Annotated in this window: 99 protein-coding genes, 1 tRNA gene and 1 pseudogene (1 of these 101 running past the window's edge); 48 read left to right on the top strand and 53 right to left on the bottom strand. The window is 43.5% G+C overall.

The window, feature by feature from the left end:
- Together cuyB and aspA are read left to right on the top strand one after the other, a co-directional pair.
- On the top strand, positions 1-168 hold the end of the coding sequence (gene cuyB, locus DC094_RS17590) for a cysteate racemase (protein WP_206605692.1). 546 nt of this gene lie to the left of the window's left edge; the window shows 168 of its 714 coding nt (coding positions 547-714); the start codon falls outside the window, past its left edge; the stop codon is at positions 166-168.
- 121 nt (positions 169-289) lie between these two features.
- Entirely contained in the window at positions 290-1,735 is a 1,446-nt protein-coding gene (gene aspA / locus DC094_RS17585; protein WP_116688437.1) for an aspartate ammonia-lyase, read from the top strand.
- Positions 1,736-2,160: 425 nt separating this feature from the next.
- On the opposite strand, the gene rluD is transcribed toward aspA, so the two are convergent.
- On the bottom strand, positions 2,161-3,123 hold the full coding sequence (rluD, locus tag DC094_RS17580; protein WP_116688436.1) for a 23S rRNA pseudouridine(1911/1915/1917) synthase RluD: 963 nt from the start codon (positions 3,121-3,123) through the stop codon (positions 2,161-2,163).
- A 105-nt stretch (positions 3,124-3,228) separates the two neighbouring features.
- Between rluD and DC094_RS17575 the strand changes: the two genes are divergently transcribed.
- On the top strand, positions 3,229-3,960 hold the full coding sequence (locus tag DC094_RS17575) for an outer membrane protein assembly factor BamD (RefSeq protein ID WP_158527378.1): 732 nt from the start codon (positions 3,229-3,231) through the stop codon (positions 3,958-3,960).
- Between the two features lie 99 nt (positions 3,961-4,059).
- Here DC094_RS17575 and DC094_RS17570 read toward each other — a convergent pair whose 3' ends face one another.
- From DC094_RS17570 to DC094_RS17540, 7 genes are all read right to left on the bottom strand, one after another.
- Positions 4,060-4,455: a hypothetical protein gene (locus DC094_RS17570; RefSeq protein WP_206605691.1), complete on the bottom strand. Its 396-nt coding sequence runs from the start codon at positions 4,453-4,455 to the stop codon at positions 4,060-4,062.
- A gap of 58 nt (positions 4,456-4,513) precedes the next feature.
- Entirely contained in the window at positions 4,514-5,098 is a 585-nt protein-coding gene (locus DC094_RS17565; RefSeq protein ID WP_116688434.1) for a TetR/AcrR family transcriptional regulator, read from the bottom strand.
- A 70-nt stretch (positions 5,099-5,168) separates the two neighbouring features.
- On the bottom strand, positions 5,169-6,608 hold the full coding sequence (locus DC094_RS17560; protein ID WP_206605690.1) for a coniferyl aldehyde dehydrogenase: 1,440 nt from the start codon (positions 6,606-6,608) through the stop codon (positions 5,169-5,171).
- Positions 6,609-6,939: 331 nt separating this feature from the next.
- The gene (locus DC094_RS17555; RefSeq protein ID WP_116688433.1) at positions 6,940-7,392 is read right to left on the bottom strand and encodes a hypothetical protein; all 453 of its coding nucleotides are present in this window, start codon (positions 7,390-7,392) and stop codon (positions 6,940-6,942) included.
- 41 nt (positions 7,393-7,433) lie between these two features.
- Positions 7,434-8,486 carry a CNNM domain-containing protein gene (locus DC094_RS17550; RefSeq protein ID WP_116688432.1) on the bottom strand — a complete coding sequence of 351 codons (1,053 nt, stop codon included), beginning with the start codon at positions 8,484-8,486 and terminating at the stop codon, positions 7,434-7,436.
- 97 nt (positions 8,487-8,583) lie between these two features.
- Positions 8,584-11,718: an efflux RND transporter permease subunit gene (locus DC094_RS17545; protein ID WP_116688431.1), complete on the bottom strand. Its 3,135-nt coding sequence runs from the start codon at positions 11,716-11,718 to the stop codon at positions 8,584-8,586.
- 111 nt (positions 11,719-11,829) lie between these two features.
- The gene (locus DC094_RS17540; protein WP_116688430.1) at positions 11,830-12,954 is read right to left on the bottom strand and encodes an efflux RND transporter periplasmic adaptor subunit; all 1,125 of its coding nucleotides are present in this window, start codon (positions 12,952-12,954) and stop codon (positions 11,830-11,832) included.
- Positions 12,955-13,776: 822 nt separating this feature from the next.
- On the opposite strand from DC094_RS17540, the gene DC094_RS17535 reads away from it, so the two are divergent.
- The 6 genes from DC094_RS17535 (at position 13,777) to DC094_RS17510 (ending at position 22,947) form a co-directional block, all read left to right on the top strand.
- A complete protein-coding gene (locus DC094_RS17535; RefSeq protein ID WP_116688429.1) occupies positions 13,777-15,330 on the top strand; it encodes a YjjI family glycine radical enzyme in 1,554 nt (517 codons plus the stop codon).
- The gene (locus tag DC094_RS17530; protein WP_116688428.1) at positions 15,331-16,239 is read left to right on the top strand and encodes a YjjW family glycine radical enzyme activase; all 909 of its coding nucleotides are present in this window, start codon (positions 15,331-15,333) and stop codon (positions 16,237-16,239) included. It abuts the gene before it with no gap.
- 542 nt (positions 16,240-16,781) lie between these two features.
- Positions 16,782-19,676, top strand: coding sequence for an RNA polymerase-associated protein RapA (rapA, locus tag DC094_RS17525; RefSeq protein ID WP_241504088.1), 2,895 nt, complete (start codon positions 16,782-16,784; stop codon positions 19,674-19,676).
- A gap of 322 nt (positions 19,677-19,998) precedes the next feature.
- Positions 19,999-20,451, top strand: coding sequence for an excalibur calcium-binding domain-containing protein (locus tag DC094_RS17520; protein ID WP_116688427.1), 453 nt, complete (start codon positions 19,999-20,001; stop codon positions 20,449-20,451).
- A 188-nt stretch (positions 20,452-20,639) separates the two neighbouring features.
- A complete protein-coding gene (locus DC094_RS17515) occupies positions 20,640-20,999 on the top strand; it encodes a DUF1636 family protein (RefSeq protein ID WP_116688426.1) in 360 nt (119 codons plus the stop codon).
- Positions 21,000-22,077: 1,078 nt separating this feature from the next.
- Positions 22,078-22,947, top strand: a complete 870-nt coding sequence (locus tag DC094_RS17510; protein ID WP_116688425.1) for an AraC family transcriptional regulator — start codon at positions 22,078-22,080, stop codon at positions 22,945-22,947.
- 518 nt (positions 22,948-23,465) lie between these two features.
- Here the strand turns inward: DC094_RS17510 and tnpC are convergent.
- Entirely contained in the window at positions 23,466-24,908 is a 1,443-nt protein-coding gene (gene tnpC, locus DC094_RS17505; protein WP_116685486.1) for an IS66 family transposase, read from the bottom strand.
- 655 nt (positions 24,909-25,563) lie between these two features.
- Here tnpC and DC094_RS17500 point away from each other — a divergent pair.
- Positions 25,564-27,519 carry a leukocidin family pore-forming toxin gene (locus DC094_RS17500; RefSeq protein ID WP_158527377.1) on the top strand — a complete coding sequence of 652 codons (1,956 nt, stop codon included), beginning with the start codon at positions 25,564-25,566 and terminating at the stop codon, positions 27,517-27,519.
- Positions 27,520-27,727: 208 nt separating this feature from the next.
- On the top strand, positions 27,728-28,123 hold the full coding sequence (locus tag DC094_RS17495) for a SirB2 family protein (RefSeq protein ID WP_241504087.1): 396 nt from the start codon (positions 27,728-27,730) through the stop codon (positions 28,121-28,123).
- A 68-nt stretch (positions 28,124-28,191) separates the two neighbouring features.
- Here DC094_RS17495 and tpx read toward each other — a convergent pair whose 3' ends face one another.
- Positions 28,192-28,698: a thiol peroxidase gene (tpx, locus tag DC094_RS17490; protein ID WP_116688422.1), complete on the bottom strand. Its 507-nt coding sequence runs from the start codon at positions 28,696-28,698 to the stop codon at positions 28,192-28,194.
- A gap of 124 nt (positions 28,699-28,822) precedes the next feature.
- Positions 28,823-30,094 carry a cell division protein ZapE gene (gene zapE, locus DC094_RS17485; RefSeq protein WP_158527376.1) on the bottom strand — a complete coding sequence of 424 codons (1,272 nt, stop codon included), beginning with the start codon at positions 30,092-30,094 and terminating at the stop codon, positions 28,823-28,825.
- A 95-nt stretch (positions 30,095-30,189) separates the two neighbouring features.
- On the opposite strand from zapE, the gene DC094_RS17480 reads away from it, so the two are divergent.
- Positions 30,190-30,831, top strand: a complete 642-nt coding sequence (locus DC094_RS17480) for a hypothetical protein (RefSeq protein ID WP_116688420.1) — start codon at positions 30,190-30,192, stop codon at positions 30,829-30,831.
- 461 nt (positions 30,832-31,292) lie between these two features.
- Here the strand turns inward: DC094_RS17480 and DC094_RS17475 are convergent, their stop codons facing one another.
- The 4 genes from DC094_RS17475 to epmB all read right to left on the bottom strand — a co-directional run bounded on the left by DC094_RS17475 (position 31,293) and on the right by epmB (position 37,412).
- Positions 31,293-32,252, bottom strand: coding sequence for an adenylate/guanylate cyclase domain-containing protein (locus tag DC094_RS17475; protein ID WP_116688419.1), 960 nt, complete (start codon positions 32,250-32,252; stop codon positions 31,293-31,295).
- A 76-nt stretch (positions 32,253-32,328) separates the two neighbouring features.
- A complete protein-coding gene (locus DC094_RS17470; protein WP_116688418.1) occupies positions 32,329-34,374 on the bottom strand; it encodes an EAL domain-containing protein in 2,046 nt (681 codons plus the stop codon).
- 30 nt (positions 34,375-34,404) lie between these two features.
- A complete protein-coding gene (locus DC094_RS17465; RefSeq protein WP_133245607.1) occupies positions 34,405-36,291 on the bottom strand; it encodes a cyclic-di-GMP receptor FimW-related protein in 1,887 nt (628 codons plus the stop codon).
- 107 nt (positions 36,292-36,398) lie between these two features.
- Positions 36,399-37,412 carry an EF-P beta-lysylation protein EpmB gene (gene epmB / locus DC094_RS17460; protein WP_116688416.1) on the bottom strand — a complete coding sequence of 338 codons (1,014 nt, stop codon included), beginning with the start codon at positions 37,410-37,412 and terminating at the stop codon, positions 36,399-36,401.
- An 80-nt stretch (positions 37,413-37,492) separates the two neighbouring features.
- Here epmB and efp point away from each other — a divergent pair, with 80 nt between their 5' ends.
- Together efp and DC094_RS17450 are read left to right on the top strand one after the other, a co-directional pair.
- Positions 37,493-38,062 (top strand): elongation factor P, encoded by a 570-nt coding sequence (efp, locus tag DC094_RS17455; protein ID WP_116688415.1) that lies wholly within the window; start codon positions 37,493-37,495, stop codon positions 38,060-38,062.
- A 488-nt stretch (positions 38,063-38,550) separates the two neighbouring features.
- Positions 38,551-38,943 (top strand): SemiSWEET transporter, encoded by a 393-nt coding sequence (locus DC094_RS17450; RefSeq protein ID WP_116688414.1) that lies wholly within the window; start codon positions 38,551-38,553, stop codon positions 38,941-38,943.
- A gap of 29 nt (positions 38,944-38,972) precedes the next feature.
- On the opposite strand, the gene DC094_RS17445 is transcribed toward DC094_RS17450, so the two are convergent.
- Complete coding sequence (locus DC094_RS17445; protein ID WP_241504086.1) at positions 38,973-39,905, bottom strand: DMT family transporter; 933 nt, start codon at positions 39,903-39,905, stop codon at positions 38,973-38,975.
- Between the two features lie 127 nt (positions 39,906-40,032).
- Here DC094_RS17445 and epmA point away from each other — a divergent pair, with 127 nt between their 5' ends.
- From epmA to DC094_RS17430, 3 genes are all read left to right on the top strand, one after another.
- Positions 40,033-40,980: an elongation factor P--(R)-beta-lysine ligase gene (gene epmA, locus DC094_RS17440; protein ID WP_116688413.1), complete on the top strand. Its 948-nt coding sequence runs from the start codon at positions 40,033-40,035 to the stop codon at positions 40,978-40,980.
- Between the two features lie 121 nt (positions 40,981-41,101).
- Complete coding sequence (locus tag DC094_RS17435) at positions 41,102-41,665, top strand: hypothetical protein (RefSeq protein ID WP_116688412.1); 564 nt, start codon at positions 41,102-41,104, stop codon at positions 41,663-41,665.
- Between the two features lie 85 nt (positions 41,666-41,750).
- A complete protein-coding gene (locus DC094_RS17430; RefSeq protein WP_116688411.1) occupies positions 41,751-42,383 on the top strand; it encodes a hypothetical protein in 633 nt (210 codons plus the stop codon).
- A 132-nt stretch (positions 42,384-42,515) separates the two neighbouring features.
- On the opposite strand, the gene xapA is transcribed toward DC094_RS17430, so the two are convergent.
- A complete protein-coding gene (xapA, locus tag DC094_RS17425; RefSeq protein WP_116688410.1) occupies positions 42,516-43,343 on the bottom strand; it encodes a xanthosine phosphorylase in 828 nt (275 codons plus the stop codon).
- A 130-nt stretch (positions 43,344-43,473) separates the two neighbouring features.
- On the opposite strand from xapA, the gene DC094_RS17420 reads away from it, so the two are divergent.
- Both DC094_RS17420 and DC094_RS17415 read left to right on the top strand, forming a co-directional pair.
- Positions 43,474-44,400, top strand: coding sequence for a LysR substrate-binding domain-containing protein (locus tag DC094_RS17420; protein WP_116688409.1), 927 nt, complete (start codon positions 43,474-43,476; stop codon positions 44,398-44,400).
- Positions 44,401-44,799: 399 nt separating this feature from the next.
- Positions 44,800-45,945, top strand: a complete 1,146-nt coding sequence (locus DC094_RS17415; RefSeq protein WP_116688408.1) for a cysteine desulfurase family protein — start codon at positions 44,800-44,802, stop codon at positions 45,943-45,945.
- A 132-nt stretch (positions 45,946-46,077) separates the two neighbouring features.
- On the opposite strand, the gene DC094_RS17410 is transcribed toward DC094_RS17415, so the two are convergent.
- The 5 genes from DC094_RS17410 to rpsU form a co-directional block, all read right to left on the bottom strand.
- Positions 46,078-46,154, bottom strand: a tRNA-Ile gene (locus tag DC094_RS17410).
- Positions 46,155-46,270: 116 nt separating this feature from the next.
- Positions 46,271-48,163: an RNA polymerase sigma factor RpoD gene (gene rpoD, locus DC094_RS17405; protein WP_255420946.1), complete on the bottom strand. Its 1,893-nt coding sequence runs from the start codon at positions 48,161-48,163 to the stop codon at positions 46,271-46,273.
- 168 nt (positions 48,164-48,331) lie between these two features.
- On the bottom strand, positions 48,332-50,227 hold the full coding sequence (gene dnaG / locus DC094_RS17400) for a DNA primase (protein ID WP_158527375.1): 1,896 nt from the start codon (positions 50,225-50,227) through the stop codon (positions 48,332-48,334).
- Between the two features lie 256 nt (positions 50,228-50,483).
- Complete coding sequence (locus DC094_RS17395) at positions 50,484-50,933, bottom strand: GatB/YqeY domain-containing protein (protein ID WP_116688405.1); 450 nt, start codon at positions 50,931-50,933, stop codon at positions 50,484-50,486.
- A gap of 13 nt (positions 50,934-50,946) precedes the next feature.
- Positions 50,947-51,162, bottom strand: coding sequence for a 30S ribosomal protein S21 (gene rpsU, locus DC094_RS17390; protein WP_116688404.1), 216 nt, complete (start codon positions 51,160-51,162; stop codon positions 50,947-50,949).
- 339 nt (positions 51,163-51,501) lie between these two features.
- Between rpsU and tsaD the strand changes: the two genes are divergently transcribed.
- Entirely contained in the window at positions 51,502-52,542 is a 1,041-nt protein-coding gene (gene tsaD / locus DC094_RS17380) for a tRNA (adenosine(37)-N6)-threonylcarbamoyltransferase complex transferase subunit TsaD (protein WP_116688402.1), read from the top strand.
- 78 nt (positions 52,543-52,620) lie between these two features.
- Here tsaD and DC094_RS17375 read toward each other — a convergent pair whose 3' ends face one another.
- The 12 genes and pseudogenes from DC094_RS17375 to DC094_RS17320 form a co-directional block, all read right to left on the bottom strand.
- Positions 52,621-54,618, bottom strand: a complete 1,998-nt coding sequence (locus DC094_RS17375) for a Y4lR family protein (RefSeq protein WP_116688401.1) — start codon at positions 54,616-54,618, stop codon at positions 52,621-52,623.
- 106 nt (positions 54,619-54,724) lie between these two features.
- A complete protein-coding gene (locus DC094_RS17370) occupies positions 54,725-57,973 on the bottom strand; it encodes a type I restriction endonuclease subunit R (RefSeq protein ID WP_116688510.1) in 3,249 nt (1,082 codons plus the stop codon).
- 317 nt (positions 57,974-58,290) lie between these two features.
- The gene (locus tag DC094_RS17365) at positions 58,291-58,863 is read right to left on the bottom strand and encodes a DUF4276 family protein (RefSeq protein ID WP_116688400.1); all 573 of its coding nucleotides are present in this window, start codon (positions 58,861-58,863) and stop codon (positions 58,291-58,293) included.
- Positions 58,863-60,047: an AAA family ATPase gene (locus tag DC094_RS17360; RefSeq protein WP_116688399.1), complete on the bottom strand. Its 1,185-nt coding sequence runs from the start codon at positions 60,045-60,047 to the stop codon at positions 58,863-58,865. Before DC094_RS17360 ends, DC094_RS17365 begins: the two co-directional genes overlap by 1 nt.
- Before the next feature lie 128 nt (positions 60,048-60,175).
- Positions 60,176-60,307: pseudogene (rhuM, locus tag DC094_RS22900) on the bottom strand (RhuM family protein); the annotation flags it as partial.
- A gap of 438 nt (positions 60,308-60,745) precedes the next feature.
- Positions 60,746-60,997 (bottom strand): hypothetical protein, encoded by a 252-nt coding sequence (locus tag DC094_RS17350; protein WP_133245606.1) that lies wholly within the window; start codon positions 60,995-60,997, stop codon positions 60,746-60,748.
- A 264-nt stretch (positions 60,998-61,261) separates the two neighbouring features.
- A complete protein-coding gene (locus DC094_RS17345; protein ID WP_116688396.1) occupies positions 61,262-61,849 on the bottom strand; it encodes a hypothetical protein in 588 nt (195 codons plus the stop codon).
- Positions 61,842-63,068 carry an ankyrin repeat domain-containing protein gene (locus DC094_RS17340; RefSeq protein WP_116688395.1) on the bottom strand — a complete coding sequence of 409 codons (1,227 nt, stop codon included), beginning with the start codon at positions 63,066-63,068 and terminating at the stop codon, positions 61,842-61,844. Before DC094_RS17340 ends, DC094_RS17345 begins: the two co-directional genes overlap by 8 nt.
- 66 nt (positions 63,069-63,134) lie before the next feature.
- Positions 63,135-64,544: a tetratricopeptide repeat protein gene (locus DC094_RS17335; protein ID WP_116688394.1), complete on the bottom strand. Its 1,410-nt coding sequence runs from the start codon at positions 64,542-64,544 to the stop codon at positions 63,135-63,137.
- Positions 64,544-67,432: an ATP-dependent DNA helicase gene (locus DC094_RS17330; protein ID WP_116688393.1), complete on the bottom strand. Its 2,889-nt coding sequence runs from the start codon at positions 67,430-67,432 to the stop codon at positions 64,544-64,546. The genes DC094_RS17335 and DC094_RS17330 overlap by 1 nt, the downstream gene beginning before the upstream one ends.
- Entirely contained in the window at positions 67,429-68,784 is a 1,356-nt protein-coding gene (locus tag DC094_RS17325) for a restriction endonuclease subunit S (protein ID WP_116688392.1), read from the bottom strand. Before DC094_RS17325 ends, DC094_RS17330 begins: the two co-directional genes overlap by 4 nt.
- On the bottom strand, positions 68,774-70,747 hold the full coding sequence (locus DC094_RS17320; RefSeq protein ID WP_241504085.1) for an N-6 DNA methylase: 1,974 nt from the start codon (positions 70,745-70,747) through the stop codon (positions 68,774-68,776). The genes DC094_RS17325 and DC094_RS17320 overlap by 11 nt, the downstream gene beginning before the upstream one ends.
- Before the next feature lie 528 nt (positions 70,748-71,275).
- Here DC094_RS17320 and DC094_RS17315 point away from each other — a divergent pair.
- From DC094_RS17315 to DC094_RS17300, 4 genes are all read left to right on the top strand, one after another.
- Positions 71,276-71,533, top strand: a complete 258-nt coding sequence (locus DC094_RS17315; protein ID WP_133245604.1) for a hypothetical protein — start codon at positions 71,276-71,278, stop codon at positions 71,531-71,533.
- 52 nt (positions 71,534-71,585) lie between these two features.
- Positions 71,586-73,097, top strand: a complete 1,512-nt coding sequence (locus DC094_RS17310) for a lipase family protein (protein ID WP_116688390.1) — start codon at positions 71,586-71,588, stop codon at positions 73,095-73,097.
- Positions 73,098-73,171: 74 nt separating this feature from the next.
- Complete coding sequence (locus tag DC094_RS17305; protein ID WP_116688389.1) at positions 73,172-74,134, top strand: hypothetical protein; 963 nt, start codon at positions 73,172-73,174, stop codon at positions 74,132-74,134.
- A gap of 94 nt (positions 74,135-74,228) precedes the next feature.
- On the top strand, positions 74,229-74,603 hold the full coding sequence (locus DC094_RS17300; protein ID WP_116688388.1) for a hypothetical protein: 375 nt from the start codon (positions 74,229-74,231) through the stop codon (positions 74,601-74,603).
- 7 nt (positions 74,604-74,610) lie between these two features.
- On the opposite strand, the gene DC094_RS17295 is transcribed toward DC094_RS17300, so the two are convergent.
- Positions 74,611-74,850, bottom strand: a complete 240-nt coding sequence (locus DC094_RS17295) for a hypothetical protein (protein ID WP_116688387.1) — start codon at positions 74,848-74,850, stop codon at positions 74,611-74,613.
- 102 nt (positions 74,851-74,952) lie between these two features.
- The gene (plsY, locus tag DC094_RS17290) at positions 74,953-75,630 is read right to left on the bottom strand and encodes a glycerol-3-phosphate 1-O-acyltransferase PlsY (protein WP_241504084.1); all 678 of its coding nucleotides are present in this window, start codon (positions 75,628-75,630) and stop codon (positions 74,953-74,955) included.
- Between plsY and DC094_RS17285 the strand changes: the two genes are divergently transcribed.
- Entirely contained in the window at positions 75,622-75,924 is a 303-nt protein-coding gene (locus DC094_RS17285) for a dihydroneopterin aldolase (protein WP_241504083.1), read from the top strand. The two genes, plsY and DC094_RS17285, sit on opposite strands and share 9 nt — an antisense overlap.
- A 5-nt stretch (positions 75,925-75,929) precedes the next feature.
- Entirely contained in the window at positions 75,930-76,412 is a 483-nt protein-coding gene (gene folK, locus DC094_RS17280) for a 2-amino-4-hydroxy-6-hydroxymethyldihydropteridine diphosphokinase (RefSeq protein ID WP_116688384.1), read from the top strand.
- A gap of 43 nt (positions 76,413-76,455) precedes the next feature.
- On the opposite strand, the gene DC094_RS17275 is transcribed toward folK, so the two are convergent.
- The 3 genes from DC094_RS17275 to DC094_RS17265 form a co-directional block, all read right to left on the bottom strand.
- Positions 76,456-78,456 (bottom strand): flavohemoglobin expression-modulating QEGLA motif protein, encoded by a 2,001-nt coding sequence (locus tag DC094_RS17275; protein ID WP_116688383.1) that lies wholly within the window; start codon positions 78,454-78,456, stop codon positions 76,456-76,458.
- The gene (locus tag DC094_RS17270; protein ID WP_116688382.1) at positions 78,440-79,498 is read right to left on the bottom strand and encodes a glutathione synthetase; all 1,059 of its coding nucleotides are present in this window, start codon (positions 79,496-79,498) and stop codon (positions 78,440-78,442) included. The genes DC094_RS17275 and DC094_RS17270 overlap by 17 nt, the downstream gene beginning before the upstream one ends.
- 195 nt (positions 79,499-79,693) lie before the next feature.
- Positions 79,694-80,173 carry a MaoP family protein gene (locus DC094_RS17265; RefSeq protein ID WP_116688381.1) on the bottom strand — a complete coding sequence of 160 codons (480 nt, stop codon included), beginning with the start codon at positions 80,171-80,173 and terminating at the stop codon, positions 79,694-79,696.
- A 113-nt stretch (positions 80,174-80,286) separates the two neighbouring features.
- Here DC094_RS17265 and DC094_RS22440 point away from each other — a divergent pair, with 113 nt between their 5' ends.
- From DC094_RS22440 to DC094_RS17220, 9 genes are all read left to right on the top strand, one after another.
- The gene (locus DC094_RS22440; RefSeq protein WP_116688380.1) at positions 80,287-81,129 is read left to right on the top strand and encodes a LysR family transcriptional regulator; all 843 of its coding nucleotides are present in this window, start codon (positions 80,287-80,289) and stop codon (positions 81,127-81,129) included.
- Positions 81,130-81,222: 93 nt separating this feature from the next.
- Positions 81,223-81,498 carry a hypothetical protein gene (locus DC094_RS17255; RefSeq protein ID WP_116688379.1) on the top strand — a complete coding sequence of 92 codons (276 nt, stop codon included), beginning with the start codon at positions 81,223-81,225 and terminating at the stop codon, positions 81,496-81,498.
- Between the two features lie 78 nt (positions 81,499-81,576).
- On the top strand, positions 81,577-82,083 hold the full coding sequence (locus DC094_RS17250) for a DUF1003 domain-containing protein (protein WP_116688378.1): 507 nt from the start codon (positions 81,577-81,579) through the stop codon (positions 82,081-82,083).
- Positions 82,067-82,618 carry a mechanosensitive ion channel domain-containing protein gene (locus tag DC094_RS17245; protein ID WP_116688377.1) on the top strand — a complete coding sequence of 184 codons (552 nt, stop codon included), beginning with the start codon at positions 82,067-82,069 and terminating at the stop codon, positions 82,616-82,618. Before DC094_RS17250 ends, DC094_RS17245 begins: the two co-directional genes overlap by 17 nt.
- Before the next feature lie 224 nt (positions 82,619-82,842).
- The gene (locus tag DC094_RS17240; RefSeq protein WP_116688376.1) at positions 82,843-83,430 is read left to right on the top strand and encodes an energy transducer TonB; all 588 of its coding nucleotides are present in this window, start codon (positions 82,843-82,845) and stop codon (positions 83,428-83,430) included.
- A gap of 9 nt (positions 83,431-83,439) precedes the next feature.
- Positions 83,440-83,994, top strand: a complete 555-nt coding sequence (locus tag DC094_RS17235) for a hypothetical protein (protein ID WP_116688375.1) — start codon at positions 83,440-83,442, stop codon at positions 83,992-83,994.
- Between the two features lie 222 nt (positions 83,995-84,216).
- A complete protein-coding gene (locus DC094_RS17230) occupies positions 84,217-85,383 on the top strand; it encodes a DUF819 family protein (RefSeq protein WP_116688374.1) in 1,167 nt (388 codons plus the stop codon).
- Positions 85,383-86,645 (top strand): alanine racemase, encoded by a 1,263-nt coding sequence (locus DC094_RS17225; protein ID WP_116688373.1) that lies wholly within the window; start codon positions 85,383-85,385, stop codon positions 86,643-86,645. The genes DC094_RS17230 and DC094_RS17225 overlap by 1 nt, the downstream gene beginning before the upstream one ends.
- A 316-nt stretch (positions 86,646-86,961) precedes the next feature.
- Positions 86,962-87,312: a hypothetical protein gene (locus DC094_RS17220; RefSeq protein ID WP_116688372.1), complete on the top strand. Its 351-nt coding sequence runs from the start codon at positions 86,962-86,964 to the stop codon at positions 87,310-87,312.
- A 23-nt stretch (positions 87,313-87,335) separates the two neighbouring features.
- Here the strand turns inward: DC094_RS17220 and DC094_RS17215 are convergent, their stop codons facing one another.
- The gene (locus DC094_RS17215; RefSeq protein ID WP_116688371.1) at positions 87,336-88,088 is read right to left on the bottom strand and encodes a pteridine reductase; all 753 of its coding nucleotides are present in this window, start codon (positions 88,086-88,088) and stop codon (positions 87,336-87,338) included.
- A gap of 65 nt (positions 88,089-88,153) precedes the next feature.
- Between DC094_RS17215 and DC094_RS17210 the strand changes: the two genes are divergently transcribed.
- Both DC094_RS17210 and DC094_RS17205 read left to right on the top strand, forming a co-directional pair.
- Positions 88,154-88,972 (top strand): undecaprenyl-diphosphate phosphatase, encoded by an 819-nt coding sequence (locus DC094_RS17210; RefSeq protein WP_116688370.1) that lies wholly within the window; start codon positions 88,154-88,156, stop codon positions 88,970-88,972.
- A 197-nt stretch (positions 88,973-89,169) separates the two neighbouring features.
- A complete protein-coding gene (locus DC094_RS17205) occupies positions 89,170-90,444 on the top strand; it encodes an NAD(P)/FAD-dependent oxidoreductase (protein WP_116688369.1) in 1,275 nt (424 codons plus the stop codon).
- A 353-nt stretch (positions 90,445-90,797) separates the two neighbouring features.
- On the opposite strand, the gene cyaY is transcribed toward DC094_RS17205, so the two are convergent.
- Positions 90,798-91,112 carry an iron donor protein CyaY gene (gene cyaY, locus DC094_RS21905; RefSeq protein WP_133245603.1) on the bottom strand — a complete coding sequence of 105 codons (315 nt, stop codon included), beginning with the start codon at positions 91,110-91,112 and terminating at the stop codon, positions 90,798-90,800.
- A gap of 367 nt (positions 91,113-91,479) precedes the next feature.
- On the opposite strand from cyaY, the gene lysA reads away from it, so the two are divergent.
- Positions 91,480-92,730 carry a diaminopimelate decarboxylase gene (gene lysA / locus DC094_RS17195; protein ID WP_116688367.1) on the top strand — a complete coding sequence of 417 codons (1,251 nt, stop codon included), beginning with the start codon at positions 91,480-91,482 and terminating at the stop codon, positions 92,728-92,730.
- A 107-nt stretch (positions 92,731-92,837) separates the two neighbouring features.
- On the opposite strand, the gene DC094_RS22175 is transcribed toward lysA, so the two are convergent.
- On the bottom strand, positions 92,838-93,011 hold the full coding sequence (locus DC094_RS22175) for a hypothetical protein (RefSeq protein ID WP_158527374.1): 174 nt from the start codon (positions 93,009-93,011) through the stop codon (positions 92,838-92,840).
- A 192-nt stretch (positions 93,012-93,203) separates the two neighbouring features.
- A complete protein-coding gene (locus tag DC094_RS17190; protein WP_116688366.1) occupies positions 93,204-93,950 on the bottom strand; it encodes a hypothetical protein in 747 nt (248 codons plus the stop codon).
- A 104-nt stretch (positions 93,951-94,054) separates the two neighbouring features.
- Between DC094_RS17190 and DC094_RS22170 the strand changes: the two genes are divergently transcribed.
- Positions 94,055-94,207 (top strand): hypothetical protein, encoded by a 153-nt coding sequence (locus tag DC094_RS22170; protein ID WP_158527373.1) that lies wholly within the window; start codon positions 94,055-94,057, stop codon positions 94,205-94,207.
- Positions 94,208-94,412: 205 nt separating this feature from the next.
- Here DC094_RS22170 and DC094_RS17175 read toward each other — a convergent pair whose 3' ends face one another.
- Positions 94,413-95,087 carry a hypothetical protein gene (locus DC094_RS17175; RefSeq protein ID WP_133245602.1) on the bottom strand — a complete coding sequence of 225 codons (675 nt, stop codon included), beginning with the start codon at positions 95,085-95,087 and terminating at the stop codon, positions 94,413-94,415.
- Between the two features lie 187 nt (positions 95,088-95,274).
- Between DC094_RS17175 and dapF the strand changes: the two genes are divergently transcribed.
- From dapF to xerC, 3 genes are all read left to right on the top strand, one after another.
- Positions 95,275-96,105 (top strand): diaminopimelate epimerase, encoded by an 831-nt coding sequence (dapF, locus tag DC094_RS17170; protein WP_116688362.1) that lies wholly within the window; start codon positions 95,275-95,277, stop codon positions 96,103-96,105.
- A 68-nt stretch (positions 96,106-96,173) separates the two neighbouring features.
- The gene (locus DC094_RS17165; protein ID WP_116688361.1) at positions 96,174-96,866 is read left to right on the top strand and encodes a DUF484 family protein; all 693 of its coding nucleotides are present in this window, start codon (positions 96,174-96,176) and stop codon (positions 96,864-96,866) included.
- Positions 96,859-97,785 (top strand): tyrosine recombinase XerC, encoded by a 927-nt coding sequence (gene xerC / locus DC094_RS17160; protein WP_116688360.1) that lies wholly within the window; start codon positions 96,859-96,861, stop codon positions 97,783-97,785. The genes DC094_RS17165 and xerC overlap by 8 nt, the downstream gene beginning before the upstream one ends.
- Before the next feature lie 51 nt (positions 97,786-97,836).
- On the opposite strand, the gene DC094_RS17155 is transcribed toward xerC, so the two are convergent.
- Both DC094_RS17155 and DC094_RS17150 read right to left on the bottom strand, forming a co-directional pair.
- Positions 97,837-99,027, bottom strand: coding sequence for an outer membrane protein assembly factor BamB family protein (locus DC094_RS17155; RefSeq protein WP_116688359.1), 1,191 nt, complete (start codon positions 99,025-99,027; stop codon positions 97,837-97,839).
- A gap of 103 nt (positions 99,028-99,130) precedes the next feature.
- Positions 99,131-100,987, bottom strand: coding sequence for a methyl-accepting chemotaxis protein (locus tag DC094_RS17150; RefSeq protein ID WP_116688358.1), 1,857 nt, complete (start codon positions 100,985-100,987; stop codon positions 99,131-99,133).
- A gap of 175 nt (positions 100,988-101,162) precedes the next feature.
- Between DC094_RS17150 and DC094_RS17145 the strand changes: the two genes are divergently transcribed.
- The gene (locus DC094_RS17145) at positions 101,163-101,921 is read left to right on the top strand and encodes an HAD family hydrolase (RefSeq protein ID WP_116688357.1); all 759 of its coding nucleotides are present in this window, start codon (positions 101,163-101,165) and stop codon (positions 101,919-101,921) included.
- Positions 101,922-101,979: 58 nt separating this feature from the next.
- Here the strand turns inward: DC094_RS17145 and DC094_RS17140 are convergent, their stop codons facing one another.
- Positions 101,980-102,261, bottom strand: a complete 282-nt coding sequence (locus tag DC094_RS17140) for a hypothetical protein (protein WP_116688356.1) — start codon at positions 102,259-102,261, stop codon at positions 101,980-101,982.
- A 28-nt stretch (positions 102,262-102,289) separates the two neighbouring features.
- On the bottom strand, positions 102,290-102,733 hold the full coding sequence (locus DC094_RS17135; protein ID WP_116688355.1) for a hypothetical protein: 444 nt from the start codon (positions 102,731-102,733) through the stop codon (positions 102,290-102,292).
- Between the two features lie 229 nt (positions 102,734-102,962).
- On the opposite strand from DC094_RS17135, the gene DC094_RS17125 reads away from it, so the two are divergent.
- The 4 genes from DC094_RS17125 to DC094_RS17110 are packed head-to-tail and all read left to right on the top strand — an operon-like array spanning position 102,963 to position 107,238.
- Positions 102,963-104,093 carry a DUF3592 domain-containing protein gene (locus tag DC094_RS17125; RefSeq protein WP_116688353.1) on the top strand — a complete coding sequence of 377 codons (1,131 nt, stop codon included), beginning with the start codon at positions 102,963-102,965 and terminating at the stop codon, positions 104,091-104,093.
- Between the two features lie 22 nt (positions 104,094-104,115).
- On the top strand, positions 104,116-105,966 hold the full coding sequence (locus tag DC094_RS17120) for a DUF3592 domain-containing protein (protein ID WP_116688352.1): 1,851 nt from the start codon (positions 104,116-104,118) through the stop codon (positions 105,964-105,966).
- Positions 105,956-106,285 carry a hypothetical protein gene (locus DC094_RS17115; RefSeq protein ID WP_116688351.1) on the top strand — a complete coding sequence of 110 codons (330 nt, stop codon included), beginning with the start codon at positions 105,956-105,958 and terminating at the stop codon, positions 106,283-106,285. The genes DC094_RS17120 and DC094_RS17115 overlap by 11 nt, the downstream gene beginning before the upstream one ends.
- A 2-nt stretch (positions 106,286-106,287) precedes the next feature.
- Positions 106,288-107,238 (top strand): hypothetical protein, encoded by a 951-nt coding sequence (locus DC094_RS17110; protein ID WP_116688350.1) that lies wholly within the window; start codon positions 106,288-106,290, stop codon positions 107,236-107,238.
- Positions 107,239-107,357: 119 nt separating this feature from the next.
- Here DC094_RS17110 and DC094_RS17105 read toward each other — a convergent pair whose 3' ends face one another.
- From DC094_RS17105 to DC094_RS17090, 4 genes are all read right to left on the bottom strand, one after another.
- Entirely contained in the window at positions 107,358-108,926 is a 1,569-nt protein-coding gene (locus DC094_RS17105; RefSeq protein WP_116688349.1) for an FGGY-family carbohydrate kinase, read from the bottom strand.
- Between the two features lie 80 nt (positions 108,927-109,006).
- Positions 109,007-110,692 (bottom strand): glycerol-3-phosphate dehydrogenase/oxidase, encoded by a 1,686-nt coding sequence (locus DC094_RS17100; protein ID WP_116688348.1) that lies wholly within the window; start codon positions 110,690-110,692, stop codon positions 109,007-109,009.
- A 40-nt stretch (positions 110,693-110,732) separates the two neighbouring features.
- Positions 110,733-112,412 (bottom strand): FAD-binding oxidoreductase, encoded by a 1,680-nt coding sequence (locus DC094_RS17095; RefSeq protein ID WP_116688347.1) that lies wholly within the window; start codon positions 112,410-112,412, stop codon positions 110,733-110,735.
- Between the two features lie 133 nt (positions 112,413-112,545).
- Positions 112,546-112,836: an RNA-binding protein gene (locus DC094_RS17090; RefSeq protein ID WP_116688346.1), complete on the bottom strand. Its 291-nt coding sequence runs from the start codon at positions 112,834-112,836 to the stop codon at positions 112,546-112,548.
- A gap of 431 nt (positions 112,837-113,267) precedes the next feature.
- Between DC094_RS17090 and DC094_RS17085 the strand changes: the two genes are divergently transcribed.
- Positions 113,268-113,855 (top strand): OmpA family protein, encoded by a 588-nt coding sequence (locus DC094_RS17085; RefSeq protein ID WP_116688345.1) that lies wholly within the window; start codon positions 113,268-113,270, stop codon positions 113,853-113,855.
- Between the two features lie 429 nt (positions 113,856-114,284).
- Here DC094_RS17085 and DC094_RS17080 read toward each other — a convergent pair whose 3' ends face one another.
- Positions 114,285-114,863, bottom strand: coding sequence for a hypothetical protein (locus DC094_RS17080; protein WP_133245601.1), 579 nt, complete (start codon positions 114,861-114,863; stop codon positions 114,285-114,287).
- Positions 114,864-115,343: the final 480 nt, after the last annotated feature.

Here is a 115,343-nt window from a genome sequence, read left to right as displayed (position 1 = left end):
CGATTACTTGAGCAGGGCGCTGAGGCGATTATTTTGGGATGCACTGAAATTCCGCTGGCTTTGCAAGGCCTAACTGCCACACAACCCGAGCGTTGTCTCGATGCAACTTTGTTGCTGGCTCAGGCTTGTGTCAAACGTTATCAACAACCGCAAATGCAAGCCGCTTGATAAAATGATATCTAGGTCGATTCAAAATGTGAGTCTCTGCAGTTTGAAGTGGCTTAGGAATAAATAACCATTAATTTAATTTTCTCACTCTTTGACTGCCAAGAGTTTGAGGTAGAAGTAAATGAACCAGATGATTACCCGCACTGAAGAAGACCTGTTGGGACAAAGACAAATTCCTGCTGATGCCTATTACGGTATTCACACCCAGCGAGCGATCGAAAACTTTAAAATTTCTGGCGTGACCATCTCTGATGTGCCGGAATTTGTACGCGGAATGGTACTAACCAAAAAAGCCTGTGCGCTGGCTAATGGTGAGCTGCACACCATTCCATCTAAAGTATCTAAAGCGATTGTTGCCGCTTGTGATTTGATGTTACAAACCGGCAAAGCAATGGATCAGTTTCCTTCCGATGTTTTCCAGGGCGGTGCCGGTACTTCGGTGAATATGAACACCAATGAAGTGATCGCCAATGTCGCATTAGAAATGCTCGGTGAACAGAAAGGCAATTATGATGTGATCAACCCGAATGATCATGTGAATAAAAGTCAATCCACCAACGATGCTTATCCAACGGGTTTCCGGGTTGCTGTTTATAACAGTGTGGTGAAACTAGCGGAACGCATAGAGTTAATGCAGCTGTCGTTTGATAAGCGTGCCCGTGACTTTGTCGATATCATGAAAATGGGCCGTACCCAACTACAAGATGCTGTGCCGATGAGTCTCGGTCAAGAATTTCATGCCTTCAGTGTTTTATTAAAAGAAGAAGTGAAAAACTTAATGCGCACCAGTGAGTTTTTACTGGAAATGAATTTAGGCGCAACAGCAATTGGCACAGGTGTTAATGCACCGCGCGGTTATTCTGAATTAGCAGTCAAGCGACTGGCTGAAGTGACCGGCTTACCATGTGTACTTTCAGAAGATTTGGTAGAAGCGACTTCAGACTGTGGTGCCTATGTAATGGTGCACAGTGCGTTAAAGCGCCTGGCAGTGAAGATGTCTAAAGTGTGTAATGATCTGCGTTTATTATCTTCTGGCCCGCGTGCGGGTTTAAACGAAATTAATTTACCAGAAATGCAGGCCGGTTCTTCTATTATGCCAGCAAAAGTTAATCCGGTGATTCCAGAAGTGGTCAACCAGGTTTGCTTTAAAGTGATTGGTAACGACATTACTGTAACTATGGCGGCAGAAGCTGGCCAGTTGCAATTAAATGTAATGGAGCCGGTGATTGGTCAAAGCATGTTTGAATCGATCGAGCTGCTAGGCAATGCTTGCGATACCTTGCGTGAGAAATGCATCGATGGCATTACCGCCAATAAAGAAGTTTGCGAACAATTCGTTTATAAATCCATTGGCATTGTCACTTATTTAAATCCGTTTATTGGCCACCACGAAGGCGATATTGTCGGTAAAATTTGTGCACAAACCGGCAAGAGCGTTAAAGAAGTAGTGCTGGCGCGTGGCTTGATGGACGAACAGCAACTGGATGATATTTTGTCTGCAGCGAACTTGTTGCACCCTGAATATAAAGCGCGTTTGTTCTTTGATGAAGATAATGCGGCAAGTTGATTTAAAGTAGGTTGTACGGAGCGCTAGGCGCGACCTACAACTTTCGGGGATTTCCATAAATACCCGGCAAACAATATGCCGGGTATTGTCACAAATACCGATCGGATAAGTCTAAAAATTAGTAGTTGGAATTAATTGAACCACGGTCAAGTTGCAGTTCGCGCCTACGGCTGCTCAGTGCAACCTACGGCAGTCTACATAAATTGGATTGGGCTAGAAGCAATTCTTTTATTTCAAGATGTTTACATCATTCGCGGTGATTGTTGATATCCATGTTTTGCATTATCCGTCAGAAAGTATTTGAGATTTTCTAATCTACTACGATCAGAATAATATTAAGTTTCTGCGACTTTAAGCTTAAGGTTTGAATTCAAAAAATATAAAAAAACCGGCATTTATAAATGCCGGTTTTTTTGTTTTGAAAATTAATGATTCGCTAAATCTTCAATCAACATCGCTTTCAAATTTTTGTAATCTTCTGGTGGCTCTACTTGCCATTCCATCCACTCGCCGGTGATTGGGTGCTCTAGGCCGAGTAGTTGTGCATGCAGTGCCTGACGTTTGAAGCCTTTTAAGATTTCCAGATGCTCAGGTGTCATGGCGCGAGGAATCTGGAATCGACCGGAATACAGCGGGTCACCCATCAGCGGGTGGCCAATGTGTGCCATGTGAACGCGAATTTGGTGAGTACGTCCAGTTTCTAATTTTAAGATTACTTCGGTAGCCAGCCGGAATTTTTCAGCTAAACGAAAATTGGTAATGGCTTCTTTAGCTGAACCATTGGTCACTACCGCCATCTTGATTCGGTTGGTTGGGTGACGACCAATCGGGGCTTCTATTTTTGCACCGCTAATCACATTACCTTGGGCAATCGCTAAGTACTGACGCAAGAATGCGCGTTGTTGTAGCTGTTCAACCAATGCGGTGTGCGCCTCAATGGTCTTGGCAACCACCAGAAGGCCGCTGGTTTCTTTATCTAACCGATGGACGATACCTGCGCGAGGTAACACGCGAACTTCAGGCACGTGATGTAACAGGCCGTTGAGCATGGTGCCGCTGTAGTTGCCGACTGCTGGGTGAACTACCATGTCGGCTGCTTTGTTAATTACCAGCAGATAATCGTCCTGATATACGATATCTAGCGGGATATCTTCCGCTTCCATGGTGAAATCTTCTTGCAGTTCTGCGCTGACTTTTACTTCTTCGCCACCGATAACCTTATCTTTTGGTTTGTGTTTTTTTCCATTTAGGGTGGCTTCGCCGGATTTTATCCAGCCTTGTAAACGGCCGCGGGAATGATCGGGGAAGAGTTCCGCCATTGCCTGATCCAGCCGTTTGCCGTAAAAATCATCAGGAATTGTAGCTTCGAGCCGGATTTGTTGTGGCATATGTCAATGTGCACTGCTGCAGTCTTTATGAGAGAGGCTTTTTACTATAGGCTTGATCGTCTGGAAAGCCCTATCATCAAGAAACTGTCGAAGGTTAAGTCTTTTATGTTCAAAACACGTCTGGCAGCACTTGTGCTGATCAGCCTGCTGGCAGGCTGTGCATCGAATCCTGAGGATGAAGTTACCCCCATTCGTCCAGCAGCAGAAATTTATCAATCTGCGAGTGATTACCTATCGAGCAACAGCTACGAATTGGCAATCAAGGATCTTGAAGAGCTGGAAACCTATTATCCGTTTGGTGAATATGCGCGCCAGGCACAGTTGGACCTGATCAGTGCTTATTATGGTTTTGACCAGTTTGATGAAGTGGTGAGTACTGCCAATCGCTATGCGCGTTTGCATCCGGGTAGCGAGCAGGTAGCTTATGTAACTTATATGAAAGGCATGGCCAATTTTGGTCGTGGCCGTGGCTTTATTACCAATACCGTTAATCTAGATCGCAGCAGTCGCGATGCATCAGCAATCTATCAAGCGTTTTCTGATTTCCGCACTTTGCTCGAAGAATATCCGGACAGTAAATATGCCGATGATGCTCGCCAGCGGATGATTTATTTGCGTAACGAATTGGCCCAGAGTGAACTGCACGCTGCTGAATTTTATATCCGAAAAGGTGCTTGGTTGTCTGCGGCAAAACGTGCCCGTTATGTTGTCGAGCAATATGGCCGAAGTGATCAGTTAGAAAAAGCGCTGAATATTCTTGAGCGAAGCTATAAAGAACTAAAGCTTGATAACCTAGTAAAGGAAGTTAAGACGATCCGAAAGGATAATGGTTTGTAGCGGCCATAATATTTAAAAAAGCCCAGCAGTTAAATGTTGGGCTTTTTTATGCGTGCTATTTGTTCAGCTAGTTTTCAGTTCAGTTCAGTTCAGTTCAGTTCAGTTTAATTCAATAGTCATTTGCTTGCCGCCATAGCCATGAACTAAATCGTGCCCTCTGACTAGAATTTGTTTTACGCCGGCTGGAATTTTTACTCGATGAAGTGAGCGGGTAAACGGCTGTTCATTTTCATGTGGGTGGTGCAAGGTTCGAGTCGCTAAAATGTTCTGCTGGTTATCTAATAATTCCCAGCGATTGGCATAATGGTCCCAGCCACTATCTGCATGCAATAAACTAACAGAAAAATCGTAGCTGCCATCGTTGTTTTTAGTGACTTTGGCATCAACAACATCCACTTCACCTGCGATTGTCGCAGCAGAAAACAAAAAGCTGGAAAGGAAAACTATTTTTATATTTTTCATATGATTGCTTTTGTTCCAAATAGGTTGCAGCATAGACAAATGCTTTGGAAAACGGTTCGATTTTTTACTTAGTTCGATTAAATATCAATAATTAAATACGAATGGCATTCCAAAAAACACTAAATGCAGCATGTCGGTATTCATCAGCGAAAGCCTTGTCTGGGTTTTCAATTAAAAATGCTGCAGTGGATAAAAACTGACCTTGGCATAAATCTAAAATCAGGTCTTCAGGGTATTCTGCCATAATGCCTCTTTCGACACCTTGTTTTAATAATAACCCGATAAAACCAAGGATTTCATTCATCGCTTTGGCGCGGATTTCACTATCTAGATGTGGTGAATGATAAAACTGCAGGAAAAATCGCAACTTGAGAGGGTTGGCAATACTCCAGTCAATTGCAGCGTTCCACATGGTTTTTGTGGTGTTTTTTAAATCAGATAAATCTTCAATTTCTAACAGTGGTTTAGTCATCGCTTCAGCTAGCTGAGACTTAATATCCAGATACAGCTGATTAATTAATTCTTGTTTGCTGTGAAAATGATGAAACAGGGTTCCCGTTGCGACACCGGCTGTTTTGGCTATTTTTGAGGTAGCCGCACCTTGGATACCTTGTTCTACCAAAAGCTCAAGTGCTGCATCAAGAAGTTGCTGTCGTTTATTGGAAACTACAGTCATGGTATTGCCTGCTTAAAATTAAATTTACTTTAAAGTTAGCGGCAGCATAATATTAGCTGCCGCCGAAAAACTAACGCATAAACGTTTTTAATATAATCTTTTGCACTAACTTTCCATAAGGAGGGTGTACTAACTTACCGGTGCCAAACTTACCTGCTTTGAGTACCGTCTTTGCCTTAGAGAAAGTTAAGAAACCTTCCTTGCCGTGGTAATGCCCCATTCCTGATGGGCCAACACCACCAAATGGTGCGTCGTCTGCACCAACATGTAGTAACGATTCGTTAATACACATTCCGCCAGCATGGCACTGTTCGGTGACCTGCTTTTGAATTTGCGGATCCATGCTCATTAAATAAAGTGCTAATGGACGAGGGCGCGCCTGAACATATTGAATGGCTTGATCAAGGCTCTGATATGGAATAATTGGCAGTAGAGGGCCGAAGATCTCTTCTTGCATCAATGTCATATCGTCTTTTGTATCAATAATAAGGTGTGTCACCATTCGATGTTGTAAATCATCAATCGCACTGGCATGGGCCGGAATAATCGAAGCACCCTTGGCTTGTGCATCGGCCATCCAATCGCGCAAGCGTTTGAACTGGCGCTGATTGACTACCGAACTGTAATCTTTGCTAGAAACACCTTTTGGATACATTTTTGTAAAAGCTTTTTTATAGGCTTCAATAAATGCTTGCTGTTTACCTTCAGGGATTAAAACATAATCTGGAGCAACACAGATTTGACCTGCGTTCATGCATTTACCAAAAATAAGTCGTTCTACAGCTAAATCCAAATCTATGTCATCTGCAATAATCACCGGTGACTTACCACCCAACTCAAGTGTTACTGGAGTCAGGTTATCAGCAGCGGCACGCATCACGTGTTTACCCACTGCGGTCGATCCGGTGAATAGTAGATGATCAAAATTTAATTTAGTAAATTCTGAAGCAATATCGGCTTCACCTTCAAATACTGCAACCTGATCTTCAGTGAATACCGATGCCAAGACTTCGCGAATGACGGTATTGGTTTTTGGAGTGAACTCACTGAGTTTTATCATTGCCCGATTGCCGGCTGACAAGGCTGCGGTGAGTGGGCCAAGGCTTAGCATTACCGGGAAATTCCAAGGCACTACAATGCCGACAACGCCCAATGGCTGGTAATGCACTTTTACTGAAGCAGGTGACAACAGCAAACCGGCATGCCGACGGCTAGGTTTCATCCACTTTTTAAGATTTTTAACGCTGTAATTAAGACCTGCAATTGCCGGTAGTAAATCAGAGATCAGTGTGTCGTATTGGCTACGTTGGCCGTAATCTTCGTCCAGTGCCTTACACAGCTTATCTTGGTTACGCAAAATGGCTTTTTTCAGCTCGATTAGTTGTTGCTTTCGACTGCTGAGAGAAGGCATCGGATTGAGTTGATACTGCTGGCGTTGACGAGTCAGCAAATTCTGCATCTGCTGTGCTGGTGAATTCGCACCCTGGAAGGTTGCTTGAGATTCAGACATTTGCTGAGCTCCTTTATTGGTTATTTTTTATCCAAACCACCGCAATATGTATTGAAGCCTGAGCTGGTTTGAGCGTATGCAGCAAGTAAGATCAGTTGTGCTTTGATCCGTGACCGACTGATCAGTCAGTGGTAAGAATAACGGATATTTTTCAAAGTGCCTAGGCTACAAATCAAAAGGATATGATCTTATTGAGTTTTAGTAGTCACTGATGGTGACAGCAGCTTAGTGAATGAAGCATTTAGACCGTAATGCTAGCCAGCTGTACGATCAACAGATGTTTGGTTGAGTGTGAGAAGGGGCATATCAAGAAGTAAAAAGTAAGAAGGTTTTATCCGCCTGAGATGGCATTGCTTGTTTCAAAACCGATCTTGAATAGGGTACATATTGCCATCAATAGAGCAGGCTGATCCTGACAATGATCGATACTTAAAACGTAGTTTTTTCTCAATAGTCTTGAACATTTCAAGGAAGACAAGGGTTTGCCTTGGCGATCATAAAAATCACCATCAAGGCCAGCTCGATAGCAAAGTTTTGAAGTAACGGATTGAAGTGTTGAATCACCGCCCGAACGTTTGAATTGATAACGATCTATGCCGGTGGTTATTTCAAACTGATAGTGCCACCAGCTGGTACGTTTAATCGTTGCCAGCGTGTTTCCTTGTGAGTTAGCGATAGAACCCGAGAGTGAGAATAGCTGGCAGCGATAAGTAAGTTGCTGATCTTCAGATATTAGCTGATAGCTAAATAAACCGGGTTTTAAAATAAAGTCTGAAATCGTCATTTTATTATTTTTCTTCAGTTACACCGGTAGATGTATTTTAATTACGCACGTTCTATTTCAATGCCCATTGTCCGTGCGCGTTTGCGCCATAAACGCCGTGCAAGCTGTTGCATGTCTTGTGCTTGGTCGTGCTCATCGACAATTTCCATGCCTAGCAAGGTTTCGATTAAATCTTCCAAAGTGATGACGCCTTTAATATCGCCGTATTCATCAATCACCAGTGCGATATGTAGTTTTTTCTTTAGGCTGTCTTCAAATGCATCGGGTAATTTGAGAGTGTCAGGTACTGTTTTCAGCGGGCGAACCAATTCAGAAAGTGTTAGTTTTGGTTGGTTGTCGGCGAAGCTTTGTAATATTTCACTGCGTAATACATAGCCGGTAATTTGCTCGGGTCGATCTTTATAAATTGGAATCCGAGAGAATTTTTTCTGCCGATATTGCCCTATATATTCAATGACCGTTAATTGCTCTGATAGACTGAATAAAACATTTCTTGGTGTCATCGCATCTGCCACTGTGGCCTTTTGTAAGCCAAACAAGTTTTTGACTAATTGTGATTCCCGTAAATCAATATGGCCTTCTTGGGCGCTTAGCTCAGCCACTGCTGCCAGCTCCTGTCGATTAAAACCCTTCTGATGTTCTTTGCTAGAAATACTGCGAGTAATTTTTTCCGACATGATGACAAAGGGGTGCAATAGCCGAGTCATAACGATTAAAGCTAAAGATGAGGCCGGAGCCAATGCTCGCCAATAAACAGCACCGAGGGTTTTAGGGATAATTTCAGAAAAAACCAGAATCAATAGCGTAAGAATCGCTGAAGCAATACCCACTGCATCTGAACCAAAAACCACCGCTGCTTGGGCGCCTGCACCGGCAGCACCCAAGGTGTGGGCTACGGTATTTAAGGTCAAAATGGCCGCGAGTGGGCGATTAATTTCTGCTTTCAGATGCTTCCAGCGTTTTCCGGCAGGGCTGTTATTTTTAACTTCAGCCGCAATATAGCCATCAGAAATACTCAGAAGTACTGCTTCGAGTACTGAGCATAAAAAAGAAAACCCTAGTGCGATCAGAATATAAATAATTAACAGCAGCATAAATTATTCCAGTTGCGTAGGTTTGATGAGCCGCAAGCTAAATCAGACACCTTGCGCTTTATGTCTAGATGTCTGATTTCGTTAACACTCATCAAACCTACTGTTGTTCCTGTAATTTCCTAGCTGCTTTTCTCATCGACATTTGATAGAGCGCTGGAATAATAAATAGCGTCAGGAATGATGAGAAAAACAGTCCCCAAACAATCGCCGTTGCCACAGGTGACCACAGCAGTGATTCACCGCCAAGGCCGAAGGCCAGTGAGAATAAGCCAGCGATAGTAGTTAGAGTGGTAATCATAATCGGTAGCATTCTGCGCCTTGAGGCATAGAAAATGGCATGGATTAAAGTCATACCTTTACGCAAATTATCATTGGCAGTGGAAATTAAAACAATAGACGAATTCACTGCAATACCTGCCAGAGCAACGATGCCGTAAAGGGTGTATAAACTGAGTGGATTGCCCGATACGATCAGTCCTAGCACCACACCAATAAATGCCAAAGGTACCGAAACCAATATCATCATCGGTTGGAAATAACTCTGGAATTGAGTCGCCAAAATCAAATACATCAAACCAATACCGAACAGGAATAAACCGCCAATGGCATCGAGGCTTTCATTAATGTCATCCAGCTCTCCGGTGTAATCCGGGTTGATGGTTGGATAATCAGCGGCAATGGTTTGCCAGAAGTCTCGTAACACGGTATTGGCTTGAACCGTGTCAGTTAACTGTTTGTCGATATCGGCTTCAATGGTAATGGTGCGTAAGAAGTTGTAATGAAAAATATTACCCTTAACCCGCGATTTTTCAGCAATCACTAGCTCTCGTAAAGGAACGATTTGTCCGTTAGGTGCGGTTAGAGATAAATCGAGAAAAGCTTGTAGATCTTGATAAGGACCTTGGCTGGTCGCTAATGATTTCAAACGCAATGAAACACTATCGCCTTGGCTTTGCAGGCTAGAAATAATCTCACCATTGGCCAGCATATTAATGGTTCGGCGCACTTCACTTGGGCTAATACCCAGCCGGTTAATCGCATCACTGTTCAGTTTTAAGGTCAGGCCTTGGCTGCCGGGCTCGTCGTCGTCATTGATATCAGTAAAGCGTGGGTCGTTATTCATAAAACTCGACAAGGTATCGGCCGCGGCGCGAATCTGATTAAAGTCATCGCCGCGTAATTTGATGCTAACCGGCTTACTGGTTGGTGGCCCACCGGCCAGTTTTAAAAATGAAATACTCTGTGCGCCAACAATTTTTTCTACGCCCGGCCGCATCGATTCAATAATCGCCTCGACGCTGCGCATATTCTCTTGCTGTGGATTTAAACTGATTAATACTTGGCCAACCTGGTTGCCAAACCTAGGTGCGGTATCGGTGAATTGTTGCCCGGCATAACTAACTACCGAACGCGCTTCACCATCTTCTAACCGTGCATTGGCGGTTTTCTCGACGCGCTTTACTAGTTCCAGTGTGCTGTTGAGAGAGCTAGAAGCGGGCATATCGATATTAATGTAGAAAATCCGCAAGGTATCAGAGGCAAAGAAATCCATCCGAATCATGCCGCTAGCCAATGCCGACATGGCCAATGCAAATAATAAAACCAGGCCGGCTAAAGTTTTGCGTGGGTGGCGCAGAATTTTTAATAGCGCAAAACCATAACGAACCTGAATCTTATGGATCATTCTCTGGCGGGTTTTATCAACTCGTGATGGGTTTTTAAATGAGACCTTGGCGGCTAAAACGTGCCCCGGAAGCATCCAGTAGGCTTCAATCAAACTAATCGCCAAGGCAGTGGTCACTACCAGAGGAATCACCATCATAAACTTGCCTAGAATACCCGGCAGCAACATGAGTGGCAGGAATGCTGCCATGGTAGTTAATACTGAAGCGGTGACCGGTTTGATTACTTCTAGCAAGCCAGTCCATGCTGCGACTTTACTTTCAATGCCACGGCGTAATTTATAATGAATGGATTCAACCACTACGACGGCATCATCGACCAGCATTCCCAGTGAGATAACAATCGCCAGTAGAACCGAAGTATTTAGAGTTTGCCCCAGCTGTTGCAGCACAATAAATGTACCTGCAAGGGTGAATGGAATGCCAATAGTCACTAGAAAACTAATTCGTGAGCCAAGGAATAACCAGCTCACTAGCAGCACCAGAAATAAACCGTAGATAGCATTGGTTTGCATGGTGTCTAATGCGCTACGGGTGATTGAGGTTTGATCATCAATTAGAATATATTCGACGCCTAATTCGTTTTTTAAGCGGTTTCTATTGTCGATAAATTGCACGATCCGATCGACCAATTCCAAGGTATTGCTTTCTGCCTGTTTCATAACGGCAAACATAACGGCTGGCTGACCTTGGTAGCTGACGAGTCTTGCGGCCTTTTCTCGTGCCCGAACAATTTGTGCGATATCGCCTAGGCGAATTTCCCGGTTGTTATTCGCTGAATCGTTAGATGAATTATTTCCCGGCATCATGCGGCTAATCGGTAATTGTGCTAATTGCTCGGGGTTGTCGGTAGTGCCATTAACCCGAATCAGCCATTGGCGAGAGTTAACGTCGATGGTGCCTGCCGAGCTATCAACAAAATAACCCTGCACGCTATTGGCGATATCGGTCGGTGATAAACCTAGAGATTGAATGCGTACTGGGTCGAATAGAATATGAATTTCTGGTGAACGCAAACCGGTCGGCTGAACCCGATCTACTCCGGGAATTCTTGCTAGATCTTTTTCTACAGCACGAGCCTGGCGGCGCAAGTTTTCGCCATCAGAAGGTGCGGTCAATACCACTGTTGCAGTGGGAAATGCATTTGCGGTAGTAATTTCAAATATATTAGGTTGCTTAGCCGCGTCGGGAAGATCTGCTTCAGCAGAAGAAATTTCACGGCGTAAATCGGCAATTCTTTTTTCAAATCGGTCGTCATCGATATCTTGAAAACGCACTAAAATACTAGAAAGGTTCTCCCTGCTGGTGCTGGAGACGAACTTAATATCTTGCAAGCCTTCCAGTGATTCTTCCAGTACATCGGTTACTTTCTTTTCGACATCCTCTGCCGTTGCACCGGGCAATACCGTGGTAATTTGTACCCAGTTAAAGTTAACTGTTGGATCCTGTTCTCGTGGTAGCTGGCTATAAACAAAGGTGCCGCTAAGCAAAATAAGCAAGAAAACCAAATTAGTGGTGACATGGTTTTCAATCAGTTTCTTAAGCCACACAGGCGTTATCTCCAGGCTACAGTTTTTAATTCAAATATTTCAATAATCAAACACTAACACTAACAATAACGACGACGACTGCTATTAATAAGGGTTTTTAGTCGTCATTCATTAGTTACTGAGAGTTATTGCTTGGTTGAGCTTCAAACCAAAGCGACCGGCTTGAATAATCAAAGCTTGTTGGTCGATGCTGGCTTGAAATGGACGACCTTCTTCGGCATTTGGCACGGTAACAAAGCGGGCAATAGTATTACCGCTCTGGTCAGTGTCGCTAATGAAAAACCCGTACTGATTATTACGCTTTTGCAAAATATCCGAAGGTAAAAATGGCTGGGAAGCTTTCCATAATAAACGGCCACTCAAGCCATTAATGGCTTGCAGGTTAGTAAAAACCAGTCTGGCTTGTTGGCTGCGAGACGTTGAATTAACTAAGGGCAAAAGCGTTCGAAGTTTTAATGGATAATTCTGGCCAGCTGTTTGTAATTGATAACTGCCTGCATCAAGAAAACTTTTTTGGTCAGAAATAGCAATGGAGGCAACCACTTCTTGTTGGCTTAGCTGGGTGAGTTCGATGATCGGTTGGCCAACATTTATCCATTCACCTTGATTGGCAATTCGCTGGCTAACCACTCCAGAAAAAGGCGCTTTTATTTGGCAGCGAGACTGTTGGTTTTGTGCATTTTTTAATCCCAACTCACCACTAGCAACCGAAATTTCGGCTTGTTTAAAGGCATGCTCTTTAGCATCCAGAGAAGCTTCACTTATGCTGCTGGTACGCTGCATAGTTTGTGCGCGTTGCCATTCTCTTTGGCTAAAGCTGCTTTGTTGCTGTGCGTTAGATAGTTGCTGCTGTTGCTGGGCAACGGCGGTGGTGTAATCCAGACAATTTAGTTGTGCCAGAATTTGTCCCTTAGTCACCTGGTCGCCCACTTTTACTGGCAGACTCAGCAATAAAGCGCCCAGCTGAGAAGCCAGTTTGCTTTGATTCAATGGCTGAACAAAAGCCGGTGCGCTGCGCTGGGGGTAAAACAATAGCTGACTTGCTGGGACTGTAGTCACGCGCAGTTGATTTTCATCGACCTGGATGTTCTCTTTGGCGATTGCTGTGTTGCCATAGCTTTGTAAGCCAATGGCAGCGCCAAGCATAATGCTGACCCGCAAAATAAGGTTCAAGCTGTGAATCAGGGGGCTGGTCTGAAGCCTGTCAACCAATGATGAGCGCATAAGCCGGTTCATCGATAACTCCGCATATTATAAGTAGTGTTACTGTGCTGATGAGATTCGCTCGATGGTAGTGATGGCGGCAGTTCCAGAACAAATCTCGGAATGGGTGCTGGCACGGTATAGCTCATCGAACGATTGCTTCTATCAGTTACAGACAAAAAGTCAGCTTATAAAAGCATGATTTATCAGACTTTGCACCTTCCAATATTGCTGCTTTTTTGATTCAAATTTCCAAAGTAGCTCAATGTGAATAACCTCGAAGGTTAGTTAGTCTCAGCTATAACAATTAATTATCTCTGTTATTAAAATTTTTTGGCCTAAGATTGGCTTGTTACCGCTGGCTTTTGTTTGCCAACCGTTAAGGTTTGTCAAGTAGGCGTTTTCTGGGCAATAGTTGCAGCGATTCTCCGGTTAGATCGTTTCATTAGTGTGAGACTTATCACAAGCTTCTGTGGATAACTCTGTGGTCAAATGACCTTAAGGGTGGGGAGTAGTCAACAAACACCAGATTACAGGCGGGGTTATAAATCTGGTTGTTTTTTGATCAGTTTCGGTTGGCTTCTGTAGCTGATTTGAATTGAGTACTTGGTATTGGCTGGAATGCTAAGAGGTTACATTTCTCTGGATGCTTTAAATCAGCTGTGAGTGACAGAATGTTTGGTGATTAATGGCTTTATCTATCTCGATGAAACTTAATGGGTATAGCTGATACCAACAAACCCCTATTGCGCTTAATCATCTCAATAATTATTCAAAAGGCGCACACTATCTCCAAGCCACCTCAAGATCATGAGCAGACAGCTTGCTGTAGTGGTTCGTTAATGGAGATATCTAGTGAGCCAGCAAACCCGATTACGTCAGATCGCCAATGATCCAAAACTCAGTTATGCGCAGAAATCCCGCTATTTATCGCTGGAAGCCGACGGCATGCTGGATTATCCGCAATTGCCACAGGCGGCTCGTCAGGCAATGGACCAGGGGATGATTTGTGATTTGTTTGAAGGCCATGCGCCTTTTAAGCCTCGCTATGTATTGCCCGATTATGAAAAAGCCTTGCAGCAAGGCAGCAAATGGTTGGAATTAGAACCGCCACAAGATCTTGATGAAGCAATTAACTTCCTGTTAGTGCTTTATCACCATGTGCCTTCAGTCACTAACTTGCCGGTGTCAGTTGGCCGATTGGATGTGTTGTTAGAGCCGTACCTTGATCAATCAATTAGTCAGGCACAGCTGGAAAAGAAAATCCGCCTGATGTGGCAAATGATTGATCGCACCCTGCCGGATGCATTTATTCACGCCAATATTGGCCCGCATGATAGCCGTGTTGGGCGAGCAGTATTAAAAGTGGATGGTGAGTTGGCGCAAGTGGCTCCCAATCTGACCATGCGCTATCAGGCTGGGATTACTCCAGATGATATGTTGCAGCAGGCAGTGGAAAATATTTGTAAGTGTAATAAGCCGCATATTGCCAACGAAGCGATGATCGCCAAAGATTTTGATGAAAAAGGGTTTGGAATTGTCAGCTGTTATAATTCTTTGCCCTATGCTGGCGGTGCTCACACGCTGGTGCGTTTAAATTTAAAACAAGTAGCCGAAATGTCTGATGGCACTGAAACTGACTTTTTACAGCGGGCGATTCCGTTGGCATGTCAGTGGATGTACCAAGTGATTGATGCGCGAATTGATTATTTAGTGAATCAGTCAAATTTTTACCAAAGTAGTTTTTTGGTCGCAGAAGGTTTGATTGATCCAGAAAGATTTACCGCAATGTTTGGTACTTTTGGCTTGGCTGAAGCGACTAATTACTTAATTCAGGCAAGTGGCCAACAAGGTCGTTACGGCCATGATCAGCAGGCCAATCAATTGGCATTAAGAATTACTCAAGCATTGGCTGAAATTGTTGAAACTACCCCGGTAAAACATTGCTGGCGAGAACGCGCTATGTTCCATGCGCAAAGTGGAATCAGTATTGATACCGATACCAGCGCCGGTTGCCGTATTCCTTACGGTGAGGAACCAGATAATTTACAGCATATTTTAACCGTATTGCCGCATCATAAATATTTTACTGCGGGTATTAGCGATATTTTCCCGATTGATGAAACCATTGAGCAAAACCTTCAAGCATTAATGACGGTCTGCAAAGGCGCACTCGACCAAGGCTTGCGAATGTTCACAGCCAATGTAGCTAATAATGAATTGATTCGTGTTACGGGTTATATGGTACGCCGCTCAGACATTAAAAATATGCAAGAGAAAGGATCGCGGATAAACAGCAGTGCATTTGGTGCGGAAGCGGTTGAGAAATGCAATATTTTACAGCGCAATGCACGAGTAATTAGTCAAGAAATGCATCCGTTTTTTAATGGCTCGGATGACGCTCGTTAAATGAAAATATCACGATTTAATCGTTCAGACGACTCAATGCTGTTAGCGCAAACTAGTGATGGTTGCACAGGTTGTAGTCACTCGCCTGACGCTGAATCGGCGCAGGCTTTAGTCAGTCGAATTATTCCTTTTTCCTGTGTCGATGGCCCAGGAAATCGGTTTGTAATATTTCTGCAAGGCTGCAATTTTCAGTGTAAAAATTGTCACAACCCGCACTCAATGAATGCTTGTGACCATTGCGGTGATTGCCTGCCTGGCTGCCCATCTGGCGCGCTATCTATGATTGATGGCGCGGTGGAGTGGGATACTACGCTGTGCCAAAGCTGTGATCAGTGTATTGATATTTGCCCGAAGAACAGCACGCCTATGGCGCAAAATATCTCTTTAGCGGAAGTGATTGAGCAGCTACTGCCAGCAGCGCCATTTTTAACCGGTGTAACTGTGTCAGGTGGTGAAGCCACTATGCAGCTTAAATTTATTCAGCAATTGTTTCGGTTAATTAAAAACCATCCGCAATTAAGCCACCTTGACCGATTGATTGATTCTAATGGCTATCTGGGAGTTAAAAGCTGGCAGAAAATCTTGCCTGATTTTGATGGGGCAATGATCGACATTAAAGCGATTGACGATACCTTGCACCAAGAGTTAACCGGCCGATCGAACCAGCGGGTGTTGGAATCAATTCATTTTCTCGATCAACACAATAAGCTCACCGAACTGCGTTTTCTGGCGATACCTGATGTTACCGACCATCAGGCTGATCAAGTGGCAGCTGTAGTTGCCTCATTGAGCAGCAAGCCTAAAGTGAGAGTGAATGCTTTTAGTAATACCGCTGTAAAAGGCGAGGCTAAAAAATGGCGCAATCTTTCTTTGGATGAAAAAAAATTGATTGAAGAAAAATTTAAATAGTCAGTTTTTAAGATGCTTGATAGTTTTCTGGCATTTGATCATATTGATTCTTTTAGATAAATACCTACGCGGGCAAACAATATGTTGATTCGGTTGTGGTAAATATCAGCGAATCTGCTGGTTCAGCCTTAAGGCGCACCTAATATTTGAAGATAGATTCCTCGCAGTTCAATTTTCTGCTAATACTCACGCAGCGATTAATACAACTTAAAATGACCCATTAGCAATTAGACCAAATTGCTATTCTCCTACCGAATTCTGATTGCAGCTAGCAGTCTGATGGCTACACTGATTCCGACGTTAGTGACTCACTGACTCATTATTTCTATCCCAGCCACTTCAAATTGTGATTTACAGTGATTTGAAGATCTTTGGGTATATATGTTTCAAGTAACAAGTCATGACAAACCATAATTGAGCAAATATACGGCGAGCGGTATTTGCCTAACGGTTGCATGGCTTTTACAATTCGCGACCGATCTGGATATCTAAACCTTGCGAACACGGCAGCTTGTTAAAAGTGAGTCGTCTGCTGGAGAGCCATGACCCTGGCAAATAATGAATACCTGCCCGGCCAACGCTGGGTAAGCACCACTGAGGCTGATTTAGGCCTAGGTATTGTGGTAGAGAACACTGGCCGTTTGGTGGAAATTGCATTTCCTGCCGCTGGTGAAAGACGCACCTATGCGATTGATCAGGCACCGTTAAGCCGCATTGTTTATCGCGAGGGTGAGCAAGTGACTTCAATTGATGATGTCACTATCACCGTGATGGGCTGCGAAGCCGATGAGTACGGCATTTTGCATTATGCAGGCACCACTGATGAGGGTGATTCAGTGCTGTTGGCAGAAACCGAACTGGACTCTTTTGTTCGTTTTTCCAAGCCGCAAGATCGACTGTTCTCTGGTCAGATCGACAAGAACAGACATTTCGAATTGCGCGCTGAAACCCTACGTTTAAAGCACCGCCTAATCCAGTCACCTGCTTATGGTTTGATTGGTGGCCGGGTTCAGCCATTAAAGCACCAGTTTTATATTGCCAATCAGGTTGCCAGTCGCCACGCGCCACGCGTGTTATTGGCCGATGAAGTTGGCTTGGGTAAAACCATTGAAGCAGGTCTGATTTTACATCAGCAGCTGATTCGTGGTTTGGCCGAACGTGCACTTATTCTGCTGCCAGATTCATTGATGCACCAATGGCTAGTGGAAATGCTGCGCCGGTTTAACCTGCAGTTCACTATTTTGGATGAAAACCGTTGCCTGGACCTGCAAGAAAGCGGCTTTGAAAATCCGTTTGAAAGCGCCCAGCTGGTGTTATGCCCACTGTCATTCTTGGAAGAATATCCCGAGCGTCGCGAGCAAGCAGAAGCGGCTGGTTGGGATTTATTAATTGTTGATGAAGCTCATCACCTGGAATGGCATGAAGATCTGCCAAGTGAATCCTATTTATGTGTTGAAGCTTTAGCAGCGGCGATTCCCGGTTTGTTATTGCTTACTGCAACGCCAGAACAGCTCGGTGTTGAAGGTCACTTTGCCCGGTTACGCTTGTTGGATCCGGCGCGTTATCACGACCTCAACAGCTATTTAGAAGAAGAGTCAGATTACCGGGAAGTCTCCGACCTGGTAGAGCTGATGATGCAAGACACTGCGGCCAGCCAGATTGTGGCTGAGCCAGAGAAGTTCTCCAATATGATGGAGTTTCTCGGTGAGCAGGCGACTGAAAAATTATTAACCGAGTTGGCGACTGGCGATGCAGATGCATCTAAAGCGGCAATTGACCATGCAGTGAGCCAATTGCTCGACCAACACGGCACTGGCCGGGTGCTGTTTAGAAATACCCGCGATGCGATTGCCGGTTTCCCAGAAAGAAAGCTAACCATTCACAGCTTGCCGCAGCCTACCGGTTGGCAAGCACTTACCGAGCAAGCTGAACTGGAGCAACAACTGCGCCCAGAAAGCCTGTTAGGTGATGGTTGGATGGAGCTCGATAGCCGAGTTTCATGGTTAACCGAATGGTTAGAAGAACATCGTAGTGAAAAAACATTGGTAATTTGTGCCAATGCCAGCACGGCTCAAGCTTTGGAAGAACGACTGCGTACTCGTGCGGCAATTCGTTCATCAGTATTCCATGAAGGGTTAAGCCTGGTTGAGCGTGACCGAGCAGCGGCATGGTTTGCCGATCGCGAAGCCGATAGCGCCCAAGCATTAATTTGTTCTGAAATTGGTAGTGAAGGTCGTAACTTCCAGTTCGCCAGTCATTTAGTGTTGTTTGATTTGCCGCTAAACCCTGATTTGCTCGAGCAGCGAATTGGCCGTTTGGACCGTATTGGTCAAAAGAACACGGTACAAATTCACTTACCTGCTTATGAGCATTCTGCAACAGAAATGCTGGCCAATTGGTATCACAAAGGCATCAACGCTTTTGAAACACCCTGTCCGGCAGGTTTGCAGTTGTTTGATCAGCTAGAACAGCCATTACGCTTTTGTTTGGCAAATGCTGGCAATGTTGAGCAAGACGAAACATTTGCCGCATTAATGGAAACCAGCCAGCAGTTGGCAGAAGAAACTCGCTTACGCCTGCAAGAAGGTCGTGACCGGTTGCTGGAGTTAAATTCTTGCCAACCCGCCAAGGCTGAAGCTTTGCTGGAAGAGTTTGATGAAGCCGAATTCACCGAACTCATGGCCAGTTACTTCAACCGGGTATTGGACCAGTTCGGTGTGACGCGAACTGACCATAGCGAAGCGTGTCAGGTCATCACGCCAAGTGCTCATATGACGGTCGACAGTCTGCCGGGCTTGAGTGAAGACGGCATTACCGTCACCTATGATCGTGAGCACGCACTTAGCCGTGAAGACGTTCATCTGTTGACTTGGGAGCACCCAATTGCCCAAGGCGCAATGGAGATTATTACCGATGGTGAGTTTGGTAATACTTCATTAGTCACCTTGCATTTGCCACCGCTTCCGGCCGGTTCATTACTGGTAGAAACGTTGTATACCTTGCATTGCCCAGCGCCAAAATCGCTGCAATTGCAGCGGTATCTCGACACGCCTTACCTGCGCTTTGTAATGAACGACGCCGGTAAAAGCCTCGGTCATGTATTAATCGAGTCCAAGCTAAACAAGCGAGTCGAGCGGATTAAAACTGGCAAGGCGCGTGAAATGTTGCGTCATATTCAACAGCCGGTGGAAGGTCTGCTACTTAAAAGTGGTGCATTAGCCAAAGTCGAACAGCAAAAGTTGCTCGATCAGGCGTTGGAAAAAATGCACCTAAGCATGGACGATGAAATTGAGCGTTTAGTTGAATTAGCCAAGGTTAATCCGAATATTCGCGCTGAAGAGATTGAAAAACTGATGGCCGATAAAGAAACACTGCAAAGTTTCTTACAGCACGCCACCGTTCAGCTGGATTCACTGCGAGTAATTGTGGTGGTGTAGCAGAGATGTAAATAGTGGTGCAGATTGCGGTGTAAGCCGTGTATCTGGCTTACATTGTTTGAAAAGAAATCCTCGGTCAGTAATGGCCGGGGATTTTTTTGTTTTCTATTTCATCTTTATCATTTTTAAGTTCCGCGTAGGTCAGCCTTTAACTTATGCGAAGCGTGACAGAGCTAGACGTAAAGATTAGCCAATGTTTTTTAGGTATGTTGTTAGCCATAGTATTTAAAAGTATTAAACAACATGTTTCTATCTCGCAGTTAAAAAGTTGCGGTATGATAGGCAGTAAACATGTAACTCAATAACAGGGCAGTTTTTGAATATGAAAAAACTTATCATCATTGCCATTCTTGTTGTAATTGGATGGTATGGAAATCAGCTTTATCAAAAAAACCAATTTCCTATCTTGCAGACCCAAGATACTAATTTTCAATCTTCAAGTATGACCAAATGTATCGCCCAAGATGGCAAAGTATATTATGGAAAAATATCAGAAGACATTGACTGTGATCGAATTGAAAAAGTGAAAGGGTCAGTACAAATAATTTCAAGTAACCAATTTAAGTATGAATCAACACCTGAGGAAAGTAGTTCTTTCCAGGAGAGTAGCCCCAAGAAATCCTCTTCTCGGTACAGTTGCACTGGTAAGCAGCATTGTTCCCAGATGAGCTCATGCGAGGAAGCTAAGTTCTATATTAAAAACTGCCCAAATACTAAAATGGATGGTGACCATGACGGCATTCCTTGTGAGCGACAAATTTGTGGTCATTGGTAGCCAACGCTCGGAATTAAAAGACTCCACTGTCGCGGTTTCAGTTGATATTTAAACAACCTAAAAGTTGCGCAGTCAAAGTAAGCTGCAGTAACTCCATGCAATAAACACCCAATACCCTTACAAATTATCGGTTGATATATGAAGGTCGGCTGAATATGCTGCGGCTTTTCAACCCTGAGTAAATCGCAATGGCAGATGCTGAATTAATAATATGTGAGACCTGTGGCTACAGCTCTGATCCTGAGGTGTTGAATGGCGGGCAGAAGCTGCATCAATCGTTGCAACAGACGGTACAGCAACAAGCCGTTGGGGCATTAGAGATAACCACTACGCGTTGCCTGATGTCGTGTAACAGAAAGTGCAATGTCTATTTACGCAGCCCCGGCAAGATAGGGTATGTGATTGGTGATTTGTCCGATGCAGGTGATCATAACCAGGCACTGTTAGATTATGTGAAGTTTTACCAGCAATCTGAATCGGGCGAAGTGGCATTTAAAGATTGGCCAAAATTAATAAAAGGAAAGTTTGTTGCAAGGTTGCCGCAATAAACATTAATCGATGTGTTTATTTTTAATTAATTAATAGATATCGCAGATATAAACCCGGGGGCGGCCCAAGTTGAATCTATGGTTCCCGGGTGCGCCCACAGGCTTACCCAGGCTACGAAAACCAATTGGTTTTTTTATTAATAAAACTCCGATATTTCGATTAACTCCGAACTAAAGTAGGTTGGGTAAGCCTGAAGGCGCACCCAACGATGTAGGCGTCTTGTAGCATCATCCTCTGAAAATACTTACGCAACGATTAATATGCTGATTTAAGTTTACTATCGACATCATCTAATGAAGGTGGCTTCGAATGAACCATCTTTGTTCTATGTCGCAGGCGTTCCGTTCAATATTCCCAACCACAGCTCCAGTCAAAACCCAAATCAGTACATCAAGCATGAACTATATCTCAATGCACTTTCTGGCCAATAAATATCCATTTATTTCAAACTGCTATTTGAGTTGATAGCAAAGGAACCGGCCAGCATGGCTGACTACTCTATCAATAGCTGTGGTCAATTTTCGACAAAACGCTACAAAATCATTGTATTTGTCACAGTGGAAAACTGTTGAATATAACCCAAGGCATTTCACTTCAAATAGCTTCAATCAGTCGAAAACTGATTGAGTTGATTGGCTAAGCAATCGTTGATTAGAAACTGGAAACTACTAGATGTGGTAGTGTTGATAGTGTTCACCTACTACAAGTGGATTTTCAAACAAAATAAAAAAATTTACCATCTAACAAAGACTTGCGAAGAGAGTTATCAAACGAATCTGTGGATAACTCTGTTGTTATCTTGTCAGCAAACCTGTTTCTCTAAGACAAGTGACTGCTACCAATGGCTTTGCGAGTACTTATAAAAACTGTACGTTTTTTGATCAAATTACAAGGAATTGCAAGGAAGCGTCAAAAAAGACTTCCGGTGAGTGGTTGCTGTAACCGAATCATGAGTGCAAAGCTAAAAAGGCAACTGCGGTCATGCATTTGTTACTTCCAGAGAGCAAACTAGCGGTCAGCAAGGCGGCATAACCTGAATATTTCAGGCGCAAGTTTCACTAGGGGAGTGTATTTGAAGTGAGTTATCTGAAGCGCTATCAAAAAGTCATTGAATATATTGAGCGTCATCTATCTCAGCCGATGACATTGGATTTGTTATGTCAGAAAGCTTGCTTGTCCAAATTTCACTTTCATCGTCAATTCCAAGCGCTGTTCGGTTGTACGCTAGCGGTTTATATCAAGCGCCAGAGAATGCGCCGTGCGCTGCACCAGCTGTATTTCCGTAAGCAGATGCGGGTGATAGATATCGCACTAGAGAATGGTTATGAAAATCCAGAGTCATTTAGCCGGGCTTTTAAAGAAATCCTCGGCGTATCGCCCAGCCAGTTTCGCAAAGAAGCGGACTGGAACCTTTGCCAATCTTTAATTGATCAACTTAATCTGGGCAGTATTTTTATGGCTGAGTCGCAAAAGTCAGATGATTGGAAGGTAGAACGGGTCGATTTTCCAAAAATTCGCTTGGCTGTGCTAGAGCATTTGGGTGACCCTAAAAATGTCATGCAATCGGTTGCTAAGTTTATTGATTGGCGAATAAGTAGCCAGCTATTACCGCGCGATGCCAGACTTTTTAACCTGATTTATGATGACCCTGAAAAAGTAGCAGCCGAAGACTTTCGCCTGGATATTGCTGCAGAAACCAAAGTGAATATCCCAGATAAATATACTGAAATGGTCGAGAAATCGATTGCAGCGGGTCGCTGCGCCAGAATTCGACATGTTGGATCGGATAAAAACATGGCAGAAAAAATATATTATTTATATTCACAATGGATGATTAACAGCGGCGAAACCCTGCGAGATGCACCATTGTTTTTTGAATGGATCGCCATGTATCCAGATGTGCCAGAGAATGAGCAGGTGGTGGATATTTATTTGCCGATTGAGTGAAGCACTTTTGTGGCAAGAGTCAGTGGCACTAACTTATTAAAATATTTTGTTCTTTGAATTCATTTCCACTGAGTTACCATCCCTGATGTCTGAGTTCCGGCATCCTGCGTTGCCCTAATCCGTGTATCCTTGCATCTCCATGCTCGGAATGACAAGTTCGGAGTATGCCGCTTGGGTTCGTCATCCCGTCAGGGATTGGCGGGATCCAGTCACATGAAGGTGGCACTAATTTATTAAATTAATCCCGCCTGAAAAATTCCCAATCTCCTCGCCAATCGATGCAAGTTGCTCGAATGTATTTTGAGTGGTTTAGCCGTTTTTTCTTAATTGTATTGATTGTTTTCTAGAGATAATTCAATCAATTGTTTTAGTAAATATCAACCGTATCTTTCATTGAAATGTTGTTTGAAGCCAATGTAGCGGTCAGTGATATCACCATTAAAATAGAAGTAAGATCAATTTCTGTCTTAACTTCTTCTGCCAAGTTTTAGTTGGTTGCGAGGTAACCATTCAGCATGTCACACCAACCGATCCAATTTCTCCTGAATAAAGTCCGGCCATTTACCCGCAAATAATAACGACAAAGCTTCCCCAACACCGACCCCATTTTTTTGGCAGGTCGATATATAGCTCCGGATTCTGCAATACGCTTTCACGCCATCCCATGAGCGGAAGCAGCCTGATATCTTCTGCTGAACCTTGCTCATACGGAAGTCCCGTTCACCCTGATTATTGGTAAACGGTGCTCGGGTATTACTCATAAACCGCAGCACGTCTGCTTCAAAATCCCGCAGCCGCTCTAATAAATTTCTCGATTTACTTCGTGCTAATTTCCCTCGTTTTAATTGACCTTTTTTATCCGCTTTTTTTGGCTCAGGTGCCGGGCATTCCCGATCACCTGCTTTTAATATTTTTCGATATCGCTTCACCCATTTTTGACACTGCTTTTCATCCAACTCACCCCCCGCCTCATTGACTGCTGTATTCATTTCATAAAGCAGATCTTCCATTGCCTTGGCCCACTGCTGGCCATCTTGCTCATGGGCTCGCGCCAATTCACGTACATGATGGGCGTTACACAATACATGCAAGCACAGCACAAATCGGTAGTAGCTTTTCCAGTGATCGTGTACCAATAAACCGGTAAATTTAGGCAAGATGTCGATCGCTTCCATTGCCTCGATACCTCTTGATTCATGCGCTTCAATCCACGTCCAGCGGTCATTGCTCGCGACATGTAGCCACTTTCGTTTACCATTGATATTGACGCCGGTTTCATCGGCATGAATCAAATCTCCAGCACGCAAAATAGCCGGTACTAACTGAGCAAATGGCTTCAGTCGATGAAAAGCTTCCTGATTAAAATTGGCAAGGCTACCGGTGCTGATTGGCGCATCCAATATCTCAGCGAAGTGCTTTTGAGTCCGTTCATAAGGAATCAGCTGGTAGCTCGACATATAAACCGCGTTGGCTTTAAACTCATTGCCATATTGTATTGGCCGAGTGACCCCTTGCGGAAACTCAGCAACAAACTGGTTACCCTGCTCGTCTTGTAGAATCTGCGCCCGATATTCGGTGACATATCGGGTAATACGAACATCAACTACTTGGCGGCTTTCACTGCCAACAACACGGTATTTTCCTTTCGGCAATTGGCTACGATCAATCGTAATATCCAGCACTTCATCTGGGTCTTTCACCGGTGATAAATTACTGCCTTTATGGCCAGGCTGCCCGCCTGGGTTTTTATTGCTTTTGGCGCGCGATTTCTTTTCTCGATTAGGATCTGCCGATGGCGGAATGCTGGAGTTTTTGCTGTTTAGCCCTTTGCTATCAAGCAATATCTTAACGACGAGCATCAGCATACGAACCATCGCCACCAGTTCGGGCGGTAAGCTTTTGCTTTTGGCTAACAATCGCTCGGTTTCAGCGATTGTTTTATTAATTTCGATTGAGTCCATGCGGTTATTATCGCACAGGTTTTCAGGGTGGTTTTTTTGTCTCTGAGGCTTACTGTGGCGACTTTTTAGAAGCGGAATGCTGATGCGCTATTCTGAGCAAAAAACATTGATAATCAGGTGTGTTAATAGCAGTTTAATGCGGCGTTTAAGTGGTATTCTGAAAGAGGTGCTTAAATTCGGGAAAATATCAAAAAACCTGTCAAGCGATTTTTATATTAAATTGTGCTGAATGGTTACGTTGCGAGCGTAGATTTTATAATGAAAGAATCATATGTTAATCCTGTGGTGGCAATAGATATGGTTAGAATGAATCTTTTTCTAAGAGTAGTTTTCTACGTTTTTCAGCAATTAACTAAAATATCAACATAAGAAAATTCAGAGCGCTTTGAAGAGCCAGTCTGGCCTAAAATTTAAGTGTAAGCGTATTGCTTTACGGCTGTTGTGAGTATTGGTTTTTAGAGTGTTCGGTGTAGGCCGGAAGAGATAATAAAAATAAAACACTATGTCACAACAATGAGTTAGACGTGACAATTCTGACTTATTTTACTTTTATTAACTTCGAAAATACATATTAATGACTTACGTCAGCAAGCTTAGTGGCTTTTCACAACATTCTAAATTTATCAAAAAAATATAATTTCGAATGGGGAACAACATGAAATGCACTAGGAAACCGTTATCAGTTGCAGCACTTTTTATATCACTATTCAGTGTTGCTCATTACGCAAATGCGCTCCCTTTTGATAATCCGAGCAACTTTGCCTTGAATTACATTACTGGCAATCTAAATAATTCTGTTTACCTGAATTTAAATGATACTGCAGTAAATAAAGCACTATCGGAAACACTAACAAGTATTAAGCAAGGAAAGGTCGTTGTTCTTGATAGTACTGAGGCAACGAGTATTACAGTTGCACACGAACAATTAATTCGTGTTTTAGGTGTTGCAACGCCTGCCCCTATCACCTTGGTCTATATGAAAGATGGAGAGATTGTTTCTCATAGCCTTGGCGTTAATAGTGATGCGTCGGATTTTCAAAATATTGATCTAAATAGGCTTTCGAGTTCATTGAACAGTGCATTGGCGAAAGTTGCACCAAGCCTGCCAAAGCAAGAACAAAGATCAGTAGAAAGTATTGGCGCTATATCATCATTGGGTGCTGAAAATTCCGGCACTGCAGAATTCGCTCTTTCGAATAATTTTGGCATATTAAATGAAGAGCCTGCACCTAAAGCAACTTCATACTTACGCGCTAAGTCACAATCTAGCGTTAATAGTTATACTCCGGTTTTAAATCGAACGCTGATTGTTTCTTATGATAATTTACGATGCGATTTGTATAATGATGTAGGGTTTAATGGCAAATCTGATCATTGTCGTGGAAAAGAGACTTCTGTCTCATTACATTTTAGAGTTTCAATGATTCGATCATTACAAGGTCGCGATTCAGAGAATGCCAAGTATTTCAGAATATCTCTCGATGAAACCCAAGGTGCAGGCGCTGGCATTCATATTTCTGATAGCGCTAACTATACGCATACTTGGTTTCAGTCATGGGCACATAGACAGGCACGCATCGGGCCGCTACTAGAAAATTACAGTTTTTTCTTGCGACCAACAGAAAACACAGGCGATGTAACGTTACACCGACATTTGCCTGGTAATGAAAATGTCCGTACCAATTATTCAGAAACCAGTAGCATTTCTATTGGTGCAAGTGCGTCCGTTGGCGCGACTGTTGGCACAGATGGACCAAAAATTGGTGCAGATATGGGCGCATCATTCGGTTTTTCACAAAAACGCTCTCTATCGTTCTCTACTAATGAATACAAGATAGAAAATCAGTCCAGATACAATACTACCGATATTAGTTATAAGCGTGAGGGGGTTTGTAAATTCCTCAAGGGAACTCCGTTTGTTGGTAATGAGTGTATCCGGCTTGACTGGGTAGGCGGACAGCAGAATCTTTTTGATACAGACCGCATTACTCCAATTGCATATGCCAATATGAAACCACAGCTTGACGTTATTTATCGTGCACCCGCTAGTAAAACAGGCATTTCAAAAATATCTGGGCACTCTAAATTAACCATTACCAATTACTTTGCAGATAGAGTTTACTCTGGGGCATGGGATACCACTGGCAGTAAAGGATCATCTTCTTTTACTTATACCTTCCCACATAACTTTTCAGTTGATTGGAGCCACCCAGTTTTTCAGCCTGAAGCTAACGTCCGCTTGCAAAGTTTATCTAGCAATAACAGCTGCCTTGATGTTAACCGAAACAACGCTGCCGCTGGAACCCAAGTTATTGCTTATACCTGTCATGGCCAAAGAAACCAGATGTGGGGACTGGATAACCAGGAACGGTATCGCTCAAGAATTCATGATAATCGTTGTTTAAATGTCAATTATAAAGGTGAGTTGACTATCGAAAGCTGCACGACTGCATTATCTCAAAAATGGTTTTGGGATGGCGACTTGCTTAAAACGCGCCGCCCAGAATTTTCTGGCTACAGCATTCAGGATAATGGATTAATAAACACTGCTACTGTAACCAAATCATCAGATAAAAGTAGCTGGTCACCTTACTTGAAAGAGTTTGAATAGCTGAAATATGTAGCCAGCGCTCATGCGCTGGCTATTAAAAAATGAGGCGAACCTTAATGAAAAAAATCAATGTTGTACTAATGGCTACACAACGATAATATCGATCTTGCTTTTGCAGGTCACTGAATCAGCCAGGGTTATTGAAAAGTATTTTTTTTCATGACGATTTTTAGGGATGTTTTTAAAGGATGTTAATAGGAAGGCTATCGTGCTGTATTTAACTCTGAAACAATTGCATATTGCTTTTGCCGTGACCAGTATTGGTTTATTTGCGCTGAGATGGTTGGTTTCTTTGAGCGTTCGGCGTTGGTTGCAGCATCCGTTTTTCAGAGTATTACCCCACCTGATTGATACTTTACTATTAGCTTTTGCGATAGCGCTATGCCTGATATTGCAGCAATACCCGATTGCACAAGACTGGTTGACGGCTAAGGTTGTCGCTTTGGTGGTTTATGTATTACTGGGTTATGTTGCGATTAAAGGCGGTAAAAATTTCACTCAACGCTTTATCGCAGGCATCGCATCACTTGTCGTAGCTGGATATATTGTTGGTGTAGCGATTTATCATAATCCATGGTCATGGGCAGTGAATTATCTAAATTAGCTTTAAAATCTTGTTCGAAAACAAAAAAAACCAGCAGCTGCTGGTTTTTTTATAAGTTTTAATTCGTCTTAACAGTTTGCCAATGCTGCCATTGCTGCATCATAATCTGGCTCGTCGACAACTTCTTTTACCAGTTCGCTGTGAACAATATTATGCTGAGCATCTAAAACCAGTACTGCTCTTGCGTACAATCCGTTTAAAGGACCACTTTCCATTAGCACGCCATAGTTTTCTTTTAAGCTATGGTGACGGAAATCTGAGGCAGTGATTGCATTCTCAACACCTTCGCTGGCACAAAAACGGCTGAAAGCAAAAGGTAGATCTAAAGATGCAAACAAAAGCACCGTATTATCTGCTGAGGCCATTTTTTGGCTAAAGGTTTTTAACTGTAAAGCACAGACAGCGGTATCAACACTTGGGAAAATATTGAAGATAACTCGCTTGCCTTTTAAATCGGCCAGAGAGAGTTCAGATAGATCACCGGCGACCAAGGTAAAATCAGGTGCAGGTTGCCCAACAGCAGGAAAATCGCCATGGGTTGTGACAGGATTGCTTTTGAAAGTTAGGTTAGCCATTTGCGATCACTCCTGAAGTGATTAGTATTCGAGTATAAATTCAAGCCCCCTATCGTGACTCGCAAAGCTAAGTGAAGTTCCACATGGCAAGTGCGATTATCGTGATTGGGTAATAATAAAATTTTCATAAAACCCCAAGCAAAACTGGGTTACTAGCTGTTTTTCGCTGATATTGCTCGGACTGCATTTCTATCAGACGGCTATGGGTTCGTTGGAATTCAAATTCTAAACCGCCTGAACAGTAGAGCCGTTCTAAAGCGACTTCAGCACTAATCACCAGTTGAATATTTTGGTCGTAAAGCTCATCGACTAGGCTAATCAACCTTCTTGCTTCGTCATCCATTCTGGCGGCTATAAAAGGACGGTCAGCTACTTTGGCAATCATGTCAATTGCATCTTCGGTGCCCCGAGCGACTTTCTTTTCACGTAATTCTCCGCCTAAAACCGGAATGCCGCTAATGTAGATAATCTTAAATTTTTCTGCGAGTGCAATATAGTCATTTTGACTTCTGGGGCCGCTACATAGTGCCATAAAATCAAACCAAATCGCATGTGGGGTGATTATTTCAGCGCTAATGCTTCTGCCTTCAATTTGAATCGTTTGTTGGTATTGTATGGTGCCTTTATCAATTTCCGATGCATGGAAATTAAAAAACTGTCGTTGCATTAATGGCTGTTGAACACTCAGAAAGTAGCTAGAATATTGAGTGCTTAATGAAAGTGCTTCCGGCAGTTTATTCACTCGGTGGTCAATTGCACCATCAAGATAAAGCACGTTCATTTCGGATTGAATTAATTCAATTGCCGGCAGGAACCGTTCTCTTTGCAATCCATTTCGATAAAGCAATTCTGGTTTGACATTGGAAGTACATATAATGGTTACGCCAAACTGAAAAAAGTAATCTAACAGCCGACCTAAAATCATCGCGTCGGCAATGTCTGAAACAAAAAATTCATCTAAGCAAAGCAGCTGGTGTTTTTTCGAGAATGATTTTGCTAAATATTTTAAAGGATCAGGTTTTCCTTGTAGCGTTTTTAGCTGTGCGTGAATCGATTTCATAAAACGATAATAATGTAATCGAACCGATCGGCGAGGCGCGGTTTTATGGTCTGTTTGCTTGTTTTCAGCTGCTGAAACAGATTGATAAAAGCAATCCATCAGCCAAGTTTTGCCACGACCCACTGGTCCCCAAATATATAAAGGCTGGCAAGCCAGTTGCGGTTTGCGCCACCGTGCTAAAAGAGAAGCGCTGTTGTTTTGTTCAAGCTGTTGATAACAGGTCTGAAGCGCTATTAGAGTCTGCTGTTGTGCTGGGTCAGATGCAAAGCCAGCCTGGGCAGTCGCCGCTTGATAGCGCTGCACAGGGGATAATATGGAGCAAGGTTGTTGGGGCATAAAAAGCATTGCTTAAGTAAAGTGGCGCAGTCAGGTTAACGGAAACAGTTGTGAGCTTCTAATATTATGAGAATTATAGGGTAAAGGAATGCCGTATGTGGTTTGTGGTTTTCGATTTAGATGAGACATTGATTTGTTGCGAGCATCGGTTGAGTCGTTTGACAGAAGTCCAGGCTGAAAATGTAGATGAACGCATTCGGATGTTGTCACCTTCCCAGCAAGATGATTCCAATCTGAGATATTGGATAGCTTTGTATCGTAAAGAGCATGGAATGTTGTTTTTAGCCTTAGCAGAATCTATTCGTAAAGGTGATGCGATCTTTTTTATAATAACTGCTGGTGAATATCTCCAGAGCCAAACTTGTATGATATTAGAATTGATGTTTGGTTTCGGCGATCCGGAAATTGAATATCTATTTTCTCGAGCTAATGTTGTGAATAGACGTATGTTGCTAGATTTATATGCAGAAGATAAAAGTAAATTGACAGCTGAAAATTTTGCTAATGCTAAGGCAAGAGCAATGAAATCATTTATGCTTTTATATAATGTTTTGTTTAAAGTTTCTGGTGAATCAAATCTCATTACTACTAGTGACGTAGTGTTTGTTGATGATAATGTATTAAATAGAGAATGTGCGAAGGGTTTTGGATTTAGGTCAATTGATCCTACAAAGAATAATTATTGCAAAAATATATATAAACTAACTTCATTAATAAAGTTGTCTTGTCGTAAGTAAGGATTAATTAGTCGTTGATTTAGAAACTCGGAAATTTAAAATTATCTCAGGCCTTGTAGATTTGATGAGGCCGAAAGTGTTCTATATATTTCGGAATTTCCTACTTTCGTGTGAGTCATGTAGCGAAATCAAACATCTAACGATACGCTCCAAAGCTGTCTGATTGCGCCGAAGGATTATAAAACCTACATGTGGTACAATGTTCGGTGCTTCGGGAAACAGGATGTTTATTATATTTTATGAACCTTGGTATATTTAAATGTATCAAGAAATAGTGAATGCTATCGTAGAAAAAACATTGATAGATAAACAAACGTAATTATTTACACATGAACCATAAGCGCGGGCTTTTCTGCTCATTGGTCGAAAAAATGCATGTTAGCCAAACAAACCGAAGAAATGATTATTTCACATTAATCCAAGTTGAAAAAAGGCTATATTTCCGATATTGATTTAAGTTGCTAAACGATTTCTTGAGTTAGCAGGTGATTACTCTGTCGGTGGATTAAATCTTGTAGTGTTTGATTCGCTGACAGCAAGCTGTAGCTTTTAACGGGAATGTAATTGTTGGGTAACGTTGGGTAATAGCCTTGAGATTGCAGGCTTAGCGCTATCTCTTTTGAAAGGTTGTCTAATAATATTTGACTAATTAGAATTTCTCCGCCGCGAGTCGCCCGACATAAACGTCCTGCATATTTTAATTCATCACCGGCCAGTGAAAAATGTGCGCTGGCTTCTGAAGTGAGTGTACCAACTAACACATGGCCACTGTGTAGAGACATTTGAATGCATTGGCTAGCTTGAGCGCTTTGGATTTGTAGTTCACGAATTAATAATGCGCAACTTAATGCGTGTTTGGCATGGTAATCATCTGCTTGAATTAATCCAAAAGAAATAACAGCCCCGCCATTATTGTGAACATTCATACTGCCATCATAGAGCTTTGCCGCATGTTTTAATTGTTGCTGTAATCGGCTTGAGCCTTGGTTGGGATAAATTTGAATATATAAAATACTGCCGAAAGATGTATGGCAGTTAAAGTCCAGCGGTGAGAAGGCGCGCATTGCTTCACTGTACAGCGGGTCAGGAAGAATTTTTTGCAGGGTTTCGGCGACATCCTTCTGGGGCAGCAGCCCTTGGCCCATTCGACTGAATGACTGGCACAACTGGTCAAGGTCGGCAGGTTGCAGCTGAAGGCTTTGTTGGTCGACATTTTGTCTTGCATCATGCAATAGCCACAGCAATAGTCCGCAAGTTGCACTGCAAACAGAAATTAATGAGATTAATAAAAGCCTAGCGTTGTAGCTTAAGTCGGCAACAGGCAGTCCCATAATCACCAAGCCAATCAGCATTAAACTGCTGCAAATTAGCGTAATAAAAATAAGGCGAGGGAATCGGTAACTTGAAATAAAAGAGGTCATAACTTAAACCAGCAACAATACTGGCTTAAGTATGGCTTAGCTTGCCGAGGCTGCCAGCATTGCTGGCGATTTGTTATTAGTTTTCGTCGAAGTCATAATCGAGTTGTTGGTGCGGTGGCTGCAGGTAGTAACCCTGTATGTAGTTGACTCCGTACTGCCATAGCTGTGCTAAGGTACTGGCATCTTCAACCTGTGGAATTACCGACGCACATTCAGATGAATGAACTTGATCAAGCAACGAACGGAATCGATCCTTGCTGCCTTTTTCATCACCAAGCTGGCGAGTAAATTCGCCGTGGAATTTAACGAAATCGACATCCATATGTTTCAGAATTGCTTTAGGATCTTCTGACAAACCAAAATGGTTTAAAGCGGTTTTGAAACCATACTGCCTGAGTTGCAAGTTAAGCGTTCTGGCTTTGGAAAGCTGCTTAGCAACTTCTTCTTCATTAAATTGGAATACCAGACTTCGCGGCGGAATTTCCAATGTATTGGTAAGCTGTTGGGCTTTTTCAGCTAGTACTGGTGAGTTGTATGACTGGCCACTGACAATCATAAACAATCGTATTTGACGGCCTTTATCTTGCTCTTTTTTCAGCTGGTGGCACAGTTTTTCTAATATCCACAAATCAAGCTGATCGCAAATACCCGCCTTGATTGCGGTGGGAAAAAAATTGCCGGGAGACACCATGTCGCCTTCTGGATTTTTTAATCGTAAATACGCTTCGTAAGTTTCGGCAGGTGTGCCATGTAAGCTTACGATGGGTTGATAATTGAGGAACATATCCTGATTAGTCATGGCATCAAAAATCATTTGAACCATTGCAGGGTCTACATCGTTATTATCAGAAGCGATAGGTTTGTGTGCGAGAATTTCTATTGGTGTTTTCTTTTCAATCGATAACTTTAATGCTTGCCCTGCATGCTTAGTTAATTCCACGACATTTTTGGCGCTACTTAAAGAAACCATGCCAAAATGTGCATTTACGGTTAGCGTTGTATCGCCGGTATCTATCAGTAGCTCATCAGCCTTTTCATATAATTTACAGAAAAGCTCTGTAACAGATTCCCTATTTTCGTTAGGAATAAGAACAATTAAATGACCATCATTTAATCGACAAAATTCATATTCATGTGGTAATTCTTGATCTAATAAATTTTGCAGCGCGTGCAATTGATGGTCTGCTGCTAATTCGCCATATTTTTCTCTGACATCTTCAATTTGATCTGGGCTGGTTAATACAATCCAACCTGTTGGGTTTCTTTCTAATAGTGTTTCAAGTTTTTCCAGAAAATTATTTTTATGTTGGCAACGGCCATCATCTAATAAATCGTGGGATATTAAACTAGAATTGCCGGTTTGTAATTGCAATTGAATGCAAGATTCACTTTCAAAAACACTACTTGAAAAAGTAATTTCACTGAGAAAATTACGACTGCCATCTGCCGAGTGCATCATAAAGGTTTCTGAAACTTGCAGCTGTTGATCCGGGTGGCGCAAATGTTCCGCTAATCTTTTCTGGTCTTCGCGAGCAACTAAATCCATTACTGGCAAACAGGTCAGTTCTTCAATATCTTCAATGCCAAATAGTTCGCAGTAAGTATTATTGGCGTGAATATGCATCCCATCGGTTAAATAGGAAATTGCTAAAGAAGAATTGCTGAGAAGTTGTTCACATCTGGCTTCAGCTTCATTGGCTCGGACATGTTCTGTTTGGCAGAGGCGTCTGACACGAAGGTTTTCAAACTCGCGGCGAACAACTTGTTTTAAATGCTCTGATTGTTGTAAAGAGATGCAGTCACTGATGCCTTGCTCTAGCTGTTGAGCGAGCAGGGGTAAGTCTGGCTGATTATCAGTTAGCCACAGTATTGCTACATCGGATTGATAGCTAAAAATAGTCTGTATTGCCTGTTCTTGAGCGAGGTGCTCTAGATTTTCAGATGCAATACAAACATCCCATTGGCTGCCTTGTAACGACTTTTCTAATCCGGAAAGGTTATCGATTCGTTCACTACGAATACCAAAACCCGCCTCTCGAAGGAGGCGGATTACTGACTGTGACCTTTGCGAGTTGTCGTCCAGCAATAATAGGTAAAGTGTTTCCAGGTTACTTCTCGGCATCCTTCGCCGGTACTCCTTAGACCAATTGCACTAGATCAACGTCCATACCGAAGCAAACTCATCGGAGTCTGTATCTGCATCATTACCAGCTGAAGATGCGCTGGTTGAATTGAGTTGATCCAGCTGATTAAACTCGAATTGATTGTAGCTGGTTGTGCAGGAGACTAACCGTGTCAAACGCGCAGTTACCACACCTTCTTCGGTATCAACTTCAATAATGTCGTTGACCTTGTAAGGAAGTGATGGAGTTAACAAGGTTGCAGGTTGTCTTACTGCTGCCAGTTCAGGTAAAAGCAAGCCTCTCAGACTTTCTCTGTGATCTTTTTTAGGCAGGCTGAGTTTGACGGTTTGCGCTGCAGGTGCAAGAAGTTGAACACCAAATTCAACAGACAATTGTCCGTTTCTTCGAACCCAGCGAATTGCACCAATATTCCATTGCTCTGACTGCTCTTCTTTTTCGTTCTGCATCACCACCAGTTCGCCCGCTTGAAGTTGGCGAGGTACGGTGCCTTCCAGTTGTAGGCAGAATCCACCAGGAGAGAGGTTCTTTAAACGACCTTTCTGCTGGTTATAAGCACTACGAATAGATTGGAAATTGGCGGTTGGCGCAGCTTGTTCTTTTACCGGCGTATCTAGCGCAGTTAAATGAAGCTCGGACACTTCTTTAGAACTACGGTGAGACACCGCATCCCAAATATCAGCGCTGGTGGCTTCTTTCTTTTCTTCTTTTATAAAACGATTTTTACTCGCCTGGGCATAAATATCGTTAGCATGTGGTTCATAACCTTCAATGGTGACATTGGATAAACTAGAGGTTTTCCAGCTTTCAATTTTTACCTTGCCGCCTTTAACCGTCTCGGGTTTTTCAGAGATTTCAGGTTGCTGATCTTCGCCGCTCATGAAAAAGTGGGAAGAGGCTAGGCCAACACAAATTTGTAACATGCCATCTGATTGGGTTCGGCTAAAGGAGCGGGTAGATGTGCTACCCCAGCAGCGAATTAAATGGCGTAATAATAATTGAGTGCTGCGATTGGTAGCATTAGATGCTACTTCCGGTTTTCTGAGGACATCCTGTAGATAAGCAACCAGCTCCGTAGTGTCCAGAGCTAGCAATTGGAAAGGCTCGCTTTCTGTAGAAATCATATGCCGATAAACCGGGCCTTGATCCTCGGCGCAATCAATCAGAAATAATGTTTCATCAGAAATATTTTCCTGAATTTTGGCAAATTTAGACCATTCTGAAAGCTCGTGGCTTAGGCGACTAATGTCGGTTTGGCGCATTTGAAACGTATTCGCGGCACCCATTAATAGTGCTTTCAGATAAATTTCATTGATGGTATCTGTGCCTTTCAAGCCCTCAATCTGACGGGTGTGTAATCCGTTTGCCCGAGCAAAGCTGTAAATGCGGTGGATTTCTAACCATACCAACTTAGGGGCTGAGGAATAAAGCTTGAAGTGATGTAGCAATAGCAAGCGGGAATAATCGAGTGCACGTTCAGTTGCGGTGGCCAGCTGCTGAACATTGAACCGTCCACCGGTTTTTAAGGTTGCCTCAATTACCGACTTATAACCTAAGGTCATTTCCTGAAGCAGCGCTGCAGCCAAGGCGGCAATTTTGCGTTTCTTTTCATTAAGGACAATTGGCTGGCCAATGTAATGCTGTTGCAAGCTCCCGCAAATACCATTCAACTTTTCGCGCAATAATTCTAATGCAGCAAAACGTTTCGCTGGATCAAAAATGGTGCGATTGGTTTGAGTTAAAAATTCATAAATTGCCTTTGCGCTCTGTCCGGTATTCGCCAGTGGTAGGGAATCTAGCCAGGCGTTCATGGCTGCCGGTTTTATATCCGGTGTTGAACTGCTACTGGGCTGCTGCGGTGGCAGTGTAACCCCGACGGTGCCTGATGCATTGCTCACTGGACGTTCCCTTTGTCTCTTAGAATTAGCTGATTCTAACCCAATGAAAGCGAAAGGGAACAGCCCCTGATCCTCTTGGCGCAGATTCAATACTTTTAAGGCTGAGGTTATAAGTTGAGATCTATGGGTAGTTTGGAAGTGACCCCTGCTACCTCGCGCACCAACTTTGGTACCAGAAACCCTGGCAGCTTTTCAAGTAGTTGATGCATAAGATTTATTGCATTGGTTTGCGATACTTCAAAGTGTCCCGCGCCGGCAACTTTATCTAGAAGGTGCAAGTAATAGGGTTGTACCGATACATTAAATAAAGTTTCACTTAATTGGCATAACTGCTCACTAGAATCATTAACCCCTTTTAATAAAACAGTCTGATTAAGTAATAAAACCCCTGCGCGCTTTAATCTTTCGCAAGCATCTGTCAGGTCCTGATTGATTTCATTGGCATGATTAATGTGTAAAACCATCACGGGTTTTAATCGGCTATGGCCAATCCATTGCAGTAATGAGTCGTTGATTCTATCTGGAATCATCACAGGAAAACGGCTGTGAATTCGTAAGCGTTTTAAGTGTGGAATTTGATCCAATCGCGATGAAATGTCGCTCAATAGACGGTCGGGAGCTGACAGTGGATCACCGCCGCTTAAAATAACTTCATTAATTTCAGGATGCTGCTCAATATATTTAAGGCATTTCTCGATGCCCTGCTTACCCATTTGCTGTTGTTGATAAGGGAAGTGGCGACGGAAGCAATAGCGGCAATGCACTGGGCAAGCACCAGTGACCACCAATAGAACTCGTGACGGATACTTGTGAAGCAACCCAGATGGCGTCGATTGGTGTTGTTCATCTAGTGGGTCATTGCTGAAACCGGGAAAATGCTCAAGTTCAGCAAGATCCGGTAACACCTGCTTTAATAGTGGATCAGAGAGATTGCCGGGCTGAATTCTCTGTAGGAAATTATCTGGAACACGCAATGGAAAGCCGCTGGAGGCTTTTTCTAGTTGGCCGATCATTTCAACGGGTAGTTGTAGCCGTTCAACCAATTCCGATGCGCTGATTGCAGATTGCTTGAGCTGTTGCTGCCAGGTGGCCTGCAAACTTGAGTGACTTCGAGGTATCATAAGTCCTTTTGATTAATTGCGGGCAGCTGGAGCTGCATTTTCAGCAGGCGCCGCCGTAAAACAACTGACGGGTAACAATAATGGCGAACTATAGCACTAGCGAATTCCGTGGTGGCTTGAAGATCATGATCGACGGAGATCCTTGCAGCATCATCGAGAATGAATTCGTTAAGCCAGGCAAAGGACAAGCATTCAGCCGGGTTAAAATTCGTAACCTGAAAACTGGCCGTGTGGTAGAGCGTACGTTTAAATCTGGTGAATCGGTAGAAGCTGCCGATGTCATTGAAACAGATATGCAATATTTGTACAGCGATGGTGAGTTCTGGCACTTTATGACGCCAGAAACATTTGAACAATATCAGGCAGACGAAGCAGCAGTAGGCGATAACATCAAGTGGCTGAAAGAAGAAGACACTTGTGAAGTGACCTTGTGGAATGGTACGCCAATCCTGATCACGCCACCTAACTTCGTCGTTCTGGAAGTTACCGATACTGACCCGGGCCTGAAAGGCGATACTTCAGGTGGTGGTGGTAAGCCAGCAACTATGAGTACTGGCGCTGTGATTCGAGTGCCTTTGTTTATTCAAATTGGTGAGCAATTAAAAGTAGACACTCGTTGCGGTGAATATGTATCTCGCGCTAAAGACTAGATCTTAATCAGACCATCAAAAACCTGATGAGTTGATCGACTTTAGTGAAAACGCCTCGTAAATTTTACGGGGCGTTTTTTATGGATTTTATAGTTTATCGATTTTTAAAAATGATCTTCGAAAAATAATTAAAGCGATCCGGTCGAACCATTAAAAATAGATTGATAATGAATTATCAGGCTCGATATCAAAACGATAATTTTGGGATGTTTTTTAACAAATGTCATGAAATAGTATGTTAGGACTGACCACTTTTAACTTTTATATGGTTGTGTGTAGTTATGCGGCTGTAGATTGAAATAAAGTTGCATTAATTATTGCCATTGCTTGACGCTATCATTATAATTTGCGCCGAACCAAGGCCGGAACTTCAGAGTCCGGTACTTATTCTGTATGACTCCTTATATTTTTAAATTAAAGACCATTGGCCTGGTGTAGAAATTAAATTTCGCGCCCGCTGGCTGTGGCATGCTATTGGAAAAACAAAAATGGATATGATCACCTTGATTGGCCTAGGTGCAGCTTTTTGCACCACTGCAGCTTTTATTCCTCAAGTTCTGCAGATTTTGAAAACCGGTAATGTTGATGGCATTTCTTTAGGCATGTACTCCATCTTTACTTTAGGTGTGGCTATGTGGTTTAGCTATGGAATTATGCTGAATAACATGCCAATGATTTTGGCTAATCTGGTGACTTTGGCTTTGGCGGGTTCGGTATTATTTTTAACCGTGCGTAGCAGAATGGCCGCCAGAAAAGTGATTGATATTGTCGAGCCTGCAGCTTGTGCTCTGGATATGAATATTTCAGAAGTAATGGTGCCAGAGTGTGTCGCCAATGATGCAACGCTGTTCGAAAAAGATATGAAAAAAATGGCTGCGTAATTTTTTATTTAGCTTTTTAATTGATTGCGTTAGTTGATAGAGCGAAGCCGGTTGAGTGATTGCAATAATCGAGCAACCCAATGCCAGCGACTAACAATCAAAGCGCTAAATATAAGTGTACAGCCGAAAAACTGTGACCATGTCATGGTTTCAGAAAACCAGAAGGCCGCCGCTAAGGCGGTCCAAACTGGCTCTAAAATCATAATTAATGCTGCATGGCTCGCTGGTGCCAGACTTTGTCCATAAGTCTGCAAGGTAAAACGCAGGCTAGTTGCTAGCAAAATACTCGCCAATAACCAACCGACAATTTCATTCTCAATCGATATTGGCCATGGCTCAATAAATGCCGACACGCTAATGGCACTTATTCCAACCACTAGCAGCTGGATGCCAGTTAAAACACTGGCAGATATTCCGCTAGCTAAATGGCTGATTAAGGTAAAGTGCAGTGCGAATAAAATAGCGGCAGCTAAATACCACAACTGGCCAGGGTCTGCAGAAATACCTGACTGTAAAGATAATAACGCTAAGCCGCTGATTGCGACGGGTATTGAAATCCAAGTGGCCCTTGGGATTTTGTTAGAAAAAATGGCCCAAGATAAAAGGGGCACTAATAAAATGCCGAGGCTGGTGATAAACGCCCCCGTCGCCATATGCTTGCCTTGATCTAATCCATGAATCCAGCACAGTAATGCACCCGCCATTACAAAAGCTGTGGCCAATGATTTTTTAAATTGCGTTTTATTTAATTTAGAAAATAACTGGCGGCCATTGCCAACCAATAACAAAAGCCCCGCCGATGAAAAGCGAATGCCAATAAACAGCAGCGGTGCTAAACCGTTGAGTGCTTCCTTGGAGAAAATCCAGCCAGCTGCCGCCAGTAAAGTGACTAGCAATAACACCAAATCTGCTTTGGCGTGGCTATCTGTTTGCGGCATGGCAGAGGCTTGGGTTTTGCTCATCTCAGGTTTAGCTCAGTAAAAAATCTGCGCTCATATATAACAGAGTTATCCCGCCGAGACAGCTACGGCCAAATAAGTAAATTGCGATATAATCACTCGCAGTGACAGTTTTAGTTTTGAGAAGAAAATGGATTGGCAGCCAGGCATATCGGTTAACTATTTGAAAGCAAGAGCAAAGCTACTGGGGCAGATCCGTGGTTTTTTTGCCCAGCGTGAAGTGATGGAAGTAGAGACGCCGCTATTAATGGGTGCGCCGGTGACTGACCCTTGGTTGCAAGCGTTGTCGGTTAAAAATCATCGGTTAGCGGCTGCGCCCGATGTAATGTGGCTGCAAACTTCACCTGAATACGCCATGAAACGCCTGTTAGCGGCAGGCAGTGGTGCTATTTATCAAATCTGTAAAGCATTTCGTGATGATGAATCTGGGCGAAAGCATAATCATGAATTCACCATGCTGGAGTGGTATCGGCCTGATTTTAGTTTGGTGCAATTGATGGATGAAACCGACCAGTTGTTGCAATTGACATTGAATTGTCAGTCAGCTGAACGAGTGAGTTATCAACAGCTGTTTATCGACCAGCTTTCAATCGATCCGTTAACGGCAACAACTCAACAACTACAGCGGGCGGCGTTAGTGACTGGCATGCAAGGGCCGGATGATTTAGATGTTGATGGTTGGCTGCAGCTATTAATGGGCTGTGTCATCGAGCCAAAACTGGGCCATGACCGGCCATTGATTGTTTATGGTTTTCCGCCAAGTCAGTCTGCTCTGGCCAAGGTAGAAAATGGCGTAGCTAGTCGCTTTGAGGTTTATTGCAAAGGGGTTGAGCTGGCTAATGCCTACCATGAGCTGACCGATGCAATTGAGCAAAGAAGTCGGGCCGAGCAAGATTTAGTAAAACGCAGTGAGCTTGGTTTGCCGATGGTGCCAATAGATGAAAAGCTATTGGCGGCTGTAGAGGCGGGTCTTCCCGATTGTTCTGGTATTGCTTTAGGTGTTGATCGCTTGTTGATGCTGGTGACGGATGAAGCAGATTTAAGAAAATTGATTAGTTTCGATGCTAGTCGAATTTAATATGCTGAAAGAAATTATCAGATAATCGGGCGTATTGAGTATCGGATCAGAAAAAAAATATCTCAGCTTGTGCTTAACTTTAACTAGTCGCAATCGATAGCAAAATGCATGAGAATTTTAAATGTTTAATGTGTCACGTTTCATTGTGACAGGGACAGTTGCTTTATTATTAGTTTTTTTTATTCTTCTTTACTTGCCTGTGCATGGTCTCGCCCAGCGTTATGCCGAATCTAATCAATTTAAAACGGATCAAACTGCCAGCAGCAGTCAGCCAAGCATTGCGGCTAGTTTAATTAGTGCTGCAGCTGAGCAGCCAATGTTAAAATCATTACTTACTGCGCCGCCAAGTCTTAGCTTATCTCCTGAAACACCTTCTAATTATCCTGGCTTACATTCCCTAGATGGTTCTTTGTTTTTAGATGAGAACTTAGCTGTGTCTTATCTCGATCTTGACCAACAGTTTTATCAATTCCCAGAAGCAGGTGAGCGCTCTGAGCTTGAACCAGAAGTCTATTTAGATATGCTGAGGGTTTTTGGTACCGATAAGCGCTATACCCGATATCAGTTTTCAGATGGTAGTGAATTAGTGGTGACTAAAGATCATGCAGTGAGTGTTCAAGTATTAACCGTAGATGCTTCTGGTCGCTACCAAATGGATGAATATACTCAGCCGCCAAAGTTTTAAAATTAAGCCTAAACACACCGACTCAACACACCAGTGTTCTGCATGGATGCTTGAACTGATTTAATTACATCAGGTATTTCAAGCCATGAAGTCTTTAATATTAGCTAGCTTTTTAACTATTTTTATTTCGCCATTGCTTCAGGCGGAAAATTCGATGAAAATTCATCAAGAAATTTCTTTAAACAGCTGGTTTTATTCAAGTGATGCTAAAGGTACCGGCTTTCGCGATTTAACTCCGGTAGCGCCAGTGGGCGGTAACTTGGAAATAACACTCGGCGCACAGCGGCTAAATGCAGTTGCAACCGCATTAGAGACCTGGAAGCGTTATTTGCATGTGCAGCAAGGGCTGGGTGTATTTGTTAAGTTTGATAAAACTGCTTGTAGCAGTAAACAGGGGATTTTAGCCCATGCAGGTCCATGGTCAGAATATCGTAACTTTGAACAAGCACCTTTGAAGGAAACGTTTTATCCAATAGCGCTAGCAAATGAACTAAGCGGGCGGCAAATTTCAGAGGCGCCTGAAATTATGGTTTCATTTAATTTAATGCTGGGTACTAAAAATTGTTTATCTGATGTTGTTTGGTATTACGGGCTAGATGAAAAAATACCCAAGGGTACTATTAGTTTTTATCAAGTTGCGTTGCATGAGATTGGCCGAGGGTTAGGGTTTTCTGCCAATATTCGAGTAAATGAAAGCTTGGCCGCCGACGGTGGTTGATGTTTTTAAAATAAAAAAAGCGCTGCCAAAAGTTAATCCTTAACTTTGACAGCGCTTGCGTTTTAGCCCAAAGGCTTGCAGCGAGAGAAAAATCACCCGTCGTGATTTTATCTTTTAAAATGGTCTATTCAATTACTGAAAATGCCGGGTAACAAAAGCATGAATCAGTTTAATGAAATCTTTTTCGGCCAGTTTGGCGCATCCCAATGTTTGCTGGTGTGACAATTTGGTTTTGCCAAGGCCTTCAGCCATATTAGTGATTGCTGAAACAGCCAAAACAGGTAGCCCGCAATGGGCTGCTGAAATTACTTCTGGAACCACCGACATGCCCACTACATTGCCGCCAATCATTTGCATCATGCGAATTTCTGCTGCGGTTTCAAAACACGGGCCTGGATAGGAAACAAAAACGCCACGATTTAAATGAATATTTTCTGCCTTAGCAATTGAGGCCAGCTCACTTCTTAAGTCAGCGTCATAGGCATTGGCCAAGCTGAAAAAGCGCTCGCCATATTCGTCGTCGTTAGGGCCAACCATCGGCGTTTCCGGCATGGTGTTAATGTGATCTTCCAGCATCACCAGAGAGCCGACATCAATTCGTTCCGGGCTTAATGAGCCAGCAGCATTGGTAACAAATAACATCTCGCAACCCAGCAATTTCATAGTACGAACCGCTGGAGTCATGACTTTCATGCCTTTGCCTTCATAGAAATGCCCGCGGCCTTTCATGCAAACCACTTCAATGCCATTTAGTTTGCCTAGCACCAGTTCACCACTATGGCCCCGGATATTACTTTGTGGAAAACCAGCCAGCTCTGAATAAGGAATTTCGGTTTTCTCGGTGAGCTGGTCTGCAATTACGCCAAGGCCTGAGCCGAGTATCATGCCGCATCTTGGGTTAAAGTCAGGGCGATAACTGCGGATGATTTGTAAAGCTCGCTTTGGCTCATCGAGGGTCATTGAAAGATCCAAATAATAATGGGGTACCCGAGCCACTATAGGTAGGATTGGTGGTGGCCGATATCGGTTTATTCAGCTCGACCGTTCGGAAAATCCGAACAAGTTTTACAGGATCTACAGGAGGTGTTGGATGAACCATTTGCTAACCAGTGGGCGGATTAGTTTCAAAATGCTGCGGTATTTTGAAGCGGCGGCCAGCTATGAGCACCTAGGGCGGGCTGCGGAGTCGTTGAATATTTCCAAATCAGCGCTCAGTGGCCAGATTAAAGATCTGGAGCAAGCGCTAGAATTCCCGTTGTTCAATCGGCACAACAACCGAATTACTCTGACTGAAGCGGGTCGGCTAATGAAAGTTGAAGCCGGGCAGATGTTGGAGCAAATGAGTCAGGCATTGGATCGAGTAATTCAGGCAGGAAAAAGTGAACAGCAAACGCTGAATATCGGTATTGTCAGCTCAGCCCTATGGCACAGATTATTTGAGCTACTGGGGCAGTTTCGAAAGCAGTATCCGACGCTGTTAATCAATTTTGTTGAATTAGCGCCTAACGAGCAAAGAAAGGCTTTGATCGACAGAAGCATCGACATTGGATTTAGTCGTTCAGGTGATGTCCATAAAATGTTGCCTTTTCAGGCAAAAATCGCCTTCAAAGATTTTTTGTGTGCCGCTGTGCCAGCGAACCATGTTTTGGCTAATGAATCAGAATTATCGCTTAGCCAGTTAAAGGATCTGGATATGGTGCAGTTTGATCATCACCGTTCAGGTACGGCGGAGCTGATTCATCAAAAATGTCTCAAGCAGGGCTTCAGGCCGCGAGTGAGGTATAAAGCGGTCGAACCACAAACTATGATGGCATTTGTCTCTGCAGGTCAGGCAATTTCGATTGTGCCACAATGTTTTAGTTCTCAGCCTTGGAAACAGGTAGTGTTTATTCCTTTAAAAGAAAAAATACCGGCAGACTTATGTGTGGTATATGACCAACAGAAACAGGGCGGGGTTTTGGCTTCACTTGTCAAACTAATTGATGATTTGCAAGCAAAACCTGAAGTTGCAAGTTGAGTTTTTTATTCTCCAGATAAAAAGTTAAAATCACCGGTTTTAGCTATGAATTTTTTAAATATTAAAGATATGGTGTCGATTTTTTTCAATAGGGTGTAGCTGGGAGCGCAGGCGGCCCGCCTGCATTTAAATGCAAGAGCATTTATGTCAATGGTGTACCTTTGCACTTTGCAGGCAAGCTGCCTGGGCTCCTAGTAACGGGTCTTAGCCCCGTGTCCGGACTTCCAGTCCGTACAACGAACCCACCGGCTTTAGTCGGTGGTTGTTGAGTAAGTTTGTTTTATTAAGTTTTCTATTTGTTAAATAGTGTTTGCTAGCGAGCTCTTTTTGAATTTTCTGAATATGATTTTTAATCATCGTTAGTAATTATCTAATATTTATCCGCATACAGGTTGAACAATGAAAAATCAGCAGTCTATTTATCTGGATTATAACGCGACTACACCCGTTGCAGATGAAGTGGTTAGCGCAATGACCGACGCGTTGAAACATCGCTACGCCAATCCATCATCGCCCTATTCTGATGGGCTAGATGCTGCGAGAGCTATTTCAGCAGCCAGAGCTTCAATTGGTACTTTAATTGGTTGCAATGCCAGTGAATTACACTTTACCGGCTGTGCTACCGAGGCGAATAATCTGGCTCTGCTAGGTATTGCCAGTACTTTTACCGAGCCCCAGCATTTGATTATTAGCGCAATTGAACACCCGGCCATTATGCAGCCTGCCAAATATCTTGAGTCACGAGGTTGGCAGCTCAGCATTATTCCGGTTGATCAATATGGTTTGGTTTCAGTTGAAAATTTATTGAAAGAAGTGCGGCCAAATACCGTACTGGTCTCCATTATGTTGGCCAATAATGAAGTCGGCACCATTCAACCGATTGCAGAAATTGCTCAAGGTCTTAAGAAAAAAGATAAAAATATTTTACTGCATACCGATGCCGCGCAGGCAGTAGGAAAGATTCCGGCTGATGTGAATAAACTGGGCGTTGACCTGCTGACATTGGCTGGGCATAAGTTTTATGCCAGTAAAGGGATCGGTGCGTTATATGTCCGCCAAGGGCTCAAAATAAACAATGTTTTGCATGGTGCCGGGCACGAAGCAGGTTTACGGCCAGGTACTGAAAATACTCCAGCAATTATCGGCATGGGTGTCGCGGCTGACCTTGCAGTTTATCGATTGGCACAAACTGAAAATACTTTGCAGCAACGTACTGATCAGTTGAACCAGCTATTACTCAAAGCCATTCCAGGCTTGCGGCTAAATGGTCACCCTGAACTGCGGTTGCCCAATACATTGAATGTGTCTTTCCCCGGTGTGATCGGCCAGCAACTACTCAATGCTACTGAAGGGCAGATACTGGCATCGGTTGGTTCCGCCTGTCATGCCAGCTCCGACAAACCCAGCGGCGTATTAGGTGCAATGAACCTGGATAACCAACGTGCTGCCGGCGCAGTGCGTATTTCTACCGGTTGGAACACTAGCGAGCAGGAAATCGAAAAGGCCGCAGAGGTGTTGATTAAAGCTTGGGGGGAGTTGGTGTAGCTTAGAAATGTTTTAATTGCTGGTTTTGTAAGCAGAAATTATTTAAAAACGAAGCTATTAAGAATCGAGAGAGAAAAAAAGAAGTCTGCTGCAGAGGCAAGAACAACAGCGGAAGATAGAACGGGTTTAAAATGGTGGCCCCTCGCAGACTCGAACTGCGGACCAATCGATTATGAGTCGAGTGCTCTAACCAACTGAGCTAAGGGGCCGTCTAAGATTCCAGCGCGAGCGCGCTAAAACTGTTTTCAATGTAGCAGAACTATTCTAGCGCGGGAGCGCTAAAACAGCGGCGGGAATCATAACACTCCCGCCGCAGGTTTTTCAATCAGTCGATATCAAGGAAGCTGCGCAGCTGGTCGGAACGACTTGGATGACGCAATTTACGTAGTGCTTTTGCTTCGATCTGACGAATACGTTCACGGGTTACGTCGAACTGTTTGCCGACTTCTTCCAGTGTGTGGTCTGTATTCATGTCGATGCCGAAACGCATCCGCAATACCTTAGCTTCACGAGCAGTTAGACCCGCCAGGATATCGGTGGTGGCATCACGCAAACCGGTATTGGTTGCAGATTCCACTGGCGATTCCATATTAGTGTCTTCGATAAAGTCACCCAAGTGGGAGTCTTCATCATCACCAATTGGCGTTTCCATTGAGATAGGCTCTTTAGCGATTTTCAATACCTTGCGGATCTTGTCCTCAGGCATTTCCATTCGTATGCCCAACTCTTCTGGAGTCGGCTCGCGCCCCATTTCTTGCAGCATTTGCCGCGAGATACGGTTCAGCTTGTTGATGGTCTCGATCATGTGTACCGGAATACGGATAGTACGTGCCTGGTCGGCAATCGAGCGAGTGATCGCCTGACGGATCCACCAGGTAGCATAAGTCGAGAACTTGTAACCACGACGGTATTCAAACTTGTCGACCGCTTTCATCAAGCCGATATTGCCTTCCTGGATCAAGTCAAGGAACTGCAAACCACGGTTGGTGTACTTCTTGGCGATCGAGATAACCAGACGTAAGTTAGCTTCAACCATTTCTTTCTTGGCGCGACGTGCTTTCGCTTCACCAATCGACATACCACGGTTGATTTCTTTCAAGTCGCGGACAGTTAACTGGCTATCTTGCTCGAGCATTCTCAGCTTGCGCTGTAAACGAGTAACGTCGTCTCTTACGTCTTCCAGGGTAGTCGCGTATGGTTGGCCAGAATTGATTTCGTCTTCAATCCAGCTGGCATCAGTTTCTTTGCCTGGGAAGGTTTTAACAAACTGCTTGCGAGGAATCCGACCGCGGTTAACGCAGATTTTCATTATCTGGCGTTCATGGCTACGAATCTGGTCCAGAACATTGCGAATGTTGCTTGCCAGACGATCGAACTGCTTAGGCACCAGACGGAAATGTACGAAACATTCAGATAGCTCGCGGTAAGCGCTTTGCGTATCTGGGTGTACTCGACCATTTGCGGTGTCTGAAGCGACAGCAACTTCATACAATTCTTTTAATTCAGCAAAACGACCAGCAGCCATTACAGGGTCGATACCTGTTGGGCCGTCATCATCGTCTGAATCATCACCATTTTGTGCAGCTTCAGCTTTTTCCCGATTCTTAGCGGCGGCTTCTTCTGCAATCTGCGCTGGTGGACGCATTGACTGATCTTCGTCGGTGTCGACAAAGCCGGCAATCACGTCTTCGATTTTGGCTTCTTCGACCATAACCATGTCCCAAGTATCGAGCAAAAGCTTGATGGTCTTAGGATGGTTTGCCAGGGCGGCCAAAACTTGCTGGGTACCTTCTTCGATACGACGGGCAATTTTGATCTCGCCTTCACGCGTCAGCAGCTCCACTGTACCCATTTCACGCATGTACATGCGAACTGGGTCGGTGGTGCGGGAGACGTCTGATTCTACGGCAGCCAGTGCGGCGGCGGCTTCTTCAGCGGCAGCGTCATCTGTGCCAGTCGAGTCAGCCATCAACAGGTCGTCAACGTCAGGGGCGGTTTCATAAACCTTTATGCCCATGTCGTTGATCATACTGATGATGTCTTCGATCTGATCAGAATCAACGATATCTGGTGGCAAATGGTCGTTCACCTCAGCATATGTGAGGTAGCCTTGTTCTTTGCCCTTGGCAATCAGGAGCTTAAGCTGTGATTGCTGGTCTGATTGATTCATGTGGCCTCTGTTTGAATCTAGCTGCTGACGATCGGCGAAAGGGCGGATATTTTACAGAAAAAACCCTTTTAACGCTACGCCTTTAGCAATGGTGGAAACCAGGCCTGGAAGGGCAGATCCGGAACTTCCCAAATGGCTCACAATGGCTCTGATTCGGTGTCCGGCCCAGCAGAAACAGGCGATAACTGACGCTATGTAGGGTTGATTTTGTAGATTTCAACCCCTGCTAGCACGATTTTCCAAAAGCTGCTTAAGCAAAATCCGCTCATTGTCTTGTAAAGGGCGACTACGAGAGAGTTGCAATAATTGCTCAGTTTGGGCGTCCAATGCCTGCTGATGTAATTGCTGAATGGCATCTCGGAATTCGACCGAGGGGTCATTCTCAGGTAGCAATGGACTGCGCGCGCTTAGCTGCATCAATAAGGGTGCTTCAGATCTGCCGCGCCATTGTTCGATCAGGCTAGGCAGGCTAATAGCGGGTTGGTTGTGGAATTGCTGGATCAGTTCATCGAGCAATTGACAACCAGGATGCTGCAGTAGTAACTCCAGAAACTTAGTATCTGTCAGCTGTAATGCAAGCTCCGGTTTTTGAAGCAAACTTTGCAATGCGCTACGAATTGCACCGCGCGGAATCTTTACCGAGGCAGCTGGAACGCTTGGATCAAAGGCTTGCCCGGGATAATCATCCGTTGCTGGAGGTACCTCGAAATAGTGGTCTGGATAGTCCGCGTTTTGTGAACGGGTTGGTATAGCTGACTTCGATGAACCGTATTGGTCGTATTGACTGCCGCCGCGTTTGCCATATCCTAAATCGGCTGGTTTTTGCTGAATCGCACGTTCTAGTTTTTCAGTGGTGATGCCCACCATTTGTGATAATTTTTCCAGCATCAATTGCTTGAGCACCTGTCCAGGCACTTTGGCAATTAACGGTTTGGCCAGTTCACTTAAGCGTGCTCGGCCATCCATGCTGTTGATATCGGTTTGCTGCGATAGCGCTTCAAACAAGTAATCAACCAGTGAGCGGGATTGTTTAATTTCCTGCTCAAACGCTTCCTTGCCAATTTTACGCACCAAGGTATCTGGGTCTTCACCCTGATCGAGGAACATAAAGTGTGCCTGTCGGCCATCGTGTAACTCAGGCAGAATATTTTCCAGTGCTCGCCATGCGGCATTTCGACCGGCATCGTCACCATCAAAGCAAAATACCAACCGATTAACTGCACGGAATAGCTTTTTAGCATGATCACGAGTGCAGGCAGTGCCCAAGGTCGCTACGGCGCGAGGAATGCCCAGTTGAAACAGGGCGACCACGTCCATATAACCTTCAACAATCAGCAGTTCTTCTAGGCTTCGATTGGCTTTTTTAGCTTCGTAAAGCCCGTAAAGCTCGTTGCCTTTTTGAAATACAGGTGTCTCGGGTGAGTTGAGGTATTTCGGTTTGCCATCGCCGAGAATGCGACCACCAAAAGCGATCACTCGTCCGCGGTGATTACGAATGGGAAACATAATCCGGCCACGGAATCGATCATAGAAACGGTCGGTGCCTTCTTTGTTAATCACCAGCCCGGCCTGCTCCATCTGTTGGATCGAACTGTGGGGTTTGATCGCCTTAATCAGATTGTCCCAGCCTTCCAATGAATAGCCCAGTGCAAAATCCCGGGCAATTTCGCCACTCAGACCGCGCTGCTTTAAATATTCAATGCCACGCTTACCTTCGTCATGGCGAGACAGCTGCGCTTGGTAAAAACGCTTACTGAGCTCCAATGCGTTATATAACGGCTGGTGCCCTTGATCATGTTGCTGGCTGCCTTCTTCACGAGGGACTTCAAGGCCGCTTTGATGCGCTAGATCTTCAATCGCATCAACAAACTCCAGTCGCTCGTAGTCCATTAAGAAGCTCACTGCGTTGCCAGAAGCGCCGCAGCCAAAGCAATAGTAAAACTGCTTGTCTTGGATCACCGAGAAAGAAGGAGATTTTTCGTCGTGGAAAGGGCATAGGCCTGAATAGTTTTTGCCGGCTTTTTTTAACCGGACACGCGAACGAATCAGCTCAACCAGGTCGGTTCTTGCTAACAAGTCGTCAATAAAGCTTTGTGGAATTCGGCCTGCCACCGCGATCCTCGAAGGATGAACAATCGATTGAGACAAGTGCACTTAGACAATCAAGTACACCAAATAAGCTGCTGTGAAATCACTAGCGATTAGCTGATAGTGAAATCATTTGAAATTCAGCCGCTGTGAAATCATTTGAAATATAGTGTGCTGTGAAATCGCTGGGCGCAAGCATGTCAGACATTTTCAGTAGAACTAAAAAAGCCGATACCCTGGGATATCGGCTTTTAACAAACTTAATGAGCAGTTTGCTGAATCAGTTGGAAAGTCTGGCCTTAATCAGCTTGCTGACGTCACCCATATCTGCGCGACCTTCAACTTTAGCTTTTATCTGGCCCATGACCTTGCCCATATCTTGCATCGAGTTGGCGCCAGTTTTGGTGACCACCTCCTCTATAACGGCTTCAATCTCGGCAGGGCTCAGTGGCTGAGGTAGGTATGTAGCGATCACATCCAACTCCAGCTTTTCCTGATCAGCTAATTCCTGACGTTCTGCAGCTTCGTACTGAGTAATGGAATCGCGACGTTGCTTAACCATTTTATTCAGTACGGTAACCACGCCAACATCGTCCAGCTCAATGCGCTGATCGATTTCAATCTGCTTTATCGCAGCGTTGATTTGACGGATCACTGCTAGAAGACTTTTTGCTTTGGCACGCATAGCGGCCTTTTGGTCTTCCTTCAAACGAAGTTTCAAACTGCTCATAGCGACTCCGGTTCTAGTAGAGGCGCTTACGATTCAGGTTTTCGCGAGACACTTTCTTCAAGTGACGCTTAACAGCTGCAGCAGCTTTACGCTTACGAACTGCAGTTGGCTTCTCGTAAAATTCACGACGACGTACTTCAGACAGAACGCCTGCTTTCTCACAAGAGCGCTTGAAGCGACGCAGGGCGATGTCGAACGGTTCGTTATCTTTTACGCGTACATTTGGCATTTTTAGTGGTCACCTATTAATAAAACATGTTGTGTCAATGATTTGCCTAGGAAAGATCTTTGTGTCGGTCTCAATCTCAAATGCAGTCACCTGCACAGCCCGGCTATCAAGGCGCGAAATTTTAATCAGTTGTGACAAAAATTGCAAAGCATTTGGTGGAAAAAGCATCGTTAATCCCATCAAACAGATGATCAAACGCGCTCACTGGCGTATTATCTCCGCCCAGAACAGGCCAAATCAGCGCGTCGAATAAGGGATCTAATACCTTTATAACGCCAGCTGTCGGGCATTTTGCATTCACTCGCATCAGCGAAAATTAGTTAAGAGTAGTAACGGGCAATGAAAGTACTGGGTATTGAAACTTCTTGTGATGAAACCGGTGTTGCGATCTATGACGATCAGCAAGGCCTGATTGCCCAGGTGCTGTATAGCCAGATCAAACTCCATGCAGAATATGGCGGTGTGGTGCCAGAACTGGCCAGTCGTGACCATGTGCGAAAACTGATTCCTTTAGTAGAAGAAGTCTTACAGCAAGCGGGTTTAAAGGGTTCTGACCTCGACGGCGTTGCCTACACCGCAGGCCCAGGATTAATGGGTGCGTTGTTTGTTGGCGCTGCTACCGGCAGATCATTAGCTTGGAGTTGGGATATTCCAGCCGTTCCGGTGCACCACATGGAAGGCCACTTGTTAGCGCCCATGCTCGATGAACCTAAACCAGAGTTTCCGTTCGTCGCATTGTTGGTTTCAGGTGGTCATACCCAGCTAATCGAAGTGAAAAATATCGGCGAATACACCATTTTGGGGGAATCAGTCGACGACGCTGCCGGTGAAGCCTTCGATAAAACAGCCAAATTGATTGGTTTGCCATACCCCGGCGGCCCAGAATTGGCCAAACTTGCCGAAAGCGGCGATGTGACGCGCTATAAATTCCCTCGCCCCATGTGTGACCGCCCCGGTTTGGATTTCAGTTTCTCTGGTTTGAAGACCTTTGCTCGCAACACTTTTATTAAAGAGTGTGCCGAGTTGGAAAAAGGCTCGCCTGAGCTGGCACAAACCCGTGCTGATATCGCCTGTGCCTTTCAACATGCGGTGGTCGATACCCTGGCGATTAAATGCAAACGAGCATTAAAACAAACCGGACTTAATCGGTTAGTGGTTGCCGGTGGCGTGAGTGCCAATAGCGAATTACGCCGAAAGCTTGCCGAGCAGGCAGAGAAGTTGGGCGGCGAAGTGTTTTACCCGCGCCCGGCTTATTGCACCGACAACGGCGCCATGATCGCCTATGCCGGCATGCAACGATTAAAAGCCGGGCAAATTGCCGATACCCAAGTGATTTGTAAACCGCGCTGGCCGTTGGATGAGTTGCCGTCGGTGAGATAAATTGAGCTAGATGATTGAAACTAAAAACGAGCCGAAGCTGGCTCGTTTTTAGTTTATCTATGAAAAATTGTGTTGATGTTAATTTTTCAAAATAGGTTTTTTGGAGTTCTGAAATAACCAGCTTACAACAGCAAAATTACGCGCTTGGTTTTGCCTGCGTTTGCTAGCAGAAAACTGGCACCATAAAGCCATTCGCAGCATTCTTTCAGCCCATTCTGAGTGATGCTGTTTTGTACCAGGCCGTAACATTTCAAACCAACTGCTGCCTAAATCTGAATCGACCCAGCGCGCTACGGCTTTTTTTGCAGTAACGATTTCAGCACTAGTAGGCTCTGTCAGCAGCGATTGATCGCATAAGCTGGTAAGTGTTTCTTCGGTTGGGTTCCAGTCAGTTGCGCCAATTAATTCCATGGCTTGTACCAAATTAAAATCAATCGCGGTGTTGCTGGATTTATTGAGTGAAATAAAAATGGGTAGTTGCTTGCGAATTAAATCAACAGATACTTTTTCTAAAGCGCCAATGGAATCTTTAGCCATTTTGATGTGCTGTTTTATAAAAGTATTGGTGAGTGGTGGTGAAATACTGACATCAACAATCCCTAAGTTTTGTTTGAATACCAAAGCGACTAATCTGAATTTATCGTGATCTCGCAGGGTAATCATCACACCTTGAGCGCCAGAACCATCTACTGCCGACATATGGCAATCGACGATATTCTCTTTGGAAAATAAAATACTGCTTAATGAAGACACCCCTTTCTTTTTTGCATTTTTAATTAATTGGTCGACAGGTTTTTTGAGCGGATCAGCTAACCAGTTTCGAACTTGAATTAATCGAGATAACGACGCCGGTGGCAGTTTTCCAGGTTGCTGATTTAAAATAGATATAGCAACTTTTGCTTGTTCAATATCATCGTTGAGAACAGATAAAGCCAGCGCATTAGACGCCTTAGCGCCAGAATCGACGAAGACTGAACACAATATTTCAAAGCCTTCAGGAGGTAAAAACGCTAACTCTGTACTGAGTAGATTGGCGAGTTCGAATTCATCCTCGGTATTGTTATCAATTTCTATAAAGAGATTGTCTAATACCTCAGGGGTCATTTCGCCGCTACTTAAATCTTCTACAGTTTCAATTGAGTAGTTTTTAATAAAGTCGACAAAATTTTCTGAAAGAAAAGATTTGTATTGCGCGAGAACAGACATAAATAAACTGGTTGAGTGAGCATTCAGATTGTCATGCTCAAAGGCAAGTATCAGGTTTTTCTCTGTAGCTTGCCAAAATTCGATGGCTGATGCGTCTTTTTGCCGGATTAGCATAAATAAATTTTGTAATGAATATTCGAGTAATTGAACCATCGCCTGTTGGCAGTGTTCGATTTCTTCATTGATTCCAGCGCAACAAATAAAAGAAATAAAATTATCTAATGGGTCGAACTCAAGTAGTGTTGACCATTCAGAAATTTCTAGTATGTTGGTTTTTTTGTTAATGTTTTTCGCAGTGCTTTCAATTAAATCTATAATCCAACGATCATTTTCAAATTGCTCTAGTAGATCATTGGTTGACAAGTCAAAATCTGTTTCAAAATCATCTTCATCCAATAAGTCAAAAGGTGAAGAGAAACTAGATGGATCATGATTATAAATCTTTAGATAATCTCTTTTTATGCTGGTTAGAAAAGCAATAATTTCTGTGGCATGCTTTAGTTTTTTAGTTGGCCCGCTATTAAAGGTTCGGTCCAAAAACTGCCAGGCAGCCAGAATATCAGGAACAATTGTTTTGGCTTGAGTATCAGAACAGATCAATTTTCTTGGAATCAAATCCATCATGATTTCTTGTACATCATCTAAATCAAGCTTATTCAAATCTTTGGCAATGTATCCCAGCGACAAGTCCATAAAGAAAGCGAACCACTGCCCTTGTTGCTTCTTATTTACCTTAGAAAGCTTGTTGTACTCAACTGATGCCAGATACAAGCCAGAGAACTCGACCAGCCAAGCTTCAAGCGCTTCTTTGGCGGAATCAAAATCATTAAAAGGATCGAGTTTACCTAGTTTGAAAGGTTTAAGAGTCATAACAACATCCTGAGATACAAAAAATTATCAACAATAGGGCAAGAGCGTTGGAAATCGGAGTGCTTGCTAAAGTGAAGAAATCATATCAGTTTTTCTTGCGAATGGCTCATACCGCTCGATGCGCCTTAAAATGCTCGGCCTGGTCAAACACTTCCTTGTAAACCTCAGCGTAAGTCACCGGTGGATAGCCGTTTTTTGATAACAGCATAATTAAAGCGACGCGCAGCTCAGCTTGAATATCGGCTCGATTATTCCAGTCAGGAAAAGCGGCTTTATCATCGACGACTTGTTTTACTTTTGCTGCCAGTATGAGTAGTCGATCTTCTTGATAGTCAAACTGGTATTTGTCAGCAATTTTTTTCAAAATATCATAAAAAGCTTTTTCTTCCAGAGAAATCCCCAAATCTTCAAAGGAATTCATTTCGGTTTTTAATTCACCCATCAGGCCGAACATTTCTGAAATAGCTTCGTCGTGTACTTCAACGGTAAAGGCATCTTCTTCTTTACGCTCGTTATATTTGTCGACCAACGACTGGAATTTTTTGGTAAAATCCACCCCTTTGCTCTTGTTGGTTTTCTTGAATTCTTCCAAAGCTTTTTTTAACAGTTTTTGTAGTAGCTGAATTTTAGTATTGGGCAGTTTAATTTTATCGATTTTTTCCATGTAATCATCATCGAAAATATCAATCGCTGTTGCACCATCTTCACCCAATTTGAAAATCTCTTCGACACCATCACTTTTAATTGCTTCGGCAATCATGTCGCGAACCTTGGCGTTCATTTGTGCGGTATCTGGTGCTTCTCCGCGGGTTAGCTTAAACACAATTGAGCGAATCGCTAGGTAAAAATGTACCAGGTCTTTCTCGTGGGTGGAGAATTGTTCGCTACCACAGCAAATGTCATAGGCCGCTTTTAAGCGTTTCATCAACGCCATAAAGCGCTTTTCGAGTTTTTCAGTTTGTAGCACAAATTCTGAGGCGCTGTTCAGGCAGTTGAGCTGGGCGACTGGGTTACCACTGAAATAGGGAGCCGTATCGAATGTGTGAAAAACCTGCCGCAATAAATCCAAGTGATTTTTTACTTCAACCACTGACTGCTGAATATCTTCAAAATTGCTTTCATCGGCTTTAGAAAACTGTGCCAATGCCTTATTCATCTGACTTTTAATGCCAATATAATCAATGACCAAGCCTTTGTCTTTGCCAGCATATTTACGATTAACCCGAGAAATCGTTTGAATCAAACTGTGCTTTTGCACCGGTTTATCAATATAAATGCTATCCAGACAAGGCACATCAAAACCGGTGAGCCACATATCAACCACAATGGCGATTTTAAAATTGGACTTCTCATTTTTAAACTGTTTATCGAGTTCTTTACGATATTCTTTAGTTTTCAGTAAATCATACAGTTCTTTTTGGTCATCCTTGTTACGGGTCATAACCATTTTAACCCGTTCCATTGGTTTGATTTTTTCCTTTTCTTTATCAGAAAGTGTCACACCTGCTTCACATTGCAATACTTCGAACCATTGTGGCCGCAGCTCACGTAACTGCTGATAAAACAACCAAGCTACTTGTCGGCTGCTAGAGACAAATATTGCCTTGCCCTTTATGGTTGAGCCTTCTTCAATACGTTTTTCATAATGGGCAACAAAGTCTTTGGCAAGCGCTTGAATGCGTTCTGGGTCGCCTAAAATATTGCCCATGCTCGCGCTGCTGCTTTTACTTTCTTCTACCTGATATTCGCTAGCGCCTGACTCCAGGCATTGTTGGTAGTAGGCTTCAATTTCTTCCAGCTTGCTATTATCCAGCACCACTTTTGCCGCCCGGCCTTCATAAACAATCCGCACGGTAATTTCGTCTTTTACTGACTCGCTCATGGTGTAGCTGTCAGCCACTTGGCCGAACACATCTAACGTGGCGTCAATCGGTGTGCCAGTAAAACCAACGTAGGTCGCATTGGGAAGTGACTGATGCAGGTAATAAGCAAAGCCAAAGGTTTTGCGAACCGCCTTTTTTGACTCGGTGTCGATCACCGTTATTTTTTGATCGAGGTTGATTTGGCTGCGGTGGGCTTCATCAGAAATACAAATAATATTACTGCGTTGGCTGAGCAGTTCGATATCTTCAGAGAATTTATGAATGGTGGTTAAAAATACACCACCACTTTTCCGGTCTTTTAATAAATCACGCAAATGTTGGCGGCTATCTACGGTAACAATCGTCGCGTCGCCAATATAGGTTTTGGCGTTGGTAAACTGCTTAGATAACTGATCATCCAGATCATTGCGGTCGGTAATCAACACAATGGTTGGGCTTGCAAAATCAACGCTCTTCATCAGCCGACGGGCTAAAAACTGCATGGTAAAACTTTTACCGCAGCCTGTAGCGCCAAAGTAAGTGCCGCCCTTGCCATCACCTTCAGGTTTTTTATTTAGCTGAATACTTTTATACAGTTTATTAACGGCATAAAACTGAGGGTAGCGACAAACAATTTTCTCCTCTTTATTGGACTTATCTGGGAAATAGATAAAATCTCGAATAACCTGGCGTAACCGTTGCTGGTCGAACAAACCTTGTAATAATGTGTGAAGCGAATTAATACCATCTTTTTCTACCGATTCATCACCGGTCACCTTGCGCCAAGCATAGAAAAATTCATAGGGTGCAAAGAAACTGCCCATTTTGTTATTCACGCCATCGCTAATAATGCATAAAGCATTAAAAACAAACAGCTGCGGAATATCCCTGCGGTAGCGAGTGGTTAGTTGTTCATAGGCATCATGAATGGTGGCTGCGTCTTCACGAATAGCGCTTTTAAATTCAAACACCACCAAAGGTAAGCCGTTAATATATAAAATCCCATCGGGAATTCTTAACTCATCTTTACCTTCAATTTCCAGCTGATTGACTATTTTGTAAATATTATGATCAGTCGTTGTTTTTTTTGTAGCAGCGTAGGGTTTTATTGGCTCAGCAACTTGGGCGAGCACATCATCGAACATGGCCGGTACTGAAACAGCAGGGTAATCCAACAGCTGAATATATAAATCTTTTAAATTGTGGTCTTCTCGTTTGAGCAAGAATCCATCGGACAACCATTCACAGAATTGTTTATTGCTGTCGTACACATCACTGGCAGGCAGCGTTGCTAACTGGCGAATAACCGAATCTATCTCGCCTTGGGTAATGCCCTCGGCTTTGTATTGTTTGGCCAGAAACGCTCGCAGGTCATCCTTGATTAGCACCTCTTCCGGTGCACGGGTTATTTGTGAACCAGCAACATGCGGATAACCTTGCTCGCCCAGTAGCTGGATGATCGCTTTCTCAAGCTGTTGTTCTGTGAATTTCATCTGGATTCCATTCTGTTGCTGGCTGGGCTGGTTAATCGAGCGACCTGTTATGAAACCAATATGCGGACATGACAGCTCAATAATCAAGCGATCAGTAAATACAGTTTGTGCTAAGTCAGGAATTTTAATAGTTGCGTGTGTTTAATAACAAGACCATAGCGCTTTTGAACATTATTTTGAGGCGGGTCGTTTCGGTTGCAGATTCAACCATGGAGTTTGAGGCGTTTAGATTTGATTTCAGACTCCACTAGGAAGCTTGTGGCGTCTCGAGGCTCCTCAAGATAGTTTGAGGAGCGTAGATTTGATTTCAGGCGCCACTAAGAAACTTGTGGTCTGATTTGTATCACATACTTTTCTAAGCCACAGATCAAATGCCGAAAACTTACCGATGTATTGCCGGTCAGAGCAAGGTGCGGCGCGATGGCACGTGCCCCTGCCATTTTCTGATAACCCTTTACCAGCTTGCCAATTTCTTCCTTGGCATTGGCTAATGCATCAGGGTTGCGGAATTTCTTCGAGTTTTGCTTGTTCGCTAGCTTGGGCAGTGCATATGCCTGGCCAATTGCTGCTAAATCGCCCAAAAACCAGCTTTCCAGTTCATGTACTGCAATACGAATTAAGGTTTCAGGTCGGCCACCAGCTTCACACAAAGCTTGCAGAGACTGTTCGAGTGGTGCGCAATCGCCTTGGTCTTTATCACGAATCACTACAAACCAAGTATTAGGAACCGTCCAGTTTTGGAGTTTGTTACGAATCGACTTTTCCAAGTCTTGCTTGCCTTCATGGGGAATACAGAAAAAACTGACATCATCAGGAAGTATTCGAGGTAAAAATAGCTTTAGCATGACTTTGGCTGATGGCTCTTCCAACAGAAATACCAAAGAAATCATTACGGATGAACTCCGTCAAATAACCCCTGCTTCCAAAGCGCGCCTGCTAACTCACCTCCAGCGACCAAACTGGCCAACAACAGGTTGTCTGCTGCACGTTCTACGCAGGTTACACCGTCAACTTTCTTTAACCAGAAGATTTCATCTAGATTGATGCTGTTGAGCATATCGGGAGAATGACTGGATACCATAACTTGCCCGCCTCGGTCAGAATAGCTGCGGAATTCTTCCGCCAACTCTGGCATTAAGCTGGGGTAAAGCTGGTTTTCCGGTTCTTCAACACATAGCAACGGATGGGGTGTCGGGTCATTTAAAAGCAATAAATAGGCAAACATCTTAATGGTGCCATCAGAAACATAGCGAGCAATAAACGGGTCTTTAAAACTGCCATCCTGAAATTTAAGAACAATCCGGCCATCATCAGTTTCTACCGCTTTAACATCTTCAACGCCGGGCACTCGCTGCTTCATTTTTTCAAGCACTTGATTAAAAATATCCGGGTGTTGCTCAAACAAATACTGAGCAACCAACGCAGTATTATCGCCACGGGAAGATAAATGCTCGGCATAGCCTGCATCGGTAGATGGCCTTGCTTCACTGATATGGAAATCTGAAACATGCCAGTTTTCAATTAACTGGCGAACAGCATTGGCCGCTTTAAAGCGCTGAAATTGCCCCAACCCTTTTACTGCCAAAATATCTGGGCTGTCTAATGTTTGCTCTTCGCGTTCTAGCTCTGAGTCCTGCTGGTTGAAGTCTTCTTCATTCAAAATGGCGTAGCCTGCACCATGGCTGAAATCGAGAAAATGATAAGGCGAGCCATGTTTGCCACGCTTGTAGCGTAATATTTCACGAGTAACGATCGGGCGGTTATTTTGTAAACGAATTTCAAGCAAGTAACTTACCAAACGTTCAACGCCGCCAATTTCCAACCGAAACTGCAAAACAAACTCAATGGGCTGGTCAATACAGCCTCGGGTGACCACTTCCTTAAACCCACCACGTTTTTGCAAGGCGGTTCTTACATTGCCATTGAGTGCGTCTTTAAGAAAACCAAACAAATCAAATAGGGTGCTTTTGCCACTGCCGTTGGCACCTACAAACACGCATAGTCCAGGTAGGTTTTTCAGCTGTACATCCTGAAAAACCCGGTAGTTTTTAATTGATAGAGACTCAAGCTTCACAGGGGCGTATCCGTTTTCAATAGTGTTATAAATTGATTGCTCATAAGCCTATCACTTTTTGCCTAAAGCTGAGGCAACAGCCATTGGAAAAGTGCCTGTCTGTAAACATTACTGGCAGGCATTGAGCCCTAGTTCAAACTGCTATTTATTGAGGGAGTCGCCCTGCAGCAGAACTGGGTGCTTTTTTTGGAATTGACTCTGTAGCCCACTGAAATTGCCATATCCACATTGTAATGGTCAATTTGCCGACTGACCTTGTGCCAGCCTGCCTGGCCAGCGCTCCTTCTCTAAAGACCGTTTTGTGACTCGTTGAATTGTTGGGTGACGGTCATTCCGAACAGGGAACCCAGTAGTCATGGAAGGCAAAGGTTAAACTTGGCGCAAGCTTTAACGTGAAACCTCCCTGTCACTGGGTTCATCGCCAATCTCGGCTTTGGCATGACCTGCATGGATGGAGGAAATGCAGAACAAATGTCTGGAACATTTGCTGCCTGCGTCGCCCTAATCCGTGCATTCGTGCATTCGTGCATTCGTGCATTCGTGCATTCGTGCATTCGTGCATCCGTGCATCCGTGCACTTCCTGACCGGATGACGTGCCCAGCGGCATGCTCCGAACCGGTCATTCCGAGCATGGATGCCGGAACCCAGACGCCAGGGATGGCAACTCAGAAGTAATAAATTAAAAACCAGAACCTTTTTAATTCAACTGTTTATTGCTTTCGTACAAGTCACTGGCAGGAAACGTCTCCAACTGGCGAATAACCGAATCTATCTCGCCTTGGGTAATGCCCTCGGCTTTGTATTGTTTGGCCAGAAACGCTCGCAGGTCATCCTTAATTAGCACCTCTTCCGGTGCACGGGTTATTTGTGAACCAGCAACATGCGGATAACCTTGCTCGCCCAGTAGCTGGATGATCGCTTTCTCAAGCTGTTGTTCTGTGAATTTCATCTGGATTCCATTCTGTTGCTGGCTGGGCTGGTTAATCGAGCGACCTGTTATGAAACCAATATGCGGACATGACAGCTCAATAATCAAGCGATCAGTAAATACAGTTTGTGCTAAGTCAGGAATTTTAATCGTTGCGTGTGTTTAATAACAAGACAATAGCGCTTTTGAACATTATCTTGGAGCGGGTCGTTTCGGTTGCAGATTCAACCATGGAGTTTGAGGCGTTTAGATTTGAACTCAGGTATTTTCCTTAATGGCACGCGCTTAAAAAATAAATCCAAATGAAACCAAACAACCCTTTATCAGTAAAGAAGCTGGACTGATAGGTATAAGGCTTTCACCTAATAGTGCTTCAGCACCAATCTCTTCAACAATACTGTCTCCAGAAGAAGACAATGCATCATCAGTCCCAAACAAAGCATTGGCTACGGAATCATTCAGCTCATCATTACTGATGCCTGAGTCAATAACCATTTCACTGTCGAGCCCCTGTGCTACCTCGGTAGTGGTGACTATCTCTACGTCTGGATGATCATTCAATGTCGCATTGATATAGCTAGCGCTATCAGTAGCCTTTAGCTGCATTTCACTGATGACCTCATCACCATCAAAAATAGAGATATCGGTCACTGGATGATTAGTCGCTTCGAAAATTTGAGCTTCGATGCCTTGTGTAGCCAGCTGATCTACATACTCTTGCTCGAACAAGATGCCTTTGATATTACTGATGTGGCCGCCAATGCTCTTCTCTTCGATGCTATCGAAATAGTCGACAATGTCTGAGTTACTGGAAAACTCAAGATCGTTATAGCCACGTCGAACAGCACTGAAGACTTCATCAGAGTTAACCATCTACAGAAAAGCCTTTTGCTTTCAGTAAAATCTGCCAACACTTATTAAATTGCGCCTCATTCACGCTGCCACTCACACTTAACTTACACATGTTCAAGGCTATATCTAGAGGGGTCTTCGAATCGGCGCTCCTAATTTCAATATTCGCATTAGCTTTCAGTAGTACAGCGATAAATTCATGGTATCCATTGACTGCGGCCACAATTGTGGGAGTGCTGGTGCTGTTAACTGCAGTGGCATTGACGTTTGCACCATGCTCAATAAGCTTTTCGCCTATCTCATAATGATTAAAAGATGCTGCGTAAAGTAATGCAGTTGCTCCCTTGTCATTAGGTAGGTTTACAGAGGCGCCATGCTCCAGAAACTTGCATACAAGTTCACTATCACCCTCGCCAGATACAAGAAATAGAAGCGGAGATGAATTTAACCGAGCATTTGGGTCAGCTCCCATTTCAAGGAGCTTAATAGCTAACGTCTTATCTCCGCGGCTTATTGTTTTGGCAAGCAGTGATTCGCCGTTGTCGTCACTAACATTCGGCGTCGTTCCCATATCAAGTAAACGGTTAACCAGCTCAAGATTTCCCTCTTTGTAAGCAGAAAGCAGTGCTGCTTCAGCGTACTTGGCACCAAATACAGCTCCCTTGGCCATAAGAAGATTAACAATGTCAGTCCGTTTTTTAAAATATGCTCCCGTGACTGCATTCCAACCGTCGTTGTTGCAAATGTTAACGTCCGCACCATGCGCTAATAAGAACTCAACCGCTTTGATTCGGCCTTTTATTGCTGCCCAAATTAAAGGAGTCCAACCAGAATTATTTCGGATGTTTACTTCTGCACCGCTTCTCACCATTAGCTCAGCCAAAGCATAAAATTCGCTTTCCAATGCCAGTAGCAGAGGGCTGGTAAAATCAGGCGTTGTGAAGTTAGGGTTAGCACCTTTTGCAAGAAGATCTTCTGCAAGATCGAGATACCCAAGTGTCAGGCATGTTTGTAGTGGTGAGCAGCTACCGTTATTGACCTGAAATGACGGGTGATTAGAAAGTTCAATGGCTATCTTCTTGAAACCGTGTTTAAGCGCTAGCTCAAAAGGTGTTTCACCTTTTTCACTCGCGAGGTTCACCAAGTTGCCGTCAGTTTCCAGTTGCTGAACAACCGCAGCCAGGTCGCCGTATTGAATAGCAGCAAATAAGTCCATTTCCTGCGCTTGCATATCAGTCATTGTTTGAGATTCCTAGTAAAGCGATTTACTTCAAAGCTTTTCGGCGATTTCGTAAACAGTAAACGACTAATCACAAGCAGCCATCGACAATGCCCGCCACCCCAGCTTGCCTTTTTTCTTGTCAAAATCTTTGTATCGTACAACTTCGACAGCCCGCATATTCATACCGTCCTTGACCATAAAGGGAGGTACAAAAGTATCGCCAACAAAACCAAAACCCTTGTCTGTAACTCGTAGCTCATCGGTATAGGTTTCTACACCGGGAATGGTTTGTGGTGAAGTTATCTCGGCAGCTAGAACGGATGTTTCTTCACCTTCACCGGCAAGAGTTGCCAGCAGATAATCACCTACGTTAGGTGTTACACGGCTTTTGATCAGGCGTAGAGGAACAGAAACACTCACTTGGGCAGATAAATACAAATGCAGTCCTTTTCCGGATTTATGAAGATTCACCACTAACCCACAAGCTTTTCTGGCTGGGCCAAGCAATAAATCGAGCGCACCTTGTGCTTTCTGCTGAAGGAAGGGTGGTAGTTCAGTGATATCGACCGATGCATCAAACCAGGGTTGCTGCTGGAACTGTGTCAAATCATTCTTAATTTTCCAGCCATTGCTCTGGTAGCAGGCCACGGCACGCTGAATGCACATGGATGCCTGTTGTACATAACCGCAGGAAGCGAGCAAAGGCGTAATACCAGTGAGCAGCTTTAGAGCAAACTTTTCATCGTGACTGTGGTTTATTCCCTGTGCAAATAGAGTAATAGCGGTATCAGGGTCAGTTTTGACATAAGTATCTGCCAGCGCTCCCCAAGCCCAAGACTCCGATTGTTTTTTCTTTAAAACCGGAATAATAAAAGCTCTTGCATCGTCAAAATTGCCTGCAGATATTAGGCATTTAGCTTCATCATAATCCAACCAGATAATGTGCTGGCGATCACCTGCTTCCCGTCGAACCTGACTGAAAAACTGTCGTAAATCACTCAATTCAATCTGTCGGGCCTGCTCGTTGTTCAACCAACAGTTTGCCACTTTTCGGGCAAAGCTCAGCATCAGGCTTGGAGATTCACCCCGGTTGGACTGATAAGGCGCTTTATCACCTGCCTCAAACAACCCCTGCCTGCAGGAAAACAGTAAAAGGACCAGCTTTGGAAAATCTTCCAGGTTTTTCTGACAGGTCAGCAGAAGACTTCTGTGTTCATAACCACCCGCAGGTATAGATAGCCAATTAATCCAGTCAAGCAGAAAGTTAATGCGCTCAGCTTCTACCTGATTAGGCAAAAAATTTCCGTTAGCCTTGCCTCGCTCATAGATCGGGCCCTGCACCTGCTTCAGGTAGGCATAACACACCCAGAAAAAAGCACCTTTTAAATAGCGGTCTTGAGGGTTTTCCTGCACGGCAGGACAACCGATATTCCATGCTTCATCCAATCGTCCTTCTTTACGTAACTGGTTAATAACTTTGAATGGTTGCTCCATCACAAAAGACCTTCCTGAAAAACGCTAATGACTTCATTCGTCAAATCGGGTGACGAACATTGGTTATATATAGGATTGCACTTGGTGAATACTTGCTTGCTGTTGTAATAAATCAGCAGATTTACCACATCATTGTCACGGCCAAGGTGGTAACGAAGACTGTATTGCTGAGGAGTGGCTTGCAGAATACTAACGCCCTGTACTGAGAGCGCCTTGGCAAAACGCTGGTGAAATTCATCAAGAAAAGCCTCACCAAATGAAACATTCTCTGCTTGCACAGGTGCAACAGGGTCAGAAAAAACTCGCCCTTTCAGTAGCGCCAGTTTTTCCAGTAGCCAGCTGCTGAATGCACCGACCTGAACCGGCTGAATGCTGGAGATTTTCTGTTTACCGTTATAGGCAATATTGATTCGGGCAGTATCAGCTCCCAGACAGAAAACATAGGCTTCCTGATACTGGTTATGATCGATATTGTGAACAGCGATGCCAGAACCATCTATACAGCGTGTCACCTCATCATAAATAGACAATAGAAAGCCACTGCCTGAATGCAGTCCAAAGTTTTCAAGTGAAGCATTAGCTGTGGATGCCGGAGGTGGCACGGATGATGAAAGGACAGATGATGAAGGGGCAGAAGACACCTCTATTGGTGCAGCCTGAACTGCTGTCGCCGCAGTTGGAGCTGGTGCCTGAATTCCAGTCGTGCCCGGATTCCCTACCACCTTAATACCGCTGCCCAGCTTTATACGAGGTGGCTCCAGCAAGTAAAGTTGACTAGATGTTCGGGTCATGGCCGTATAAAGCCAGCGGAAGTAATCAGCACTCAGCTGCTTGTGATGGGTTCTGCATTTAATAAACACATGCTCCCACTCACTACCCTGGGCCTTGTGGCAAGTGATGGCATAACCAAACTTCAATCGCAGAGCGGTGAAATAAGGGTCACTTTTCAGAGCATCTCTAAATTCCTTACTGCCTCGCTTTAGCTGGGGATGCCTCATGCAAAAATCCAGATAAAGCGCCTTGTTCTCATCAGACGACAGGGTAGGTGCATTAGAATAAAGGAGGTTTTCAAAGACATGAGCTTCGAAAACGCGAACTTCACCTTCCATATCCCAGAAGCGAACAACAACTTTACGGAAGTTGAGCGGGACTACAATCTGCTCCACCTCAGTTGTTTCCTGATTACGCCGTTTAATAGTGATGGTTCGGGTTTCTGTGCCGCCCAGTAACTGTATGACTTGCCCAAAGCTGCCATTGGTAATGGTAAAGCCGTAACTGTTGTTGTTATTTACAGCCATAATCTTGTCGCCAGTGACTATGGCACTTTGACCTGGAAACAACACTTCACGAATGGCTTTGTTATAAGCCGCTACATCGGCGTTAGACGCTGCAATAACAACCGACTTGTTACTCACTCTGCCACCACAGCTCTGCATATAAGCAGGCACCAGCTCCTGATGCTCCAGCCGCGTAATATTTGCTGCTGTCACATCAATATCAATCTCGTTAAAGCGGCTGTTTTGCAGAGACGTTCTGAGTTTGCTGGCGTTTTTCATGACACCGCTGTCTGCTTTTTGCCGTACAACCTCGGTCAGCTCATAACTGGCGGGTGTGAGATTATATTGCTTTCCTAGGTGACTTGCATCCAGTGCCGGAGACTGGTTCATTCCCACTGGTGGTAGCTGGGCGTTGTCACCAATAAAGATTACCTTTTTACGGTGGTCGTTATGGTCCAGATTGACGTACTTGAGAAAATCCCCCAGAAGGAAGCCGGAACCAAAGCGGAAGAACTCATGCTCGTTGTAGATATCAGAAATCATTGAGGCTTCATCAATGATATACACCGTATCTACAGACCTTTCATTAACGGCCAGCTCAGCGTAGAACTTGAAAGTTTCCGACCCACTCAAGCCATCATCGCTGTACTCCACAATGTCTTTCATGGAGTAGATGGTTTTATGGATGGTATAGGCTTCACAGCCGGTTTTCGCCGAAATCACCTTGGCGGCTTTGCCGGTAGGCGCAGCCAGAACATAGTTCCTGCCAATAGCTCTGAAGTACTCTGTCAGCCCTTTGGTAATAAAGGTTTTACCGGTACCGGCATACCCTTTGAGCAAGAATACGCTGTGTTCTTTATTGGTAAGAAAGTGATCCAACTCTTTGACCAATTCGGCCTGTCCGTCAGTGAGTTGATACTCTCCATACACATCGGCCATACAGATGTGTTTACGGGTTTCTTCTGGCTGAAAATCAAAATTGGAAACCGCCGTCCGGCTCGCCTGCTGAACAGCCTCAACTTTAATCTGGTCAACCTCAAGGCGCATGTCAGCCAGTTGTTGCTGCGCCGCTTTCTGCTGATTTTGGGCAGCTTCAAGTTCGGCCTTGGCATTTTCAAGGTCAGCGCTTTGCTGTGTAAGGTTTTGCTGCAGTCGCTGTTTATCCTGCTTTAACTGCTGGTCCAGTGGTGTAACAGGCTCTGGCGGATGGTAGGCGGGAATTTGTTCGGCTTCACCCTGATAAAACGTCAGGTACAACCAGGCGGCAAGAAGGTACGCTTCTTTAGTGACGACCAGTGCATCGTTTATAGAGACACCACCATGATGGGCGGCTTTATTGCCCCTCATCCTTATCAGGTGGAGCTTATCAACAATATCCGGTTCCACCGCCGCTTTAAAAGCATCGTGGTTAATCCGTTCAAACAGGTTGCTCACCTCATCCACAGGCAACGTCAGTTCTCTGTAGATAAAGCCCACATACTGTTCGGCAAAGTTGCGCAGCTTCACAATGGCACTTTGTGGGTCGGAATAGGCATATTGTTCTGCGCTGAAGCCCAGCTCAGCCAGAGTAGGCTGATCGGGCTTCAGAAAATCAAAATTGGATATGTTCATGCGACGCTATCGGGTACCTCTGGAATGCGGAGTTCACCGGAGATTAGTTTGGGGAGAAGGGTGTCTCGGAGTTTGGTTAAGGTTTTATTTTGTTCATCAATTTGTATTTTTTTCTGAACATTTCCATCTAATATTTTCCAATACTCTTCAAGTACACCTGTTGATGGGATGGTCCAGCTTATTGAAAATATTGCGTTTCGATTTACTCCTGGCACAGCAGAATCAGCACTTAAAGCGGCAATATCCATGTGCGACAACTTTTGATACAACCAGTACAAGGGCAATTCGATTTTAGGCTTAACGTAAAAAACGGTATCAATAGGGAAGAAATTATTTGGCACCCAATAAACAGAACCTACTGTTCCCTTACGTCCTACGACGACTCCTGGACCATCACACATTGCTTCTTTGTGATAACCACTAACTCCACCAGAACCATATACGGGGTAAGGTCCTGGCTCCCGAATTTTGGCAGGTAACGATTTTCCATAGGCAAGGTCAACTACGCTCCCAATGCTTCTGCTTTTCCACCCCTGCGGAATCCATCCCATCTCGGCATCCAACACAAAGCTGGCGGGGAACAGTTGGCGGATGGCTTGTGGCAGTGGTGCGGGTGCTGCGTTATCCGCTTTATCGGCGGCATGCACAGCACGGCGCTGTTCTGCTCGCGCTTCCAGCGCAGGGGGAACGGCGTTGCCTGCCGCCAGTGCGTTATCGATCACTGGATCAAAATCCACAAACCAGCTTTTGAACAGGGCTTGTGCCATGTTTTCGAGGGTTTGGTTGGTTTGTTGGTTGAGTTGAATTTTTCTGTCTAAGGGGTCAAGAATATCTACAATACGTTCTTGAACATTTATTTCAGGTACCTGAATAGGAAGCTTTCGCTGACCAGTAATGCCCAGATATGCTCGGGTTGAGCCTCCACCAGCCCAAAGGTTGAGTAAGTCTTGAAAAGTTCGAGAGTCAAAGTAGTACTTCAGGTACTTGTTGTTAAGCTTTGAGTAATTCTTAACTCTGTAATAAGTTACCTGAGGGGTTAGCATTACAAAATCAGTATCGATAGCACCCACAAGCGCTGTTCTACCAATTGTTGCTTTATGAGATATCAATACGTCCCCTGTTTTCGAGAACCCCTTTCTGAGACTGTTTGCTTGCTCAGCAGAGATAAACTTGCAACCTATAGTGTCTATGTTTCCCTTCACCAAGTCTGAAGCCATGATAAATGGAATACCAGAGTCGACAAAGTCACTACCTTTCGGGTGGGTGCCACCGTGATTACCGTCCAAAGGCTTCTCAAGAATACCTGATTCAATCAACTCTTCTACGGTGTAAACCGGAACATCACTCCCCATAACCCAACACCTCCAGATTCCCACGAATCATCGCATCCAGCTTTTGCGCATCCTGCATCTGCTGATAAAGGGTTTGGCTCAGTTCCTTCATCTTGGTTTCAAAGGGAATGCCATCGTCTTCTATTTCGGCTGCGCCTACGTAACGCCCCGGAGTCAGCACATAATCGTTGGCTTTGATTTCATCTAAGGTGGCCGCTTTGCAGAAACCGGCAATGTCTTCATAGTCACCGTTTCCGCTTTCGCCTCTCCACGCATGATACGTGCGGGTGATTTCGGCTAAGTCTTCGGTGGTCAGTTCTTTATTGGTGCGGCTGATCATGGTGCCCATTTGGCGGGCATCGATAAACAGGGTTTCCCCTTCACGGTCTTTCGTGCTCGGCTGGCCGTCTTTTGAAACAGTGCGCTTTTTATTCTTGGTCAGGAACCATAAACACACCGGAATCTGGGTGGTGTAGAACAACTGCCCCGGCAGGGCGATCATGCAATCCACCAGATCGTTTTCGATAATCTGCTGGCGTATAACGCCTTCGCCGCTGGTGTTGGAACTCATCGAACCGTTGGCCAGCACAAAACCGGCGGTGCCGTTGTCGCTTAACTTGCTGATCATGTGCATGATCCACGCATAGTTGGCGTTGCCGGTGGGCGGGGTCTCAAAGCCGTCCCAGCGGGGGTCGTCGGTGAGTTCGTTTTCTTGCCGCCACTGCTTCTGGTTAAACGGCGGGTTGGCCATGATGAAATCGGCTTTCAGGTCGGGGTGCTGGTCTTTGAAGAAGGTGTCGCCTGCCACATCGCCAAAGTTGGCGGAGATGCCCCGTATGGCGAGGTTCATTTTTGCAAGTTTGTAAGTGGCGCTGGTGTATTCCTGCCCGTAGATGGAGATGTCTTTCTGGTTGCCGTTATGGCTTGCGATAAACTTGATGGATTGCACAAACATACCGCCAGAACCACAACACGGGTCGTAGATTTTGCCTTTGTACGGCTCAATCATTTCGGCAATCAGGGTTACCACGGATTTAGGCGTATAGAACTCGCCCCCACCTTTGCCTTCACTGGCGGCAAATTTGCCGAGGAAGTATTCATACACCCGCCCGACCAAATCTTGCTCGGTCATTTCACATTCATTTGCGAGCGTTTCAATGTTGTTGATGGTGTCGATCAGCGCCGACAGCTTGGACGCATCCAACCCCAAGCGTGAGAAATAGTTGTCGGGTAAGGCACCGGCCAATTGTTTGTTGTTCTTCTCGATGTCGTGCAGTGCGGTATCAATTTTCACCGCTATGTCGTTTTGTTTGGCGTGCTTGAGAATAAAACTCCAACGGCTAGCTTCTGGCAAATAAAACACGTTGTCTTTGGTGTAAAATTCCACCATGTCGATAAAGTCATTGCCGAATTCTTTAACAATTATTTTTTTCTGTACTTCGAATTTATCTGAAATAAATTTTAAAAATATCAGACTTAAAACAATGTGCTTGTATTCAGATGATTCAACACTGCCGCGTAGTTTATTGGCTGAGTCCCAGAGGGATTCTTCGAAGCCTTTGCTGGCTTTGGGCGCTTTATTTTTAGTGGTTGGTTTTTTTACCGGATTTTCTGGTGTGGCCATAGTTAATTTAACTTCTGTATTGTCGTGTTTAATCGCCGATGGTTTAGCGGCTATTAACGGTGAATTTTTTACCAAGCTGCCTGGGTTGGTTTTTGGCAGCGTTTGCTGTGATAAACGCTCTATTAATTGCGCTTTGCTGCCGCTTTTTTTCAGCGAGAAATATTCACAGGCAATTTTAAGTTCCGCCAGTGATAGGTAATGAATCAGCTCAGATAATTTAAAGGAGCGCTTTTGTACTAAAGCATCAATAAGGCGTTGCTGGCTGGCATTGGCGCGTAGCCCTAGTTCAAGGTCGCTTACCAATTCAATTAATACTGGTTTTTCAAGTGTTTCCAGCAATTGTCGTTTACTGATGGGCATTTAGTTTTGGCTCCGGGAAAACTTGCTGCGCCCATTGTAATCGGCTGGCGGTATTTGTCACGGGCTGGGGTCAGTTAGCGGCAGGCTTAATATTAATCGTTGCTTTTGTTCTTGCACTATCCAACAGATGTGGCACATAAAAACCCGGGTGCGCCGACAGGCTTACCCAGGCTACGAAAACCGATTGGTTTTCATAATGCTCTGATATTTAAATTAATATCGAATTGATACAAGGTTGGGTAAGCCTTAAGGCGCACCCGACTATATTGGTATTGGTATTGGTGCCTTGGAGCGACATCTTATGCGAATACTTGCGTAACAATTAATAGTCACCATGCTCGATGCTTACTCGCCGTGTCATTGTGGGTTTATTTCAGAAACATCGAGCAAGCCAAAGCGCCAAATGCTCACAAACTCAATGGTCAAAGGCTGATTTTTTTCTTTTTAAAGCTGTTATAGGCTGGTGCATGTTTTAACAGCCGGGAAGGCTGTGCACTTCTTTTCGCTTTAATGATCAAGGACCGATCTATGAGCAAGCCTTGCCAACATGGCATTAGCCAACCCTGTGGCTGCAAAGTCACCAAAGCCGTCGCACTGGTTTTAGTACCGGGGATTATGGGCAGCCGTCTTAAAAACCGTGAGAGCGGTAAAACGGTATGGGACCCGGCAGCGGGGAAAGACTCGTACTCCAGCGGCACATTGCGTGCACTTCATGAAGCTCAGCAACCCGTCCTCGATAAAGCCGTAAGAAAGGGAACTCAAGTTTTGTTTTCTGAAGGCTTCTAAGACAGTTTCACCTGCTCAATATCGGGTATTTCTTAAAGAATACCGAAGAGAGATGTCACGCTCTGTGGTGGATCGTTGGGTTGAGCAACAAACCATGGAAAAAGAAGAAAAAAGTGACGAAATAGTTGACCGAGAAGAAGTGTTGCAAAAGTTAAGAAAAAAAATATTCTATCAAGACATTTTCAATTTTATAAAGCTGGATCATGCAGAAAGAAAACAACTACTGGTAAATGATAAAAAAGAAAATGTTATCGATAGAAATGATGATTTACTTGATGTTGATTCAGGCGACGATGAATACTTCAGATTGATAACAACGGTCAAGCCCATCGACGCAAGCGACAGAAAACAAAATGGCTGGGGAGAGGTTTTGTGGGAAAGCTATGGACCAACCTTAGTTTTTTTGGAAAGCATGATGGTTCCACACTTGCAATGGAAGCACCGAAATATCAAATTCTCGACATTTGCGATTGGTTATAACTGGATGCAGAGTAACCGAAAATCTGGGCTGAGAATCAAAAGAAAAGTCGAAGAATATAAGCAGTTTTTAGCAGAACGCCATCAATTAGAATTCGATCAAATAAAAGTCATTATGATTACCCATTCAATGGGTGGTATCGCTACTCGTTCTGCCTGTGTTTTAGATGATATGGAGTGCGATGCGGTCATTCATGGTGCCATGCCAACTCACGGTAGCCCGGCCACTTATTACAATGCCCATTGCGGGTATCCGCTGCCTGCAAGTTTGGCTCTTGGCGGTGATGCCCCTAATGTTTCTGCAATTCTTGGTTTTTGTCAGGGAGGGCTAGAACTTCTACCCAACCAACATTATGTCGATAGTAAAGGCGACCCTGACTGGCTGAAGATAGAAAATCCAGATGGGTCAAATACGTCCATCAGCAGCAAATTTCCAGGCATTAAAATTTACGATTTTTATAAAAATAGTGAGCGTTGGTATGATTTTATCCATTACAAGCTACTTGCACCTGAATCAAAAGAAAATGAGGGTGATGATTACATAAAAGCTAATAAAACAAGAATTGCCGCTACAGAAAAATTTCACTTAGATCTAGATGGAAAATTTCACCCTCACACCACTATGATCTATAGCTGCAATGGTGACCTTCAGCACCAAGAACCCTTGGGCGAATTTGCAAGCCATGATAATTGCCGTTGGCAGTTCACTACTCATCAGTTCTCTTATCCATTTAAAAAAATAGAAGACCCAAATAATTGGCAGTTTTATCTTAAGCCAACCTACCCGGTCGTGATTAATAAAAAATCGGATATTGAGTACAACCGAAGCATCATCGAAAATCGAACGCTGAGCAGCAAACAGCCAATGAAAATTCAGCATGCAGTACTAGCAGATCCGATATCTGCTGGTGATGGAACGGTACAGATCGGGTCAGGGCACCACGCAAGTGCCTTCAACCCGATTAAAAAAATTGCCATTGAAAGTGAAAATACCCATCAGAACTTCTGGCAAAGTGAAACTGCGATGCTTGAGCTTGAGAAGAGAATAACTCAATTAACCAAAGCAATTCATTCTGGTGCTATATGAGAATAAAGAAACTTATTTTTTTATGCTTTTTATTAACCGTTTCGGCGTGCGATAGTAAATTAAAGGAGCAAACTATGGCAGATCAAGAGCTTGATTTATTTAAAAATGTTTGTGCAGGCCGTTATACGCTTGATATACCAAAGGGATCAAGAATAACAGCGGGTTTTTTTAAGAATGATGCATATCATTTTGCATTTGACAAACAAAAACCTGAAGGAAATGAAACAACATCTTTGATTTCAGGGAGTAAAAGATTAGATATCTGGGAAAGCCGAGTTGAGCGTCTAAGAGTTAGGGATGATCCTAAAATTCAGTATATCACTAAGCAATTACAAGGAAATATTAGGCACTTAGCATACTATAGTTTATTTGAAACTTCTTCCCGAAGCACGCACATGCTAGATACATATATGCTTCGTGACATTCCAAAAATAAAAGCATCTATAAGTAGTCTTATGAACTTTAATTTAAAAAATTTCAAAAGTTCTGATAAGAACTACCCAGTGAAATATAAAGAAAATTTGAACTACGCATTATCCAAGCAGGAGGAAATTATCTACCAGCCTTGGCCACATAAACAATTGGGCATCTGTCTGAACAACGAAATTTTAATCAATTCTGTTACAGCTTCTCTCAATGAACTGTTTAGTGTTAAGTGGTACAACGGCAAAGAAAGTATGATTGAACTTACCTCTCGTGCTTATGAAGCAGATGATGCTGCGCATATGCAAAATGAAATCGATAGTATTTTAAAATTGAATCAATATTTTGCTAATTCAAAACTTAGCGTTGCCAATCGAAATGGTAGGGTCATTATTCAGAGTGCGGGTTATTCTCCTAGCAAAATTGCTTTCACCTGGATCGCCACCGATGCTAAAGCAGGTAGTACCCGCTTTCCGTATTTAGAAATTACCGGCTATGTCGAAATGAAAGACTTCCCAGAAATTGCCGCAAAGGGGCTTAATGAAACTGATTTAGCTATCGGTTGGCTGAAGAGTATTCAGGTTCGAGAGAATGGCATGGTAGGTACTCGTTAATTTGAAGCCACTCGTTTGAAGCAAGCAATTTAAAACTGTGAACTTAAAAACGCTAATTTAAGATTAATGCAGAATAATAAAAAGGAATTTCATTATGGTTTATCAGCTGACCGATGCAGATTTAAAAATTATCCAGTTTCAGCAATTAACCCAGCTTCGAAATCAATTGATAGAACATCTACTGACTTTGCCAAACCCACCGACTGACTGGGCAGTCTTGGAGCCCGTTTTAATTCCGCAAATCAGAGCATTGCGCCAGTTTGGTTTACTTGATATTGAAAGTTTAAAGCTGGCAGCTGAAGCTTTGCATTATCAACCAGATTTATTGCAAACCGAGCAGGCAAAACAGATTCTGGAAGATGATATTAAGCCGTTCTTTGCCGCTGAAGCCTTGCTGGATTTGGCGCAGTCAAGCAATTATCAAGAACAAAAGTCTCAAAGACAAAACCTTCAGCAGCTGAATCACTAATACTAGTTCACCCCACGAGCTGATCAGGGCATAGTGCTTGGTTGTCTAGCGTTGCTGTGGTTGCTTCATTTGATAATTCAGCAGTAGCTTCAACTACAGGTTTAGCGCTAGATTCAACAACAGCTTCAATATAATGGCGCTTTTTGAGAGAGAAGAACTGCATTTGATGGCGGCGTAACCGAACTTTGGTTTGGCGTTTTTTGAGGAGGGATCTGGGCGAACTGGTTCGATGATTAAGATTTGGCATAATAAGCGTAACAACCCGAGATAATCTTTTCGGCTAAAAAAAGATTATCTCACAGTTTTGTAACAAAATTATTGAATCGACTAATGTTTTTGATCAGCCAGATCAGGATTTCTTACCAATTTTACTCTCTTGACCGGCAACTAACCGTGAAATGTTCTCGGCATGGCGAATATAAATCACCACTGCCATCAATGCGGTTGGCAGCATTGCGCTGGGTAATAACCAAAAGCAAGCGACGGGCACTAGTGCGACAGCAGTGAGCGCGGCCAGTGATGAATAGCGAAAAATGACAGCCATGCTGAGCCAGATGGCAATTGCCAGTAAACCAAGTGGCCAATACAAACCCAGCAACAAGCCAAACCAGGTCGCAACGCCTTTGCCCCCCTGAAATTTAAAGAAAACCGGAAACAAATGCCCCATAATAGCGGCGAATCCGCCCCAAGCTGCTAATTCTACTGAGCCGCCCAGCAGCTGAATGATAGCGACTGGAATCAGTGCCTTGAAGCTATCGCCCAACAGGGTAAAGATGGCGGCTTTCTTGCCACCAATTCTCAGCACATTGGTGGTGCCTGGGTTGCCCGAACCTTCGCCCCGTGGGTCAGGAAGTCCCATTAGGCGGCAAACCACAATTGCGCTGGATAAAGACCCCAGCAGGTAGGCCATCAACAGGGCAATAACAGAAACAGATAACGACATGACTTCCTTTGGAGGCTTCGGGTGAGTGACACAGTATTTATACACGATCTGCAATTCCCGGCGATAATCGGGATCATGGATCATGAACGGTTGCAAAGGCAGACCGTCTCAATGGACATAGAATTTACCACAGACATCTCGAAAGCCGCAGCGAGTGGCAATATTGAAGATACTGTCAGCTATGCAGAGGTTGCCGAGCGGGTAACTGAACTGGCGCAGAATGGTGAATATTTGCTGGTAGAGAGTCTGGCCGAAGATTCGGCACAATTGATTTTGCAAAGCTACTCTGCAATTGAACAGGTGACTATTAAGGTTGCCAAGCCTGATATATTACCCAATGCCGGTGCGGTGGGTGTCAAAATAGAGCGGAGGCGCTAGCAGTAATGGCACAGGTGTATCTTTCTATCGGTTCTAATATGCAGCGAAAGCGCAATATTAGTGGCGGATTAAAAGCGCTTAAACAGCATTTTGGCGCGTTAGAAATTTCGACGGTTTATGAATCTGAAGCGGTTGGCTTCGCTGGTGATAATTTTTATAACCTAGTAGTTGGTTTTCAGGCCGAGCAAGATGCCGATAGCTTGAACAAGCTATTCAAGCAGATTGAAGCGGACCACGACCGAACCCGGTTAGATGCAAAGTTTGCTCCTCGCACGCTCGATATTGACCTGTTAATTTACGGCGAGTTGATTCGACCAGAAATCGACTTGCCAAGAAAAGAAATTACCCGTTATGCCTTCGTATTAAAGCCAATGGCAGAAATGGCACCTGATGCTTTACATCCGGAAATTAAGCAGAGTTATCAGCAGTTATGGCAAGATTTTACTGATGATAAGCAAAAGCTCTGGGCGGCTGATTGGCAAGTTTAGTAAGAAAATATAATAAAAAAGGGAGTCATTAAGACTCCCTTTTTTATTGGATGCTATTGATTAGATAATTCATTACATCATCGTTGGCTTTCGGTTGACTTAATGCCGGTGAAATCCATTGGGGCGGTAGTATAATTTTTCGGTCAAGCAACTCTTGGATCATTGGTTGGCTAGATAATCCTGTTTTACCAACCAATAAGTCTCTCCAGCGCGGTTTTTGCCAAACTGATAAGGCATCTTTCAAACCTCTTAAATAAAGAAAATCTTTAGTAAATCCACCGCCTCGGTGCACGCGGGCACAAATATCGAAAGCGGCCTCTGGTGCGAGCTGGTAATGATCTACTAATTCATGCCAGGTATGGCAAAAATCATTTTTTTGCACCATTTCGTGAACTGCGATCACCCGATAAGCCAGTGTCTTTAAACGCGACAATGGCATATTGCCAGATAGATGTTCGGATAAAACTGCAAATCCTTCTTGTAAATGCGTATTTCCCGGTAACCCTAAAGAAAATACTTTTAGTGGCTGAGCCTTGGCATTTAATGTGGTTGCTAGGTGAATACCGACTTCATGTTCGGTGAGTGCATTTAAACCTGCAAGATTAAACTGAGCATGTCGATTTACCAGTAAAGTATTTTTACTTGAAGCTGCCATCGCCCGGGCAAGAATTTTTCCTGACAACTCTACTTTACAAGGAATACCCCATTGCGCAATTTTTTGTTCAAAGAACACTACTGCCTGTTGCGGCGAAATATCGTAGGGCGCTTCTTCGGCAAAATTACTTGCATGTAATAAGAATCGGGCATTAGCCATATCGGTTCGATTAGGCTCGCCGTAATACCTTAATGAGTTATATAAAAAGTTTTCTTGGCCAACACTGGTCAACATATCGATTCGAGTTGCCAGCATATCGATAACTTGTCGATATAGCTGTTGTATCGATGAATCGTCAATCTGATTAATCGGTAAGCGATATAATGCTTCTCTGAATAAATAAGGATCAATTTCCAGTTGCCGATAGCGAAATTCGGGTGCAACTTGCCCCTTTCGTTCCAGAAATTTACGTTTTTCTTTATGTAAATTAACCGGGTTTACATAACTGAGTGTATCGGCACCCCTTGCCAACAAATGCAGTCTTTTATCAATGTCCAGCACCAGCGGATCTAGCTGGTTGTGTAGCATGTCGCTTTTTTTATTTATCGACTTTCGGCTATATTTTTTGGCAAAAAAAGCCGCAGTGGCAGTAATAGAGTCACGAAGCTGATGCGATAGCTGCTCAATAACCAGTGGGTATGATTCACCGGTTATTTCATCCATAAATACTTTTTTAATTTCAGTCGGCAAAACTAATGTTTTTGAAAAGTTTTGCTGTAACCTTTGTGCCAAATAACCTTGACCAGTAAATACATCGTCGCAGGCCGTCAGATTGTCAATGTCTCTTAGTTCGACTTTAGCTAGCTTACTTGAAAAGTAATTAACCACCGGTATAAATTTTTCTTTATCAATATTGGCAGTTCCAATATTAAATAAGGGTGTTTTTCTTTCAACCCGCTGATGGTTATAGCTGTGAATATCAAAAACTAATGCAGCGCCAAACTGTGTTTCAATTGTTTGAATTAAAGTTTCTAGGACACGGTAAAAAGCACCGTGCCTCTGTTGCATAGCATCTTTGAGCCGTGCCGGAATTGCTTTCTTCCAAACTTTTTTCCCCCACGCTGATTGATAAATACAGCGTGAGGGTGGCCGGTTTAAATCATAAGCATAACGAGAGTCCAGTCCGACCAGCATCATTGGCATCGAGCGAATCATATCAGCGGTATAGGGGTCTTCTTCATAATAACGCTGTGACTTGTCCAGCAGGCATAATTGTTCCATCGCCTGAGGCATTGATTCGCCTTGGTGAATTGCGGTACACAAGTAAGGTTGGTATTGATCAATTTTGATCATAAACCCGCCCTGTGGGTGCACCGCAGTAAACGGACGGCGACGGCGAATCAGAGACAGGATTTCCTGCTCTGAAAGCGGATTAGTTTGCGTCTGCATCGGTAATAACCTGGCGAAGTGTAGTTTTTAAATGAACCTTATGAGCTCGGTCTGCTGCTTCATTTTCACGTAATACAACTTGTGCTTCGATGAAGTCCATTACCTGCTTTTGTAATTTACAACGATTCAAACGGTTAATTCTGGTAATGCCGCCAGGGCTCATTACATTCACTTCAATAAGCTTATCGCCAATAAGATCTAACCCAACAAAGTGCAAACCATCGGCAACTAACTTTGGGCCAATTGCTTGGCATAGCGCTAGTTGCTCGGGAGTTAATATGTGTTTAACTTCTCTGCCGCCAGCATGAATATTTGAGCGAACATCGTCCTCTGCAGGAATTCTTCGCATAGCACCAATGGCTTGGCCATTTAGCATCAGAACGCGTATATCACCTAGCTCTGCGCCTTCTACATATTCTTGCAAAATAACGTAGTTACCTGGGTCATCGCCGATATAAAAATCTAATAAGGATTTAAAGCTTTTTTTAGCGCTTTTTTCTAAAACAATAACGCCTTTTCCACCAAAACCATTTAATGGTTTTAAAATCATACGCTCGCTATCGGAATCTAGTAATACGCGCTCTAAATAGTCACGATTTTTAGACACATGAGTTGCAGGTACAAAGCGATTTGCTGCTCCGCTGAAAGATGCGGTATAGAGTTTGTTATTTGCAACGCGCAAACCTTCTAATGAGTTCATGATAAAAGTGTCTTGCTTCACTGAATCTAAAAAATTCAGTGACATCACTTCTAACGGCGGGTTAGCGCGCATAAAGATTGCATCAAAGCCGCCCATGGGTAGTTTGCTGCGTTTAAACTGAGCATTCTTGTAGAATACTTGAGATTTTTCAGGCAGTTTTTTATCGCCACGAACTAATACATCGCAAAAACCATAAACAATACTTTCGCGCATTGTCAGGTTGCCAGGCGTGCAGATAGCGACGGTATGGCCGCGTGCTGCTGATTCATGGATTAACCGTAAAGTGGTATCGGTTTCTGGTGAAATGCGCTGCCAGGGATACATCAAAAAACAAATTTTCACGAGTGACTCAATTTAATAATTAGACTTCTCGGAAATGTACTCGAGATTCTAAAAATCAAAAGCGATGTTTTTTACTCCTGACGATCAGTTTTTTTGTTGGTTGTATTTTTGCTACTCTGAAACGACAAAACCCGACAGTTAGCCGGGTTTTGCATCAATCATTTTTAATATTAATTTGTGAGAGGGCGATCGTGTTTAATCTTGCATATCATCATTGCTGTCATTGACTTCAATATCATCGTCATTTGCAGCATCTTGATCATTTTGATTTAGTTGACTTGATGCAGAAAGAGCAGAAGCTGTTTGTTTACGAGGCTGTGCTGAGTTGTCTTTAATTGCAGTACACAAACCCATTTGCATATTACGTTTTTTAGTGCAGTCGAGGTAAAGTAACCACAGTTTTTCTAACACAGTTTCAGCCGCTTGGTGACCAGCGATCACTTCGAGCATTCGTTGTTCAGCAGCGTTTTCAGCGATTCTTTTCCCTAGAACCAGTTGGCTAATCGTGCTGCCGTAAGTTTCTAGAAGTTTTGCTTGTTGAATCGTAAAGTCACCGCTGCGGTCAAAGCCGCGAGGATAGTTCTTATGATCATTCCAGCGTTTGCCAGGAACAATTTGCTGGTCGGTTTCATCAGGCTTATTCAGCCTTTCCTGACTTGAGAGTGCTGTTTGCATAAGATCGTGCTCGCTTTTTTGTCAAAGCCAATTTATAAAGAAATTACGCCGGAATATTGGACAAAATCCTTGAGCTGTAAAATGAATAATTTTTATCGTCTGGAGAAATAATTTTGGATACAGAGTTGTTGAAGACCTTTCTAGAAGTTGAAAGAACCCGCCATTTTGGCCGGGCGGCTGAGAATCTGTATTTAACTCAATCGGCAGTCAGCGCTCGAGTTCGGCAGCTGGAACAACTTCTGGGGATAGCGCTTTTTGAGCGGTTTCGTCACAATATTCAGCTGACTCATGCCGGTGAAAAGTTAAAGCGGCATGCGCAATCAATATTGCTCTCTTGGGAAAGAGCACGTCAGGAAGTTGGGTTGAGAAACGACAGTGGTCAGCAAATTGCTATTGGTGCAACACCTAATCTGTGGGACTTGCTGATGCAAGATGATTTGGGTGAACTGTATGGTGATTATCAAGAACTTGCTCTAAGAGCAGAAATGCAAAGCCATGAAGTGATTCTGCGCCGATTAATGGAGAGAACCTTAGATTTAGGTGTGGTGTTTGATCCACCGAAAATTGACGAGCTTAAGACGCGCTTGTTAACAGAAATTAACCTAGTGATGGTGGCAGACCATTCGTGTTCGCTCAGTGATGATAGTTGGCGTAAGCGATGGGTTTCGGTGGATTGGGGTACCCAGTTTTCTTTGCTGCAAGCACAAATGCCAGAGCAGTTTCCGCGCCCTGTTTTACATACTAATAACGGTCGAATTGCCCGGGACTTTTTATTAACTCGCGGCGGCTGTGCTTATTTGCCTCAGCTGTTGGTTCAACCAATGCTCGATTTAGGGAAGTTGCATCTGGTGAAGGGGGCGCAAGAAATCAGCCGTCAGGCTTGGGCTTGTTGGCATAACAGTCAAGTGAATCTTGATTTGATTGAACACGTTTTATCTCGCTTAAAGAACGAGTAGTTTTTTTGATCGACAAGAATAGAAACTATCGTTTTACCTACTTCAGTGTTCGCTGCATGATCGCGTCAGAAATTACTTCCTGGGGCATTGGCTATGAAACACACTTTTACACACCTCTTGCTGGCAGGTGGCCTGGCAGTTTCATTTGCCAGTGCTGCCAACTCAAATCAGTTGCAAGAAATCACTAATGAATGCCAAGAATGGGCAGTTGAAGATCAAGTTGATCCAGACTTTTTAGATGATTATTTGCAATCCTGCATCAAAGAGACTCTTGCAGGCTATGAAGAGTCTACAGAAACGCTAGATACCACTGAGCAATCGGAGCTGGACCGAGTGCAACAGGAAGGTTTTTTAGAAGCCACCGATTAAAGCGTTGCTAGCTTTAGCGCCTGTGGTCTTAAAAGACTTCAGGCGTTTTTTTTGTCTGAAAAAGACGAGTTAAAATAAATGAAAAAAATCTGGAACAGAATTTCTCGCCGCACACTTGGAAAGAACTTTGAGCAATTAGGTGATGAAGAGCAGCAAGTGGTTGTTTCGATAGCTGAAGGTGAAGCAATTTCACAAAATACCAATGACACATTTAAAGATCAAATGACCTTTGGTGAAAAAGCTGCAGATAAAATTGCTGAGTTTGGCGGCTCGTGGGGTTTTATTGGTTGGTTTTTTTTAATGCTTGGTTTGTGGATTGGCAGTAATTTAATTCTGATTGCACAGGGAAAAACTGCTTTTGATCAGCCGCCATTTATTCTACTGACAATGGTATTGTCGGTGGTTGCTGCATTGCAGGCCCCCATTATTATGATGAGCCAAAACCGGCAAAGTAAAAAAGACCGAATGAACTCACAAATTCATTATGAAGTGAGTTTGAAGCTTGAATTAGAAGTTACTCGGCTTCATCAGAAAATAGAATCAATGAGAATAAAACTGGAAGAACAAGATGATGATGATATTTAAGCAATGGCTGCTGATAGTTGCAATGCTGGTTGCGATAGTAGTTTTGCTAAAATTACTTGATAAACGTCTGGTTAAATTGTTGGATGCTGATCGTTATCCACAAATGCTGCAATGGATTCGATTGATATTATATAGCGCCTGCATGTTGGCAATATTGGCGTTAATTCTTAATGTGTTGAATGTGAGCTCAGAGAGTGTACGGTTTTTTATCGGCTCAGTAATGGCGCTATTGGGTGTAGCTTTATTTGCAGAATGGTCATTGCTCAGCAATTTGAGTGCTGGGCTAATGTTGATGTTTACCGCGCCAGTGTCAGTGGGTGATAACATTAAAGTATTAGATAAAGACATACCGTTACAAGGGCGAATTCGCTCAATTGGTTTAATTTATACCAGATTGATTTCTGTTACAGGTGATGATTATTTACTACCGAATAGAATGTTATTGCAAAGCCGCTTGCAAAAAATATCAGGCAAACCAGTGATTGAAGTGAGTTTGAAGTCGGTTGAGAGTGTTGTTAAAACGCTGCATTCTTAATCCGTGCGGTTTTATATAAAAACAACCACTGATTGACATCTGTCATGTTTTAATATGCTCATTATTTTATTTTTTTCTTTGGTTAGCCATCTGAATAGAAGTATCTAACTGATGCGCTAGTAGCATTTTAGTAAATCATATCGTATTATTTGCCCGCCTTTTTTTAGGTTAGTGTCGTATTGATGTAAGTGCGGCATATTTATGCATTTGGTTGGGGGATTACCATGAAGTTGTTTGCTAAAGTATGTGTGTTGGTTGCTAGTGTTGCATTTTTGGGCGGCTGTGCTCACGGAATTCAGATTACACCAAAAATTGAAGATATTCGCTCGGTCGAAGTGGCAAGACAAATTGATAAAAATGTTGGCTATTACATTTCTGATGCAGATAAACTCAAAGAAGTAATCACAGCAGGTGGTGGCGGTGATAAGGTGAAATACAAGCCATATGCCGATACTGAGGCTGCTTTGAATGCTATGTTAAGCAATATTTTTTCCAAGGTTTATGCTGTTCAGGATTTGAATGATTCTGCATATATTTCGGATAAAAATATTACCTATGTCTTCCAACCTTCGATTGTAACTAACTCATCTTCAGATAGTGCATTCACTTGGCCGCCAACTGATTTCGATGTTGAATTGACTTGCACTGTTATTAACGAAGATGGCAAAACAGTTTGGATCAAGACTGTAAAAGCATCTGGTAATGCAGAGTTTGATGAATTCAAAAGTGATTTCTCTTTATCTGCTCGCCGCGCATCTGCAAGTGCCTTCAAACAAATGATGGTTGAAATTTCTTCAGCTAAAGAACTGTAAGGTACGGATATGAAAGTAGTAAAAATCCTATTGGCTGCAATAGTCTTTTCGAGCATGCTTGGTTGTACCATGGTTGCACCACAGTATCAGCCAGATTTCACTAGCATTAATGATTTGAAAGATCTTGAGCTGCCCAAAATGCGGTCAGGTGAATTCAAGGATAACAATAAACATGTAAATGACATTTCTTTGCGTGGAACCTCCCTTGTATCCCCGTACAGTAATTCTTTTGCTGAATATCTGAAAAAAGCGCTTGAAGAAGATTTAAAGCAAGCGGCACTGTGGCATTCACCAAGTGATATTGTTGTAACAGGAGAGTTACTTGAAAATGATGTAGATGCATCTGGCTTTAGTACAGGTGAAACAGACATCTCTGCTCGTTTCATTGTTTTATCCTCGGGTAAAGAAGTCTATAACAAAGTTCATAAAATTCATTATGTTTGGGACTCTTCTTTTGTTGGGGCTGTTGCTATTCCTAATGCAGCAAATAGCTATCCAGTTGGTGTTCAAAAACTGCTCAAAGCATTCTTCAGTGACCGCGAACTGATTGCCACACTTAAGTAGTGGTTGTGCAAAATAAAGCAGGGCGAAAGCTCTGCTTTATTTAGAAATATTGACTCTTCTGTGCAATCTGCACAATGCTCACCAAGTGTCACTGCTAGAATCAATATCAGCCAATCTTGGCAAGTCACTACCATTTCAAAGCGGCAGTAGCCTTATATCCATTTCCATTTTATCCGCTTAGGCGGTATTTTGTCTGGCATAACAATAAGAAATGGACATCTTATGTCGCTGCTGGTTCTGATTCCCTTCTATTTTTTAATTCCAATTGCCGCTATCGCGCTATGTATGCGCAGCCCGCTGGTAAACAAGCTCGGCCCAGTGATTGTCTGCTACGCGCTGGGTATTTTTCTTGGCTTGGGCATGGAGCAACTGTCGCTGACCAGTGAAGCCTTGGCGGCTGGCCAAGAAGAAATGCTGGGTATTTTGGTGGCGCTGGCACTGCCTCTATTGTTATTTTCCACCGATGTTCGCGGTTGGTTTGGTCAGGCTGGAAAGGCAGCAATTGCGATGAGTTTCGCATTATTGTCGGTTACTTTAGTTGCCACACTGGCGGCAATTCCTTTAATAGGAGAGGTTGATAATTTATGGCAAGTTGCTGGAATGGCAGTTGGCGTTTTTACCGGCTCGACACCGAATGTTGCTGCAATCAAGGTAGCCACCGAAGCCAGTTCTGACACTTTTTTACTGGTGCACGGTTACGATGTAATCACCAGTATGATGTATTTACTGCTGGTCATGACTGCGGCACATAAAGTTGCCAAACTGTTTCTTCCTGCGTTCGCAGAGAATAAAGATACTGACGAGGAAGGCGATCATGATGAGCATCTGGAGCAGTATAAAGAACTAGTAATGCCATCTCGATTGAAAAATCTGGGATTAGCGGTATTAGCCACGGTTGCCGTTGTCGGGCTTTCTGTTGCTATATCAAAATTGCTGCCAGCGAGTTATAGCACCATGGCGGTAATTCTACTGCTGACCCTTGGCGGGGTGTTGTGTGCGCTATCCGATAAAATCCGTAACATCCGCAACACTTATCATCTAGGTATGTTTTTGATCATGGCATTTTGTACGGTTGCTGGATCGTTATTTACCTCGGCAATTTTCGAACAGATCACTTGGCAGTTAATGGCCTACTTCCTGGCAATTGTTTTTGGTTCGATGTTGCTGCACTTGCTGTTATGCAAATTTACTAACATTGATGCTGATACTTTTTTAATCACCTCAGTAGCGTCTATTTGTTCACCGCCTTTTGTGCCGGTTGCGGCGGCGGTAATGAATAACCGAAAAATAATGTTGACCGGTTTGAGCTCCGGGGTGATTGGCTATGCAGCCGGTAGCGTACTGGGAATTGGTGTCGCATTGATGGTTAAGCATTTGGGTGGATTGTAATGTTATTAATAAGTGTTGTATTGGCCGTTATATTGGGTGCTGGGTGGTGGTTGCGTGATAAGGGTAAGCCGCATAACCGGTACTTCAGCCAAATCCAGCAGACCTTGCAACAGTCGGCACCTGGTCGACCGATTATGCTAGTGGATATGGATCGGGTAGATGCCAATATTGAAAAGGTTCGTCAGCATGTTAGTGATACTTCCAAAGTTCGGCTGGTAGCCAAATCACTGCCTTGCCCGCAGTTGCTGGAATATTTAATGCAGCAGCTGAACACCAATCGGTTAATGGTTTTCCACCAGCCTTTTTTGAATCAAATGTTTTCGAGGTTTACCGCGGTTGATTTTTTAATCGGCAAGCCATTTCCTAAACAATCGTTAATTACTTTTTTAAATCAAGTAGAACCTGGCAACCAAAATCGTATAGAAAAAATTCAGTGGCTAATCGATTCTGAAAAACGTTTGCACCAGTACTTACAGATAGCCCAGCAAAGAAAGCTCCAGCTAAATATCAGTATCGAAATTGATACCGGTTTGCACCGTGGAGGGTTAAAACATGCCAAAGAAGCGACACCATTGCTGGAAATGATTAAAAATAATCCACAGCATTTAAAACTAGCTGGCTTTATGGCCTACGAACCGCATTTGGCAAAGGCACCATTGTCGATTCTGCAAGCCAGTGGCCGGGAAAAAATGCTTAAAAGCTATGCCGAGTTTGTCGCGCTAGCGAAAATAGATTACCCAGAGTTGGTTAGTGACGTATTGTGCTGCAATAGCGCAGGTAGTATGACTTACCAGTTATATCCGGAGTCTGATCGTGGTGTGATTAACGATATTTCTATCGGCTCTGCCTTTGTTAAAACCAGTGATTTTGATTTACCAACCTTGGCGGATCATCAGCCTGCAATGTTTATTGCCACGCCAGTGCTGAAAAAACACAGTGGATTAACTCTGCCATTCGCCGAAGGTTTATCGACCATGGTTTCTCGATTGAATAACAATCTTCAGCAATCCTATTTCACCTATGGCGGCTGGTGGAAAGCTGAAGCTTGTTCGCCGCAAGGATTAAAAAATAATGGTTTATACGGGCGCAGCACTAACCAGGAATTACTGGTAGGCTCACCGAAAACTGCATTAAATGTTGATGATTATGTTTTTTTACGCCCAACTCAAAGTGAGTTTGTTATGTTGCAGTTTGGTCAGTTGCATATGCTGCGTGGGCAAAAAATTGAACAGCGCTGGGCTACTTTTCAACAGGATTATTAATGACACTCAGTTGATATTAATCACTGGAATTTAAATTAACAGCGAACCAATCGTAGGCTTGATAAGCTTTCGGCGCAATCAGACACTTTGGGGTTTATTACCAAGCGTCTGATTTCGTTAACACTCATAAAACCTACATGAGTCAACCAAAATAGCTTAATTATTTTTTGATGAAATGCAGGCATTGATTGGGATCATTCCCAGTGAACCTTTGCTGCAGATGTTTTGTCTATACCTAAGCTATTTCAAGGTGTGAATTCTGCACTTTGAAATAGCTTGGGTATACTCTGCATACAAACCTTCAAGTGAGATATTTATGCTGCCGATGGGAACCATTATGACCGGCTGTATGTTTGCCGGCGTTATTTATGCCGGACTAGTTAAGCCGTTAACTGCTGCAAAACCTACAGCGACCGTAATTGATAAACTGTTTGCCAGTTTGTTGCTGTTGGCAGGTAGCTGGAATGTACTGTGGTACGCCAGCCAGAATATTGGGCATTTTTGGGGAAAAATGGCGCTGCTTTCTGGCTTATTAATGTGGCTGACTTCGGCGTTACTTTTCCAGTTTAAGTTTTTGCCGCAATGGCTGGTTAAAGCCAAGCCGCTTGTGATACTTGCCTTAGCTGCTTGCTGTTTTAAATATGGCTATACCATTTATAGTTTTTAATTTTCTAGTATTCGTTTTTAATGTTAAATAGTTAAAGTCCTTCCACCATCCACAGCAATCACTTGCCCAGTAATATAGGGTGAGTGTTTGGCTAAAAATAGCACGGTATTGGCAATATCTTGTTCTTCTCCTAACCGGCCTAGTGCAATTTTGTCTAGTGTCTTCTGTTGTGCTATTTCATCTGATTCGGTTTGTGCCTCTGGCCATAAAATTGCGCCTGGAGATACCGCATTAACTCGAATCTCAGGTGCCAGTTCTTTGGCCAAAGCTTTGGTCATTTGAATCAAACCGGCTTTGGCAATTGAATAGACGGCAAAGCCGGGCATGGGCCGTTCACCGTGAATATCGGTAATATTAATAATGCTGCCTTGCTGTTGTTTTAGATAAGGTTGGCAAAGTTGTGATAAAAAGAACGGCGCTTTCAGATTACTACCAAGCAAATCGCTCCAGTCAGCTTCGGTAACATCGCCAATAGCAGTGGGATAAAAGCTTGAGGCATTATTAACCAGCAGGTCTATTCGGCCAAAATGAACCGTGATTTTTTCAACCATTGTCTGAAGTTCTGACTGCTGTAATAAATCTGCTTGAACCACTATGGCAGAATTGCTTCTATGCTGGTTGAACATATTGGCTAGCGCTTGTGCTTGCAGCAGTGACTGGTTGCAATGAAGTACAATCCGATAACCCTGTTGGTGAAGTTGTCGGGCGATTGCTGCACCGATCCTTTTTGCTGCGCCAGTAATCAAGGCAACAGGTAACTGTGGTGAATGAGCCATAAAGCCTGCAAATTTGTAGCTAACAATAAAGACAGCCTAACGTTTTTTTTCTGGTGGGAGAAATTGTGGAACTGGTTCAATGGATTATTCTGGCCTTATTACAAGGACTGACAGAGTTTTTACCTATCTCCAGCTCTGCCCATTTGATTTTGCCTTCGCAAGTTTTTGGTTGGCCGGATCAAGGGATAGTTTTTGATGTAGCGGTTCATTTGGGCTCGCTAATTGCCGTGGTCAGTTACTTCCGCAAAGAACTTTTGATAATGAGCAAAGACTGGCTGCAATCGGTGAAATTGCGACAGCCAGCTTTTTCGGCGGAATCCAAGCTGGCTTGGGCAGTATTGCTGGGAACGATTCCGGTTGGCTTGATTGGTTTGTTGCTGAATCAGTTTATTAGTGCCAATTTGCGTTCCGCTTGGGTGATTGCGATTACCACGGTGGTGTTTGGACTGTTGCTAGGTAAGGCAGATAGTTGTTGTTCTGGTCAGCGAAATGAGCATCAACTGACCTTTAAAGATGTTTTGATAATCGGTGCCGCCCAGGCGTTGGCGCTGGTTCCAGGGACTTCACGTTCTGGCATTACGATTACCGCAGCATTGTTTTTGGGCTTTTCCCGGCAAGCCGCTGCGCGCTATTCATTTTTGCTTTCGATACCAGTGATTGTATTGGCATCAGGCTTTGAGCTAGAGCAAATGCTGGCGGCCGATATGACGATTCACTGGGGTTATTTAATATTAGCAACCGCGGTTTCTTGTGTCAGTGCTTACGCCTGTATCAGCATATTTTTAAAACTGATGGATCGAATCAGCATGCGACCATTTGTAATTTATCGCCTGTTATTGGGCGCCGCTCTGGTTGGCTTACTGCTTAGTGGCGTGATTCGTTAGCGTCCATCTATCTACTTACCTACCTGCTCGCTTGGGTAACAGTTACTCTGTTATCCAGCTGCTTTTGTCAAAAAACCTCAAATTTTTCAAGCAAACTTCGACCAAAGTTGTAATAGCCGCTATTGCAAAGACCTCCTGATTAACAGTTTAATTAGACAAATCTAATAAAGACAAATCAGATATAAAAGGGAGTGATCATGGCGCAGATTATTGTACTGGGTGCCGGTTTGGGTGGTATGCCTGCGGCATATGAGTTGCGTAGTTTGCTGGATGAATCTCACAAGATCACCGTGGTGAACCCTGTTGATCAATTTCAGTTTGTGCCTTCAAACCCGTGGATTGTTACTGGATGGCGCAAGCCAGAAGAGATCAGCTTTCCACTCAGCCCTTTTTTAAATAAAAAAAATATCGACTTGGTGGCCAGCCCACTACAAAAGCTGGAACCACTGGAAAACAAACTTCAGTTGGCCAACGGCGATTGGTTGCAATATGACTATTTAGTTATTGCTACCGGGCCAGAGCTGGCTTTTGATGAAGTTCCGGGGTCAGGACCTGAACAAGGTTTCACTCACTCAGTTTGTAGTCTGGCGCACTCAATTACTGCTGCTGAGGCTTATCAAGAATTATTAGATCAACCCGGCCCGGTGATTATTGGGGCGATGCAGGGTGCCAGTTGTTTCGGGCCAGCTTATGAATTTGCTTTTGTGGTCGATACCGATTTGAAAAAGCGCAAGTTGCGGCATAAAACCCCTATCACTTTTGTCACCAGTGAACCTTATATTGGTCATTTAGGGTTAGGTGGTGTAGGGGATTCTAAAGGTATGTTAGAGGCCGAGTTACGTCAGCGGCATATTCAATGGGTGACCAATGCGCGGGTAATTAAAGTCGAAAAAGGCATGATGCATGTACAAGGGTTAAATGAAGCAGGCGAAGTGGTTAAAGACCTGCAAATGCCGTTTGATTTTTCGATGATGATTCCGGCTTTCCGTGGCATTAAACCGCTGCGAGAAGTGGAAGGCTTGGTGAACCCTCGTGGTTTTGTCACTATCGATGATTACCAGCGTAACCAAGGCTATGCCAATATTTTTTCAAGTGGAGTTTGTGTTGCCATTCCGCCAATCGAGAAAACGCCGGTTCCCTGTGGTGTGCCAAAAACGGGTTATATGATTGAATCTATGTCGCGTGCGCTAGCCGAAAATATTGCAGCAGAGATTAAAGGGCAACCAATAACATCTAAGGGTGCATGGAATGCAATTTGCCTAGCAGATATGGGCGATACCGGTGTCGCTTTTGTCGCTATGCCACAAATACCGCCACGTAATGTTGCTTGGATGAAAAAAGGTAAATGGGTGCATTTAGCCAAGGTCGCTTTCGAGAAGTACTTTATTCGAAAAATGCAAAAGGGTACCCCCGAGCCAATCTATGAAAAGTATGTATTGAAGGCGATGGGCATTACTCTGATGGACAAATAACGAGTATTAAAACCATTGCGCATAAAAAATGGCAAACCGGTTAAGGTTTGCCATTATTGCTGGTTAGTAGGGGGGTTAACCAGTTTGTGGAGCATTCGTTTTCTTATCAGTTGTTTCATTGTAAAGGGGAGAACAACAAAACGTGCAATTCAATTTGATCTTAAAAACGTAACTCTTAATTTTTTTCAACACTGTAAAAGCTGTCATTAACCGCATTCAGTTTTGCTGTTGCTCCGTTTGCGATCACAGAATAAGACTGGCACTTTTTCTTTAGGTTCCCTTCCCTCTGTAAAAAATGGTTTTAGCCTATCAGAGGTAGATTTTTCAAGATCAGTGCCCACCTGCAAACCAAGCTAGATTTCTAGGTAAGATTCGCCTTGGCTACTACAGCACTCGATTAACTTCTGATCAAAAGTGCCTTCATCACGCGTCGAGATCCAATCTTCACCATTCCAGGCATAGTGGAAACCGCCGCTGGTTGCAGCTAACCATAATTCATGGCCAGAAATTTGTGGGCTGACAATTATCTGAGTGCCATTGTCGAATTCAACGGTCAAAATGCTTCCAGAGACATCGTAATCGATGTCTGCATCTTCTAGCCGGTCTTCTAACTGGCTGATTTTTTGTTCGATCAGTTCGCGAAATTCACTATCGTTCATGTCAGTCATGGGGGTTTCACCAGAAATAAAAGCGCTAAAGCGATTGGCTGGAATCCTTGTCGAATCTATGGCTGCTGTCAACTTTAAAACTGCTGCTGTTATCTGCGGAAAACGCTGTTTATACTGCGCTGAGTTGCTGGCGAGTTTTCTTGATAGCAACAGAACATTATCAATAAACAAAACTGATGAATGAGTAAATACTCATTGTGGCTATTTTTGGAGAAATCAAAGTGATTCGCAGTATTTTCTTTTGCCTGGTGTTGAGCCTCGGGGTGGGGACAACAATGGGATTAGCCGGATGTGGTCAGAAGGGGAAACTGGTTTCGCCTGCTTCAAGTAGCCAGTCAGTTATACAGAATTCTGATCAGGGTGCTCCATGAGTCAATTTGAATACCAAAATAATCAGCTGCATGCCGAGCGCTGCAGTTTGAGCGAGCTGGCTGAAACATTTGGTACGCCTTTATATGTCTACTCGCGTAAAAGCTTGAGTGACAGTTATTTGGCTTTGGAGCGGGCATTAGGCGAGTTTCCTCACCTGGTGTGTTATGCGGTAAAAGCCAATTCCAACCTAGGCGTATTAAGTGTGCTGGCCAAGTTAGGCGCCGGTTTTGACATCGTTTCACAGGGTGAGTTGGAGCGAGTGCTGGTTGCGGGTGGCGATCCATCGAGGGTGGTTTTTTCTGGCGTTGGTAAACGACCACAGGAAATGCGCCGAGCGCTGGAAGTTGGCATTCACTGTTTCAATGTTGAATCCAGCGCTGAGCTAACCGTGTTAAACCAGGTGGCAGCAGATTTAGGCAAAGTAGCCAATATCTCGTTGCGAGTAAATCCGGATGTCGATGCTAAAACCCACCCATATATTTCGACCGGTTTAAAAGAAAATAAATTTGGTATCGAATTCAGCCAAGCCGTTGAGGTTTATCAAACTGCACAGGCGATGGCGAATTTGAATGTGGTGGGTATTGATTGTCACATTGGCTCCCAGTTAACCGAGCTAACGCCATTTGTCGATGCGATGGATCGTTTGCTGGTGCTGGTTGATCAACTGGCAGCTGTTGGCATTACGTTAAAGCATGTCGATTTAGGTGGTGGTATTGGCATTCGTTATGAAAAAGGCGATGTGCCACCAACTGCCGATGAATATGCACAGGCTATTATCGGTAAACTGCAGGGTCGAGATTTGTCGCTGGTGATTGAACCTGGGCGTTCTATTGCAGGTGAAGCGGGTGTGTTACTGACTCAAGTGGAATATCTCAAGCCAACGCCGTATCACAATTTTGCGATTGTCGATGCCGCTATGAACGATTTAATCCGCCCGGCGCTCTACAGTGCTTGGCAGGAAATTGTTGAAGTTGTACCGCGCAGCGATACCGAGCAAAAGCAGTGGGATATTGTTGGCCCAGTGTGTGAAACCGGTGATTTCCTCGGTAAAGACCGTGCATTAGCACTGCAGCAAGGTGATTTGTTAGCGGTTAAATGCGCAGGTGCTTATGGTGCTGCGATGGCGTCGAACTACAACACCAGAAATCGCCCGGCAGAAGTGCTAGTTGATGGCGAAAAAGCCCATCTGGTACGTCAGCGTGAAACGATCAACCAGCAGTTTGCTCTGGAATCAGTGATCGATTAATTGCAGGTTGCAAACTGTAAGAGAGGCCAGTCGGAATTTTCTGATTGGCCTTTTATTTATAGGGACATAATGTATCTCGCAGAGAGGCTGAACACTGGTGCGAATTTTTAACGATGATTAACCGCAATCAATTCAGATTGAGCCGTTGTTTGCTGGTTGTATTCAACCATCGGTAAAGAATTTTCAGGTTGGGCAAAGCTAACCTGACTGGCGGTTCCGTATAGGAATAAGCTAGTGGTCAGTGACAGTGCCAAATAGTAGAGCGGGAAATGTGACTTCATAATACTGCTTCTTTTTATTGTTATTGTTATTTATGGGTCTTTTGCCGTCTTGAACGTATAACTCAACTGCTAGTTATGCGTGATCAGCGTTATATAAAACTTCTCATTCATCGGAACTTTTGTCAAAGCCACTGGTCGCGGTAAAAAACCAAACAGGTGTTTGGTATGACAATTATTGATTACTGTTTCTTATTAGGGCAGTTCCGCCTCAATCTGAGGAGAGAGTAGTTGGTAGCATATGGGCGGATGGATAAAAGAATCATACCCCACGCCAAATAATGTTAACCAAAATGGGTAGGTTAAGCGATAAGTAGCTTTGCAGAGATCACAAAGATCTTTAGGGGCAAGTTTATCTATCGCTATAATCAAATTATTAGACACAATCGATGGTAAATTGTTTAAAGACTGATCGTGGTGCTTAAAATTTGTATCAAATATTAATTTTATTCTGTGATAGATAGCCCTTGTTGAGGGTTCACGTCCTGTTGTAATAATTCCGTCTAAAAGCGCCCTGTCTGGAATTTGCATTCCTTCGTCATGGGGAATAAACCCGCCTGGAGAATAAGATATTGTTGTGCCTAAAAAAGCAGGAGTAGAAAATTGATCATTGAATAGCTTGGCTTTTCTATGAGATAGCGGGCCGATGAGATGAATGTTAATTGAGGTGAGAGGTAATCCTCTTAAGATTAATAAAATTAAAAGGTTTTCTTCAGTTAAAATAATATTTTCATTTAAGGTAGGGGAATAAATTTCAGTTATATAGTGTCTGAGTAGCGGTTCTCTGACTAAATATAAATGATCAGAAGGCTGTAGATCGCTTAAATTAGCCCAAGCAAACTGTTCGACAGTAGCTGTTGGGAATTTTTTCAGTAGCATCCCCGCAATACTCAAGCTTCCTGGTTCGGGAATTGCTTCTAGCAAGATAATTCGTATAGCCATCAGTGATTCCATTCTGAATGCTTTGTAAAGTTAGACTAAACGACAGGTTTATCCTAGCCGCCGGCAAGGTTAATCTTGAATGCAATTGGTGGTTTTCAGGAAGCTTGGAGGCTATTCATTCCTCCCCAGAATTAGTGCGTAGTTGGTCTGATCGCTATTTTGGTATTGGCTTTGATCAGCTATTGGTGGTTGAAGCACTAAAAAATCCAAATATCGATTTTGCTATCGAATTTTCAATGCCGATGGTTCGGAAGTGAATTAGTGCAGTAATAGAGCCTGTTGTTTTTCTCACTATGTGGTAGAAAAACAGCTCGCGGCCAAGCGCAAAGTTACCGTTGAGATTAATTCTGGTGTGATATATCTGACGATTAAGAAAGACGGTCAAGTCATAGTCAATATAGGTGCTCTAGGGCTTTGGTATGGCAATTATTGAATACTGTTTCTTAATTAGGTCAGTTTGCTTCAAGCAAGAACTATTGTTTCATTATCATCTAAATAACGTGTTGCACGATATACGCCTACCCCGAATAAATTGGTATGTTGACGAACCATTGCGTCGATAATAATCCAAACAGGGCTTAGTTGTTCAAAATAGTAGTTGCATACGTGTAGTAAATCTTTTGGATCCATTTTTTTTAGTACCTTTTCTCCATTAAAAACTTCAGTCGATAAGTTGGATAAGCTTTTTTGAGAAAGATTATATTTTCGTTCAAATGCATGAATTGCTAAAGACCAAGGATTTGATCGTGAATCCTGCTCTTTTCCGAAGATAAGATCATGAGGAGGTTCTTTAAAAGTCGCAAAATTGTATTTTGAGAAGCTGTAGCCATATTGAGCATAGAACGGCGAAAATTTTGTGTGATTATTTTGGCATAGATCTACCAGATTAAGCGCAAAGGTTGGGTCAGTCAAACAGATGAACCGAATGTCGTCAAATTGTCCTCTTAGTTGATGGTTAATTAAACTTAAAAGTAACCTTTCTGCTGTAATTATTATGCTTTGCAGTGTTTCGGCATCAAACATTTTATATTGGTCGATTGATTGAAATGGATTGCTTACTAACAGAACTGGGTCAGTCCTGCCTATATGGCTTAAATCGGAAAATGCGAGTTGATGGATAATGCTATCAGGCTCCATCGAGACTAGCTTCCCACAGATCGCTAAGCTGGTCAGAGATGGCATCGCCTCGACCAAAATTATATGCTGTGTCACCGATTTCATTTCCGAGATTATTGGCTTTCTCTTAGTCTAGTCATTATCAGTGTTTACCCCAGCCCTCAGCGAGGTTAATCTTGCAACAAGTTGGTGGTTTTCAGGAAGCTTGATGGTTATTCATTTCTCCAAAATGCAGGGGCTGGGCAATGACTTTATGGTGATCGACCAGATCACCCAGTATGTCCGTTTGACGCCAGAATTAGTGCGCAGCTGGTCTGATCGCCATTTTGGTATTGGCTTTGATCAACTGTTAGTTGTTGAAGCACCCAAGAAGCCAGATATAGATTTCTGCTATCGAATTTTCAATGCCGATGGCTCGGAAGTGAATCAGTGTGGCAATGGAGCCCGTTGTTTTGCTCGCTATGTAGTAGAAAAACAGCTCACGGCCAAGCGCAAAATTACCGTTGAGACTAATTCTGGTGTGATGTATCTGACGATTGAGAAAGATGGTCAGGTTACTGTGAATATGGGCACTCCGGGGCTTAATCCCGATCGAATTCCTTTATTGGCCGATGCACAATCGACCCAATACAATATTGCAGTGGCTAACGATGTATTAACAGTTGGCGCAGCATCGATGGGCAATCCACACTGTGTATTACTGGTGGAAGATATTGATAGTGCGCCATTAGAAACACTCGGTCCGATGCTGGAATCTCATGATGCTTTTCCTGAGCGGGTGAATGTCGGCTTTATGCAAGTGATCAGCCGAAGCCATGTCAGGCTAAGAGTTTATGAGCGGGGCGCCGGTGAAACCATGGCTTGTGGTAGCGGTGCTTGTGCAGCAATGGTAATTGGCAAACTATGGAATATGCTGGATTCACAAGTTAGGGTCGAATTACCTGGCGGTGAGTTGGATATCCAATGGAAGGGCGGTGATAACCCCGTTTGGATGACCGGACCGGCAGAAACGGTTTATCAAGGAACCATTCGAATATAGAATAAAATATTGCCGGTTAAAAGCGGCAATATTTTCTGAACTTTAAATAATGTGAGTGCAAAAATATAATGAGTAAACCGACTGCTGAAACACAAAAAGTAATCGACTATCTCAGGAAGCACCCGGATTTTTTTGAGTCGCAACAGGAGCTTTTGTGTAGTTTGCAGCTAGGTCATGATACCGGTGGAAATGCAATTTCGCTGATTGAAAGACAAGTGCAAATTCTGCAAAAAAAACTGGTTGAGCGCGAAAAACAAACCCAGGATCTGATAACAGTTGCCCACGAGAATAACCGCCTCTATGAATCAGCCCAGCAATTTACGCTTAAATTACTGGATGCCCGAACGCTCGACCAAATAGCTGCTCAGCTTGAATGCGCTTTAAAAAATGATTTCAAATGCCAGGTGATTTCTTTGAAATTATTTTCTGACCACGACCAAGCCGGTAGTTATGCTTTTAACCATCCAGAAAAAGCACACCGGGCACTCAATCGTTTATTGGGTCAGCAAAAGCCGCTGTGTGGCCGGTTATCAAAAATTGAAATGACCTCTGTGTTTGATGATCAAGCTGAAGAAGTTCAGTCTGCAGCATTAATTCCACTAGAAGGTGGCTTAGGTGTTTTAGGCATTGGAAGCCACGATCCAGAACATTTCCGTGGTGATTTGGGTACTCTATTTCTGGTGCATATGGGCAAAATACTGACCCGATGTTTGCAGCATCTTGAAGTTAAGCCTTTGGTCATGTCTGCTGCCGATGCCTAATTCCGACTCGCAGTCTGTATTATCAATTAAGAAAGCGATTGAAGGTTTTTTACAACATCTGGCCAGTGAGCGACGTCTCTCTGGCCACACGCTTTCAGCTTATCAGCGACACCTTGAAACCCTTTCGTTATACCTCGATGAAATTAATCTACACCGATTACAAAAAATCGATCAAAAACATTTAAAAGGATTAATTAATCGACAACGCGCCGCGGGGATTTCTGCCAAAAGTATTCGTCAACCAATTTCAGCATGGCGCAGCTTTTTTGCTTGGTTAGTATTAAAAGAACAATTATCTGACAATCCCGCTAATGGATTAAAACCGCCGAAAGCAGAAAAGAAATTACCGGTTACTCTTGATGTTGATTCCACCCAACAGCTGCTTGATCATATTTCAGAAGATGCACTTTCAATTCGTGACTTGGCATTTATGGAATTGTTTTATGCTAGCGGTATGCGGTTATCTGAATTACAGCAGCTGGATTTAATTGATATCGATTGGCAGCAACAATTAATCAAAGTACTAGGTAAAGGGCAAAAAAGCCGCCTAGTTCCTTTTGGAAAAAAAGCCGCTCAAGCGCTAAAGGCGTGGATTGACGATAGACAACAGTGGCCAGGCAGCCAGTTGCCAGCCTTGTTTTTAAGCCAGCGTGGAAGGCGAATCACCCAGCGAGCGATTCAGCAAAGGTTAGATGTTCGAGGGCGCCAGGCAGGTTTAAATCAACGATTACACCCGCACAAATTACGTCATTCTTTTGCCAGCCATCTACTTGAGTCATCGAGCGATTTACGCGCGGTTCAAGAATTGCTAGGCCATGAAAATATCTCAACCACCCAGATTTATACTCATTTAGATTTCCAGCACCTAGCCAAAATTTATGACCAGGCGCATCCTAGAGCGAAGAGCCGTAAAAAATAATAAAGCCATTAATTATAAAAATTATTTAGCGGCTTTTTTAGATGTTTCGTTTTACTGCGTCAGGCTATAAGAAGTCAATTTACCGTCTGGATTAGCAATATATAAATTACCATACCCGCCAATGGCTAGCTGTCCAACTTCCGTTGTTTGCCAAACTACTTCTTGTGTACTGATATCCAAGGCATATGTTGCATTTTCTGTAGAGCAGAATAATAAATTATTACTAATGATCATAGTGCCTGATATGTGATCTTCACTGCTAGTACCAGCAATCCAGCTCCATTGCCGACTACCATCTAAAACATTTAGAGCCTCAACGGAACCATTGCTGATGGTATAAATGGTATTGTTGGCAACCACCGGCTGGCCAGAATACTGATTGTCTTTTTGCCATGTGATATTCCGGTTTTGCAGATCAAAACTGAGTAGCCGACCATTATTTATTGCGAATACCTGATTTTTAAAAAGAACCGGAGCAAGATTCATACTCCAATCTGACCAGTCAAAATCAGGGTCTTCTATAACAAACTCAGTTGAGCCACCAATTCTGTTAGTTGCAGTTAACAAACCAGGATAGCTACCAGTATTTGAGCCGAGATAGCTGATGACGTATTGCTCATTAATTGCAGGTGTCCACTGATCATATTGATGTAGCTGGGCAAACCATAGTTGAAGTCCATCTTGGTTATCGGATGCGTAAACCCCTCCACTATTGCCGCCGTTGTAGTAGATATCATCGGCAAAAACGGTGGGCGCATAATAATCATCCCATTGGCTATTGAAGCTTTTTTTAAATTCCAATGCCTTAGTTTTCTGATCTAATGCCCATAAAAATGTATCTTCACGACCACTAGACGCTAGGTAAACTTTTCCGTTGCCTGTTGCAGGTGGACTGATGCTATAGAGCGAAGAGAAATCTTCATTCCATTTAGTTTCACCTGTTTCAATATCGATTGCATATAGGAATGAGTTAACCGCAAATACGGTTTTATCTGCAGTAGCGATCGGCTTGAGCTGGCCCGTTTCACCTAATTGAACACTCCATTTTAATTTGAAATTTTCTGGATTAAAGGTGAATGGGATATAACCATTATGTTCAGCATTGCCTTGGTAAGTGCTCCAATCAGAGAGAATTTTACCAGAGGTTGTATCTTTGTCGTCTGAGCCTGAAGAGCCACACCCAGTTAATATGCCCATTCCAAGGGCGAAGAGTAGTGCAGTCGTGACGGGTTTTAAATGCATTGTTATGATGCCTGTCTTATTATATTGCTTTTGCGATATATTGCATCGAATGTAAAAAAGCCGCAACAGCTTTAAATCTATTGCGGCTAATTACATTAAATAATTAGGTCCTATAGCCGGCAACCAATCCTTTTAAGTCACTTGCCAGTCCAGCAAGTTGGGTGCCCACTGAAGCGGTTTCTTCAGCGCCGGTTGCAGTGTCTGTTGCCAGTTGTGCAATATTACTGATATTGCGGTCAATCTCTTCAGATACGCAGCGCTGTTCTTCAGCAGAAGCGGCAATTTGTTGGTTCATTTGTTCCATCTGGCCAACAGCATCTTCAATATTTTTTAAGGCTTCGGTGGTTTTGCCAATATTTTGTGAACCTGCTTCGGCTGCTGTTAGGCCGCTATTAATTGCTTTAACTGTGCTATCAACACCATGGCGAACCCGAGCAATGATTTGTTGAATTTCTGAAGTTGATTCTTGAGTTTTGCTGGCAAGGCTGCGAACTTCATCGGCCACTACGGCAAAACCTCGACCAGACTCACCGGCACGGGCAGCTTCTATTGCTGCGTTTAAAGCCAGCAAGTTAGTTTGGTCAGCAATGCCACGAATCACGTCTAATACCTGGCCGATATTCTCGGCATCTTGTTGTAATTCACGAGCAGTAGTTGCTGCATTTTGAGTTTCGCTGGCAATATGAGAAATGCTACTGGCAGATGATTGCGCTTGCTGCAAACCTTCACAAGTAGTGGAAACAGCAAGCGCCGATATATTGGATGCATTAGCCGTGTTTTGCGCGACTTCTTCTACCGTTGCGGTCATTTCATTAATAGCGGCTGCGACTTGTTGTACTTCTTGCTGTTGCTTGGTGCATTCCCTTCGGGTTTGTTCGGCGACAGCGGCACCGCGATTACTGGCATCTTGTAATTCACCGGTGGCATTAGATACTTTCATGCAAAGAGATTTTAGATTATTTACAAAAGCATTAAATGAATTGGCAACGCAGGCAATTTCATCTTTGCCACGAATTTTAAGCTGGCTGTTTAGATCGCCACCGCCCTGTGCAATTTCTTGCATTCGACTTTGTAATAAATTCAGTCGATTAGAAATTCCTAGAGCAATACTAAGTGTGCATGCGAATAGAATGATGGCTAATAAAAATGCTACAGACAGATTCTTTTTAACTGCACTGTCTAATTGCTGATTAATAAATATATTTAACTGCTGATCAAGTTGTTCCATTTTAGCTGCGGCGTCTGAAGCGGCTTTTCTTAGCTCGCCACGCGCACCATTTTTATGAGTTAAACCCAGCTCAATATGTGAATCGATTAGTCTTATTAATCCTGTCTTATATAGTGTCAACGTCGGTTGTAAAGCAGCAACAGGCTGGCCTTCATGGGATAATTGTAAAAGCAAAGCATCGGCTTGTTGAATGAACTGATCACGGTACTTCAGGTTCTTACGCAGTAGAAAATCCTTTTCCTGACGGCGTAAGCTGAGCAACGATTTACTCAAGTCATCCCGCTGTAAAACATATAGCTGTTGCTCCAAGGATTTTGCCGCTGATCGTAACTTTCCTCTTAGGCCTTGTTTCTCATCCAGCCCTTGTTGGATCATAGTGTTAGCGAGTTGCTCGAAACGCTTTTGATAGGTTTCAATTGCACTGTGATAGGTGCCCAGAGCCTGCTGGTTGATACCTTGTTCAGTTAGTAAAGATGCAAGTTGTTGCTCTATCTGAAACTGCTGATTGAGGTTATCCTTGTGTTGTTTCAGGTATTTGTCTTGCTGGCGAAGTAAGAAATCCTTTTCGTTACGACGAAGTTGCAGCAGACCTTGCTCAAGTTGAGCTAGTGTCAGGCGGGTATAATCTAGCTGACGGGTCTGGCTTAAGGTGTACTGGTTGAGCGCCATTAGAGTCAAAATGGTAAGCGCCATGCCCGCCGAGATACTAATCAGTTTACTTTTGATCGACATGTTAGTGCATTTGCCTCACTGAGGTAGTTGTTAATGGCAAGCGTTATGAGTTAAAGAATTAAACATGTATTTTTAATTCATCTGCCATATTAATTAATTTTTAGAGATTTATGATTGTGTATGACTTAATAAAGTCCATAACCTAAGAGTTATACCTGCCGCTGTGGAGAAAAAAATGTCCCAGAGCAATACCCCGAACTACATAGAAAATAACAAGCTGTTATCTGCAGAATTTGTGAAGGCTATCAGTTTCGACCTTGATGACACCTTATGGGATAACATACCTGTCATTATGGGTGCAGAGCGAGCGCTATGGGGTTGGTTAAATATTAATGCACCGAGAATTGCTAAAAAATTCTCGATGTGGGAGATGATTCAACAACGGCAATTGCTGTCAGAAAAATACCCTGAGCTAGCTCATGATTTGAGTGCACTAAGAATCAAAGGGTTAACTTTAGCCTGTGAGGTCACAGGTGAAGATCCTGTGATTGCAAAATTGGGCTATGACTTTTTTATTCAGGAAAGAAACCGAATATTTATTGCTCCTGAAGTATTTAGCTTGCTAGAAGAGTTGAAAAAACACTACCAACTATGTGCGATTACTAATGGTAATAGCGATATTAATCGCTTGGGGCTGGATAAATACTTTGATTTCTCGATCAGCCCGAAAGATGCCGGTGTCTTAAAACCAGCTAAAAAGATCTTTCACATGGCAGCGGAGCAATTGAAGTTGCAGCCAGCACAGATTGCCCATGTTGGTGATAGCTTGGAAACTGATGTGATGGGCGCTAACCAAGCTGGCTTTGTTTCAATCTGGTTTAATGGCAAGTCAGTTAATTATGGGCAGGCTGCCCAGGAGCAACAACTTGGCCCACAACATCGGCCAGCTGTTGAAATTAACTGTTTGCAGCAGCTGCGAGATTTATTGCCTTAGAAATATTTTTAATAATCAAAATTTACCGAAGTTTGTAGAGGTTAAGGTTGTGGAATAATCAAAGAACAGAATATGCGGCAAAGGTAATAATTCGGCTGATAATGACTAATAAAATTAAGTCTGGCCATACATCATTGCCGCTATATTTTTGCAATAAATAGAACAACACAATCAAAGAAGCGATCCAGCCAATCAATGGAATTACAGCCACTAGCGCCGTTATCGCGACTGTAATCAGCGTTTCTTTAAAGCTCAATTGAACAGATAGCACCTTTGATGCAAGCCAAAGTGCAGCGCCACCAATCAGTAGATTGACCAATAGAATAATTAGAATACTCATTGAGTCCTTTTGCTTGAATGATTTCGGATTACTGTAACAAAAGCCCCATCACATTTTTTCGGTCCATCTGATTTTTCTCTGCAATTTGTTGCAAGCTGGTGTCACTGTCAGCTACGGCTACTCCTTGGCTGGTTAGCAAGGTGACTAATTGCTCTTTGGTCAGCTCCAGAACCGCCGCAGAATTTTCTAGGTCAGCTGTAAAGAGCGCAACTTCGGCTCTTAAAAATGGAGGTGTTCCTTGCTGCTCTAAAGGAATCATTACAGTCATCAAAGTAATCATCACACCTGCTGCAATTACAATAACGCTGCCGATAGTTACCCAGGCACTGATGCGCGAGAGTTTGGAGCTAAAAGTATCTAAATAACAGATTTTGATTACTTCATCGGGGGGCAACGCGCAATTGGTGCGCATGGTTTTGGCATCAACTGATTGATAATTATCTACATAGTTATCTGAGGTATTGGCGGTCATCGCGCTACTTCCTGATCAATTATTTTGCTGCTAAATGTTTCTGGGTTGCTAGCTAATGATAAAGCGCGACTAGGCAAACGATATGCAACAAAAGCGCAGCAATCGAGCAAGTCGATATTATTGATTTCTATGCCGTCACTAGATGATTTTTTTGATAACAGATATCACAGTTTAGAAATACCGCAGCATCTGTATAATCGATAACAAAAGAATCAATAGCTAGTTAACTATGACCAATAAAAAAAGAACGTCTCGATTTTCATTGTTTCAATTCATTATTGCATTGGTGTTTGTGGGATATGCAGCCAATTCTATGGGCTGGACAGAACAGTATCTGGGTTATGCAAAAACCTTGTTCTGGAAACCGGTTTCAGTTGAGCTTACTAGTTTGGCGATCGATGAGAAGGCTAAAACAGGAATCACAGCTGAATATCAGTACCGCTATAACGGCCAACGCTATACCAGTCAGAAAATTCGTGCTGTAGATAAAAACTGGCTCGATTCTGACCAAGCATTAGAGATTTATACCAGCCTGCGGAGCCAAAGAAACTCTGGAAAAGTTCAGGGTTGGCTTAATCCTGAGCAGCCAAAGCAAGTGGTACTTGATCGCAACATCTTACATGTTGATGCTCTAGCTTCTTCTCTTTTCACCCTGGCTTTTTTAGCTATGCCCTTGTTGATGGCATTGCTGCCATTGCTATTTCGACGAAAGCAAAAAACCGAACCAGAACTAAAAGCAGAAGAACGAACAAAAATTCATCAGAAGAAAGTAGTCGATTTAATTGAACAGCCGGTAATTACTAGTCAGCATCAAGCCGAATCTGAGCAAGACGCGTTGCAGCAAATTTCATTAGAAAATCTCGGTACATTAGACAACCCACAAGGGGTTAAACTGTACAGCCGTGCGATGAGAATGTTGGGTGCTAAAATACCATTTATTTTAACCGGTAGTATTTTCTTTAGTATTGGCATTTACTTTCAAAATGAAACCGATGGTTTAGGAATTATTTTCTCTATTGTCGGTGCTTTGTCTGTTTTAATTGGATTGTGGCTGGCAGGAAAACAGCTAGAAGCCATTATTACTAATGGTCGGGTGCAAGTCACTCGTCGCTGGGCAGGCATTCGATTATCACAAACAGATTATCCGTTTACTAGTCTGCAACAGCTAGTGTTAAAAGAAGGTGCTCGAATTACCGCAAATGGTAAGCACACCCAAATGATGGCTCTGGCGATTGAGCATCAAGGAAAACTAAAAACGATTGCCGAAGGTATTCAGGGGCAAGAGCCTGCAAAAGCTTTGAAGTATTTGCTGATTAAAAAATTGTCAGAAGTTCAAAGTTCAACTGAAAAAGCTGCATAATCAATTAATAAAAGGCTGAGTTTTGCAACTGGAAAAAGCACCAGAAAAGAGTCGTTTCGGTTGGTTATTCGTTCTGACTGGTTTGATTATGATGTTATCAGCTACAGCTCCCGGCCTGTATCGATATGTTGTTACTGCTGATTGGGTACCGGTTAGAGCTGAGTTGTTATGGGTTGGATCTGATTCGCAATTCGCAGATATCGAATATCAGTATCAATGGCAGGGTAATAGTTATCGTTCTAACCAGCTCTCTTCCCATGATGTTGAATCAGAGTTTGATACGTTTAATCGACAACAATATCGTGAAATTACCCAGCGGGCAGAGAAAGGTTTACTGCTTGCCTGGGTGAATCCAGATCATCCAAAGCAAGCTTTTCTGGTCCGTGCACAAAACAATACCCAGTATTTTGTTTTGAGCCTTATTGCTTCGTTGTTTATCTTTTCTGGAGCCTGTGTCGTACTGGGATGGTTTCCGGGGCAAAGAGTTAAACCGGATAACTCCAGTTGGCAAATGGGCAAAAGCCCTGATTATTGTTTCTGGGTTGTTTCAGGGCGAAGTCATTCCGAGCTAGCTGCTGGCTTTGTTGCCATGCTGTTTATTATTTGCCTGTTTTTTCCATTGTTATTGTTGCCAAAAAGCAGTTGGTTTGAAGGGCTGCCGATCTTTGGAGGCTTTGGAATATTTATAGGTGTTTTTCTCTCCTATTTTCTTGGGAGTGTAGATAGACATTTTCAGTTAAAGCTACATAAACCCTGGCAATTGAAGATACGCAGTGTTCTGAATGATCAGGGATGTATCGATCAAAGGCAGCAGTTTGCAGGCCAGTTGGATATTCCATTTTCAATATCAGATACGGCAAAAATTGAATTGGTGGGATATGGAAAAGTGGCCAAAGATCAGCAGTGGCGTTTTACTCACCCAGCTAAAGAAGCGGTAGTAATAGAACAATTATCTGATCGGCAGTTTTCCTGTGTAAACCATTGTCGGCTGGGCTTTGAGTTAGAAATCCCACAGAACCACGGCTCACAGAATAAAGAGTGGCTTGATGGCGACATTTGCTGGTTTTTAAAGTTTAGCGGAGAAGTTATAGGCAAAAATGGAGAGCAGTTTTCGGTAGATAAAAAGTGGCAACTGCCGAATGTGCTTCAAAAGCCTCAGCCAGCAAAACCTTTGCTTAACGTATCTGAAGGTTCAAAATATGACTTATCCGGGTTTTCCGGACTGGCGTATCAGAACCATACCGATCAACAAGCTCTGGATCAGGAATTATATCGTGATTTATTAGAAAACCAGCTAACTATTCAAAGAGAAGATCAAAGTAATATCAGTGTAAAAACAAAGCTGTTTAATAAAAAAAATTCATTTTTCAAGCGTGTTTATTGGTGGCTAGTATCGCTGATGCTAACTGTAGGGTTAGTACTGGAAATTATCGAGAGGGTTTCTCAATCCGTTAACTTGGCAGCTAAATCAACTGATGTGTTTGGTTTTTCTATTGTTGCTTTAACGCTGGGTGAATCTGCGGGCTACCTGGTTTTTGTCGCAATTAGTGGCCTAATGTTAGTTGTTTTTTCATTTCTGGTGGCTGCTGCTGTCTGGAGCAATATTCGGGTGATTGAAACAATAGTAAGCAAAGGTACTGTTGAACAGGTTTATCGTGTGTTTGGCTATATTTACCGGCAAAACAAGTATCAAATCCCTGCAGATTATCGACTCATTCTGGATAGCAATGGTTCGAGCTCTTCCTCTGATTATAAAAATGAAACATTCACTATTGAGCTTGGATTGGCTGGGCAGGTGATACCGGTCACAGGTGATGTTAGCAACAAGCAATTAGCAAACCAGCTGATTGAAGATATTCGACATGTTATTTAATTTTGCCTTTTTTGAAGTTAAAACTTCTGTATCAGGAAAGCGAGGAGCGCTCAAAAACAAAAGCAAAATTGACCAACGCGATGGACCTGAAAGATATGTACCAGATCGCTTGCAAAAAGCAGCCAACAAAAACTGGTTAGGTCAAGCTGATAAAGCAAAAAGAATTTCAAACGAAATAGAAGATCAAATGTTTGACTCGGGGCTTGAGGGTTATGTTGTTCATATAACTCATGTCAGGAAGGAAAAGCAGAGTGTTGAGTTTTATAAGTGGGTTCCAGGAAAGAGGCTGGGTGAAAAAATCGACAATACAAGGATATAGCAATGCTGAGTGATCAAACCTTAAGAAGACGATATAAGAAAATCTACCGGGAGCATCTGCAATGGTGGGATGATATTAGGCAAGGAGCTTATATTTCAGAGCAAAAGTCAAAAGCGATTGAAAAGCTTTGTTCTGAGTCCGACACCTCTATTTTAGGAAAAAATGAGTTTGATTTTCAATCTTCCATGTTGATGGGAAAAGTTAATGCAGAGATGATTAATAGGGATGCGAATATTGAAAGCATAAACCAACAGCTATCGCTAAGTTTGTCATACTGTATAATTTCACTGAATTTTGCTCGACTTGTCTGTCAGGTAAGGGGGAAACCGGCAAGCCCTATTTTCAAATATCAGAACTCCAGTAATTTCATAGCTGTTGGACTTATGTTAGCCATGTGCTTGAATGATGAAAGTGCGGTGGCTTTTTTAAGTGATTTTTTGAAAGAAGTTATCGAAACCAAAGCTAATGATGGGGTTCCGTGCGACGCATCACTCGTCAACTTGTCTTTATTCCTTGCTTGTCTCTATCAAGGGTTGGATGAGGAAGACTACCCCGCACTAAAAAGTTATAGAACAATAATGGATGGCCTAACAAACAATGATGGAGAGTTGCTTGGCAGCGGCTTAATGAGTGCCCTTGACTATCATGTGAGTATTGCTGCTACAGACACTAAAGAGTCTGCCAAGGAAGCTGCCGCCATTTCTAGTATGCCTTTTAATGATGCATTTAGTAGCTGCCTTCTGTTATTTCCTATTGAAATCATGGCTGTACTGTCAGTGGCTAATAGAAGAAAAATTAAAGTTGAAACTTTAAATCATCCTATGTGGAATCATGCAGACTATGAAGCATTAATTGGTAAGCTCAAGCCGCTAGATATTTATGATGATTTTCGAGATTTAGGGTTGAAGATTCTCCGCTCAAATGGCATACACTGTAGTTATCATAGTGCTTGAGCAATGGCTTGTAGTTTTTTATTCAAATTAATAACTAGGGTGGGTGTTTTAGTTGTGTTTTTTAATTAATAAAAAAGCCGCAATTGCGGCCTTTTTAATATTTGGGTATTGCTTGGGGATTACTCAGGATAACCGGTAATATCCCGTATATCTTTATATAGTGGCTGTAGCTGTTTATACATTTTCAAATAAACCCGCTTATATAACTCGTCATAAATTTTTGCATTGGCCGGAATTGGGTCAAATACCTGGCCGGTATGAACCATTTTCTCTACTGCGGTATCAAAGTTCGGGTGAAGACCAAGGCCGACTGCAATATCAATACAAGCGCCTAAACCTGAAGTTTCATAGGTATGTGGCCGCGCAGCGGGCAAGTTAAAAATATCAGCGGTAATTTGCATCGCTGCATCCGATTGAGAACCGCCGCCAGAAACACGTAATTGGGTTATCGGTGTTTTGGTTCGCTTTTCGACTCGCTCCATACTTTCACGCAGGCTGTAAGCCAAGCCTTCTAGAATCGCCCGGTAGAAGTGTCCACGCTTATGAACGTCACCAAAGCCAAGAATAGAACCTTTGGCTTCACGGCCCATTTTTACACCGGGTGACCAATAAGGCTGCAGCATTAAACCCATTGAGCCAGGTGGTATTTCTGCTACTAATTCATCAAACAAAGATTCAACTGAAACATTTTTTTCTTCGGCGAGACCTTGCTCGCGATGGCCGAATTCATTTTTAAACCAATTGACCATCCAAAAGCCACGGAAAATTTGAATTTCAGTGCTGTATGAGCCAGGTACTGCAGATGGGTAGGGCGGTATAAATCTTTGTGGTTCTATGTATTTTTTCTGGGTGGTATTTACCGTCGCAGTTGTGCCATAACTCAAGCAGCCAACATCTGGTTCCAAGCCGCCACTACCGAGTATTTCACAGGCTTTATCGGCGGCGGCAGCCATTACTGGAGTGCCTTGTGGAATGCCGGTTAGCAATGAAGATTCTTCAGTTATTTCACCGATCAATTCACCAGGCTTTACTAGGTCAGGTAGTATTTCTTTAGTGCCTGGAATTACTTTCCATTTCCAGTCATTTTTACCGGCCCATTGTTGTTTTTTATAGTCAAACGGAATATATCCCACCTGACTTCCCACTGAATCTATAAATTTTCCAGTTAATTTATAATTCAGCCAACCAGATAATAATAAAAATTTGTGAGTTTTATTCCAGATATCTGGTTGGTGTATGTTGATCCATCGAGCTTCTGCGCGAGAGAGAAAATAATCGATGGTTTCTTCCATACGAATTAATTTAAATGCCAATCCCCATAAGCCACCAACTCTTTTATTGATTGGGGTGCGGCGTTGGTCGAGCCATAAAATAGCCGGGCGTAATGCATTGCCGTCTTTGTCGACATTCACCACACTGGCGCGCTGAGTAGTAACTGCAACACCGGCAATGCGATTTTTATCCAGTGGTTGGCCATCAGTTGTGGGTGCGAGCCAAAGTGCCTGGCATGCTTCGCAGGCTTTTTGCCAGAAATAATCCGGGTGCTGCTCTGCCCAACCGGGCTTTTCTGAAAAATAGGCTTCGATATGAATTTGGCTTTTGGCAACGAGCTGCCCTTGCAAATCAAATATCAAAGCTCTTACGCTCTGGGTGCCATTATCGATGGCTAACAGAAGATCCTTGGTCACAGCATTTCTCTTTTATACCCAAAGCAGTCAAATGCCAAAAGCGGTTAAATACCTTCGGCGATTTTGACAGGCTTTGTAAATTAGGCGGTTGCTTGTTGTTGAGCCATTGTTCCCGAAAATGGTGAGCTATAGGCCTGTTGCCATACTTCTCGCCATTTGGCTGCCTGTATTTGCCAAGTCAAATCATCCCAGCCTAACTCGCTTTGGCAAATCTGACGGATTTTTTGAATATGTTCTTGGCAAGCATTTTCTAGCAGGATACCGATTCGGGTTCGACGAAGCAGCAGGTCTTCTAACTGTTCTACCTGTTCTGCTCGGGCTGCCCAGCGCAATTCTACCCAAAGCGTGTGGGTTGCGGGTATTAGATCAAGTTCACCGTGATCTGCTGCAGCAATCACCTTTGCCGCCTGATCGCCAAATCGGCCACAAATTCGACTTAACTGATCGGTAGTTAATTGTTCACTGACTTCTGGTTTTAGTTGTGTTCGAAGTTTTTCTGGTGCCAGTGCAGGGTCGATAATAGGGCCGCCTGCTGCTTTTTCTGATGCGCCAGGCAAATAAGGTTTAGCCTTTTCTAATCCTTCTAACGCACTGAGATGGAAAGTGGTTAATTTGCCGCCAGTAACGGTAATTAAACCTTGATCATCGCAAATCAGACTTTCTCTAGACTCTTTAGATGGATCTATTTTCTTGCCTTTACTTGGCTTACTTCCAATAACGGGTCTCACTCCTGACCAGCTAGCAATAATATCGTTGGAGGTAATTTTGGCAGCTGGAAAAAGGTGTTGCGCGGCTTCTAGTAAATAAGTTGCTTCGCCTAGGCTGATTCGTGGTTCCAAATCTAGATCGGCTCGATGATCAAGATCGGTGGTGCCAATAATTGTTGCGCCTTCCCATGGATAGAGATAAACCGGACGACCATCTTGAGGGTGATTAGTCGACACTGCCTGAGAAACAGGTATCCGCCAATTCGGTAGCACCAAATGGCTACCGCGAAGTGGGCGAATGATTGGTTTCTTACCGCTTTGGCCGCGTAAATTATCGACCCATGCACCGGTTGCATTAATCACGCACCGGGTTTGTACTGGAGTAGTAAAATTTTCTGGCTTTTGGCTATCTAAAGGATCGACTAGTTGGTCTTCTACTACAAAATGACTAATTTTTTCGCCATCGCGAATAATCTTTTTTCCCTTGCAGTAGTTCAGTGCAATGCCGCCATAGGCTTCACCCTGTTGAATCAGTCGTAATACCATTCGGGCGTCATCAGTACTGGCATCGAAAAATCCTGATGCGCCATGTAGCCCCTTTTGTCGAATGCCAGGAGCTAGCGACTGAAGTTGCTCAGGAGTGAAATAACGACCGGTAAAACGCAGTGCAATTAAATCGTAAGTTAAAATGCCGCTGCGAATCATCCAGCGATTGAACACTTGGCCATTGTAACTCGGTAAAATAAAACCCAGTCGGTGAACCAGTCCAGGCGCTTCTTTCAATAGTCGGTCACGCTGTACCACTGAATCACGAGTTAAACCGGGCTTGGCTTCTTTTAAGTAACGAATGCCGCCATGCACCATTTTTGAAGAACGGCTGGAAGTGCCCCAGCTGAAATCTTTTTGTTCAATTAACAGGGTTTTCAGGCCGCGTTTACAGGCTTCGGAAAAAATTCCAGCACCCGTCACACCACCGCCTACGATTACCAGGTCAAAAAATTCATCCAGCTTTGCAAGGCGATCCGATCTGGATCTACCGTCTTTTGATGTAATAGGCATAGCAGCCTCCGCTTACCGCTAACTGTTGGAGCTTTTAGCTCTAAGCAGTTTGTTTTATTTGTTGTTGTTTTTTCTTATCAAGCGATTGTACTGCGAGTGAATCGACTTCTGTTTCAATGTCGGCAACCAACTTACCCGGATTCATAATACCGCCAGGATCCATTAGTTGAATATTGTTTCGCATCACTTTCATTCCCAGCTCGCCTTTTTCTGCAGGCAAATAGGATGCGTGATCAACACCAACGCCATGCTGGTGAGAAATAGTGCCGCCGCAAGCAACGATCGCTTCACTGGATGCCTTTTTGAAATTTTTCCAGCGCTGCAAGGTTTCAGGATAATCTTTGGCAACATTGAAAATATAAGTGGTGTAAATGCTCGAGCCTTGAGCATAAACATGTGACAAGTGAGTAAATACCTGAACCTTAACGCCCATTTCCTGTGCAGCATCTTTTACTGCCTGCTCCATGGTTTGCATGGTTTTGCTGACGTTGGACCATTTAACGCAGGTTTCAAAAGTGTCTACTGCAAAGCCAGCATCCCACATGGTGTGGCGAACATAAGGTGAGCGGAATCTGGAGTGCTCCCACTTTTTACCGAGTGGTGCTCCTATATAAATGCCGCCAAATCGCTTGCATTGTTTTATGGCTTGTTTTAACGCAGTTTTAGCAAAAGACTTGCTACCAGTTGCGCCGATCATTGCCACGCACATTTGTCCTTCATGGCAACCGCGCAATTTTAGATAGCGTTTTAATCCACCTAATAAATACGGGTGTCCGGCGAGCACCATGTGGCTAGAAGTTTCTTCTGGATTAGATAAGCGCAACATCGATACTGGAATTTTTTCCTGACCAATTGCTTGCAAGCAATCGTGTCCTTGTTGCCAGTTGGGAAAAAATACGCCATGGAAAGACTCATGTTCCGCTTTTGGTGTCACTCGAACTTTAGCTTTGGTAATAATGCCTAGGCGGCCTTCTGAGCCAAGCACGAGTTCTCGCATATCTTGTCCGGCTGAATTAGCAGGAATTTCTGGAATTTCTAAAGTGCCAATAGGGGTTTCCATTTCACCACCGGCAAACATTTGTTCGATGCGACCGTAGCGATAGGATTGTTGACCAGAAGAGCGAGTTGCTATCCAACCACCGAGCGTTGAAAGCTCCCATGACTGAGGATAATGTCCCAAAGTATAACCGCGAGCTTTTAATTGGGCTTCCAGATCTGGCCCGGCAACACCGGCACCGAAAGTGGCAATTTGACTAGCAGTATCTAAATCTTCTAATTGACGCATTCGTCCCATATCAATGGTAACGATTGGTCGTTTATCTGAAGAAGTAGCAATGATATGCCCGGCAACACTGGTGCCACCGCCGTAGGGAATCACTTTAATATTCTGCTCACCGGCCCAAGCGAGTAGCTGCTTTACATCTTCGGAAGTTTCTGGCCAGCAAACGGCATCAGGGAATGGCCCTAATTCACCTTCTCGCATGGCCAGCCAGTCTTCTAAGCTTTGGCCGCGAGCGTGGCGTAATCGATCTTCAGCATCTGTAGACAATAAAGGGTGTGGGTTATCGATTCGCGATTCCGGCACTTTTTTCAGAGCGCTTTTAAAATCAGCATCCGGTAAAGCTTTTGCTTTACCGACTCGCGACTCAAGAAATTTTCTTGCATGCTTGTTGAGTGGGAAATTGTTTGCATCATCTCCCCATCCATTCCACCGGCGCATATTACTTCCCCTTTTGTTTTCAGAATTTTTATTTGGGACTGCCTGTCGGCATATTTTATAAGTTAAATTAAACGCTGTTTAATTTAACTTGAAAAAAACACCCGATCCATTTAACTAGGTCAGGTATTGCAAATTAGTAGTGGCCTTGTCCTTCGTAACGTTTGTTAATCTGGCCAGCTGGGCTGCTCGATTTTTGCTCTGTAGCGTTAACACGAATTTCGTGATTTTGTAATTCTGCACCGTCAGATTTTAAAGCAGCTTCTTCGGAGGTAAAAGTTATAAAGCCCAAGCCATGAGAGCAGGCAGATTCGCGATCCATGATCACTTGACCATTGTCTATTTCGCCATAACTGGAAAAAAAATTTACTAGGTCTTCATCTGCTACCGACCACAGCAGGCTACCCACAAAGATTTGGTTCGACATATCTCTCTCAAGATGTGTCGTGCAGCACACTTCTGCTCGACATTAACTGATCGTGATAAGTCACAATGGTAGTATCAAGCAACAAAAGAAATGCAAAATTAACGCCACGGCGGCAGTATTGCATGGTCAAAAGCCGCTGTAAATCATTCGTAGTAAAGATTATTTTTTGTTGTTTTGTAAACAATGCTTTGTTTTAGCAGAGCCTATATAAATTGAAATCAATAAATATAAGTTTGCCTATAGGTTTTACGGCTATAGCGATGTAGCCAATAAAAATGTGACTAATCGTTATTAATGTTTTGATTAATAAAGATTCTGTTCGCGACTGATCAGAAAATAAACCCGCCTGCCGGAAACAGGTGATGGTTAGTTTTCTTTAGGTGGTTTCAGCGGTATAAGCAGAGTAATTACCAGTCAGTTTAGGATCAAATATGTATCGCTCTTTATTATTAGGCTGCCTGGCTTTGGCGCTTTCCGCTTGTAATTCTACTCCGGCTAAACCACAAAAACCGGAACTGGATACCAGTTTTTCAATGCCAGTTGCCAGTGCCGAAGGTGAAATTCAATCAGGTTTGTCGGGAGTGCAATTGGAAATCTGGCTAGATTTTCAAGCCAATGAATTGGAGCGTGCGCTGAAGCAATCCGGAATTCAGGTTTCTCTATCGCTAGAAAGTGTTCGGCTATTAATGCCAGGTCAGCAAAGCTTCTCTGCTGGGCAAAATAAGATCCAATCACAGTTCTTGCCAGTGCTAAGTAGTTTGGCTGAAGTGTTCACTCAATATCCTAACAGTAGCATCGTGATTAATGGCTATACCGATAGCTCCGGTCCAGCAAATACCAATAAGCAACTGAGCCTCAAACGAGCTCAAGCGGTAGCGACTTATCTGAATAAACAAGGTGTCGCGCACAATCGGTTATTTGTTCAAGGGCGTGGCGAATCTAGCCCGTTATTCAGTAACACAACGGCTGAAGGCCGAATGAAAAATCGTCGGGTTGAGTTAGAAGTTATTCCGCTATAGCCCCGACTATTGTGTGGTGTTAGTTGATGGCGATAAGAATGAGTTTTTCTTGAAGCTGTCAGCTCAGCTTTAAAAATAAAAAGGCGTACCTAAATAGGTGCGCCTTTTTATTTCCAGGGACGGAATGTATGTCGTGGGGAATACAGCTAATGCTGGGAGTAATCATCTGTCAGGAAGCCGGCATATGCTTTTTGAGATAGATATTGCTGTGGTGATTGTCAGTAACAAGACTTATATCGCCGAGCATACCTTTCTGAACAGTTAAGCTTGAATGGATCAGCCAACTATTGGCACCATGAATAATAGTAGCGCTACATCTATATCGAACGCCCTTCCTTTTCTATCTATATAGCAATAGAAGCCATAACTAGAAGAAGGTCGCCGTAGTATTAGCTCTATCGAGGTTGGGCGACCGATAGGGCGTAGTTTTTATGCAGCTTTTGACATTAGAAGCTTTGCACGAAGGTGTGCCTCAAGCTTAGGTTTGCATGGATTAAGCCCGAAGTTGCTAGGAAAGCTCTTAACTGCCTCAAGGTTTCTATCGCTGTCGTCCACCAATATAAAGTAGCTGCAATCATGATCCTGGCAAGCTAGGCTGGCGGCCTCAGCTTTTGATTTGTAATTCTTAGTTGTATTGCTTCCTTGGTTGAACAGTAGCTGCTGCTCTCTTTTATAGATTGGGGTTCGTGTCAGGTAAATTACATCATCCTCAAAAAAACCGGTTGTGGCCCTTCCTATGGTTCTTTTTGTGCCATAGCAACGATCGAGCGTAATCCCTAAGTTTTCAGGGGTGTAATTGCCATTGCTGATGATGGCAACTTTAACGCCAGGGATCGCACCAGAATAAATTTCGTTGAATAGTTGGGTGTAAAACGCTTTACGGAATAAACGAAAGCCAGGGTTGCTATCAGTTTTTCCTATCAACTTCACTGGTTGCATAAACGGCATCTTGCTTGTCTCGAGATATTTCTTATAAGCAACAGGCAGTGCGCTTTCTCCTTTATCCATTGTCCAACCAAAAGCGGGGATCTTAGGGTCTTCAGATATTAATAACGTACCGTCGACATCGAAACAGAGCAAAATCACTTTATATCTCACTGCGCTAATAAGGTTTTGGGCCATCCTAGATAGTTTTTCAAGTGGCCTCTGGAACCAGTTCACAAAATTAGTAGGTCAGATCTCGGGCAAAACGCTTGCTTTGCAAGGAGGGCTTTGGAGGGAAGAACGTTTCATTTCAAGGTGGAGGTAGTTACGATTTAAGAGGCTCAGAAGCACAATCAACCACTTAGCTTGCACATTACCGATAACTTACTTTTTCTGGCAGATTCTTTAGCAAAGCGCTTGTGTTCTGTCTTTAGATACCTATAATGCGACCTCGCTGTCACGGCAGCAACGCAAACAGAACGAGACACGAACAACGAGACACAACGAATTGAACGGCTTTTAGCCAATCAGACTGTTTGTTTCACTAGGTTTTTAAAGCTTTCT

It is taken from the genome of Pelagibaculum spongiae (assembly GCF_003097315.1).
GTDB classification, from domain to species: domain Bacteria; phylum Pseudomonadota; class Gammaproteobacteria; order Enterobacterales; family Pelagibaculaceae; genus Pelagibaculum; species Pelagibaculum spongiae.
Note: the sequence above shows the minus strand (reverse complement) of the source record. Positions and strands in the feature narration are given on the sequence as shown.

Bases quoted from the DNA above. Each gene is read 5' to 3' on its own strand.
- aspA (WP_116688437.1), top strand. From the start codon at position 290: ATGAACCAGATGATTACCCGCACTGAAGAAGACCTGTTGGGACAAAGA.
- rluD (WP_116688436.1), bottom strand. From the start codon at position 3,123: ATGCCACAACAAATCCGGCTCGAAGCTACAATTCCTGATGATTTTTAC.
- DC094_RS17575 (WP_158527378.1), top strand. From the start codon at position 3,229: ATGTTCAAAACACGTCTGGCAGCACTTGTGCTGATCAGCCTGCTGGCA.
- DC094_RS17570 (WP_206605691.1), bottom strand. From the start codon at position 4,455: ATGCTGCAACCTATTTGGAACAAAAGCAATCATATGAAAAATATAAAA.
- DC094_RS17565 (WP_116688434.1), bottom strand. From the start codon at position 5,098: ATGACTGTAGTTTCCAATAAACGACAGCAACTTCTTGATGCAGCACTT.
- DC094_RS17560 (WP_206605690.1), bottom strand. From the start codon at position 6,608: ATGTCTGAATCTCAAGCAACCTTCCAGGGTGCGAATTCACCAGCACAG.
- DC094_RS17555 (WP_116688433.1), bottom strand. From the start codon at position 7,392: ATGACGATTTCAGACTTTATTTTAAAACCCGGTTTATTTAGCTATCAG.
- DC094_RS17550 (WP_116688432.1), bottom strand. From the start codon at position 8,486: ATGCTGCTGTTAATTATTTATATTCTGATCGCACTAGGGTTTTCTTTT.
- DC094_RS17540 (WP_116688430.1), bottom strand. From the start codon at position 12,954: ATGAACCGGCTTATGCGCTCATCATTGGTTGACAGGCTTCAGACCAGC.
- DC094_RS17530 (WP_116688428.1), top strand. From the start codon at position 15,331: ATGAAAATATCACGATTTAATCGTTCAGACGACTCAATGCTGTTAGCG.
- rapA (WP_241504088.1), top strand. From the start codon at position 16,782: ATGACCCTGGCAAATAATGAATACCTGCCCGGCCAACGCTGGGTAAGC.
- DC094_RS17520 (WP_116688427.1), top strand. From the start codon at position 19,999: ATGAAAAAACTTATCATCATTGCCATTCTTGTTGTAATTGGATGGTAT.
- DC094_RS17515 (WP_116688426.1), top strand. From the start codon at position 20,640: ATGGCAGATGCTGAATTAATAATATGTGAGACCTGTGGCTACAGCTCT.
- tnpC (WP_116685486.1), bottom strand. From the start codon at position 24,908: ATGGACTCAATCGAAATTAATAAAACAATCGCTGAAACCGAGCGATTG.
- DC094_RS17500 (WP_158527377.1), top strand. From the start codon at position 25,564: ATGAAATGCACTAGGAAACCGTTATCAGTTGCAGCACTTTTTATATCA.
- tpx (WP_116688422.1), bottom strand. From the start codon at position 28,698: ATGGCTAACCTAACTTTCAAAAGCAATCCTGTCACAACCCATGGCGAT.
- zapE (WP_158527376.1), bottom strand. From the start codon at position 30,094: ATGCCCCAACAACCTTGCTCCATATTATCCCCTGTGCAGCGCTATCAA.
- DC094_RS17480 (WP_116688420.1), top strand. From the start codon at position 30,190: ATGTGGTTTGTGGTTTTCGATTTAGATGAGACATTGATTTGTTGCGAG.
- DC094_RS17475 (WP_116688419.1), bottom strand. From the start codon at position 32,252: ATGACCTCTTTTATTTCAAGTTACCGATTCCCTCGCCTTATTTTTATT.
- DC094_RS17470 (WP_116688418.1), bottom strand. From the start codon at position 34,374: ATGCCGAGAAGTAACCTGGAAACACTTTACCTATTATTGCTGGACGAC.
- epmB (WP_116688416.1), bottom strand. From the start codon at position 37,412: ATGATACCTCGAAGTCACTCAAGTTTGCAGGCCACCTGGCAGCAACAG.
- efp (WP_116688415.1), top strand. From the start codon at position 37,493: ATGGCGAACTATAGCACTAGCGAATTCCGTGGTGGCTTGAAGATCATG.
- DC094_RS17450 (WP_116688414.1), top strand. From the start codon at position 38,551: ATGGATATGATCACCTTGATTGGCCTAGGTGCAGCTTTTTGCACCACT.
- DC094_RS17445 (WP_241504086.1), bottom strand. From the start codon at position 39,905: ATGAGCAAAACCCAAGCCTCTGCCATGCCGCAAACAGATAGCCACGCC.
- epmA (WP_116688413.1), top strand. From the start codon at position 40,033: ATGGATTGGCAGCCAGGCATATCGGTTAACTATTTGAAAGCAAGAGCA.
- DC094_RS17435 (WP_116688412.1), top strand. From the start codon at position 41,102: ATGTTTAATGTGTCACGTTTCATTGTGACAGGGACAGTTGCTTTATTA.
- DC094_RS17430 (WP_116688411.1), top strand. From the start codon at position 41,751: ATGAAGTCTTTAATATTAGCTAGCTTTTTAACTATTTTTATTTCGCCA.
- xapA (WP_116688410.1), bottom strand. From the start codon at position 43,343: ATGACCCTCGATGAGCCAAAGCGAGCTTTACAAATCATCCGCAGTTAT.
- DC094_RS17420 (WP_116688409.1), top strand. From the start codon at position 43,474: ATGAACCATTTGCTAACCAGTGGGCGGATTAGTTTCAAAATGCTGCGG.
- DC094_RS17415 (WP_116688408.1), top strand. From the start codon at position 44,800: ATGAAAAATCAGCAGTCTATTTATCTGGATTATAACGCGACTACACCC.
- DC094_RS17395 (WP_116688405.1), bottom strand. From the start codon at position 50,933: ATGAGCAGTTTGAAACTTCGTTTGAAGGAAGACCAAAAGGCCGCTATG.
- rpsU (WP_116688404.1), bottom strand. From the start codon at position 51,162: ATGCCAAATGTACGCGTAAAAGATAACGAACCGTTCGACATCGCCCTG.
- tsaD (WP_116688402.1), top strand. From the start codon at position 51,502: ATGAAAGTACTGGGTATTGAAACTTCTTGTGATGAAACCGGTGTTGCG.
- DC094_RS17375 (WP_116688401.1), bottom strand. From the start codon at position 54,618: ATGACTCTTAAACCTTTCAAACTAGGTAAACTCGATCCTTTTAATGAT.
- DC094_RS17370 (WP_116688510.1), bottom strand. From the start codon at position 57,973: ATGAAATTCACAGAACAACAGCTTGAGAAAGCGATCATCCAGCTACTG.
- DC094_RS17365 (WP_116688400.1), bottom strand. From the start codon at position 58,863: ATGATTTCTTTGGTATTTCTGTTGGAAGAGCCATCAGCCAAAGTCATG.
- DC094_RS17350 (WP_133245606.1), bottom strand. From the start codon at position 60,997: ATGAAATTCACAGAACAACAGCTTGAGAAAGCGATCATCCAGCTACTG.
- DC094_RS17345 (WP_116688396.1), bottom strand. From the start codon at position 61,849: ATGGTTAACTCTGATGAAGTCTTCAGTGCTGTTCGACGTGGCTATAAC.
- DC094_RS17340 (WP_116688395.1), bottom strand. From the start codon at position 63,068: ATGACTGATATGCAAGCGCAGGAAATGGACTTATTTGCTGCTATTCAA.
- DC094_RS17335 (WP_116688394.1), bottom strand. From the start codon at position 64,544: ATGGAGCAACCATTCAAAGTTATTAACCAGTTACGTAAAGAAGGACGA.
- DC094_RS17330 (WP_116688393.1), bottom strand. From the start codon at position 67,432: ATGAACATATCCAATTTTGATTTTCTGAAGCCCGATCAGCCTACTCTG.
- DC094_RS17325 (WP_116688392.1), bottom strand. From the start codon at position 68,784: ATGGGGAGTGATGTTCCGGTTTACACCGTAGAAGAGTTGATTGAATCA.
- DC094_RS17320 (WP_241504085.1), bottom strand. From the start codon at position 70,747: ATGCCCATCAGTAAACGACAATTGCTGGAAACACTTGAAAAACCAGTA.
- DC094_RS17315 (WP_133245604.1), top strand. From the start codon at position 71,276: ATGAGCAAGCCTTGCCAACATGGCATTAGCCAACCCTGTGGCTGCAAA.
- DC094_RS17310 (WP_116688390.1), top strand. From the start codon at position 71,586: ATGTCACGCTCTGTGGTGGATCGTTGGGTTGAGCAACAAACCATGGAA.
- DC094_RS17305 (WP_116688389.1), top strand. From the start codon at position 73,172: ATGGCAGATCAAGAGCTTGATTTATTTAAAAATGTTTGTGCAGGCCGT.
- DC094_RS17300 (WP_116688388.1), top strand. From the start codon at position 74,229: ATGGTTTATCAGCTGACCGATGCAGATTTAAAAATTATCCAGTTTCAG.
- DC094_RS17295 (WP_116688387.1), bottom strand. From the start codon at position 74,850: ATGCCAAATCTTAATCATCGAACCAGTTCGCCCAGATCCCTCCTCAAA.
- DC094_RS17285 (WP_241504083.1), top strand. From the start codon at position 75,622: ATGGATCATGAACGGTTGCAAAGGCAGACCGTCTCAATGGACATAGAA.
- plsY (WP_241504084.1), bottom strand. From the start codon at position 75,630: ATGATCCATGATCCCGATTATCGCCGGGAATTGCAGATCGTGTATAAA.
- folK (WP_116688384.1), top strand. From the start codon at position 75,930: ATGGCACAGGTGTATCTTTCTATCGGTTCTAATATGCAGCGAAAGCGC.
- DC094_RS17275 (WP_116688383.1), bottom strand. From the start codon at position 78,456: ATGCAGACGCAAACTAATCCGCTTTCAGAGCAGGAAATCCTGTCTCTG.
- DC094_RS17265 (WP_116688381.1), bottom strand. From the start codon at position 80,173: ATGCAAACAGCACTCTCAAGTCAGGAAAGGCTGAATAAGCCTGATGAA.
- DC094_RS17255 (WP_116688379.1), top strand. From the start codon at position 81,223: ATGAAACACACTTTTACACACCTCTTGCTGGCAGGTGGCCTGGCAGTT.
- DC094_RS17250 (WP_116688378.1), top strand. From the start codon at position 81,577: ATGAAAAAAATCTGGAACAGAATTTCTCGCCGCACACTTGGAAAGAAC.
- DC094_RS17245 (WP_116688377.1), top strand. From the start codon at position 82,067: ATGATGATGATATTTAAGCAATGGCTGCTGATAGTTGCAATGCTGGTT.
- DC094_RS17240 (WP_116688376.1), top strand. From the start codon at position 82,843: ATGAAGTTGTTTGCTAAAGTATGTGTGTTGGTTGCTAGTGTTGCATTT.
- DC094_RS17235 (WP_116688375.1), top strand. From the start codon at position 83,440: ATGAAAGTAGTAAAAATCCTATTGGCTGCAATAGTCTTTTCGAGCATG.
- DC094_RS17230 (WP_116688374.1), top strand. From the start codon at position 84,217: ATGTCGCTGCTGGTTCTGATTCCCTTCTATTTTTTAATTCCAATTGCC.
- DC094_RS17225 (WP_116688373.1), top strand. From the start codon at position 85,383: ATGTTATTAATAAGTGTTGTATTGGCCGTTATATTGGGTGCTGGGTGG.
- DC094_RS17220 (WP_116688372.1), top strand. From the start codon at position 86,962: ATGCTGCCGATGGGAACCATTATGACCGGCTGTATGTTTGCCGGCGTT.
- DC094_RS17215 (WP_116688371.1), bottom strand. From the start codon at position 88,088: ATGGCTCATTCACCACAGTTACCTGTTGCCTTGATTACTGGCGCAGCA.
- DC094_RS17205 (WP_116688369.1), top strand. From the start codon at position 89,170: ATGGCGCAGATTATTGTACTGGGTGCCGGTTTGGGTGGTATGCCTGCG.
- cyaY (WP_133245603.1), bottom strand. From the start codon at position 91,112: ATGACTGACATGAACGATAGTGAATTTCGCGAACTGATCGAACAAAAA.
- lysA (WP_116688367.1), top strand. From the start codon at position 91,480: ATGAGTCAATTTGAATACCAAAATAATCAGCTGCATGCCGAGCGCTGC.
- DC094_RS22175 (WP_158527374.1), bottom strand. From the start codon at position 93,011: ATGAAGTCACATTTCCCGCTCTACTATTTGGCACTGTCACTGACCACT.
- DC094_RS17190 (WP_116688366.1), bottom strand. From the start codon at position 93,950: ATGGCTATACGAATTATCTTGCTAGAAGCAATTCCCGAACCAGGAAGC.
- DC094_RS17175 (WP_133245602.1), bottom strand. From the start codon at position 95,087: ATGGAGCCTGATAGCATTATCCATCAACTCGCATTTTCCGATTTAAGC.
- dapF (WP_116688362.1), top strand. From the start codon at position 95,275: ATGGTTATTCATTTCTCCAAAATGCAGGGGCTGGGCAATGACTTTATG.
- DC094_RS17165 (WP_116688361.1), top strand. From the start codon at position 96,174: ATGAGTAAACCGACTGCTGAAACACAAAAAGTAATCGACTATCTCAGG.
- xerC (WP_116688360.1), top strand. From the start codon at position 96,859: ATGCCTAATTCCGACTCGCAGTCTGTATTATCAATTAAGAAAGCGATT.
- DC094_RS17155 (WP_116688359.1), bottom strand. From the start codon at position 99,027: ATGCATTTAAAACCCGTCACGACTGCACTACTCTTCGCCCTTGGAATG.
- DC094_RS17150 (WP_116688358.1), bottom strand. From the start codon at position 100,987: ATGTCGATCAAAAGTAAACTGATTAGTATCTCGGCGGGCATGGCGCTT.
- DC094_RS17145 (WP_116688357.1), top strand. From the start codon at position 101,163: ATGTCCCAGAGCAATACCCCGAACTACATAGAAAATAACAAGCTGTTA.
- DC094_RS17140 (WP_116688356.1), bottom strand. From the start codon at position 102,261: ATGAGTATTCTAATTATTCTATTGGTCAATCTACTGATTGGTGGCGCT.
- DC094_RS17135 (WP_116688355.1), bottom strand. From the start codon at position 102,733: ATGACCGCCAATACCTCAGATAACTATGTAGATAATTATCAATCAGTT.
- DC094_RS17125 (WP_116688353.1), top strand. From the start codon at position 102,963: ATGACCAATAAAAAAAGAACGTCTCGATTTTCATTGTTTCAATTCATT.
- DC094_RS17115 (WP_116688351.1), top strand. From the start codon at position 105,956: ATGTTATTTAATTTTGCCTTTTTTGAAGTTAAAACTTCTGTATCAGGA.
- DC094_RS17110 (WP_116688350.1), top strand. From the start codon at position 106,288: ATGCTGAGTGATCAAACCTTAAGAAGACGATATAAGAAAATCTACCGG.
- DC094_RS17100 (WP_116688348.1), bottom strand. From the start codon at position 110,692: ATGCCTATTACATCAAAAGACGGTAGATCCAGATCGGATCGCCTTGCA.
- DC094_RS17095 (WP_116688347.1), bottom strand. From the start codon at position 112,412: ATGCGCCGGTGGAATGGATGGGGAGATGATGCAAACAATTTCCCACTC.
- DC094_RS17090 (WP_116688346.1), bottom strand. From the start codon at position 112,836: ATGTCGAACCAAATCTTTGTGGGTAGCCTGCTGTGGTCGGTAGCAGAT.
- DC094_RS17085 (WP_116688345.1), top strand. From the start codon at position 113,268: ATGTATCGCTCTTTATTATTAGGCTGCCTGGCTTTGGCGCTTTCCGCT.
- DC094_RS17080 (WP_133245601.1), bottom strand. From the start codon at position 114,863: ATGGATAAAGGAGAAAGCGCACTGCCTGTTGCTTATAAGAAATATCTC.